The 115343-nt window shown below is 64.9% G+C and carries 94 protein-coding genes (2 of these 94 running past the window's edge); 46 read left to right on the top strand and 48 right to left on the bottom strand.

Annotated elements, in window-relative coordinates:
• A protein-coding gene (gene glsA, locus OSH07_RS03610) for a glutaminase A (RefSeq protein WP_266337225.1) crosses the window boundary here: on the top strand, window positions 1-1639 show its 3' portion. 230 nt of this gene lie to the left of the window's left edge; the window shows 1639 of its 1869 coding nt (coding positions 231-1869); its start codon lies off the left edge, out of view; it ends in the stop codon at window positions 1637-1639.
• Here the strand turns inward: glsA and preA are convergent, their stop codons facing one another.
• Both preA and OSH07_RS03600 read right to left on the bottom strand, forming a co-directional pair.
• Window positions 1640-2962: an NAD-dependent dihydropyrimidine dehydrogenase subunit PreA gene (gene preA / locus OSH07_RS03605; RefSeq protein WP_266337224.1), complete on the bottom strand. Its 1323-nt coding sequence runs from the start codon at window positions 2960-2962 to the stop codon at window positions 1640-1642. It abuts the gene before it with no gap.
• Window positions 2963-2971: 9 nt separating this feature from the next.
• Complete coding sequence (locus OSH07_RS03600) at window positions 2972-4336, bottom strand: NAD(P)-dependent oxidoreductase (protein ID WP_266337223.1); 1365 nt, start codon at window positions 4334-4336, stop codon at window positions 2972-2974.
• A gap of 459 nt (window positions 4337-4795) precedes the next feature.
• On the opposite strand from OSH07_RS03600, the gene OSH07_RS03595 reads away from it, so the two are divergent.
• The 7 genes from OSH07_RS03595 (at window position 4796) to OSH07_RS03565 (ending at window position 10227) form a co-directional block, all read left to right on the top strand.
• Entirely contained in the window at window positions 4796-5785 is a 990-nt protein-coding gene (locus OSH07_RS03595; RefSeq protein ID WP_266337222.1) for an ABC transporter ATP-binding protein, read from the top strand.
• 37 nt (window positions 5786-5822) lie between these two features.
• Window positions 5823-7112, top strand: coding sequence for an ABC transporter substrate-binding protein (locus OSH07_RS03590; protein WP_266337221.1), 1290 nt, complete (start codon window positions 5823-5825; stop codon window positions 7110-7112).
• Between the two features lie 154 nt (window positions 7113-7266).
• Window positions 7267-8148 (top strand): ABC transporter permease, encoded by an 882-nt coding sequence (locus OSH07_RS03585; RefSeq protein ID WP_266337220.1) that lies wholly within the window; start codon window positions 7267-7269, stop codon window positions 8146-8148.
• A 2-nt stretch (window positions 8149-8150) separates the two neighbouring features.
• Window positions 8151-9110: an ABC transporter permease gene (locus tag OSH07_RS03580; protein WP_266337219.1), complete on the top strand. Its 960-nt coding sequence runs from the start codon at window positions 8151-8153 to the stop codon at window positions 9108-9110.
• A 185-nt stretch (window positions 9111-9295) separates the two neighbouring features.
• Window positions 9296-9559 carry a hypothetical protein gene (locus tag OSH07_RS03575; RefSeq protein WP_266337218.1) on the top strand — a complete coding sequence of 88 codons (264 nt, stop codon included), beginning with the start codon at window positions 9296-9298 and terminating at the stop codon, window positions 9557-9559.
• Window positions 9560-9580: 21 nt separating this feature from the next.
• Window positions 9581-9889 carry an ElaB/YgaM/YqjD family protein gene (locus OSH07_RS03570; RefSeq protein WP_266337217.1) on the top strand — a complete coding sequence of 103 codons (309 nt, stop codon included), beginning with the start codon at window positions 9581-9583 and terminating at the stop codon, window positions 9887-9889.
• Window positions 9886-10227, top strand: a complete 342-nt coding sequence (locus tag OSH07_RS03565; RefSeq protein ID WP_266337216.1) for a hypothetical protein — start codon at window positions 9886-9888, stop codon at window positions 10225-10227. The genes OSH07_RS03570 and OSH07_RS03565 overlap by 4 nt, the downstream gene beginning before the upstream one ends.
• A 78-nt stretch (window positions 10228-10305) precedes the next feature.
• Here the strand turns inward: OSH07_RS03565 and OSH07_RS03560 are convergent, their stop codons facing one another.
• Both OSH07_RS03560 and OSH07_RS03555 read right to left on the bottom strand, forming a co-directional pair.
• Entirely contained in the window at window positions 10306-12120 is a 1815-nt protein-coding gene (locus tag OSH07_RS03560; RefSeq protein ID WP_266337215.1) for a sensor histidine kinase, read from the bottom strand.
• A 216-nt stretch (window positions 12121-12336) separates the two neighbouring features.
• Window positions 12337-13140 carry a response regulator gene (locus OSH07_RS03555; RefSeq protein WP_266337214.1) on the bottom strand — a complete coding sequence of 268 codons (804 nt, stop codon included), beginning with the start codon at window positions 13138-13140 and terminating at the stop codon, window positions 12337-12339.
• A gap of 190 nt (window positions 13141-13330) precedes the next feature.
• Here OSH07_RS03555 and OSH07_RS03550 point away from each other — a divergent pair, with 190 nt between their 5' ends.
• A complete protein-coding gene (locus OSH07_RS03550; protein ID WP_266337213.1) occupies window positions 13331-13576 on the top strand; it encodes a NepR family anti-sigma factor in 246 nt (81 codons plus the stop codon).
• 94 nt (window positions 13577-13670) lie between these two features.
• A complete protein-coding gene (locus tag OSH07_RS03545) occupies window positions 13671-14216 on the top strand; it encodes a sigma-70 family RNA polymerase sigma factor (protein WP_266337212.1) in 546 nt (181 codons plus the stop codon).
• Between the two features lie 85 nt (window positions 14217-14301).
• On the opposite strand, the gene OSH07_RS03540 is transcribed toward OSH07_RS03545, so the two are convergent.
• Together OSH07_RS03540 and ribB are read right to left on the bottom strand one after the other, a co-directional pair.
• Complete coding sequence (locus tag OSH07_RS03540; protein WP_266337211.1) at window positions 14302-14466, bottom strand: DUF1328 domain-containing protein; 165 nt, start codon at window positions 14464-14466, stop codon at window positions 14302-14304.
• Window positions 14467-14598: 132 nt separating this feature from the next.
• Entirely contained in the window at window positions 14599-15702 is a 1104-nt protein-coding gene (ribB, locus tag OSH07_RS03535; RefSeq protein WP_266337210.1) for a 3,4-dihydroxy-2-butanone-4-phosphate synthase, read from the bottom strand.
• Window positions 15703-15867: 165 nt separating this feature from the next.
• Here ribB and OSH07_RS03530 point away from each other — a divergent pair, with 165 nt between their 5' ends.
• A complete protein-coding gene (locus OSH07_RS03530) occupies window positions 15868-16617 on the top strand; it encodes an SDR family NAD(P)-dependent oxidoreductase (protein WP_266337209.1) in 750 nt (249 codons plus the stop codon).
• A 132-nt stretch (window positions 16618-16749) separates the two neighbouring features.
• Here OSH07_RS03530 and eno read toward each other — a convergent pair whose 3' ends face one another.
• Both eno and OSH07_RS03520 read right to left on the bottom strand, forming a co-directional pair.
• The gene (eno, locus tag OSH07_RS03525) at window positions 16750-18042 is read right to left on the bottom strand and encodes a phosphopyruvate hydratase (protein ID WP_266337208.1); all 1293 of its coding nucleotides are present in this window, start codon (window positions 18040-18042) and stop codon (window positions 16750-16752) included.
• Complete coding sequence (locus OSH07_RS03520) at window positions 18039-19043, bottom strand: phosphotransferase family protein (protein ID WP_266337207.1); 1005 nt, start codon at window positions 19041-19043, stop codon at window positions 18039-18041. Before OSH07_RS03520 ends, eno begins: the two co-directional genes overlap by 4 nt.
• A 336-nt stretch (window positions 19044-19379) precedes the next feature.
• Here OSH07_RS03520 and OSH07_RS03515 point away from each other — a divergent pair, with 336 nt between their 5' ends.
• The 4 genes from OSH07_RS03515 (at window position 19380) to OSH07_RS03500 (ending at window position 25297) form a co-directional block, all read left to right on the top strand.
• Window positions 19380-20009 (top strand): TetR/AcrR family transcriptional regulator, encoded by a 630-nt coding sequence (locus tag OSH07_RS03515; protein ID WP_266337206.1) that lies wholly within the window; start codon window positions 19380-19382, stop codon window positions 20007-20009.
• A gap of 73 nt (window positions 20010-20082) precedes the next feature.
• Window positions 20083-21333: an efflux RND transporter periplasmic adaptor subunit gene (locus tag OSH07_RS03510; RefSeq protein WP_266337205.1), complete on the top strand. Its 1251-nt coding sequence runs from the start codon at window positions 20083-20085 to the stop codon at window positions 21331-21333.
• Window positions 21330-24737 carry an efflux RND transporter permease subunit gene (locus OSH07_RS03505; RefSeq protein WP_266337204.1) on the top strand — a complete coding sequence of 1136 codons (3408 nt, stop codon included), beginning with the start codon at window positions 21330-21332 and terminating at the stop codon, window positions 24735-24737. Before OSH07_RS03510 ends, OSH07_RS03505 begins: the two co-directional genes overlap by 4 nt.
• A gap of 251 nt (window positions 24738-24988) precedes the next feature.
• Window positions 24989-25297 (top strand): Dabb family protein, encoded by a 309-nt coding sequence (locus tag OSH07_RS03500; protein ID WP_266337203.1) that lies wholly within the window; start codon window positions 24989-24991, stop codon window positions 25295-25297.
• 274 nt (window positions 25298-25571) lie between these two features.
• On the opposite strand, the gene OSH07_RS03495 is transcribed toward OSH07_RS03500, so the two are convergent.
• The 3 genes from OSH07_RS03495 to OSH07_RS03485 form a co-directional block, all read right to left on the bottom strand.
• Complete coding sequence (locus OSH07_RS03495) at window positions 25572-28826, bottom strand: error-prone DNA polymerase (RefSeq protein WP_266337202.1); 3255 nt, start codon at window positions 28824-28826, stop codon at window positions 25572-25574.
• A gap of 157 nt (window positions 28827-28983) precedes the next feature.
• Window positions 28984-30549 (bottom strand): Y-family DNA polymerase, encoded by a 1566-nt coding sequence (locus OSH07_RS03490; RefSeq protein ID WP_266337201.1) that lies wholly within the window; start codon window positions 30547-30549, stop codon window positions 28984-28986.
• Window positions 30440-31285: an ImuA family protein gene (locus OSH07_RS03485; protein ID WP_266337200.1), complete on the bottom strand. Its 846-nt coding sequence runs from the start codon at window positions 31283-31285 to the stop codon at window positions 30440-30442. Before OSH07_RS03485 ends, OSH07_RS03490 begins: the two co-directional genes overlap by 110 nt.
• 394 nt (window positions 31286-31679) lie before the next feature.
• Here OSH07_RS03485 and OSH07_RS03480 point away from each other — a divergent pair, with 394 nt between their 5' ends.
• The 3 genes from OSH07_RS03480 (at window position 31680) to OSH07_RS03470 (ending at window position 34840) form a co-directional block, all read left to right on the top strand.
• Complete coding sequence (locus OSH07_RS03480) at window positions 31680-33515, top strand: ABC transporter ATP-binding protein (RefSeq protein ID WP_266337199.1); 1836 nt, start codon at window positions 31680-31682, stop codon at window positions 33513-33515.
• Window positions 33516-33712: 197 nt separating this feature from the next.
• Window positions 33713-34411: a helix-turn-helix transcriptional regulator gene (locus tag OSH07_RS03475; RefSeq protein ID WP_266337198.1), complete on the top strand. Its 699-nt coding sequence runs from the start codon at window positions 33713-33715 to the stop codon at window positions 34409-34411.
• A gap of 51 nt (window positions 34412-34462) precedes the next feature.
• Window positions 34463-34840, top strand: coding sequence for a VOC family protein (locus OSH07_RS03470; RefSeq protein WP_266337197.1), 378 nt, complete (start codon window positions 34463-34465; stop codon window positions 34838-34840).
• A 312-nt stretch (window positions 34841-35152) separates the two neighbouring features.
• On the opposite strand, the gene OSH07_RS03465 is transcribed toward OSH07_RS03470, so the two are convergent.
• Window positions 35153-37213 (bottom strand): ATP-dependent helicase, encoded by a 2061-nt coding sequence (locus tag OSH07_RS03465; RefSeq protein WP_266337196.1) that lies wholly within the window; start codon window positions 37211-37213, stop codon window positions 35153-35155.
• A 195-nt stretch (window positions 37214-37408) separates the two neighbouring features.
• On the opposite strand from OSH07_RS03465, the gene OSH07_RS03460 reads away from it, so the two are divergent.
• Complete coding sequence (locus OSH07_RS03460) at window positions 37409-39676, top strand: Wzz/FepE/Etk N-terminal domain-containing protein (RefSeq protein ID WP_266337195.1); 2268 nt, start codon at window positions 37409-37411, stop codon at window positions 39674-39676.
• Between the two features lie 87 nt (window positions 39677-39763).
• Window positions 39764-41194 carry a mannose-1-phosphate guanylyltransferase/mannose-6-phosphate isomerase gene (locus tag OSH07_RS03455; protein WP_266337194.1) on the top strand — a complete coding sequence of 477 codons (1431 nt, stop codon included), beginning with the start codon at window positions 39764-39766 and terminating at the stop codon, window positions 41192-41194.
• A gap of 271 nt (window positions 41195-41465) precedes the next feature.
• Here the strand turns inward: OSH07_RS03455 and OSH07_RS03450 are convergent, their stop codons facing one another.
• The 6 genes from OSH07_RS03450 to OSH07_RS03425 all read right to left on the bottom strand — a co-directional run bounded on the left by OSH07_RS03450 (window position 41466) and on the right by OSH07_RS03425 (window position 47098).
• A complete protein-coding gene (locus OSH07_RS03450; protein WP_266337376.1) occupies window positions 41466-42338 on the bottom strand; it encodes an NAD(P)-dependent oxidoreductase in 873 nt (290 codons plus the stop codon).
• 174 nt (window positions 42339-42512) lie between these two features.
• On the bottom strand, window positions 42513-43295 hold the full coding sequence (locus tag OSH07_RS03445) for an amino acid ABC transporter ATP-binding protein (protein ID WP_266337193.1): 783 nt from the start codon (window positions 43293-43295) through the stop codon (window positions 42513-42515).
• Entirely contained in the window at window positions 43292-43948 is a 657-nt protein-coding gene (locus OSH07_RS03440) for an amino acid ABC transporter permease (protein WP_266337192.1), read from the bottom strand. Before OSH07_RS03440 ends, OSH07_RS03445 begins: the two co-directional genes overlap by 4 nt.
• A 12-nt stretch (window positions 43949-43960) precedes the next feature.
• Window positions 43961-44620 carry an amino acid ABC transporter permease gene (locus OSH07_RS03435; protein WP_266337191.1) on the bottom strand — a complete coding sequence of 220 codons (660 nt, stop codon included), beginning with the start codon at window positions 44618-44620 and terminating at the stop codon, window positions 43961-43963.
• An 18-nt stretch (window positions 44621-44638) separates the two neighbouring features.
• Entirely contained in the window at window positions 44639-45484 is an 846-nt protein-coding gene (locus OSH07_RS03430; protein ID WP_266337190.1) for a transporter substrate-binding domain-containing protein, read from the bottom strand.
• Between the two features lie 252 nt (window positions 45485-45736).
• Entirely contained in the window at window positions 45737-47098 is a 1362-nt protein-coding gene (locus OSH07_RS03425) for an aspartate aminotransferase family protein (protein ID WP_266337189.1), read from the bottom strand.
• A gap of 128 nt (window positions 47099-47226) precedes the next feature.
• Here OSH07_RS03425 and OSH07_RS03420 point away from each other — a divergent pair, with 128 nt between their 5' ends.
• The 6 genes from OSH07_RS03420 (at window position 47227) to OSH07_RS03395 (ending at window position 53990) form a co-directional block, all read left to right on the top strand.
• Window positions 47227-48024, top strand: a complete 798-nt coding sequence (locus tag OSH07_RS03420; protein WP_266337188.1) for an IclR family transcriptional regulator — start codon at window positions 47227-47229, stop codon at window positions 48022-48024.
• A gap of 255 nt (window positions 48025-48279) precedes the next feature.
• The gene (locus tag OSH07_RS03415; protein WP_266337187.1) at window positions 48280-48735 is read left to right on the top strand and encodes an RbsD/FucU family protein; all 456 of its coding nucleotides are present in this window, start codon (window positions 48280-48282) and stop codon (window positions 48733-48735) included.
• A gap of 13 nt (window positions 48736-48748) precedes the next feature.
• Complete coding sequence (rbsK, locus tag OSH07_RS03410; protein ID WP_266337186.1) at window positions 48749-49687, top strand: ribokinase; 939 nt, start codon at window positions 48749-48751, stop codon at window positions 49685-49687.
• Window positions 49688-50071: 384 nt separating this feature from the next.
• On the top strand, window positions 50072-51748 hold the full coding sequence (locus OSH07_RS03405) for a type 2 periplasmic-binding domain-containing protein (RefSeq protein WP_266337185.1): 1677 nt from the start codon (window positions 50072-50074) through the stop codon (window positions 51746-51748).
• Between the two features lie 159 nt (window positions 51749-51907).
• Entirely contained in the window at window positions 51908-53023 is a 1116-nt protein-coding gene (locus tag OSH07_RS03400; RefSeq protein WP_266337184.1) for a carbohydrate ABC transporter permease, read from the top strand.
• A 25-nt stretch (window positions 53024-53048) separates the two neighbouring features.
• Window positions 53049-53990 (top strand): carbohydrate ABC transporter permease, encoded by a 942-nt coding sequence (locus OSH07_RS03395; protein ID WP_266337183.1) that lies wholly within the window; start codon window positions 53049-53051, stop codon window positions 53988-53990.
• Between the two features lie 164 nt (window positions 53991-54154).
• Here the strand turns inward: OSH07_RS03395 and ligD are convergent, their stop codons facing one another.
• A complete protein-coding gene (ligD, locus tag OSH07_RS03390; protein ID WP_266337182.1) occupies window positions 54155-56782 on the bottom strand; it encodes a DNA ligase D in 2628 nt (875 codons plus the stop codon).
• Between the two features lies 1 nt (window position 56783).
• Entirely contained in the window at window positions 56784-57677 is an 894-nt protein-coding gene (gene ku / locus OSH07_RS03385) for a non-homologous end joining protein Ku (protein ID WP_266337181.1), read from the bottom strand.
• A 215-nt stretch (window positions 57678-57892) separates the two neighbouring features.
• Between ku (OSH07_RS03385) and OSH07_RS03380 the strand changes: the two genes are divergently transcribed.
• Window positions 57893-58651: a hydroxypyruvate isomerase family protein gene (locus OSH07_RS03380; protein WP_266337180.1), complete on the top strand. Its 759-nt coding sequence runs from the start codon at window positions 57893-57895 to the stop codon at window positions 58649-58651.
• A 54-nt stretch (window positions 58652-58705) separates the two neighbouring features.
• Here OSH07_RS03380 and OSH07_RS03375 read toward each other — a convergent pair whose 3' ends face one another.
• The 3 genes from OSH07_RS03375 to OSH07_RS03365 form a co-directional block, all read right to left on the bottom strand.
• Window positions 58706-60967: a N,N-dimethylformamidase beta subunit family domain-containing protein gene (locus tag OSH07_RS03375; RefSeq protein WP_266337179.1), complete on the bottom strand. Its 2262-nt coding sequence runs from the start codon at window positions 60965-60967 to the stop codon at window positions 58706-58708.
• A gap of 70 nt (window positions 60968-61037) precedes the next feature.
• Entirely contained in the window at window positions 61038-61358 is a 321-nt protein-coding gene (locus tag OSH07_RS03370) for a N,N-dimethylformamidase alpha subunit family protein (RefSeq protein ID WP_266337178.1), read from the bottom strand.
• A 24-nt stretch (window positions 61359-61382) separates the two neighbouring features.
• The gene (locus OSH07_RS03365) at window positions 61383-62636 is read right to left on the bottom strand and encodes an ROK family protein (RefSeq protein ID WP_277614105.1); all 1254 of its coding nucleotides are present in this window, start codon (window positions 62634-62636) and stop codon (window positions 61383-61385) included.
• Window positions 62637-62935: 299 nt separating this feature from the next.
• Between OSH07_RS03365 and OSH07_RS03360 the strand changes: the two genes are divergently transcribed.
• From OSH07_RS03360 to OSH07_RS03345, 4 genes are all read left to right on the top strand, one after another.
• Window positions 62936-64375, top strand: coding sequence for an extracellular solute-binding protein (locus OSH07_RS03360; protein ID WP_266337177.1), 1440 nt, complete (start codon window positions 62936-62938; stop codon window positions 64373-64375).
• A gap of 144 nt (window positions 64376-64519) precedes the next feature.
• Window positions 64520-65434 carry a carbohydrate ABC transporter permease gene (locus tag OSH07_RS03355; RefSeq protein WP_266337176.1) on the top strand — a complete coding sequence of 305 codons (915 nt, stop codon included), beginning with the start codon at window positions 64520-64522 and terminating at the stop codon, window positions 65432-65434.
• A 1-nt stretch (window position 65435) separates the two neighbouring features.
• Window positions 65436-66269 (top strand): carbohydrate ABC transporter permease, encoded by an 834-nt coding sequence (locus OSH07_RS03350; protein WP_266337175.1) that lies wholly within the window; start codon window positions 65436-65438, stop codon window positions 66267-66269.
• A 7-nt stretch (window positions 66270-66276) separates the two neighbouring features.
• Window positions 66277-67320 carry a Gfo/Idh/MocA family protein gene (locus OSH07_RS03345; RefSeq protein ID WP_266337174.1) on the top strand — a complete coding sequence of 348 codons (1044 nt, stop codon included), beginning with the start codon at window positions 66277-66279 and terminating at the stop codon, window positions 67318-67320.
• A 69-nt stretch (window positions 67321-67389) separates the two neighbouring features.
• On the opposite strand, the gene ku (OSH07_RS03340) is transcribed toward OSH07_RS03345, so the two are convergent.
• From ku (OSH07_RS03340) to OSH07_RS03285, 12 genes are all read right to left on the bottom strand, one after another.
• Window positions 67390-68196, bottom strand: coding sequence for a non-homologous end joining protein Ku (ku, locus tag OSH07_RS03340; RefSeq protein WP_266337173.1), 807 nt, complete (start codon window positions 68194-68196; stop codon window positions 67390-67392).
• Between the two features lie 20 nt (window positions 68197-68216).
• The gene (locus tag OSH07_RS03335) at window positions 68217-68366 is read right to left on the bottom strand and encodes a hypothetical protein (RefSeq protein WP_266337172.1); all 150 of its coding nucleotides are present in this window, start codon (window positions 68364-68366) and stop codon (window positions 68217-68219) included.
• 40 nt (window positions 68367-68406) lie between these two features.
• Window positions 68407-68724 (bottom strand): plasmid stabilization protein, encoded by a 318-nt coding sequence (locus tag OSH07_RS03330; RefSeq protein WP_266337171.1) that lies wholly within the window; start codon window positions 68722-68724, stop codon window positions 68407-68409.
• A gap of 73 nt (window positions 68725-68797) precedes the next feature.
• Window positions 68798-69250 carry a PTS sugar transporter subunit IIA gene (locus tag OSH07_RS03325; protein WP_266337170.1) on the bottom strand — a complete coding sequence of 151 codons (453 nt, stop codon included), beginning with the start codon at window positions 69248-69250 and terminating at the stop codon, window positions 68798-68800.
• Window positions 69251-69312: 62 nt separating this feature from the next.
• Window positions 69313-70005, bottom strand: a complete 693-nt coding sequence (locus tag OSH07_RS03320; protein ID WP_266337169.1) for a response regulator transcription factor — start codon at window positions 70003-70005, stop codon at window positions 69313-69315.
• Window positions 70002-72704, bottom strand: a complete 2703-nt coding sequence (locus OSH07_RS03315; RefSeq protein ID WP_266337168.1) for a sensor histidine kinase — start codon at window positions 72702-72704, stop codon at window positions 70002-70004. The genes OSH07_RS03320 and OSH07_RS03315 overlap by 4 nt, the downstream gene beginning before the upstream one ends.
• A 64-nt stretch (window positions 72705-72768) precedes the next feature.
• A complete protein-coding gene (gene kdpC / locus OSH07_RS03310; protein WP_266337167.1) occupies window positions 72769-73338 on the bottom strand; it encodes a potassium-transporting ATPase subunit KdpC in 570 nt (189 codons plus the stop codon).
• 11 nt (window positions 73339-73349) lie between these two features.
• The gene (gene kdpB, locus OSH07_RS03305) at window positions 73350-75422 is read right to left on the bottom strand and encodes a potassium-transporting ATPase subunit KdpB (protein WP_266337166.1); all 2073 of its coding nucleotides are present in this window, start codon (window positions 75420-75422) and stop codon (window positions 73350-73352) included.
• A 43-nt stretch (window positions 75423-75465) separates the two neighbouring features.
• Window positions 75466-75654, bottom strand: coding sequence for a hypothetical protein (locus OSH07_RS03300; RefSeq protein ID WP_266337165.1), 189 nt, complete (start codon window positions 75652-75654; stop codon window positions 75466-75468).
• Window positions 75655-75661: 7 nt separating this feature from the next.
• Window positions 75662-77365: a potassium-transporting ATPase subunit KdpA gene (gene kdpA / locus OSH07_RS03295; protein ID WP_266337164.1), complete on the bottom strand. Its 1704-nt coding sequence runs from the start codon at window positions 77363-77365 to the stop codon at window positions 75662-75664.
• A 49-nt stretch (window positions 77366-77414) separates the two neighbouring features.
• Window positions 77415-77504 carry a K(+)-transporting ATPase subunit F gene (locus OSH07_RS03290; protein ID WP_266337163.1) on the bottom strand — a complete coding sequence of 30 codons (90 nt, stop codon included), beginning with the start codon at window positions 77502-77504 and terminating at the stop codon, window positions 77415-77417.
• Between the two features lie 373 nt (window positions 77505-77877).
• A complete protein-coding gene (locus OSH07_RS03285) occupies window positions 77878-78099 on the bottom strand; it encodes a hypothetical protein (protein WP_266337162.1) in 222 nt (73 codons plus the stop codon).
• A gap of 264 nt (window positions 78100-78363) precedes the next feature.
• Here OSH07_RS03285 and OSH07_RS03280 point away from each other — a divergent pair, with 264 nt between their 5' ends.
• The 3 genes from OSH07_RS03280 (at window position 78364) to OSH07_RS03270 (ending at window position 81939) form a co-directional block, all read left to right on the top strand.
• Complete coding sequence (locus OSH07_RS03280) at window positions 78364-79134, top strand: 2-keto-4-pentenoate hydratase (RefSeq protein ID WP_266337161.1); 771 nt, start codon at window positions 78364-78366, stop codon at window positions 79132-79134.
• 97 nt (window positions 79135-79231) lie between these two features.
• On the top strand, window positions 79232-80662 hold the full coding sequence (locus OSH07_RS03275; protein ID WP_266337160.1) for an aldehyde dehydrogenase family protein: 1431 nt from the start codon (window positions 79232-79234) through the stop codon (window positions 80660-80662).
• Between the two features lie 170 nt (window positions 80663-80832).
• The gene (locus OSH07_RS03270; protein WP_420909586.1) at window positions 80833-81939 is read left to right on the top strand and encodes an AI-2E family transporter; all 1107 of its coding nucleotides are present in this window, start codon (window positions 80833-80835) and stop codon (window positions 81937-81939) included.
• A 16-nt stretch (window positions 81940-81955) separates the two neighbouring features.
• Here OSH07_RS03270 and OSH07_RS03265 read toward each other — a convergent pair whose 3' ends face one another.
• Window positions 81956-82633 carry a helix-turn-helix domain-containing protein gene (locus OSH07_RS03265; RefSeq protein ID WP_266337158.1) on the bottom strand — a complete coding sequence of 226 codons (678 nt, stop codon included), beginning with the start codon at window positions 82631-82633 and terminating at the stop codon, window positions 81956-81958.
• A 258-nt stretch (window positions 82634-82891) separates the two neighbouring features.
• On the opposite strand from OSH07_RS03265, the gene OSH07_RS03260 reads away from it, so the two are divergent.
• Window positions 82892-84604 carry a SulP family inorganic anion transporter gene (locus tag OSH07_RS03260; RefSeq protein ID WP_266337157.1) on the top strand — a complete coding sequence of 571 codons (1713 nt, stop codon included), beginning with the start codon at window positions 82892-82894 and terminating at the stop codon, window positions 84602-84604.
• A gap of 22 nt (window positions 84605-84626) precedes the next feature.
• Here OSH07_RS03260 and ppk2 read toward each other — a convergent pair whose 3' ends face one another.
• The 3 genes from ppk2 to OSH07_RS03245 form a co-directional block, all read right to left on the bottom strand.
• Entirely contained in the window at window positions 84627-85427 is an 801-nt protein-coding gene (gene ppk2 / locus OSH07_RS03255; RefSeq protein WP_266337156.1) for a polyphosphate kinase 2, read from the bottom strand.
• A gap of 47 nt (window positions 85428-85474) precedes the next feature.
• Window positions 85475-85930, bottom strand: a complete 456-nt coding sequence (locus OSH07_RS03250; protein ID WP_266337155.1) for a hypothetical protein — start codon at window positions 85928-85930, stop codon at window positions 85475-85477.
• Between the two features lie 156 nt (window positions 85931-86086).
• Window positions 86087-86362 (bottom strand): DUF4242 domain-containing protein, encoded by a 276-nt coding sequence (locus OSH07_RS03245; protein WP_266337154.1) that lies wholly within the window; start codon window positions 86360-86362, stop codon window positions 86087-86089.
• Between the two features lie 179 nt (window positions 86363-86541).
• Here OSH07_RS03245 and OSH07_RS03240 point away from each other — a divergent pair, with 179 nt between their 5' ends.
• The 5 genes from OSH07_RS03240 to OSH07_RS03220 all read left to right on the top strand — a co-directional run bounded on the left by OSH07_RS03240 (window position 86542) and on the right by OSH07_RS03220 (window position 95093).
• Window positions 86542-88287 (top strand): AfsR/SARP family transcriptional regulator, encoded by a 1746-nt coding sequence (locus OSH07_RS03240; RefSeq protein ID WP_266337153.1) that lies wholly within the window; start codon window positions 86542-86544, stop codon window positions 88285-88287.
• A 159-nt stretch (window positions 88288-88446) separates the two neighbouring features.
• The gene (locus OSH07_RS03235; protein ID WP_266337152.1) at window positions 88447-89775 is read left to right on the top strand and encodes a hypothetical protein; all 1329 of its coding nucleotides are present in this window, start codon (window positions 88447-88449) and stop codon (window positions 89773-89775) included.
• A 208-nt stretch (window positions 89776-89983) separates the two neighbouring features.
• Window positions 89984-91759, top strand: coding sequence for an SIR2 family protein (locus OSH07_RS03230; RefSeq protein WP_266337151.1), 1776 nt, complete (start codon window positions 89984-89986; stop codon window positions 91757-91759).
• Complete coding sequence (locus tag OSH07_RS03225; RefSeq protein ID WP_266337150.1) at window positions 91756-93168, top strand: argonaute/piwi family protein; 1413 nt, start codon at window positions 91756-91758, stop codon at window positions 93166-93168. The genes OSH07_RS03230 and OSH07_RS03225 overlap by 4 nt, the downstream gene beginning before the upstream one ends.
• A gap of 200 nt (window positions 93169-93368) precedes the next feature.
• Window positions 93369-95093, top strand: coding sequence for a retron Ec67 family RNA-directed DNA polymerase/endonuclease (locus OSH07_RS03220; RefSeq protein ID WP_266337149.1), 1725 nt, complete (start codon window positions 93369-93371; stop codon window positions 95091-95093).
• Window positions 95094-95341: 248 nt separating this feature from the next.
• On the opposite strand, the gene OSH07_RS03215 is transcribed toward OSH07_RS03220, so the two are convergent.
• The gene (locus OSH07_RS03215; protein ID WP_266337148.1) at window positions 95342-99688 is read right to left on the bottom strand and encodes a sacsin N-terminal ATP-binding-like domain-containing protein; all 4347 of its coding nucleotides are present in this window, start codon (window positions 99686-99688) and stop codon (window positions 95342-95344) included.
• A gap of 785 nt (window positions 99689-100473) precedes the next feature.
• Here OSH07_RS03215 and OSH07_RS03210 point away from each other — a divergent pair.
• Entirely contained in the window at window positions 100474-101151 is a 678-nt protein-coding gene (locus tag OSH07_RS03210) for a hypothetical protein (RefSeq protein WP_266337147.1), read from the top strand.
• A 251-nt stretch (window positions 101152-101402) separates the two neighbouring features.
• On the opposite strand, the gene OSH07_RS03205 is transcribed toward OSH07_RS03210, so the two are convergent.
• Window positions 101403-102119 (bottom strand): hypothetical protein, encoded by a 717-nt coding sequence (locus OSH07_RS03205; protein WP_266337146.1) that lies wholly within the window; start codon window positions 102117-102119, stop codon window positions 101403-101405.
• Window positions 102100-102720 (bottom strand): phospholipase D-like domain-containing protein, encoded by a 621-nt coding sequence (locus OSH07_RS03200; RefSeq protein WP_266337145.1) that lies wholly within the window; start codon window positions 102718-102720, stop codon window positions 102100-102102. Before OSH07_RS03200 ends, OSH07_RS03205 begins: the two co-directional genes overlap by 20 nt.
• A 724-nt stretch (window positions 102721-103444) precedes the next feature.
• On the opposite strand from OSH07_RS03200, the gene OSH07_RS03195 reads away from it, so the two are divergent.
• Window positions 103445-104332 (top strand): hypothetical protein, encoded by an 888-nt coding sequence (locus tag OSH07_RS03195; protein ID WP_266337144.1) that lies wholly within the window; start codon window positions 103445-103447, stop codon window positions 104330-104332.
• A 378-nt stretch (window positions 104333-104710) separates the two neighbouring features.
• Here the strand turns inward: OSH07_RS03195 and OSH07_RS03190 are convergent, their stop codons facing one another.
• The 3 genes from OSH07_RS03190 to OSH07_RS03180 form a co-directional block, all read right to left on the bottom strand.
• Window positions 104711-105211: a hypothetical protein gene (locus OSH07_RS03190; RefSeq protein ID WP_266337143.1), complete on the bottom strand. Its 501-nt coding sequence runs from the start codon at window positions 105209-105211 to the stop codon at window positions 104711-104713.
• A 69-nt stretch (window positions 105212-105280) separates the two neighbouring features.
• A complete protein-coding gene (locus OSH07_RS03185) occupies window positions 105281-107683 on the bottom strand; it encodes a DEAD/DEAH box helicase family protein (protein ID WP_266337142.1) in 2403 nt (800 codons plus the stop codon).
• Window positions 107637-109568, bottom strand: coding sequence for a site-specific DNA-methyltransferase (locus tag OSH07_RS03180; protein WP_266337141.1), 1932 nt, complete (start codon window positions 109566-109568; stop codon window positions 107637-107639). The genes OSH07_RS03185 and OSH07_RS03180 overlap by 47 nt, the downstream gene beginning before the upstream one ends.
• Window positions 109569-110095: 527 nt before the next feature.
• Between OSH07_RS03180 and OSH07_RS03175 the strand changes: the two genes are divergently transcribed.
• The 3 genes from OSH07_RS03175 to OSH07_RS03165 all read left to right on the top strand — a co-directional run bounded on the left by OSH07_RS03175 (window position 110096) and on the right by OSH07_RS03165 (window position 111610).
• The gene (locus tag OSH07_RS03175) at window positions 110096-110623 is read left to right on the top strand and encodes an antirestriction protein ArdA (protein ID WP_266337140.1); all 528 of its coding nucleotides are present in this window, start codon (window positions 110096-110098) and stop codon (window positions 110621-110623) included.
• A 200-nt stretch (window positions 110624-110823) separates the two neighbouring features.
• The gene (locus OSH07_RS03170) at window positions 110824-111042 is read left to right on the top strand and encodes a transcriptional regulator domain-containing protein (RefSeq protein WP_266337374.1); all 219 of its coding nucleotides are present in this window, start codon (window positions 110824-110826) and stop codon (window positions 111040-111042) included.
• Between the two features lie 46 nt (window positions 111043-111088).
• Entirely contained in the window at window positions 111089-111610 is a 522-nt protein-coding gene (locus OSH07_RS03165) for a DUF2285 domain-containing protein (protein ID WP_266337373.1), read from the top strand.
• Between the two features lie 17 nt (window positions 111611-111627).
• Here the strand turns inward: OSH07_RS03165 and OSH07_RS03160 are convergent, their stop codons facing one another.
• The gene (locus tag OSH07_RS03160; protein ID WP_266337139.1) at window positions 111628-111870 is read right to left on the bottom strand and encodes a DNA -binding domain-containing protein; all 243 of its coding nucleotides are present in this window, start codon (window positions 111868-111870) and stop codon (window positions 111628-111630) included.
• A gap of 224 nt (window positions 111871-112094) precedes the next feature.
• Here OSH07_RS03160 and OSH07_RS03155 point away from each other — a divergent pair, with 224 nt between their 5' ends.
• Window positions 112095-112265 carry a hypothetical protein gene (locus OSH07_RS03155; protein WP_266337138.1) on the top strand — a complete coding sequence of 57 codons (171 nt, stop codon included), beginning with the start codon at window positions 112095-112097 and terminating at the stop codon, window positions 112263-112265.
• A gap of 116 nt (window positions 112266-112381) precedes the next feature.
• On the opposite strand, the gene OSH07_RS03150 is transcribed toward OSH07_RS03155, so the two are convergent.
• Together OSH07_RS03150 and OSH07_RS03145 are read right to left on the bottom strand one after the other, a co-directional pair.
• Window positions 112382-113497, bottom strand: a complete 1116-nt coding sequence (locus tag OSH07_RS03150) for a DUF6035 family protein (RefSeq protein WP_266337137.1) — start codon at window positions 113495-113497, stop codon at window positions 112382-112384.
• 340 nt (window positions 113498-113837) lie between these two features.
• Window positions 113838-115343: the 3' portion of a hypothetical protein gene (locus tag OSH07_RS03145; RefSeq protein ID WP_266337136.1), read on the bottom strand. 75 nt of this gene lie beyond the right edge of the window; the window shows 1506 of its 1581 coding nt (coding positions 76-1581); its start codon lies beyond the right edge, outside the window; the stop codon is at window positions 113838-113840.

Here is a 115343-nt window from a genome sequence, read left to right as displayed (position 1 = left end):
GGTGTCGAAGCCGTTCGTCTATGGTTATGCGCTGGAGCGGCATGGCCGCGAGGCCATCCTGCAACGCGTCGGCGTCGAGCCGACCGGCGAAGCCTTCAACTCGATCGTGCTGGACGAGGTCCATAACCGCCCCTTCAACCCGATGGTCAATGCCGGGGCGATCGCCATTGCCGAGACGATCAAGGGCGCCACCCCGGCGGAGCGCGCGCAGAATATGCTGACCCTGTTCTCGCGCCTCGCCGGCAGGCGGCTATCGATCGACGAACAGGTCTACCGCTCCGAGCTGGAGACGGGGCACCGCAACCGGGCCATCGCCTATATGATGCTGAACTCGGGCATGATCCGCCGCGCGCCGGAGGACATACTCGACGTCTATTTCCGCCAGTGCGCCGTGCGCGTCACCGCCCGCGACCTCGCGGTGATGGCGGCGACGCTGGCGAATGACGGCGTCAACCCGCTGAGCGGCGAGCGCGTGATCGCGACCGAATATGTCTCGGATATCCTGACCGTGATGAACACGTGCGGTATGTATAACTATGCTGGCCAATGGTCCTACGACGTCGGCATCCCGGCCAAGAGCGGCGTCGCCGGTTCGATCCTCGCCGTCATTCCGGGCCAGCTCGGCATCGCCGTGTTCTCGCCGCCGATCGACCAGCACGGCAACAGCGTGCGCGGCGTCGCCGCCTGCAAGGAAATCGCCCAGGATTTCCGCCTCAACATCTTCCGCAGCCATGTCTCGACCAGCACGGTGATCCGGCGCGAACTCTATGGCGACATCATCCATTCGAAGCGCGCCCGCAACCCGCTGGAGCGACGGCTGCTCAGCGAGACCGGGCGCCGGATCTGCATCATCGAGGTGCAGGGCCCCCTGTTCTTCGGCTCGGCCGAGCGGCTGATCCGCCGGATCGGCGACGTCCAGTCGACGACCAGCCACGTGATCCTCGATTTCCGCCGCGTGCCGAGCGCCGACGAGGCGGCGTCGCAATTGCTGGCGCGGCTGGCGGGCGCGTTCAACGAAACCGGCCGCAAGCTGCTGATTTCCCACCTCGCCCACCAGCCCGCGCTGGCCACGCTGCACGAGGCGATGGAGCAGGCGCTGCCCGAACAGATCTTCGAGCATCGCGACGCGGCGCTCGAATGGTGCGAGAACGCCGTCATCGCCGAGGCGGGAATCCAGTTCGACGCCACCCGCTTCTCGCTCTCGGAGCTGCACATCTTCAAATCGCTGGCGCGCGACGACCTCAGGCTGCTGGAGGCGCTGGCGCGGCCGATGATCTTCGAGGCCGGCGACCGCATCATCCGCACCGGCGACCCGGCACGGCTCTTCTTCGTCATCGCGCGCGGCACGGTCACGGTCGAACTGGCCGACGCCGTGCAGGCAACGCACCAGAACCTCCGCATCGCCTCGATGGGCCCGGGCCTGTCCTTCGGTGAAATGGCGCTGCTCGACGGCGGCACCCGCTCGGCCGATGTCGTCGCGAACGAGCGGGTGGTCTGCTACGGCTTTTCCGTCGACGCGATCCATGAACTGGGCCGCACCCACCCGCATGTGCTCACGACGATCTACGCCAATATGATGCGTGACTTCTCGGAACGCCTCCGGCGCGCGAATGACGAGATCCGCGCGCTGGAGCAGTGATCATTCCGCCGGCTCGGCCGGCACGAAGGCCTTCGCCATCGGGTTGTTCTTGTGCGTCGTCCAGTTGGCGTATTCACCGGTGATCGGGAAGCCGGTACGCGGGTCAACGCCCGAAACCATCGGTTCCATCGTGATGCAGTTCTCGACCGGGCAGACATTGACGCAGAGGTTGCAGCCGACGCATTCGGCGTCGATCACCTCGAAATGCCGGGCGCCGTCGACCATCGACGTAATCGCCTGGTGCGAAGTGTCCTCGCAGGCGATGTGGCAGCGGCCGCACTTGATGCAGGCGTCCTGGTCGATCTTCGCTTTCGCCACGTAGTTCAGGTTCAGATACTGCCAGTCGGTGACGTTGCCGACCGCCCGGCCGACGATGTCGTCGATCGAGGTGAAGCCGTGCTTGTCCATGTAGCTCGACAGGCCCGAGATCATCTCCTGCACGATGCGGAAGCCATAGGTCATGGCGGCGGTGCAGACCTGGACGTTGCCGGCGCCGAGCGTCATGAACTCGACCGCATCGCGCCAGGTGGTGATGCCGCCGATGCCGGAGATCGGCAGGCCGCGGGTCTGCGGGTCGCGGGCAATTTCGGCCGTCATGTTGAGGGCGATCGGCTTCACCGCCGGGCCGCAATACCCGCCATGGCTGCCCTTGCCGTCGACCGTCGGGATCGGCGCGAAATTGTCGATGTCGACGCCGATGATCGAGTTGATGGTGTTGATCAGCGACACCGCGTCGGCGCCGCCCCGATGCGCGGCGCGGGCCGAGGTGCGGATGTCGGAGATGTTGGGCGTCAGCTTGACGATGACAGGCATGCGGGTGTGCTGCTTGCACCAGCGCGTGACCATCTCGACATATTCCGGCACCTGGCCGACGGCGGCGCCCATGCCGCGTTCGCTCATGCCGTGCGGGCAGCCGAAATTGAGCTCGACGCCGTCCGCCTCGGTTTCCTCGACCTTGGCGAGGATGTCCTTCCAGTAGTGCTCCTCGCAGGGAACCATCAGCGAGACGACCAGCGCCCGGTCCGGCCAGTCGCGCTTGACCTCCTTGATCTCGCGCAGGTTCACCTCGAGCGGCCGGTCGGTGATCAGCTCGATATTGTTGAGGCCGATCAGGCGGCGGTCGTTCGAATGGATCGCGCCATAGCGCGGGCCGGAGACATTGACGACCGGCGGATCGGTGCCGAGCGTCTTCCAGACGACGCCGCCCCAGCCATCCTTGAAGGCGCGGACGACGTTGTAGGCCTTGTCGGTGGGCGGCGCGGAGGCCAGCCAGAACGGATTGGGCGACTTGATGCCGACAAAACTGGACGCGAGATTGGCCATGGGTTCCTCCTAGGCCGCGACGGACGGGGTCGAGAGCGCGAGATGAATGGATTCGGCGGCGATCCGGCCGTCGGCGACGGCGGCGACCGTCAGATCCTCTCCGGTGGCGGCGCAATCACCGCCGGCCCAGACGCCGGGAAGCGTCGTGCGCCTTTCCTCGTCGACACGGATCTTGCCACCATCGAGCGCGATCGTCTCGGCCGATCCGTTCAAAGCTGCGGGAACGAGGGTCTGGCCGATGGCCTTGAACACCGTGTCGGCGGCGAGCGTGAAGGTGGCGCCCGTGCCTACCAGCCTGCCGCCCTCGTCGCGCGTTTCCTCGAACTCGATCGCCGCGAGCCGGCCCGCCTCGGTGAGGAGGCGCTTCGGCCTGGCGTTGTGGCGGATGACGACGCCATCTGTCTGGGCCAGGTCCTGCTCATATTCCGAAGCGCCCATCTTCTCCTGGCCGCGCCGGTAGACGACGGTGACTTCCCTTGCGCCGAGGCGCTTCGACTGCACGGCGACATCGATCGCCGTCATGCCGCCGCCGACCACGACGACACGGGCGCCGACCGGCAGGGTCGAGAGATCGGCGGCCTGGCGCAGTTCGGCGATATAGTCGACCGCGTCGGCGACGCCGGCGAGATCCTCGCCGTCGAGGCCGAGCGCGTTGACGCCGGCAAGCCCCATGCCGAGAAAGACGGCATCGAAGCTGCCGCGCAGCTCGGCCAGGCTGACGTCACGGCCGATCGCCTTGCCGTGCTCGACGGCGATGCCGCCGATCGACAGCACGAAGTCGACTTCCTTCTGCGCGAAGTCGTCGGGAGCCTTGTAGGCGGCGATGCCGTATTCGTTGAGGCCGCCGGCCTTCGGCCGCGCGTCGTAGATGACGACGTCATGGCCGTGCATGGCGAGGCGATGGGCGGCGGCAAGCCCGGCGGGACCGGCGCCGACCACGGCGACGCGCTTGCCGGTCGAGGGAGCGCGCGCAAAAGGCTGCTCGCCGCGCTCTTCCATCAGGACATCGGTCGCATAACGCTGCAGCAGGCCGATCTTGACCGGCTTGCCCTCCGCTTCCTCGCGGACGCAGGCCTCTTCGCACAGCGTCTCCGTCGGGCAGACGCGGGCGCACATGCCGCCAAGGATATTCTGCGACAGGATCGTCTCGGCCGAGCCTTCGGGATTGTCGGTCAGGATCTGGCGGATGAAGAGCGGAATGTCGATCGAGGTCGGACACGCCTTCACGCAGGGCGCGTCGTAGCAGAAATAGCAGCGATCCGCTTCGACGACGGCCTGGTGATGGTCGAGCGGCGGGTGGATGTCGAGAAAGTTGGCGGCATATTCGTCGGGCGACAGACGGCCCGATGCGATGTCCGGCAGATGCGACGGCATACGCTGATCCCTCCCTACCGGCCACATGGCCCCGGGTTCCCATGGTACGGCAGGCGTCCGCCCGCCGGTCGACGCTGTCCCGCGGCCCACCCCTCGTTTTTCTGGTTGTCGGGGCTGCGGTTCAAAAGCTTGATCATCTGGACAAATTCTCGAAAGCTCGTCAAGGCTTGATTTGAGCCGTTCCAATCTGCCGGATGCACAAGTTCGCGCCAGCATCGTGAAGCCCAGCGAAACCGCGGTGCCGCCCTCGGAGTCGATTGACGCCATACGAGGCATTCGCCTCCGCTCCAGCAGATCCTCACCCTCGATATGATCAATTATTAGGCAAGCACGTTGTTTGCGCAGCGGAAACGGCTTGCCGCAGCGTCGCCGGCATCGCTCGCCAACGTGGGACTCCGCAGATTTCCGCCTCTGGCACGCGAATTGCCACTCTCTCCGCAGGTTCAACCGGAGACGACGATGGCACGACCCGCAGATCTTGAACTGGCATCCGTGACCAAGAGCTATGGCGGCACGGTTGCCGTGGACGCGATCAATCTCAAGATCAAGGCTGGCACCTATTGCTGCCTGCTCGGCCCGTCCGGCTGCGGCAAATCCTCGACGCTCCGGATGATTGCCGGCCACGAGGCCGTCTCCGACGGCGACATCGCGCTCGGCAACGAGATCGTCAACAAGCTGCCGCCGGCCAAGCGCGGCACGGCGATGATGTTCCAGTCCTATGCGCTGTTCCCGCATCTCTCGGTGCGCGACAACGTCGCCTTCTCGCTGAAGATGAAGGGCGTCGGCAAGGTCGAGCGCTCGATCAAGGCGACGGAGGCGCTGAAGCTGGTCGACATGGAGCGCTATGCCGAGCGCCTGCCGAGCCAGCTCTCCGGCGGCCAGCAGCAGCGCGTCGCCCTCGCTCGCGCCCTCGTCACCGACCCGCAGATCCTGCTGCTCGACGAACCGCTCTCGGCCCTCGATCCCTTCCTCAAGATCAAGGTGCGCGCCGAGCTGAAGCGCTTCCAGCGCGAGCTCGGCATCTCGTTCATCCATGTGACGCACAGCCAGGAAGAGGCGATGGCCCTCGCCGACCTGATCGTCATCATGAACAACGGCAAGATCGAGCAGGCCGGCACGCCGCGCGAGATCTTCAACGCGCCGGCGACCGAGTTCGTCGCCCGCTTCATCGGCGGCCACAACGTCATGCCGATCGACGGCCGCATGGTGAGCGTGCGGGCCGACCGCCTCACCGTCACGGCCGAGGGCGGCGAGGGCGTCGCCGCCTCGGTGCGCGAGGTCGAATACCAGGGCACCGCCGTCTACGTCAGCCTCGCCACCGAGGCCGGGCTGGAAATGACCGCCATCGTGCCCGAGCGCGCCTTCTACCAACGTCCCTTCGAGACCGGCGACACCGTCACGGTGCACTGGGATCCGAACGACATCCACGAGCTCTCCGCCGCCAGTTGAACGCGGCATTCGACAACAAGCCAGAGGAGACAATGACGTGAACGACAAGACCAAGGGCATCAAGGGCGGCATTTCCCGCCGCACGCTGCTGAAGGGCTCCGCCATCACCGCGGGCTTCCTCGGCACCACTGCCGTGACCGGCTTCCCGGCCGTCCACGCCGACGAGCCGATCAAGCTGCGCTACCTGTCGACCGCCACCAACCAGTCGCCGGCCATCGCCGCCAAGGCCAAGGAAGTCACCGGCATCGACATCGAATACGTCACCGTCACCACCGATGACGTCACCAAGCGCATCATCACCCAGCCGGATTCGTTCGACCTCGTCGACACCGAATACTTCTCGCTCCGCAACCTGATCCCGTCTGGCAACTTCCAGGCGATCGACGCCAAGAAGGTGAAGCTCGTCGACAAGCTGGCGACGGCGATCACCAAGGGCGAGATCGACGGCAAGAAGATCGGCGACCAGGGCACGGCGCCGCACAAGGTGATGTATCTCGAGAAGCAGCGCGGCAAGGAGTTCGCCAAGGGCCAGACCGAGTGGATCACCCTGATCCCGACCACCTACAACGCGGACACGCTCGGCATCCGTCCCGACCTGATCAAGCGCCCGATCGAAAGCTGGGCCGAGCTGCTCAACCCCGAATTCAAGGGCAAGACCTCGATCCTCAACATCCCGTCGATCGGCATCATGGACGCCGCGATGGTCAACGAAGCCCTCGGCACCGTGAAGTACGGCGACAAGGGCAACATGACCAAGGAAGAGATCGACAAGACGATCGCCACCCTGATCGAGGCCAAGAAGGCCGGCCAGTTCCGAGCCTTCTGGTCGGACTTCAACGAGAGCGTCAACCTGATGGCCTCGGGCGAGACGGTCATCCAGTCGATGTGGTCGCCGGCTGTCACCGCCGTCCGACTGAAGGGCATCCCCTGCACCTTCCAGCCGCTCAAGGAGGGCTATCGCGCCTGGGCATCGGGCTTCGGCCTGCCGAAGACGCTGAAGGGCAAGAAGCTCGACGCCGCCTACGAGTTCATCAACTGGTTCCTCGACGGCTGGGCCGGCGCCTACCTGAACCGGCAGGGCTACTACGCCGCCGTGCTCGAAACCGCCCAGAAAAGCATGGAGCCCTACGAGTGGGCGTTCTGGATGGAAGGCAAGCCGGCCGAGAAGGACATCCTTGGCCCGGATGGCGGCCTGCTCGAAAAGGCCGGTTCGGTCCGTGACGGCGGTTCCTACAACACCCGCATGGGCGCGGTGGCCTGCTGGAACTCGATCATGGATGAGAACGCCTACATGATCCAGAAGTGGAACGAGTTCATCGCCGCCTGATCGGCCATGACATCGCCTGCGGGTGGGTACGCCAACCCCCGCCCGCAGGCGAGACCGCGCCGGACCGGGACCGCGCCATCCCGCCCGTGACGCCCCGGAGGCGAGCCGCTTCCCCCCTTGTCGCCCTCTTCCATCGAAACGGAGCCTGCCCGACATGCTGGAAATGAAATCGCGCTGGGCCCCCTACTGGCAGGCGGCGCCGCTCGCGATCGTATTCCTGATCTTCTTCGTGCTGCCGCTCCTGGTCACGCTCGCCGTCAGCTTCTGGACCTATACCGGCTATTCGATCGAACCGGCCTTCGTCGGCGACAACTACGCCACGGCCTTTGACAAGTGCCTCGCCTCGCTGCCCGACCTCTGCACCACCTTCCGCACCTATCTGTCGACGCTGAAATTCTGCCTGACGGTCTGGCTGATCACCCTCGTGCTCGGCTTCACGATCGCCTATTTCCTCGTCTTCGAGATCAAGTCGAACAATGTCCGCCTGATCCTGGCGCTGGTCACGACGATCCCGTTCTGGACCTCGAACGTCATCCGCATGATCTCGTGGATCCCGCTGCTCGGGCGCAACGGCGTCGTCAACCAGACGCTGATGTCGATCGGCATCACCTCCGAACCGCTCGACTGGCTGCTCTATTCCGATTTTTCCGTCGTGCTGGCGCTCGTCCACCTGAACACTGTGTTCATGATCGTGCCGATTCTGAACTCGATGTCGCGCATCGACAAATCGCTGGTCGAGGCCGCCTATGACACCGGCGCCTCGGGCTGGCAGACGCTCTGGAACGTCATCATCCCGCTGTCGAAGACCGGCATCGCCATCGGCTCGATCTTCGTCATCACCGTGGTGATGGGCGACTTCATCTCGATCGGCCTGATGGGCGGCCAGCAGATCGCTTCTGCCGGCAAGGTGATCGAAAGCCAGATCAACGCGCTGCAATTCCCGATCGCCGCCGCCAACGCCGTTGTCCTGCTAGCCATCGTGCTGATGATCATCTGGACGCTGCTGCGCTTCGTCGACATTCGCAAGGAGCTCTGAGCATGACGGAAGGACGCTCCCGCGCATTCTACGTGCTGTCGGCGGTTTTCGCCCTCTACGTGCTGTTCCTCTATGGCCCCACCCTCACCATCCTGGTGCTGTCCTTCCAGGGCCCGAACGGCGGCATGACCTTCCCGATGAACGGGCTCTCGCTGCACTGGTTCCACAATCTGTGGGCCGGTATCGGCGTGCCCAACGTCGTCGACGCGCTGATCAACTCGCTGAAGCTCGGCCTGGTGGTGACGCTGGTCACCGTGGTCATCTCGGTGATGGCGGGCTACGCCTTCCGCCGCAAGTTCAAGGGCGCCGACCTGCTGTTCTTCACGGCGATCGCCAGCCTGATCCTGCCCTCGATCGTCGTCTCGCTCGGCATCGCGCTCGAATTCCAGCTGTTCAACCAGGGCATCAAGAGTTTTGGCGACTTCCTGGTCGACAACTATGCCGATCTCGACAACGCGACGATGTGGACGAACTTCCTCGGCAATACCGGCATCCTGATCCAGGACAATTTCCAGACGCTGATGGGGCTGTTCACCTCCGGCATCGGCGCCCACCTGACCTGGACGCTGCCCTTCGGCCTCCTCATCATGTTCGCCGTCTTCAACCGCTTCAACCCTGCCTATGAGGAGGCGGCGCGCGATCTCGGCGCCTCGTCCTGGCAGACCTTCCGCCATGTCGTGCTACCGATGATCGCCCCCTCGCTCGTCGGCGTGGCGCTGTTCGGCTTCACGCTCTCCTGGGACGAGATCGCCCGCTCCTCGCAGACGGTGGGCGCCGTCAACACGCTGCCGCTGACGCTGCGCGGCCTCACCACCACGGTCACCACGCCCGTCATCTATGCGCTGGGCACGGTGACGACGGCGGTTTCCTTCGCGGTGATCGCGATGGCGATCCTCGGCATGCTGATCGTCCAGCATCGCCGCAGGCGCCATGGCTCCGACGCCGGCAAGGGCACTACCTGACCGACAAGCGGCCTTCCCGGCCAGCGATCGACATCCCGCCGCGTCCGGACCCTCCGGGCGCGGCGGTTGCATTTTGGCCACGGCGCACGGCAACTCGCGGAGGCGGCCGCGATGCCCTTGGAACCCCTGCCGATTTGGCCCGTTCTCACCAAGGGTCGCCTGGTGTGAACCGAGGATGAAGGCAGATGACAGCCAATCAGGGATATGCCGGTTTCGGACGGCCCGGGGACATCGTCAACGACAAGGTCCTCACCCGAAGCGAGAAGGCGGAGACGCTGCTGCACTGGCAAAGGTCGGCAACGCTTCTGGCAAGGCTCGCGCCTGAAGAAGAGCGCGCGGCTTATCAAAAGCTAACCATGGAACTGGCAATTGCGCTGGCCCGTATCGACAACGCAGCATCCACGCCGCATATACTTCCCGATAGATCTCTCAAGTCTTCGCAAGCTTGAGCAACGCACAGGAGTGCCAACATGGTGACCAAGAGCACGGACGGTTCCGACATCGCGGACCAGGTCAAGGCCATCCAGGCCGAATTGGCGTCACTCACGGAGACGATCCGCAAGTTCGGCTCGGAACATGCGAGCGCAGGCGCCGATGCGCTGCACAACGCCGCCGGTCGGGCGAGCGAGACGTTCCGCGCCTCGGCCGAGGAAGCGCGCCGCCGCGGCTACCAGGCTGCCGAGGACATCGAAGGCCACATCACCAAGAATCCCGTCCCGGCCGTGCTGATCGCCGCCGGCATCGGCCTGTTCATCGGCGCGCTGATAGGCCGGCGATGAGCGGCCTGTTCCAGGCCCTGACCAGCGTGGCGGCCGCTGCCGCCACGCAGACGACCGTCCGCACTCTCAAGCGGGTCGGGCTGCTCGCGGTCGCCGGCGTGTTCCTGATCGTCGGCGTCTGCTTCGGCGTCGCCGCCGGCTACCAGGCGCTCGCACTCAGCTATGGCTCGCTGGTGGCGAAGCTCGTCGTCGGCGGGGCGTTCCTCGTCATCGGCCTGATCCTGCTGCTCGTCGCCAACTGGCGCAGCGGCCGGCGCCAGCAGCAGGAAGTCGGCACAACCAGCGTGGCCCTCGCCTTCGCCATGGGCCTGCTCGGCGGGCTGTCGCGGAAGCGCTAGCGTCGGCCGCGAGCGAAAAACGAGAATGCCGGAGGCCCTTCAGGGCCTCTTTTGCTGTCCGCTCCCTCCACGCGCCCCTCAATCGAGGGCATGGCTCAGGGGAATGTCGATCTCGCAGACCAGCCCGCCGGGCATGAAGTTCAAAGTCACGGTGCCGTCCAGCGCCTGGCCAACGCCGCGCTCCAGAAGCGTGATGCCGAAGCCGGTGCGCTCCGGCAGCTGCACCGGGGGACCATTGGTCTCCGCCCAATGCAGATGCAGGCGGTCGCCGTCGCGGATGCCCCAGTTCAAAGCGATCTGCCCGCCCGGCACCGAAAGCGCGCCATACTTCGCGGCATTCGTCGTGAGCTCGTGCAGGGCGAGGCCGATATTCTGCGCCGCATCCGGCCGCAGACTCAGCGTCGGCCCGTCGATCCGCAACTGATCCGAGCCGGGATCGATCGCTTGGCCGAGCTGCGCGTTGACGAGGTCCCTCAGGATGGCGCCATGCCATTCGCGCGCCACCAGCAGGTCGTGCGAAGCGGCCATCGCCTGCAAGCGGGCGGAGAAGCGGGAGACAAAGGTCTGCAGATCGTCCGAGCGGGCGGCGGTCTGCCGCGCCATCGCCTGGATGACGGCGAGCAAATTCTTCGACCGGTGCGTCAGCTCGCGCATGACAAGTCGCAGATGCTCCTCCTGCCGATGCGACTCGGTCACGTCGACGGCCACGCCGGCCAGGCCCTGTACGGCGCGGTCGGCCCCGAGGATCGGTTCGAGCCGCAACTGGAAGAAGCGCCTGTCGCCATCGAGCGTCATGACGATCTCGCCATGCTGCGCCTCGCCCGAAGCGATGGCGGCCTTCTTCATGATGACGATCGGCAGCCGGGTCTCGTCCTGCCAGAATTCCTCGTCCGTGCGGCCGAGCATCTCGTCGCCGCTGAGGCCGGCGGCCGGGTTGTAGACCCAGTTGTAGCGGAGTTCGCGATCATGGCTGAACACCATGATCGGGGAACCGCGCAGCGCCATGTCGAAGCGGGCATTGGCCTGGGCGAGGCCCGAGGTCAGCGCCGAAAGCCGCGTCTCGTAGTCATGGCGCTCGGTCAGGTCGACGACCGCCGAAGTCAGGCCGACGATCTCGCCGGCGCTGTCGCGCAAGGGCTCGATCGACAGGCGCAGATATTGCGACGCGCCGTCCGCAGCCTTGACGACGACGTTCATCGACGTGCCCTTGCCGTTCGCGACGACGTTGCGCTTCGCCTCGGTCACCGCGGGCGCGACATCGGTCGGAAACAGGTCGGCGTCCGTCTTGCCGACGACCTCCTCGGCGGTCAGGCCGCGCCGAGGATCATAGGCCCAGGTGAAGATGAGGTTGGTATCCTGGCTGAAGACGGCGATGTCCGAGCCGGTCAGCGCTGCTTCGAAGCGCTGCTTGGCCGCCGTCAGTTCGCGGGTTCGGACCCTGACCTTTTCCTCGAGATCGCTTCGGATATCGGTCAGCTCCCGCATCGTGTCGATATGGGCGTCGATCTCGGATTTCAGGTGCCGGTTGTTGCGCTCCAGCAGCCGCGGCGACGGCAGGGCCAGCAATTCGGGCAGGACGAAGCGGATAAGGAAGACCGCCACCACCGCGCTCAGCGCCGCGACCGCCTCGATCAACCGTGCATAGCTGGAGGGCTGCATGATCTGCATCGCGGCCATCGCGAAGGAGACCGCGATGCCGAGCAGCAGCAGGACGAGCGCCAGCGCCACCCGCCGATAGACGGCGGGAAGATCGCGCCGCTGCCACAGGAAGGACAGCGCCGCCACCGCGATCGCGAAGGTACTGACGGAGACGACCAGCCGCGGCAGCGCGCGCAGCAAGTCATCGCCCATCACGTCCGCCCCCTGCGAAAGGACGTTGAGCAGCCAATCCATCGGATGGTCCTTCTGCGCTACGAAACCAAGGCGGCAAGCCGGCCGGCGTGGGAATCCCGCAATCGGCCGGAAGGAGGAGATCGACGGGGGACCGCAAGGCAATCCAGGCCGGTGAAAGCGATGCCGAAAGAGCGCCGGCAACGGGCGGCCGCAATAGCCGCGACGCGACGGCGCCGCATCGCCTGGCTGATCGCCGCGCGGCGCTTCCGGATCCGCCTAGGCCGCCATCGACGCCGTCGAGTTGAAGAACAGGGCCTGGCTGATAGCCGCCTTCACCGTGCGCGGGTCGAACGGCTTGGTAAGCAGGAAGGTGGGCTCCGGCCGCTCGCCGGTGAGCAGGCGCTGCGGGAAGGCGGTGATGAAGATCACCGGCAGCGTGAAGCTCGCCAGGATGTCCTTGACCGCGTCGATGCCCGACGAGCCGTCCGCCAGATGAATATCGGCAAGGACCAGACCGGGCTTCTCGCGGATGGCCGCCTCGACGGCATCGGCACGGGTCCGCGCCACAGCGGCGACCTCGTGGCCGAGTTCCTGCACGATGCCGGTCAGGTCCATCGCGATCAGCGGCTCATCCTCGATGACGAGAACGCGCGTGCGTGTCTGGCGATCGATCTCTGCCAGCGCCTCGGTCAGAAGGGGCTGGATGCGCTCGCCCGGAATGCCCATGACGGCAGCCGTATCGGCATCGGAGAACCCCTCCATGGCCGTCAGGAGCAGGGCCTGCCGGCTTTCCGGCGTCATGGCCGCGAGACGCTGCTGCGCCGTCGCTTCCTGCCGGCTCAATCCGTCGATTGTCGCGTCGGCGCCAAGCTGAGTGCCGGACCAGATCGCGTGGAACAGGCGATAGAGGGCAATCTTGGGATGGACGCTGCGATCGATGACGGCTGGCGAATTGACGATCGCATGCAGGCAGGCGCGGACATAGGCGTCGCCGCTGGTTTGGCCGCCGGTCAACGCACGCGCATAACGCCGCAGAAACGGCAGATGCGGCGCAAGTGCCTGCGAAAGACTCTCGGGCATGAATTCCCCTCCGTAGTGATCACTCTTTGATGCAGAACGCGGCGCGGGCCGATCGGTTCCCGATTCAGGACAAGTTTCGTGACGACTTTTCCGGCAACCATTTTTTAGGTGTCAAATTCATAGGAACCATTCTCGAGGTACGGCATTTCCATCCCGACAAAGACGCGCCGCGATCGTTACGGAGCGCAGCTTGGGCACAGCCAGGACAAGAAACGTGGAAAATAACGACAGCAATGCGAAAAGCGCCGAGTTTCGCTCGCCACTTCCCGCTCCCAACAGCCAGGAAGAAAAAGAGGACTGGATCGGGCGGCAATTGCGCCGTGTCTTCGACAATGCGCTGAACGAGCCTCTGCCGGACGACATCATGTCCCTTCTGAACCGGATCGACGACGAACCGGCCCCGGACGACCAGAAATCCCCGAAGGGCGGCGCCTGAGCCCCAGGCCCGCGATTCCCGAACGCGTGAGCCCGAAGCCCGCGACCGCCCTATATGGGAACTGCCCAAGGCAGTGATTGCCACGGAGTCAGACATGAAGAATGAACTGGTCGACGCCCTGCCCATGCTGCGCGCCTTCGCCCGCTCTCTGAGCGGCAATCGCGACCGCGCCGATGACCTCGTGCAGGAAACCGTCATGCGCGCGCTGGCCAACAAGGACAAGTTCCAGGCCGGCACCAATCTGCACGCCTGGCTGGTGACCATCCTGCGCAACCAGTATTACTCGGAAGGCCGCAAGCGCCGGCGCGAGGTCGAGGACTCGGAGGGGGCGCATGCGGCCCGGCTCGCCGACATCGGCGGCCAGCACGGCCATCTCGAGCTCGACGACTTCCTGCGCGCCATGCAGCTTCTCCCCGACGAGCAGCGCGAGGCGCTTGTGCTGATCGGCGCGAGCGGCTTTTCCTACGAGGAAGCTGCCGACATCTGCGAAGTGAAGGTCGGTACGGTGAAGAGCCGCGTCTCGCGCGCCCGCGCCCGCCTGGAAGAGATCATGAGCGGCGGCGTGCCCCTGCCCCCCGCCGAAACGGCGAAACGCTCGGCCGACGAGATCCAGCAGGCGATGGCGCTGCGCACCGGCTGAGTTTTTCCGTGTATCGAGGCCCAACAAAAAAGCCCCGCGATCGCTCGATCGCGGGGCTTTTGCTTGTTCCGGTGCCGATCGGGCGTCAGGCCCTCCGCATCAAATGCATGACACCGGAGATCAGGAAAAGAACAATCGCGACGACGAAGATGATCTTCGCGATGCCGATCGCCGTGCCGGCGATGCCGCCAAAGCCAAGAATGGCAGCCACAAGCGCTACGACGAGAAAGAAGATCGCCCAGCTCAGCATCAGGTCCTCCATGAATGTCTGCGGCATCGGGCCGCTCGAACATTCAATGCGGACAGAGCCCGCGAGTTCCCGTCTTCACGGATGGTCTGGCGACACCGTCAACGACATGCATCCCGGCGTCAGCGCCCCCGATTACTCGCCCGAAGGCTCGCGGCCGGTGATCGCGATACCGAAGCCCTGCAGGCCGACATATTGCCGTTCCTGCGACGACAGCAGGCGGATCGAGCGCACCTTCAGATCCCGGAGGATCTGCGCGCCGACGCCGATCTCGCGCCAGCGCTCCTTGCGCTGCCGCGCCGACATGTGACGCTCCTCGCCGTCGCCGGCGGCGGAACCATCCGGCCGCACGACGGCCGGGTCGCGGATCAGCACGAACACGCCGCGATCGGCGGCGCCGACCTTGCGGAGCGTCGTCTCGAGCCAGCCCTTCGAATCCGGCCCGCGCGAGATCAAATCGGAAATCGGGTTGGCGCGATGGATGCGGACCAGCACGTCCGGCTGCTCGGCGACGTCGCCGAAGACGATGGCGAGATGCTGCAGCGGATCGAACGGCGTCTCGTAGACGAAGGCCGTCGCCGTGCGGCCGCCGACCGGAACCTGGAAGCTGTCGACGACCTTGACGAAGTTCTCGGTGCGGGCGCGATAGGCGATCAGGTCCTCGATCGAGATGATCTTGAGGGCGTGCTCCTTGGCGAATTCCAGCAGTTCCGGCAGCCGCTTGACGGTGCCGTCGTCATTGACGACCTCGGCCAGCACGCCGGCGGGTTCCAGCCCGGCCAGGCGGGCGAGATCGGTCGCGGCCTCGGTGTGGCCGGAACGGATCAGCACACCGCCCTCGCGCGAGATCAGGGGGAAGATATGGCCGGGACGCAGGAAGTCCGAGGCGGTGCAATTGTCGTTGGCGAGCGCCTGGATGGTGTTGGCGCGCTCCTCGGCCGAAATGCCCGTGGTGAGCCCGACCTTGTAGTCGACCGTGACGGTGAAGGCGGTACGCATCGGATCGCGGTTGTTCGCAACCATCGGCGGCAGGTGCAGCGCCTCGGCGCGGTCGGCGCTGACGGGCACGCAGATGATGCCGCTGGTATGGCGGATCATGAACGCGACCTTGTCTGCGGTCGCCTTGGACGCGGCCATGATCAGATCGCCCTCGTTCTCGCGATCCGTGTCGTCGACGACGACGATCAGTTCGCCGGCAGCGATCGCGGCGACGGCTTCTTCAATCGTATTGAGGGCCATGAACCATGTCCGTATGCGGATAAGATCCTGTCCTTATAAGCAATCGTCCGCGGAGTGCTACTCAGGAAGCTGTTAAAACGGTTGTCTGATGACCGTATGGGCCTTACCAGTATCGCCACCGTAGGAGCGGCGTTGTTCGCGCGCGAACAGAGGAAGAGAAGACGAATGGCAGATATCAAGCGTTTTTCCGGTCGGGGAGCGATCGTTACCGGCGGTGCCTCGGGCATCGGGTTCAAGACCGCCGAGCGCATTGTCTCCGAGGGCGGAACAGTCTGTATCTGGGACGTGGACGCAGCCCGCATCGACGCCGCCAAGGCCGCGCTCGGACCGAACGCGCATGGTGTCCAGCTCGACATTTCCAAGGCGGACCAGGTCGAGGCCGCCGTGCAGACCGCTGAGGGCCATCTCGGCAAGATCGACATCCTGATCTGCTCGGCCGGCGTCGCCGGCAAGAACGCGCTCGTCGTCGACTATCCGATCGACGAATGGCAGCGTGTCTTCGACATCAACGTCCACGGCCTGTTCTACTGCAACCGCTTCGTCGCTCCGCGCATGCAGAAGAACGGCTATGGCCGCATCGTCAACGTCGCCTCGATCGCCGGCAAGGAAGGCAACCCGACCGCGTCGGCGTATTCCGCGTCCAAGGCGGCCGTGATCGGCTTCACCAAGTCGCTCGGCAAGGAACTCGCCAAGGACAACATCACGGTCAACGCCATCACCCCGGCGACGATCGACACGCCGATCCTGCAGCAGGTCAGCCAGGCGCATATCGACTACATGCTGTCGAAGATCCCGATGGGCCGCTTCGGCAAGGTCGAGGAGGCCGCCGCCATCCTGACCTGGCTCGCCAGCGAGGAATGCTCGTTCACCACCGGCGCCGTGTTCGACCTTTCGGGCGGCCGCGCGACGTACTGATTAAAGCTTCTCTTCAAAGCCGGCCTCCGGCCACATATGCGGCCGGAGGCCCTTTTTGTTTGAACGCTGCCGCTATCCTTCACCTCTCCCCACGGGAGAGGTGAAGGCGAGGCCCGATCGTGAGGGATCTGCTCACACCGCCTTACGCAGGCCAAGCGCCGCTTTGCCGGCATAGACCGCATCGGCGCCGAGTGCTTCCTCGACGCGCAGCATCTCGTTCCATTTCGCCATCCGCTCCGAGCGGGAGAACGAGCCGACCTTGAACTGGCCGGCATCCCAGCCGACGGCGAGATGGACGATGGTGACATCCTCGGTCTCGCCCGAGCGGGCCGAGACGATGGTGCCGAAGCCCGCCCTCTTACCAGCATCCAGCGCCGCCTTGGTCTCGGTGACGGTGCCCGCCTGGTTCGGCTTGACCAGCACGGCAGTCGCCGAGCCCTTCGCCGCCGCAGTGTCGACGCGGGCCGCGTTCGTCACCAGGAAGTCGTCGCCGATCACCTGGCAGCGGTCGCCATAGCGCTCGGTGAAGGCGAGGAAGCCGGCCTCGTCGTCCTCGGCGACGGGATCCTCGATCGACAGGATCGGATAGGCGTCGAGCCAGCGGCCGAGCAGGTCTATCATGCCGCCGGTATCGAGCTCGCTATCGTCGAGCGCCAGCTTGTAGCGGCCGTCGCGGCCAAACTCGGACGCGGCGATGTCGAGCGAGATTCCGACATCCGGACCGGGCGTGAAGCCGGCATCGGCGATCGCCCCTACCAGTTCGTCGAGCGCCTCTTCATTGGAGTTGAAGGCCGGCCAGAAGCCGCCCTCGTCGGCGACTCCCTGCAGCTTGCCTGCCTTCTTCATCCGCAGGCCGGCGGCGCGATAGACCTCGGCGGTCCAGTCGAGCGCCTCGGCGAAGGAGGAAGCGCCGGGGCAGATGAGCATGAAATCCTGCACGTCGACGCGACGCGCCGCATGCGCGCCGCCACCAAAGATCTGGATCTCCGGCACCGGGATTCGGACCCTCCTGCCACCGGCGAGATAGCGCCAGAGCGGCTGGCCGGCACCGGCGGCGGCGGCATGCAACACCGCCATCGAGGTTGCGATCAGCGCGTTGCCGCCAAGGCGGCCCTTGTTGGGCGTGCCGTCGAGGGCGACCAGCGCGGCGTCGACGGCGGCCTGGTCGAAAGCGTCCCTGCCGGCAAGGGCGCGGGCGATCTCGCCCTGGACGGACGCGACGGCGCGGGTGACGTCATGACCGCCGAAACGGTCGCCACCATCGCGGAGATCGACCGCCTCGCCGGTGCCGGTCGAAGCGCCGGCCGGCGCGATGGCGCGACCGATTGCGCCGGAGGCGAGCTGGACCTCGGCCTCGACCGTGGGCCGGCCGCGCGAATCCCAGACGCGGCGGCCGATGACCTTGCGAATCGTCGTGTCGTTCACTTCGTAAGTTCCTCTTCCCAGGCGTCGCGAATGGTGGCGAGCGTCGGCGGCGGGTTGGCGATCCGGGGACGGGCGACGCGGCGCACGCGATCCTTGTCGGCTTCCGTGGTGACGTATTCGGCCGGCGACTTGCCGTCGACGCGCGCCAGGAACAGGCCCGGCAGCAGGCGCGCGGCGCGCGCCTCGATCTGTTCCCGCGGCTCCCAGCCGACGGCGTCGAGATAGGCGCCAGCAAGCGCATCGAACGAGGCGAGATAGCCGGCGCGGCTGGCCGGAACCCAGAGGCATTTCAACAGCATGTGGTTCAGGCAGAAGGCGAGGTCGAAGGCCGGGTCACCATACCAGGCGCATTCGGCGTCGAGGAAGACCGGCCCGTTCGGCCCGACCAGGATGTTCTTCGGGCTGACGTCGCCATGCACCAGCGCAATCTTGGTCGCGAGCGTGTCGCGCGACAGCGACATCAATTGCGGCGCGAGATCGGGATGCGCCTCGGCCGTCGACTCGAGATAGGGCTCGAGCCGGATCGAATGGAAGATCGAATCGGTATCGAAGCGGGCGGTGATCTCCGGCGAATGCGCCGTCGCGCCATGGATGGCGGCGATGGCACGGCCGACGGCGGCGGCAAAGACCGGATCGACCCGCCCTGCCCGCAGTTCGGCCTTCCAGACCGGATGATCCTCCGGCTCCAGATAATCCATGGCGAAGGCGCCGACCGTGGCGTCATGCGCCAGCACATGCGGCACGGCATCCGGCACGATGCGGCCGGCCTCCAGCAGCCATTCCACCTCGTTGCCATTGCGCGATACCGGCGCCCGCCAGTCCCGCGCCACGCGAAGCTTCGCCAGCGCCCGCTTGATGGCGAAGCTGCGCCCCCCCGCCCGCACCTGCCAGATGTCGGACGCCACGCCGCCGGTGAGCGGTTCCGCGACGATATCGGCCCCGTCCTCCACCAGACCGGCGCGCACCAGCCACGCCGCCAGTTCGCGGTCGATTGTCTCCACCCTTGCCTCCCCAGGCATCTCTCCCTCCCGCCCGGCCTTCGGCCGTGGCGGAGCATTCTGTCTAGGTGATTTCAGCGGAAAATGCATCGGACCGCCCGGAGCCGACCGCATCCGGCGGCCAAGAACAACAGCCAGGTGACAGCCTCAGATCGGACGCATTCGCCTGCTCTCTTCAGCCGGTGCGAGACCCACCGCCGCCGGCTGTGACGGAATTGCCGCAGAATCGCCGGCTCCCGGAAAAATCGAATAGGCACCGTTGCCCGCTCCTTGACTTAGGGGCAGACCAACCGCACTTGCTGCGAGCGAACATTCATTCGCAGAATTTTTCGGGTGCCCATGACCGTCCTCGCCCAACCGGACACGACCGCCTCCGCACCGCGCGAAGCCGCGCAGGATGCCCGCCGCGCGCAGATCCTCGACGCGGCGCGCACCTGTTTCGCGCGTTCCGGGTTTCGCGGCGCCTCGATGCAGGAGATCTGCCTCGAAGCGAAGATGAGCCCCGGCGGGCTCTATCGCTACTTCCCGTCCAAGGAAGCGATCATCGAGGCGATCGCCCAGGACGAACGTTGCGGGGCGGCGGAGATCGTCCAGGCGATGCGCGGCCCCGGCCCGCTTCTCGACCGGCTGATCGGCTGCGCCATGGGCTATTTCGGCTATATGCGAGATCCCGGCGCCTGCGAGCTGATGGCAGAGATCAGCGCCGAAAGCCTGCGCAATTCCGAGATCGGCAAACGTTTCGCGCAGATCGACGACAGCGTGCGCGACATCATGCGCGAAGTCTTCGAGGAGGCGATCGAGAAGGGCGAGATGCCGCCGATCGAGGATCTAGACGCCACGATCAGCATGCTGCAGGCGGCCGTGGACGGCATCGCCCTGCGCCAAATCAATGACCCAGACCTATCGCTCGCCCGGATGGAGCCGCTGCTGCGGCGGCTCGTCGCCGGCGTTTTGGGAATGAAAGCCTGAGCGGCATGACGGCGGCGTGAGACCGCCCGTGCCAGCCTGACCAGAGGGGCCGCCAGAAGCGGCCGAACGAACCATGAAGCGCATGACCCGTCTCGCGGCCTCCGCCGCCTTCGTCGCCGCCATCGCCGCAGGCGCGCTCGCCTTGCCGGAATCGATGTTCTCGGCCTCGGCGAACGAACCGAAGCCCGCTGCGGAAGCCCCCAAGCCGCCGGCGATCACGGTCATCCCGGCCGCGCGTAAGGAGGTCGTCCAGACCGCCATCGTCGTCGGCTCGCTGGTGCCGCGCGAAGAGGTGCTGGTCGGCGTCGATCTCGACGGCTACCGGCTGACCGACCTTTCGGCCGAGGAAGGCGACCACGTCAAAGCGGGCCAGGTGCTGGCGCGGCTTTCGACCGACATGCTGGACGTCCAGCTCGCGCAGAACGCGTCGTCGCTCGCGCGCAACGACGCGGCGATCGCCCAGGCGAAGAGCCAGATCGCCGAGGCGACCGCCGTCGAGGCGCAGGCCAACGCCGCCTTCGATCGCGGCCAGTCGCTGAAGACCAAGGGCATCGTCGCCCAGGACGCGCTCGACCTCCGGGAATCGACCGCCAAGACAGCGGCCGCCCGCCGCGACGCCGCCGCCCAGGGCCTGGCGCTGGCCGAGGCCGACAAGGCCCTGACCGAGGCGCAGCGGCGCGAATTGCAGCTGCGCGTCGCCAAGACCGAGATCAAGGCGCCGACCGACGGCCTGGTGCTGTCGCGCTCGGCCCGCATCGGCGCCATCGTTTCCGGCGGCGGCGAGCCGCTGTTCCGCCTCGCCGAGGATGGCGCCATCGAGCTCGAAGCCCAGGTGCCGGAAGCCGAGCTGGCGCAGATCGCCGTCGGCCAGCCGGTCAAGGTCACCGTGCAGGGCGCGCCGGAAGGCATCCAGGGTTCCGTCCGCCTCGTGGCGCCTCGCATCGACAATACCAGCCGCCTCGGCCGCCTGCGCGTCGCGCTGCCGGCCGACGTCAAGGTCAATGCCGGCGCCTTCGCGCGCGGCACGGTCGAGCTGGCCCGCCGCGAGGTCGTGGCGATCCCGGTGTCGGCCGTCGTCACCACGGCCGGCGAGGCCACGACGCAGGTCGTCGTCGACGGCAAGATCCAGACGCGGCCGATCAAGACGGGCATTTCCGGTCGCGGCCTGGTCGAGGTGGTCGACGGCGTCGTCGCCGGCGAGGCCGTCGTGCTGCGCGCCGGCACCTTCGTGCGCGACGGCGACGCCGTCACCCCGGTCGAGGCCCAGGACGAAACCAAGGGCGAGGCCAAGCACGAGACCCAGAGCGAGGGAGCGAAGGGATGAGCTGGAACTTCTCCGCCTGGGCGATCCGCAATCCGGTTCCGCCCATCCTTCTCTTCGTCGTGCTCTGCGCCTTCGGCATCGTCTCCTTCATGGGGCTGCCGATCACGCGCTTCCCCAACATCGACGTGCCGCTGGTCTCCGTCACCGTCACCGACGCCGGCACGGCGCCGGCCGAGCTGGAGACGCAGGTCACCAAGAAGGTCGAGGACGCGGTAGCGTCCATAACCGGCGTCAAGCACGTCTCCTCGACCATCACCGACGGCCAGTCCACGACGGCGATCGAGTTCCGCCTCGAGGTCAATACCGACCGGGCGCTGAACGACGTGAAGGACGCGATCGCCAAGATCCGGGGCGACCTGCCCCGCACGGTCGACGAGCCGATCGTCCAGCGCATCGACGTCGAGAGCCAGTCGATCCTCACCTATGGCGCGCTGGCGCCCACCATGTCGCCGGAGCAGCTTTCCTGGTTCATCGACGACCAGGTCATCCGCGACCTGCAGGCGCTGAAGGGCGTCGGCCGCGTCGAGCGCATGGGCGGCGTCACCCGCGAGATCCAGATCCGCCTCGATCCGGACCGGCTGATGGCGCTCGGCGTCACGGCCGCCGACGTCAACCGCCAGCTCCAGATCACCAATGTCGATCTCGCCGGCGGCAAGGGCGAAGTCGGCAGCCAGGAACAGACCATCCGCACGCTCGCCGGCGCCAAGTCGATCGAGGATCTCGCCAATGCGCGGATCGTCATCTCCGGCGGCCGCGAGGTCCGGCTCGGCAATCTCGGCACCGTCGAGGACCATTGGGAGGAGCCGAAGTCCTTCGCCCGCCTGGACGGCAAGCCGGTCGTGGCGCTCGCCGTCTATCGCGCCAAGGGCGCCAGCGATGCCTCGGTCGCCGATGTCGTCGGCGCCAAGATCGCCGAGATCGGCAAGGCGCATCCCGACGTCACCTTCTCGATCATCGACAACACCGTCCACTACACCTACGGCAACTACGAAAGCGCGATGGATACCCTCTATGAGGGATCGATCCTCGCCATCCTCGTCGTGCTGCTGTTCCTGCGCGACTGGCGCGCGACACTGGTCGCGGCGGTCGCCCTGCCGCTTTCGGCGATCCCGACCTTCTGGGCGTTGTCGATGCTGGGCTTCTCGCTCAACCTCGTCAGCCTTCTCGGCATCACGCTGGTGACGGGCATCCTCGTCGACGACGCCATCGTCGAGATCGAGAACATCGTCCGCCATACCCGCATGGGCAAGAAGCCCTATCGCGCGGCGCTGGAAGCGGCCGACGAGATCGGCCTCGCCGTCATCGCCATCTCGACGACGATCATGGCGATCTTCGCGCCGGTGTCGTTCATGGGTGGCATCGCCGGCCAGTACTTCAAGCAGTTCGGCCTGACGGTGGCGATCGCGGTGTTCTTCTCGCTGCTCGTCGCCCGCCTGATCACGCCGATGATGGCCGCCTATTTCATGCGCGCGCCCTATGTTGGCGACGGTTCGGACGGCCAGCCCGTCTATGGCGGCTTCCTGAACGATCTCGGCCGCCGGCTGCGCGCGGTCATCCCCGTCGCCGTGGTCGTCGGCCTCGGCGCGCTCGTGCTGCAGATCTCCGGCGAGGCGCTCGTCGGCGTGCCGCTGCTCGGCACCCTGTCCGAACGGATCGCCGCCACCGGCTGGACCAAGATCGCGCTTGGCGCGCTCGCCTTCGCCGCCGGCTTCGCCCTGCTGCGCGCCTGGCTCGGCCAGCCGCATCCGGCCGAGGAGCATGACGGGCTGGTGATGCGGATGTACACGGCGCTGCTGCGCGGCACGCTTGCCCGCGGCATGCGCTGGGTGACGCTCGCGATCGGCATCGCCACCTTCGCCGTCTCGATCTGGGCCACCGGCCTGCTGCCGTCCGAGTTCATCCCGGAGGGCGACGAAGGCCGGCTGATGGTCTCGGTCGAACTGCCGCCGGGCACCGGGCTCGACGAGACCACCGTCACCACCGACAGGATCGCCGCCGCGCTCGGGCAGTTGCCCCAGATCCGCAGCGTCTTCGTCATGGGCGGCACCTCGCCGACCGGCACGCTGGAGACCCGCCGCGCCGCCGTCATCGTCGAACTGGTGCCGAAGGCGGAACGCACCATCAGCCAGAAGGACATGAAGCCTGTGATTGCTTCTGTCCTTTCCGGCATCCCCGACATCCGCTTCTACGTCGTCAACGAACGCGGCGACCGCGAAACGACGATCGCCGTCACCGGCCCGAACGGCGACGCCGTCGCGACCGCCTCGAGCGATCTCGAGGCGGCGATGAAGGCCGATCCGATGTTCCTGAACCCGGTCGCGCTCTCTTCCTTCGCGCGTCCGGAAATCCGCATCGTGCCGAAGCTCGACGAAGCCTCGGCGCTCGGCATCGCGCCCGACCGGATCTCGGAGACGATCCGCGTCGCCACCACGGGCGATGCCGACGCCAACCTCGCCAAGTTCACGGTGGACGGCCGCCAGGTGCCGATCCGGGTCGAGCTCGACCGCGTCGCCCGCTCCGATCTGTCGGTGCTGTCGGCGCTGCGCGTGCCGCTGCCCGCCGGCGGCTCGGTGCCGCTCGCGACCGTCGCCGATGTCGGCTTCGGCCAGGGCCCGGCGACGATCGAGCGCTACGACCGCGAACGTCTGGTCAAGGTCGGCACCGACATGGCGCACGGCTTCACCTCGGGCCAGGGCACGGAGCGGATCAAGACGATGGACGTCGTCAAGAACTTCCCCGATGGCGTCCACCTGCAGGAGACCGGCGATGCCGAGGCGCAGGCCGAGGTGTTCTCCGCCTTCGGCGTCGCCATGGGCTCCGGCATCCTGCTGGTCTTCGTCGTGCTGATCATCCTGTTCAACAGCGTGTTCCAGCCGCTGACCATCCTCGCCTCGCTGCCGCTGTCGATCGGCGGCGTGGTGGCGGCGCTGCTTCTGACCAACAACGCCTTCTCGATGCCAGTCATCATCGGCATGCTGATGCTGATGGGCATCGTCACCAAGAATGCGATCATGCTGGTCGATTTCGCGGTCGAGCAGGTCAAGCACGGCATGAGCCGCAAGGAGGCGATCATCGACGCCGGCCGCAAGCGCGCCCGGCCGATCGTGATGACGACCATCGCCATGGGCGCCGGCATGATGCCGGCGGCGCTGGCGCTCGGCGAGGGCGGCGAATTCCGCGCGCCGATGGCGATCGCGGTGATGGGCGGACTGTTCCTGTCGACGATCCTGTCGCTCGTCTTCATCCCGTCCGTCTACACGATCATGGACGACCTCTCGCATCTCGTCGGCCGCCTGTTCCACAAGGCGTTCGCGCCGAACGAGACGGACGAGCCGACCGACGGCCACGAGCCGTCGAACACCACGCCGGCGCTGCACAAGGAATTGCGGATCGCCGCCGAATAGGCGCTCCCGGGTCAGGAAGCCCCCCACCGCCCAGCCCCTCCCGCACGCGTGGGAGGGGCTTTTTTTCAGCGGCGCGGCAGCCGGACGAGCCGGCGGACCGGATCGCGCTGCCCGCGACGATCGCCGGCCGCCTCCCCTCGCCGCTTGCAGGAGAGGGGAGGCGCGGGCCTTGCTCCGATGCGGCGTTCACGACAGGTGACGTTCATCCCCGGCGCCGCCTATCCTGCGACCAACGGAGGAAACCAAGAATCATGATCACCCACTGCGTCTTCATCCACTACCGCGCCGACACCACCGCCGCGACCAAGGTCGCGATCCTCGACGGGCTGCTGGCGCTCCGGCCCCGGATCGACGGCCTGATCAACATCTTCGTCGGCAACAACATGAGCCCGGAAGGCCTCGACAAGGGGTTTTCGGAAGGCTTCATCGTCACCTTCCGCGACGCTGCGGCACGCGACCAGTATCTGGCCGACGAGGAACACGCCAAGGTCGGCGCGGCGATCGTCGCCGCGGCCGAAGGCGGCGTTGACGGCATCTTCGTCTACGACCTGGAGCACTGAGGCGCGCCGGCGGTCTCGGGATCCCCTTGGATCCCCTTGGATCACCTCTCCCCGAGGGAGAGGCGACGAGGCAGACGGTCGACACGACCGCCTTGGCGCCATGTGAGACCACACTCGGCCGTCATCCCTGCGAAAGCAGGGATCCATGTCGATGCGCGCTGGAGAGCTCCGCGCGGCATATAATCCGGCTGGGTGGATCCCTGCTTACGCAGGGATGCGGGAGCTTGTGGCTGCCACCGGCGCGCAGGAAATATTGTCCAACGCCCCGCCGCCCTCAGTGAAAATCCCGCGATTTCGGGATGATGCGGACGTTGCGCGGGTGGCTGCCGGGGTGGCTCGGGCGACTCGGGTGGGCGAATTCGTCGGCGCGGCCGGGATCGAGCCGCGGCCGGCGGTCCTCGGCGAGCTGGTCCAGGTCGGCGGTGCGATCGACCAGCCGCCTCGCCACCAGATGGACGATACCCTCCGGGCTTTTCTGGATGTTGCCCTCGACCAGAACCAGCTTGGCGCCGATGATGGTGCGGCGGAAGGTGTCGAACAGCCGCGTCCAGACGACGACATTGACGATGCCGGTCTCGTCCTCCAGCGTCATGAACACGACATTGCCCTTGCCCGGCCGCTGGCGCACCAGAACGACGCCGGCCGTTTGCGCAAAATCGCCATCCCGGAGCGCCGTGATCGCCGCCGCGGACAGGATCCGCTCACGGGTGTAGCGCTCGCGCAAGAAGCTCATCGGATGCGCCTTCAGCGACAGCCGCAGCGTCTGGTAATCGGCGACGACATGCTCGGAAAGCGGCATGACCGGCAGCGGCGCATCCTGCTCGCGGCCGAGTTCGGCCGCGTCGGCGGCGGCGAAGAGCGGCAGGATTTCGGAACTCGGCAGGCGGCGCACTTCCCAGAGCCCCTGCCGCCGGTCGAGCCCGAGCGAACGCAGCGCGTCGGCATCGGCGAGCTTTTCATAGGCACGCCGCTCCAGCCCGGTATGACGCACGAGATCGTCCATCGCCACGAAGCCCGCGCCACGCCGCGCCGCGATCGCCTCCGCCCACGCCTCGCGAAAGCCGTCGATCTGGCGGAAGCCGAGCCTGAGCGCCAGCCCCGTCTCCGTCGGCTCCAGCGTGTTGTCCCAGAGACTCGCATTGACGTCGACCGGCCGGATCGGCACGCCGTGATCGGCGGCATCGCGCACGATCTGCGCCGGCGCATAAAAGCCCATCGGCTGCGAGTTCAAAAGCGCCGCGGCGAAGGCGGCCGGGTGGTGGCACTTGATCCAGGCCGAGACATAGACGAGGCGAGCGAAGCTCGCGGCATGGCTTTCGGGAAAGCCATATTCGCCGAAGCCCTTGATCTGATTGAAGCAGCGCTCGGCGAATTCGCGCTCATAGCCGCGCCGGACCATGCCCTCGACCATCATGGTCTCGTATTTGTGCATGGTGCCGAGATGGCGGAACGTCGCCATGGCGCGGCGCAGCCCGTTGGCGTCGGAGGGCGAGAAGCGCGCCGCCACCATGGCGAGGCTCATCGCCTGCTCCTGGAACAGCGGCACGCCGAGCGTCCGCCCCAGCACCTGCTTCAGCTCATCGGCCGGGCCGTGCTCGGGCGACGGCGACGGGAAAGTGACGTCCTCGATCCCCTGCCGGCGGCGCAGATAGGGATGCACCATGTCGCCCTGGATCGGGCCGGGGCGTACGATCGCCACCTGGATGACGAGGTCGTAGAACTCGCGCGGGCGAAGGCGCGGCAGCATGTTCATCTGCGCCCGGCTCTCGACCTGGAAGACGCCGATCGAGTCGCCCGTGCAGAGCATGTCGTAGACGGCCGGATCCTCCCAGGGGATGGTGTGCAGCGCATGGCGCGCTCCGCCCGCCTCCTCGATCAGATCGAACGCCTTGCGGATGCAGGTCAGCATGCCGAGCGCGAGGATATCGACCTTCATCATCCTGACGGTGTCGATGTCGTCCTTGTCCCATTCGATGAAGCTTCGATCCTTCATCACCGCCGGGCCGCTCGGCACGAGGTCGTTCAGGAGCTTTTCCGTCAGCACGAAGCCGCCGACATGCTGCGAAAGATGGCGCGGAAAGCCGCGCAGCTCCATCGCCAGCTTGACCACGCGCTCGATCATCGGGTTTCGCGGGTCGAGGCCGGCGTCGCGAATGTGCTTGTCCTGCACGGCCGAACCCCAGCCGCCGCCCCAGACCGTGCCGCCGAGCGCCAGGATGACGTCCTCCGACAGGCCCATCGCCTTGCCGACCTCGCGGATCGCGCTCTTCGTCCGGTAGGCGATCACCGTGCCGCAGATGGCGGCGCGGTCGCGGCCATAGCGCCCATAGATGTACTGGATCACCTCCTCGCGCCGCTCATGCTCGAAATCGACGTCGATGTCGGGCGGCTCCTTGCGCTCGGGCGAAAGGAAGCGCTCGAACAGCAGCTGGTACTGGCTCGGGTCGACCGAGGTGACGCCGAGGCAATAGCAGACGGCGGAATTGGCGGCGGAACCCCGCCCCTGGCAGAGGATGCCGCGCCCGGTCGCGAACGCCACGATGTCGTGCACGGTCAGGAAATAGGGCGCGTAGCCGAGCGACCCGATCATGGCGAGTTCCTTGTCGAGGGTCGCCGTGACCGACGCCGGAACGCCGTCCGGATAGCGCTTTCGCGCGCCCTCCCGCGCCAGTGCCTCCAGATGCGCCTGCGGCGTCATCCCCTCCGGCACCGTCTCGTGCGGATACTCGTATTCTATCTCGTCGAGGGTGAAGCGGATCTGGCCGAGAAAGCGCGCCGCCTCCGCCACGGCGCCGGGAAAGTCGCGAAACAGGCGTTCGATCTCGACGCCCGGCTTCAGGTGTCGCTCGGCATTCATCGCGAGCCGCCGCCCCGCCTTCTCGATCGTCGTCTTCTCGCGGATGCAGGTCAGGATATCCTGCAGCGGCCGCCGTTCCGGAGCGTGATAGAGCACGTCGTTGACGGCGATCAGGCGGACGCGGTGGTCCCAGGCGAGCGCGGAAAGCGTGGCGAGGCGGCGCCGGTCGGAGCCGCCGCGATAGAGCACGGCGGCGAGCCAGGTCCGCCCCGGCGCCAGGACGGCGAGCCGGCCGAGCGCCGCGCCGAGGTCGCCGGCCAGCCTGGCGGGCGGCATCAGGATGAAGAGCGAACCCTCCGCATGCGCCGCGAGATCCCCGAAATCGAGGTGGCATTCACCCTTCGGCGCCCGGCGCTTGCCGAAGCTGAGTAACTGGCAGAGCCGGCCATAGGCGGCGAGATCCCTGGGATAGGCAAGGATATCCGGCGTGCCATCGCGGAAGACGAGGCGGACGCCGACAACGAGGCGGAAGCCGGCGGCGCGCGCATTGCCATAGTCCTCGCTGCCCCAGGCGTCATGGGCGCGGACGATGCCGGCGAAGGTGTTGCGGTCGGCGATGCCGATCCCCTTCAGCCCCAGTCCATGCGCCTGGATGATCAACTCGGCCGCATGCGAGCCGCCTTCCAGGAAGGAGAAGTTCGACATGGTCGCGAGTTCGGCATAGACGCTCATGGGGTCTTTGCCGTCTGTGTGTGGCTTGAAGAACCCTCACCCCAGCCCTCTCCCGCTCGCGGGAGAGGGGGATCGCCTGCGCTTGTCGCCCCGCTGTGTGCGGCAAGGCCCTCTCCCGCGAGCGGGAGAGGGTTGGGTGAGAGGCTTGCTTCCTTTCTCATGCGAACAGCCCATGCAGGAACCAGCGCGGCTGCGGCCGGTCGGCGGCGTAAAACCCCTCGCGATAGAGCCAGAAGCGGCAACCGTTCCTGTCCTCGACGCGAAAATAGTCGCGGTCGGACGTGCTTTCGCCATCGCGCCACCATTCCGGCGCGATCCGCTCCGGCCCTTCGGCGCGGGCCACCTGATGCAGCACGCGGCGCCAGCGGAAGGAGAGCGGCGGTCCGTCCGGCACCTCGCCCAGCGCCTCGACCGGCTCGGGCGGATCGAACAGGCTGAGCGGCCGCAAGGGCGGCTCGCCCACCTCCGGCGCTTCCTCCCACTGGGCGGTGTTGGCGCCCATGGTGAAGACCGGCACCCGCCGCGCCCGCTGCTCCGGAATATGCGTATCGGCGGGTACGAAACCCTGCACCCGTTCCGGCCCAAAGCGTGCGCCGAGCCGGTCGATGAGATCGGCGACCACCTCGTCGTCGAGCGCATGGCCGTCGAGGCTCGCCTGCACCGCCCCGAAAGGCTCGGAGCGAAAGGCGCCGAGCCGGATCAGGTCGAAGCCGAAGCCGGCATCGAGCGGATCGGACAGCGCATCGAGTTTCTCGTGAAACAGTCGCGCGATCGCCTTCGGCGCCCGGTTCGGACGGGCGGTCGCGACCTCGATCCGCCGCACGGCGCCATCGACGCGATAGAAGCTCGCCTCGAAGCTGCGGCCGCCCTCGCCGCGCGCTTCCAGCAGCGAGGCGACATCGACGGCGAGGCGGGCGAGCGTCGCTTCGATATCCTCGGCATGGGCGATCGGCTGGAAGAAGATGCGCTCGGCCAGCGCCACCGGCACCGGCCGGCGCGGCGAGATCGGATGCTCGGCGATGCCGGCGAGCCGCTCCAGCCGCTCGACGCAATCGGCGCCGAAGCGGGCGGCAAGCGGCGCGCGCGGCCGGTCGATCAGGTCGGCGACCGTCTTCAGGCCGGCGCGGGCCAGCGCCTGCAGCCGCGCCGGATCGAGCCCGAGCGCGGTGATCGGCAGGGGCCGCACGGCCTCGGCCTCGCGGCCGGGTGGAATGACCACGCGCGCTTCCGAGCGGGCGAGCGCCCGCGCCGTGGCCGGCGCCCCGGCGATCGCGCCAAGCGCGGTCAACCCCAACCCGGAGAGCCGCGTCAGCAGGTCGTCGAGTAGCGCCGCCTCGCCCCTGAAGAGATGGGCGACGCCGGTGATGTCGAGCATCAGCCCGCGCTCGCCATGGCGGGCGACCAGCGGCGTGTAGCGATCGCACCAGTCGGCGATCCGCTCGACCAGATCGTCATCGGCCACCGGATCGTGCTCGGCGACCACCAGGCCGGAGACGCGCGCCCGCGCCTCGGCCAGCGTCAGGCCGGGGGCAAGCCCCTGCCGCAACGCCGCCGGGTCGGGGGCCGCGAGGGCGAGCGCGCCCTTCACCTTGTCGACGATCAGAAGCGGCTGATCAGCCGGCAAGCCGGAATGGGGCGCGTTCGGCAGGGTGCGGAGCCGGTTCGATGCGAGAAAGGGCAGCCGGATCGCGCAATAGCGCCGGTCGCTTGAAGAGTTTGTCATCGCGGTTCCACTCCAGCCGCCAGGGCCCGCCGGGCGGGCCATGGCGATGGCGCAACAAGGTCAGGTCGAAAGTCGGATGGCCGGGCGCGTTCATCGCCATCGGCATCGCCGGCCCGGAGCGCACAAGCCAGCGGGTTTCCGCAGCACCCGGCATCGGCCGCGCGCCGGGGCGAAGCAGCAGGACAGTGACGCCGGACGCCTCCGCCGCCAGCGCGAAGCGGCGCTGCGTCGTCAGGTCGAGCGCCTTCGGCTCGCCCCAGGGCTCGAGGATGACAGCGCCAAGCGCGCCGCAGCGCGCCGCCTCACCGCCGGCGCGCAGCACGGCGAGGGGATCGCGCAACTGCACGAGAATCAGGGCTGCCGGATCGAGACCGAGCGCCTGCAAGCCATCGGCATGAAGCTCGCCGCCCTCCCTTGCCGCATAATCCTGCCGCACCCAGACAATCGGCCGCCCGGCCGGGGCGGCGGCCAGCGCCAGGGCCAGCGAGAAGCCGGAGGCGGCAATATTGTCGGCGCCCGAGGCGGCGAGGATTTCATGCAGCGCGCCGCGCGCCAGCCCTCCTCCCAGCGCGGCGTCGACCTCGTCCCGGTCGAGCGTGATACGGCCGGCGCGCGACGACATGACTGGCGTGCAGACGTCCTGCGCGATCTCGCCCGGCGGCGCGGATCTCGCCGTCGTCTCGATCGCGGCAATGCGCTGTCGCAATGCGGAAAGGGTCGCCTTCGCCGTGCTCATCGTCGTCCGTCGCTGTCCTGCCCAATCGTATTGTTCCTGTTTTGTTCTATCTAATACGACTCCAAACCGGGCAAGAGTCAATCGCGCGACAGGCGAACTTCCCAGGCTTGCGCCATGAAGCCGTGCACCCTGAAGCCGCAGGCGCCGAGCGCGGGCCACGGCGAGAGAAGCGCGCCGTCGAGCCGGATTATTTCCGGCAGCCCGCTGCGATCGAATTTAGTCTTCGGCGGACAATAGAAGGGCAATATGGCTTAAGAATCGCCACAAATCAGGCTAGCATCCTTCCCCAACGACGCCCGGGTCCGTTTCCCCATGCCCGGACGCGTTCATCGCCCCGCTTCTGCGCCGCGACGTTCGCCCCGCTTGCACCCACACGCCTGCCGTCGAGATCATCATGTTCCGCTATTTCGAAGAACGGATTCCGGCCACTGCCCATGGCATGCCCGGAGAGCCGCCGGATCGCCTTGTCGCCTTCTACTGGTTCTTCATCCGCCAGGTGCGCTGGTATTTCGTCGCCCTGCTGCTCGCCGGGCTGACCGTCGCGCTGCTCGACGCCACCATCCCGTTCTTCATCGGCCGGCTGGTGACGCTTCTGAGCCAGGTCTCGCCGGCCGCGCTCGTCAACGAGCACTGGCACGTGCTCGCCGGCATGGCGCTGTTCATGCTGCTGGTGCGCCCGGTCGCAATCTTCGTGCAGAACCTGATCACCAACCAGATCATCGCGTCGGGCTTCACCAACCTGATCCGCTGGCAGAGCCACTGGCACGTGGTGCGGCAGAGCTGGTCGTTCTTCCAGCATGATTTCGCCGGCCGCATCGCCACCCGCGTCATGCAGACCGGCGTTTCCGTGCGCGACAGCGCCGTCTCCTCGATCAACGCCGTCTGGTACATCGCCGTCTACGGCACCAGCGCCCTGGTGCTGCTCGGCCACAACAATCCCTGGCTGATGCTGCCGACGATCGTCTGGTTCGCCTGCTATGTGACGCTGCTCCGGATCTTCGTGCCGCGCCTGAAGGGACGCTCGGTCGAGATGTCGGAGGCGCGCTCGCTGATCACCGGCCGCATCGTCGACAGCTACACGAATATCATCACGGTCAAGCTGTTCGGCCGCGCCCGCGAGGAGGACGACTATGTCCGCGAGGCGGTCGACTATCACACCAGCGTCTTCCGCGGACAGCTGCGACTGATCACCCTGTTCGGCCTGGCCCTGGCGCTCAACAACGCCGTCCTCGTCGTTTCCACCGGCGCCATCGCCGTGCGGCTCTGGTCGATCGGGCTGATCGAGGTCGGCATCGTCGCCATGGTGCTGCCCTTGACCTGGCAGATCGCCAACATCGCCGGCTTCGTCGCCCAGCAGGTCACCGCGATCTTCGAGAACATCGGCGCCGTGCAGGAAGGCATGATGTCGATCGCCAAGCCGTTGCGCCTGACCGACCGCCCCGGCGCCGAGGAACTGAAGGTCGCCAAGGGCGGCATCGTCTTCGACCACATCAACTTCAACTATGGCCGCTCCGGCGGCATCATCGACGACCTGTCGCTCACCATCAAACCGGGCGAGAAGATCGGCCTAGTCGGTCGCTCCGGCGCTGGCAAGTCGACGCTGGTCAACCTGCTGCTACGCTTCTTCGACCTCGAGGGCGGCCGTATCCTGATCGACGGCCAGGACATCGCCCGCGTCACCCAGGAGAGCCTGCGCGAGCAGATCTCCGTCGTGACGCAGGACACGTCGCTGCTGCACCGCTCGATCCTCGATAACATCCGTTACGGCCAGCCGCATGTCACGCTGAACGGCGTCGAGGAAGCGGCGCGGCGGGCGCATGCGCACGAGTTCATCGGCAATCTGGAGGACTGGCGCGGGCGCACTGGCTATGAGGCGCATGTCGGCGAGCGCGGCATCAAGCTTTCCGGCGGCCAGCGCCAGCGCATCGCGATCGCCCGCGTCATCCTGAAGAACGCGCCGATCCTGATCCTCGACGAGGCGACCTCGGCGCTCGACTCGGAGGTCGAGGCCGCGATCCAGGAGCAGTTCGAGAGCCTGATGGCCGACAAGACGGTGATCGCCATCGCGCACCGGCTGTCGACGATCGCGCGGATGGACCGGCTGATCATCCTCGACAAGGGCCGCATCATCGAGAGCGGCACGCATGAGGAACTCTTGGCGCTGAACGGCCACTACGCCTCGCTCTGGCGGCGTCAGTCGGGCGGCTTCCTGGCCGAGGAAGCGGCCTAGTCGCGTCGGCAATCCGGCCTGACGGGGCGAAAGCCCCTCGGTCCTCCGCAAGTGCCTCTGCGGCTGATGCAGCCCGCCGGCCAAAGCCCTCGCCCGCTTGCGGGAGAGGCTTGGGTGAGGGTCTTGCTTGAGCAGTGGGCTGCCCGCCCGCGCCAATGCTGCCAATATGTGGCATCATGGCGTGTGAGGAGCTCTCCATGTCCCGTTCGCAGCGCCTGCTCGACCTGATCCAAATCCTGCGCCGGCATCGCCGGCCGGTGAGCGGTCAGGTCCTGGCCGGCGAACTCGGCGTCAGCCTGCGCACGCTCTACCGCGACATCGCCACGCTGCAGGCGCAGGGCGCCTCGATCGAGGGCGAGGCCGGCATCGGCTACATCCTGAAGCCCGGCTTCATGCTGCCGCCGCTGATGTTTTCGGAGGACGAGATCGAGGCGCTGGTGCTCGGCTCGCGCTGGGTCTCGAAACGCGCCGATCCCCGCCTGGCGCTCGCCGCCTCCAACGCGCTCGCCAAGATCGCCGCCGTGTTGCCTCAGGATCTGCGCGAAGATCTCGACAGTTCGGCGCTGCTGGTGGGGACGAGTTCGGCCGAGACGCCCGGCGTCGATCTTGCCGACATCCGCACCGCGATCCGCCGGGAGCGCAAACTTTCCTTCGCCTATACCGACGCCGTTGGCGCCGGGTCGCGGCGCACGGTCTGGCCCTTCGCGCTCGGCTTCTTCGAGAAGGTCCGCGTGCTCGTCGCCTGGTGCGAGACCCGTCAGGATTTTCGCCATTTCCGCACCGAGCGGATGGCCGAACTCGTCGTCACGGAAACGCGCTACCCGCGCCGGCGGCAGGTCCTGCTGAAGGAGTGGAAGATCGCCGAGGGCATCAATCACCCATCCATGCTGCCATAAACTGACAGCAGGATCGCGTAACCTGCCTCCATCGACAACGGAGGCAACACCATGACGACGACCCCGAACATGATCCTGCTCTATGTGAAGGACACTGCGGCCAGCGCCGCCTTCTATGGCGACCTGCTCGGCCAGCCGGCGATGAACGCGTCGCCCAATTTCGCCGCCCTGCCGCTCGACAACGGCATGACGCTCGGCCTCTGGGGCCGCGCCCAGGCGAAGCCCGCCACCAGCGCGACGGCGAACGGCGCCAATGGCGAGATCGTCTTCATGGTCGAGAACAAGGCGAAGATCGACACGCTCTATGCCGACTGGCGGCAGCGCGGGCTCCGGATCGAGCAGGAACTGACCGAACTCGACTTCGGCCCGACCTTCGTCGCCCTCGATCCCGACGGCCACCGCCTGCGCGTCTGCCTGCCGGACGCGTGAAATCGAGCGACAGTAAGGCCCTCACCCCAGCCCTCTCCCGCGTGCGGGAGAGGGAGCCGACGGCGCTTCGCCCAAAGGAGGGGCGCTGTCCTTCACCTCTCCCTAAGGGAGAGGTCGACGCACGCAGTGCGGCGGGTGAGGGTTTACGGCCTCTTCGGGTGGTTCCCTACCCCCTCACCCGGAGCTTCGCTCCGACCTCTCCCCATGGGAGAGGTGAAGGGCCGTGGCGCTGCCGCACTGCGTCCTTCGAGACGGCCCTTCGGGCCTCCTCAGGATGATGAGGGGCGGTGCCTTGCACCGGCATAGGAGCCCCTACTTCCACATGCCGCGCATCTTGGCGGCGATGTCGACCGGCACGCGCGGCTGGGCGGCGGCGCCGGGCGCCTCGCTTGGCGCCGGCGGCCAGATCACCTGCTGGAACAGACCGATGATGGCGGACGGGATGAAGCGGGTGCGCGTCGCATAGACATGGCGGTCACCGCCGCGCGTCTGCTGCGTGACGAAAAAGCGCTGCGGCATGACGAGGTGCAGTTCGTCCTTCGCCCGTGTCATCGCGACATAGAGCAGCCGCCGCTCCTCCTCAATCTCCTCCGCCGTGCCGGTCGAGAGGTCGATCGGCATGCAGCCGTCAACGACGTTCAGCACGAACACCGATTTCCATTCCTGCCCCTTGGCCGAATGGATGGTGGAGAGGATGAGATAATCCTCGTCGAGCAGCGGCACGCCGGCCTCGCCGCTGGTGGCATCCGGCGGATCGAGCGTCAGCTCGGTCAGGAAACGCTCGCGCGAGGAAAAACCGGCAGCGATCTGCTCCAGTTGCACGAGATCGGCAAGCCGCACCGTCGCGTCCTCGTGGATGCGCTCCAGATGCGGCTCGTACCAGTTGCGCACCGCCTCGATCTCGGCCGGCCAGCCCATGCCCCGTCCGCGCAGCGCGCCAACCATCTCGACGAAGGCCGGCCAGTCGGCGGCCGTCTTCTGCGGCGGCTTGAACTCGACAAGCGCCGCAACCGGATCGACCGCGCCCGTCATGGCGTCGAGCATCTTGCCGGCCGTGCCCGGCCCGACGCCCGGCAGCAATTGCGCGACGCGAAATCCGGCGACGCGGTCGCGCGGGTTCTCGACGAAGCGTAAGACCGCGAGCAGGTCCTTCACATGCGCCGCGTCCAGGAACTTCAGTCCGCCGAACTTGACGAACGGGATGTTGCGCCGGGTCAGCTCGAATTCGAGCGGGCCGGAATGGTGCGCGGCGCGGAACATCACCGCCTGCTCCTTCAGCGCCACGCCGCGCTCGCGCGCCTCCAGCACCGTCTCGACGACATAGCGCGCCTGCTCTGCCTCGCCGCGCACGGTGACGAGCTGGGGCTTGTCGCCGCTCGCCCGCTCGGTCCAGAGGTTCTTGGTGAAGCGCTCCGTCGCCAGCCCGATGACGCCGTTGGCGGCGGCGAGGATCGGCTGGGTCGAGCGATAGTTCCGCTCCAGCGTGACGATCTCGGCCGCCGGCGAAAAGTGGCCGGGAAAATCGAGGATGTTGCGCACCGTGGCGGCCCGAAACGAATAGATCGACTGGGCGTCGTCGCCGACGACCGTCAGCCCCTCCCCCTTCGGCTTCAGCCCAAGCAGCACGGAGGCCTGGAGCCGATTGGTGTCCTGGTATTCGTCGACCAGCACATGGTCGAAGCGGGCGGCGATCTCGCCCGAGATCGACGGCTCGGCCATCAGATAGGCCCAGTAGAGCAGCAGGTCGTCGTAATCGAGCACATTCTGCGCCTGCTTCGCCTCGACATAGGCGGCGAACAGCGCCTTCAGCTCGTCCTTCCACATGGCGCACCAGGGGAAGACCTTGACCAGTACCTCGTCGAGCGTCGTCTCGGCATTGACGACGCGCGAATAGATGGCGAGGCAGGTGCCCTTGGCGGGAAAGCGGCTCTCCTTCTTCGACAGGCCCCGCTCGTGCCGGACCAGATTCATCAAATCGGCCGAGTCCTCGCGGTCATGGATGGTGAAGGCCGGATCGAGGCCGATCCACTGCGCATGCTCGCGCAGGATTTTCGCACCGATGCCATGGAACGTGCCGGACCAGGCGAGCGCGTCGGTGAGCACACCGCCCTTCGATCCCATCACCCCGGCCGCGATGCGCTCGACCCGCTTCGCCATCTCGCTCGCCGCGCGGCGCGAAAAGGTCATCAGCAGGATGCGGCGCGGGTCAGCGCCGTTCAGGATCAGATGCGCGACCCGGTGCGCGAGCGTGTTGGTCTTGCCGGAACCTGCGCCGGCGATCACCAGCAGCGGCCCGCGTTCCGGCGTGGTGACGCCGAATTCGACGGCGCGGCGCTGGTCGTCGTTCAGCCGGGCGAGATGGGCAGCCGTCATGGAAATCGATGGTTCCGTCGAATCAAAGGCGGGATCGTCCCGGATTGGAGCATGTTTCCCGTTTTGTTCGCAATGCGGGCCTCCGTCGCATCCGTCCTCGTTGACTCAATGTTTCCGTTACGTCACCTTAAATTCGGCAGCCGATCCATTTGCGCGCCAAGGCGCCTCCGGATGAGATGGCCAGGATTGGGGGGCATGAGCATGCTGGACGGCAGGGGCCCGCGCCTCGCCTTCGAAGACGAGCAGGCCGCCTTGGCAACGCCTGCAGCCGGACCGGCATCCGCGCCGGCGTTCCGGGCGGACGGGCTCGATCCCTGGCGCCTGCTCCGCCTGCTGCGCCGGCAATGGTGGACTTTCCTCGCCGTCGTCGTCACCATCAACCTCCTGACCGCTCTCGTCCTCTTTTGGGTCACGCCGACCTACAAGGCCTCGGCGCTCGTCATCGTGGACCCATGGCAGCATAGCGTCCTCGACGCCGACCGCAGCGGCGCCGGCCGACCGGCAGATGCCGCGCGGGTCGAAAGCGAGGTGGAGATCCTCCGCTCGCCCGGCGTGCTGCTTGCGGTAGTCGAAAAGCTGGATCTCGCGCGCGATCCCGAATTCACGCCACGGCCGGGCTGGGCAATCCGCCTCAGGAGCCTCGCCGGCATGGAGACACCGCCGCCTTCTGCCGAGCAGGCGGCGCGGCAGACGCTGCGACGCCTCGGCCCCGCCATCGCCATCTCGCGGCGCGGCGCCACCTATGTCATCGAGGTGGCCGCCCGCTCGCAGGATCCCGCCAAGGCGGCACGGATCGCCAATGCGCTGGCCGCCGCCTATATCGACGCGCAGATCCGCGCCAAGGTCGATTTCGCCGCCGACGTCCAGAAGCGGCTGGCCCAGCAGCTCGAAAGCGCCCGCGCGGCACTGCGCGAGATGGACCGCAAGCTCGACAGCTTCCTCGACGACAGCATCGGCACCATCGAGGATGCGGAACTGCGCACGGAGCTCTCGGAGATCCGCGCGGCCATCAAGGAGCAGGAGGCGAACCGCCTGCGCTATGACGCGCTCGCCGGCCGCTCGCGCGAGCGCGCCCGCAAGCGCGAGTGGGACGCGCTGATCGCCGAACTGAATTCCGACCGCATGGTGCGCCTCAACGCGCAGGCCGCAGCGCTCCGGCAGGGGCCGGAGCCTGCCGACAGCGCCGAAACGGCGGCGAAGCTCGCCCAGCTCGACCGCCAGATCGACAAGGAAGCCCAGTCCGTCATCGCCCGCATCGCGGCGGAAGCCGGGGCCGCGCAACAAAACGAGGCGGAACTGCGCGCCCGGCTCAGCCAGCGGCTCGCCGACCCTGACATTCCGGCCGAGATCGTGCAGCATTTCCGGGAGGTCGAGGGCGACGCGGCCGCGCTGCGCCTCGTCGTCGACAAGCTCACCACCTCCTCGACCGCCGCGACCGCCGAAATCGACCTCCAGCTTCCCGACAGCCGCATCGTCTCGCCCGCCCTGCCGCCCTCCACACCGGCATCGCCCGACGAACCGCTGATCGCCACGCTGGCGCTGGCCCTGTCGTTGATGCTTGGCGCGGCGGCGGCGATCCTGCGCGACCGGCTCGCCGGCGGCTTCGCCGACGAGGCAGCCCTTGAGGATTTCGCCGGCGTCCCCGTGCTCGCCGCCCTGCCGCCGATCGCCCCGCGCGCCGACCGCCCTGGCGAGAAGCCGGCGACCGAGGTTCTCGACCATCCCGGCTCCGCCTATGCCGTGGCGATCCGGCGATTGCGGTTGGCGCTCGACCTCGCGCCTTCCGGCGGCCGGCTGGCGCTCGGCTCGGCTCGGGTCGTGCTCGTCACCGCGGCGCTGCCCGGCGAGGGCGCGACGCAAACGGCGATCTCGCTGGCCCGCTGCCTGGCGCTTTCCGGCCGCAGGACGCTGCTGATCGACGGCAACCTCCGCCAGCCGGAGGTGCATGCCGCGCTCGATCTCGAACGCCGGCACGGACTCGCCGACCTGCTCGCCAGCCGCGGCCCGGCCGGCGCCCCGGACAGGCTCGTCGTCGACGAGCTCACGCCCCATCTTGCCGTCGCCGCCGGCCCCGGCGATCCGCGCTGCAATGTCGACGCGCTGCTCGAATCGGGCTCGCTGTCCGGGCTACTGCAAACGGCGCGGCAAAACTACGACCATGTCGTGATCGACAGCCCGGCCCTGCTGCCGACGGTCGACACGCTGTTCTGGATCCGCCATGCCGACGACATCCTGATGGTGATCGACGCCACCACCTCGCCGCACGACATCCATGCCGGGCTGCGGGCGCTGGCGCGCGGCGGACGCGGCACCGCTCATCTCTGGCTCGCCCTCAATCGCGCCGCAGGCCGCCAGTCCGCCCGCCGCCCGCGCGGCGGGCCACCTGCCGCCACCGCAACCATTCGGAAAGAATATTCCCAATCGGCCGGGCCGGACCGAACTCCGGAGCGGGCCGCGCGTTGAATTGGTAACCCCCGCCATGCAAGATCCTGCAACTCGGCGGGTCCCCCCGGCAGAAGCGCACGAAACGCGCGCAGCGTCCAAGAGGCTATGACTATGGCAGTTTCCAAGATTGTTCCGGTGATTCTGGCGGGAGGATCGGGAACACGCCTCTGGCCGATTTCGCGCGACAGCATGCCGAAGCAATTCCTCGCCCTCGGTTCCGAGCGCACCTTCTACCAGGACACGCTGCTGCGACTGCCGCCGAAGAGCGCCGGCGGCACCGATCCGATCGTCATCACCGCCGATGCCTTCCGCTTCTTCGCCCGCCGCCAGGCGGCCGAGATCGGCGTCAACCCGACCATCATCCTTGAGCCGGCGCGACGCGATTCCGCCGCCGCGCTGATCGTCGCCGCCCGCTATGCGCAGAAGCTCTATGGCGACGACTGCCTCGTGCTGGCGCTCGCCGCCGACCATCTCGTGCCGGACGTCGCGCTGTTCCAGCAGGCCTGCCTCGATGGCGCGGCCGCCGCAGAGGAAGGCCATATCGTCACCTTCGGCATCACGCCAACCGAGCCGCGCACCAGCTATGGCTACATCAAGCCGGGCAAGCCGCTCGGCACGCCGGGCGCCTTCGCCGTCACCTCCTTCGTCGAGAAGCCCGACCGAGAGACCGCCGGGCGCTACGTTGCCGAGGGCTATCTGTGGAACTCCGGCAATTTCATCTTCCCGGCGGCGCTGATGCTGGCGGAAGCGGCGAAGTTCGAGCCCGAGATCGCCGCCGGCGCCGACAAGACGATCGCCGGCGCGCATGAAGACCTCGGCTTCATCCGTCTCGAGGAGAAGAGCTTCGTCGCCATACCGGCGAAGTCGATCGACTACGCCGTGCTGGAGCGCACCGACCGCGCCGCCGTGATCGAGGGCCGCTTCTCGTGGTCCGACATCGGCAGCTGGGACGCGGTGCGCGACAGCCGCTCGCCCGGCGAGCACGGCAACGTCACCACCGGCCCGGTCGCGCTGATCGACAGCCAGAACGCCTTCATCCATTCCGAGGGCCCGCTCGTCACCGGCATCGGCCTCGACAACATGACCGTCGTCGCCTCCGAGGACGCGATCCTGATCATGCCGTCCGACCGCGCCCAGGACGTCAAGCACCTGGTCGCCAGCCTCAAGGCGGAAAAGCGCAACGAGGCCAACGAGCACATCAAGATCCACCGCCCGTGGGGCACCTACCAGACGATCTGCCGGGGGGACCGCTTCCATGTGAAGAAGATCGTCGTGGAGCCGGGCGCCAAGCTCTCGCTGCAGAAGCACCACCACCGCGCCGAGCACTGGGTCGTGGTGCGCGGCACCGCCGAGGTGACGCTGAACGACACCGTCCGCACGGTGAACGAGAACGAGTCGATCTACCTGCCGCTCGGCGCCATCCACCGCGTCGCCAACCCCGGCAAGATCCCGCTCGAACTGATCGAGGTGCAGACGGGCTCCTATCTCGGCGAGGACGACATCGTCCGCATCGAGGACATTTACGCCCGCGTTTGAGGGCTGGCTCTTCCATTCGTCTGCTCGGTCGGGAGCGCGGCGCCCACGCCTCCCCACCCTCGCCGTCATCCCGGGCGAAGACCCGGGATCCATGCCGCCGGGTTGCCCGGAGCGCGAAACTCCCAAATTCTCGGCTGCATGGATCCCCGCCTTCGCGGGGATGACGCCAGAGCAGAGAGCACGAGCAGCGACCAAAACGGGAACACCGCACGCGTCCGCACAAGGATAACGGGCGGTTAACCCAAGCGAGCCAAGCCGGCCTCGGAGACGACTACTTCTCGAGCCGGGCAATCAAGCTCGACGTGTCCCAGCGATTGCCGCCCATGGCCTGGACGTCGCCGTAGAACTGGTCGACCAGCGCCGTCAGCGGCAGCTTCGCGCCATTGTTGCGCGCCTCGTCGAGGCAGATGCCGAGGTCCTTGCGCATCCAGTCGACGGCGAAGCCGAACTCGAACTGGCCGGCATTCATCGTCTTGTAGCGGTTCTCCATCTGCCAGGACTGCGCCGCGCCCTTCGAGATCACCTCGACCACCGCCTCGACGTCGAGGCCGGCGCGCTTGCCGAAATGCAGCGCCTCGGCCAGGCCCTGGACGATGCCGGCGATGCAGATCTGGTTCATCATCTTGGCGAGCTGGCCGGAGCCGACGGGGCCGAGCAACTGGCAGGCGCGGGCATAGCTGCGGATGACCGGTTCGACGCGGGCGAAGGGCTCGGAATCGCCGCCGCACATCACGGTCAGCACGCCGTTCTCGGCGCCCGCCTGGCCGCCCGAGACCGGCGCGTCGATGAAGGCGAAGCCGCGCTTCTCGGCTTCCGCGTGCAGTTCGCGCGCGACCTCGGCCGAAGCGGTGGTGTGATCGACGAAGACGGCGCCGGCGGCCAGTCCGGCAAAGGCGCCGTCCGCTCCGATGGTGACGGCGCGCAGGTCATTGTCGTTGCCGACGCAGGCGAACACGATGTCCTGGCCTTCCGTCGCCTCCTTCGGCGTCGCGGCGGCGCGGCCGCCGAACTCGGCGACCCACTTGGCGGACTTGGCGGCGTTGCGATTGTAGACGGTCACCTCGTGGCCCTTCGCCTGCAGATGCCGCGCCATCGGATAGCCCATCACGCCGAGGCCCAGGAACGCTACCTTCGTCATCTCGATCTCCGTCCAAATCCATCGCGCCGGCTGCGGCCGGCGACACCCGGCCAAGGCCTATCACGACGACGGCGTCCTGACACCCCACAGCCACCAACGCCTTGCGGCGGCTCATGAAAAAAGCGGGCACACCAAGGGGGCACCCGCTTCGATTGTCCCGGCGTTGAAGCCCTCGGCCGCTCAGTGGCGCGAGCTCTTCAGGAACTCGTTCAGGCGCTGGCTGCGGCCTGCGCCAAAGATCTCCTCCGGCGTGCCCTCCTCGGCGATCCGCCCCTGCTCCATGAAGACGATGCGGCTGGAAACCTCGCGGGCGAAGCGCATCTCGTGCGTGACGATCAGCAGCGTGGCGCCGTCGTCGGCGATGCCCTTGATGGTGGTCAGCACTTCCTGCACCAGTTCCGGATCGAGCGCGGAAGTCACCTCGTCGAGCAGCACCAGCTTCGGGTTCATGGCAAGCGCGCGCGCGATCGCCACGCGTTGCTGCTGGCCGCCGGAAAGCTGGCTCGGATAGTGGTTGAGCCGGGCGCCGAGGCCGACGCGGGAGAGCCATTTCTCCGCGATGGCGAAGGCCTCGTCCTTGCCGAGCTTCTTCACCTTGCGCAGGCCCAGCATGACATTGCCGGCTGCGGTCAGGTGCGGAAACAGGTTGAAGCTCTGGAACACCATGCCGGTCATGGCGCGCTGGCGCGACAGCTCGGCGTCGCGCAGCCGGACGCGCTTGGCCCCGACCGTCTTGTAGCCGATCGTCTCGCCGTCGAGGACGATGTCGCCGCCCTGGAATTCCTCCAGCAGGTTGACGCAGCGCAGCAGCGTCGTCTTGCCGGAGCCGCTGGAGCCGATGATCGAGACGACGTCCCTGGGGCGCAGGCTGAGGTCGACGCCCTTGAGGATTTCCACGGCGCCGAAATTCTTCCTGAGGCCCCGGATGTCGAGCAGAGGCCGCTGGGTTTCAGTCTGGGTCATAGGCGGGCTCCGAGGCGGCGTTCCATCGACTTGCCGAGCATGTCCAGGGCGATATTGACGACCAGGTAGACGATGCCGGCAAAGACATAGAATTGAATGGTCATGAAGTTGCGGCCGATCACTTCCTGCGTCTTCAAGAGCAGCTCGCCGACGCCGATCATCGAGAGCAGGCTGGAGCCCTTGATCAGCTCGACGCCGGTGTTGATCCAGGGCGGCAGCGACGTCCGCAGCGCCTGCGGCAGCAGCACGCTGCCAAGAATCTGCGGGAAGGTGAGGCCGATGGAGCGCCCCGCCTCGATCTGGCCGGGCGGGATCGCCTGCAGCGAGCCGCGCACGAGCTCGCCGATATGCGCGCCGGCGAAGAGGCCAAGCGCGAGCGTGCCGGCCTGCGCCGCCGAGAGCGAGAGCCCCAGCACGGCCGGAATGTAGAAGGCGGCGAGGATGAGGACCAGCAGCGGCGTGCCCCGCATCAAATCGACATAGATGCGGAACGGAAAGCGCAGCCAGAGCGGCGCGAAGACGAGCTGGATGCCGACGATGCAGCCGAGGATCGTGCCAAGCACGATCGAGCCGACCGAAATGCCCAATGTCATCAGGAAGCCGTCGAAGAGCGGCCATCGGGCGATCCAGAGCTGGGCGAGGAAAGCGTCCATCGAATGCCCCGGTCAGAACTTGGGGAAGCGGCGTTCGAGCCGGCGCAGCAGGGCGGCGATCGTGAAGCAGGCGACGATGTAGAGGCCGCTCGCGACCGTCCATGTCTCGACGACGCGGAACGTATCGACATTGATCTTGCGGGCTTCGAAAGTCAGCTCGGGAATGGCGATCGCGGCGGCGATCGAGCTGTCCTTGAACATGCCGATGAAGGTGTTGCCGAGCGAGGGCAGCGAATTGCGCAGCATCACCGGCATGACGACCGAGAGATTGGTCTGCATCCGCGTCAGGCCGATCGCCCGACCCGCCTCGACGATCCCCTTCGGCACGGAAAGGAGGCCCGCTCGGAACACCTCGGTCAGATAGGCGCCGGCATAGAGCGCCAGCGAGCCGATGAAGCTCTCATATTTATCGAGCCGGATGCCGGTGGCGGGCAGCGCGAAATAGACGAGCAGCACCAGGACCAGCAACGGAATGTTGCGGATCAGCAGGACATAGGTCCCGCTGATCGCGCGCAGCAGACGCGACCTGGACACGCTGGCAAAGGCCGACAGCAGTCCGATGGCGACGCCGACCGCCACGGCGGCGACGGCCAGAGCCAGTCCGATGGCGAGCCCCGACAACAAATGGTCGAAGCTCGCCCAGACGGCACCGAAGTGCAGCGTGTAGTTCACGACGTGAACGGTCCGGACTTAGCGGAATTCAGCCGGGAAACCGATCGTCGGCGCGGGCGGCGACACGCCGAACCAGCGCTCGAAGGCCGCCTTGTATGTCGGGAACGTCGTGCCGGTCATCGACTCGCGCAGCGCGATGTTGACGAAGTTCAGCCAGTCCGGATCGCCCTGCTTGACGATGCAGGAATAGGTCTGCGGGTTCCAGCTGAAGCCCGAGTCGACGTAGCGGCCCTCGTTCTGCTTCATGTAGTAGGCGAGCGACGAGGTGTCGGTGGCGGCAGCATCGGCGCGACCGGAATTCAGCGCCTGGTACATGAGATCGACGCTCTCGAACTGGTCGACCTTCGCTTCCGGCAGGGCGGCGTGGACCATGTCCTCGGCGAACACGTTCTGCAGCACGGAGACGGTCACCGCGTTGCCGGCGGCCTTCAGCGCCGCATAATCCGGATATTTGCCGCCCGAAACCATCATCAGGCTGACGCCCTCGCGATAGTAGGGAACGGTGAAGGCGACCTGCTGGGCGCGGGCGGCCGTCACGGTGATGAACTGGCAGGAGATGTCGACCTTGTCGGTGACGATGTTCGGGATGCGGGCATCCGACGCCTGGTTGACGAACTCGATCTTGGTGTCGTCGTCGAACAGGCCCTTGGCGATGATCTTGGCGATGTCGATGTCGAAGCCGACCAGTTCGCCGTTCTCGTCGCGGAAATGCCACGGCGGATTGGTGCTGCCGGTGCCAACCACCAGCTTGCCACGGCTCAGGACTTCCTGGAGCTTGCCGGCGGCCTGCGCCGCCTGGGTGAAGGCCAGAGCCACAGAAACGGCGCCCAGTCCGGCGACAACCTTCCATGCAGAAGAACGCATCTACTTCCCCTCTTTGAGGTGGCGCGGCCAATCCACGGATTTTCCCGGCCGCACCACGTTGGAACAAAGCCGGGCGGCGAATTCAGCTCCGCCTGCCCGGAAAGCCTCAGGATTCCGCGGTGCGAGACCGGTAGATTCCGGCTTCTCCGCCCCGCGGATCCTATGGTGTGGAACACAGCGTCCCTTGCGGGCCGATGCAAAGCAATGGCGCCGCGTTTCGCCTGGTGGAATTTTCGGAACGCCCCCAGCGGCTTAGAGAATGCCCCTTCTCTTGAGCTCGCCGACGGCGCCCTCGACGGCGGCAAGCGTCGCGTCCACGACCGACTCATCATGCGTGACCGACATGAACCAGGCGCCGCGTTCCAGCGCGCGGACGCCGCGCTGCAAGAGGGCGGTGGTGAAGGCGACATAGGCCTTCTTGTCGGAGCGGGCGAGATCGCGATAGTCCTTCGCCGGCGCATCGAGGCCGAAGGCGACATGGAAGATCTGCGGATAGCCGGTGACGACCGCCTTGACGCCGGCCCTGGCGAAGATGGCGCGCATGCCCTCCATCAGGCGCGTGCCGTTGCGGTCGATGGTGGCGTAGAGCTCCGGCGTCAGCGACTTCAGCGAGGCGACGGTGGCGGCCATCGACAGCGGCTGCGAATTATAGGTGCCGCCATGCACGACGCCGCCCGTCACGAACATGTCGAGCAGGTCGGCCCGGCCGGCGATCGCAGCGACCGGGAAGCCGTTGGCGATTGCCTTGCCGAAGGTGGCGAGGTCCGGCGTGACGCCGAAATGCGCCTGCGCGCCGCCGGCGCCGAGGCGGAAGCCGGTGATCACCTCGTCGAAGATCAGGATGGTGCCGGCCCTGGTGCAGGCCTCGCGCACGCCTTCCAGATAGCCGGGGGCCGGATGGATGGCGCCCGCGTTGCACATGGTCGCTTCCATGATGACGCCGGCGACGTCGCCCTTGGCGAGCCGCTGCTGCAGCAGCTCGAGATTGTTCCAGGGCAGGACCTCGAGACCGGCGATCGACTGCGGCAGCTGGCCCTTGCTGCCGGCGAAGGGCACCGGCTGGTCGGCCGGGCCGGCGGCGTCGAGCGGCGGCGCCGTCGACCACAGCACGTTGTCGAACCAGCCATGGTAGTGGCCTTCGAACTTGATGATCACCTCGCGGCCGGTGGCGGCGCGGGCGAGCCGCAGCGCGGCCTGGTCGGCCTCGGAGCCCGACGAGGCAAAGCGCATGCGCTCGGCGCAGGGAACCAGCTCGCAGACCAGGCGGGCGGCCTCGGCCTCGACCGGCGACTGGCCGCCGAACAGGATGCCGTGCTTCATCTGCTCGGTGACGGCGTCGGTCAGCGCCTGCGGATTGTGGCCGAGGATCATCGGCCCCATGCCGAGGTAGTAGTCGATCAGCCGGTTGCCATCGACATCGAACAGGTAAGGACCTTCCGCCTTCTCGAAGACGAGCGGCGTCGGCGAGATGTTCATACGGAAATTGCTGTTGACGCCGCCGGCGATCCACTGCGAATTGCGGCGGATTTCCTCGACCGAACGCTCGAAACGCAACGGCGCCGAGGCCTCGGCGGTCGCGGTGGCAGTACTGGCCGCCTGGTTGTGGATGGTCAACGCTAGCTCCTCTGCTTGGTATCGCAGCACCAAGCCAGAAGCCCCGTTTCATGTAAACGAGCGCTTGTTTCGCAGGGCGGAAAAAAGCTAGCTTCCGGCCGACGCAAGCGAGGACGGAGGGGCAGGCCATGAGCATGGAACAGGACGACCGCTACATTGTCGGCCCGGTCCTGAAGGCGCTGAAGGTGCTCGACGCCATCGCCCAGAAGGGTCACCCGGCCTCGCTGACGACGATCGCCAGCGAGCTGAGCCTGCCGAAGACCAGCGTGTTCCGCTACCTGCGCACGCTGAGCGCCGCCGGCTTCCTGACCTATGACGCCAATCGCGACCGCTACAGCGTCGGCATCCGCTTCCGGGCCCTCGCCACCGCCGACAAGAGCATCCAGCGGCTGCGCGAATGCGCGCTGCCGGCGCTGACAGAGATCAACCGCGAGTTCAACGAGACGACCAATCTCGCGGTGCTGGCCGACAACCACGTCGTCTATATCGACATCATCGAATCGACGCGGGCGCTGCGCATGCAGGCGCGGATCGGCAGCCGCGATCCGGTCCATTCGACGGCGCTCGGCAAGGCGATCCTGGCGCAACTGCCACTGGACGAGCGGACGCAGCTTCTCTCCGACGCGCTGCCGCAGCGCACGCTCCGGACCATCACCCAGCTGAAGACGATCGAGAAGCAGCTGGTCGAGGCGGCGGCGACCGGCGTCGCCATCGAGATCGGCGAAAACGAGGAAGGCACGATGTGCATGGGCGTCGCCATCCTCGACGAGAGCGGCTACCCCGTCGCGGCGATCAGCATCTCGGCGCCGGAGCGGCGCGTGACGGCGGAGATCCGCCCGCGCCTGATCGAGCGGCTGAAAGAGGCGACCGCGGAGATCTCGCAGAAGCTCGCCTCGTCGCCCTGGCAGCGTCTCGCCGGCGACTGAGGGCAAGCGACCGCGCCCCGGAAGGTCGCGCCGACAGCCGGCGCACCTTTGTGGCCCGTTCCAAGACCTGCGCTCGAACGTGCTGCGAAGCCACGGAAGCTGCCGATTTTTTTGTGTTTCGGGGCCCCGAGTCGGTCCCGAAATGGCGCTCGCCCCATTCCCGCCACCGCCAATGTCACGCTAGACTGCCGGGACGATCGGAGAGACGGCCGGAGGAGGATCCGCAGCAGCGGACGGCCGTGCAGGAGGAACTTGATGCTGAAATCGATCAACCCGCTTCTGAACGCGGACGTGCTCTATGCCCTGAGGGCGATGGGACATGGCGACGACCTCGTCATCTGCGACACCAACTTCCCGGCCGATGCCGTGGCGCGCGAGACCGTGCTGGGCGAATTGCTGCGCATCGACAATGTCTCGGCCGCCGAGGCGGCCCGCGCCATCCTTTCCGTGCTGCCGCTCGACAGCTTCGTCGAGCAGCCGGCGCTACGGATGGAGATCGTCGGCAGCCCCGACCAGCTTCCCGACGTGCAGAAGGAAGTGCAGGCCGAGATCGACGCCGCCGAAGGCCGCTCCTGGCCGATGGGCTCGATCGAGCGCTTCGATTTCTACGAGCGCGCCCGCAACGCCTATTGCGTCATCCAGACCGGAGAGCGCCGGTTCTATGGCTGCTTCATCCTGAAAAAGGGCGTCATTCCGCCCGACGCTCGCTGAGCGGAGGCAGGACATGGCGGATACGAGGCGCGGCGTCGCCATTCTCGGTATCTTCGTGGCGGACCTCGCCTTTCGCGCCGGCCGGATGCCCGGCATCGGCGAGACGATCGCCGGTTCCGGCTTCAAGATGGGCCCGGGCGGCAAGGGCTCCAACCAGGCCGTCGCGGCGGCCCGGGCCGGGGCGCCCGTCACCTTCCTGTCCAAGATCGGCAAGGACGCCTTTGGCGCCATCGCGCTCGACACCTGGCGGGCAGAAGGCATCACGGCTGAAGTCACCCAGATGGAGGAACAGCCGACCGGCGCCGCCTTCATCTATGTGAACGAGACGTCCGGCGAAAACGCCATCATCGTCGTGCCGGGCGCTGCCGCGACCATCAGCGCCGAGGATGTCGAGGCGTCGGCGGATACGATCCGCTCGGCCGCCGTCTTCATCACCCAGCTCGAACAGCCGGTTCCCGCCGCGCGGCGCGGGCTGGAAATCGCGCGGGCGGCGGGGGTGACGACCATCTTCAACCCGGCGCCGGCAGAAGAGTTCGACGACGCGATCTACGCGCTCTGCGACTATGTCACACCCAACGAGAGCGAGGCGGCGCTGCTGACCGGCATCGCCGTCACCGACCTCGCCAGCGCCCGCAAGGCCGGCGACGCGCTGCTCGCCAAGGGCGTCGGCACGGCGCTGATCACGCTCGGCGAGGCCGGCGTGCTGCTGCACGGCCGTGACGCGTCCCTCCACATCCCGGCGGTCAATGCCGGCCCCGTGGTCGAGACGGCCGGCGCCGGCGACGCGTTCAACGGCGGCTTCGCGGCGGCGCTGGCGCGCGGGGCCGACCCGGTCGAGGCGGCCCGCTTCGGCTGCGCCGTCGCCGGCCTCTCGGTGACGCGTCCGGGCACGGCGCCGTCCATGCCGTCGCGGGCGGAGGCGGAGGCCCTGCTCGAGGCGACCGGCACCTGACGACGAAAGTTCCGGAGCCGGCCTTGGCCGGCGCCGGGCCGAAACACTGCGGATCCGGGTCCGGACCATAAAATCATGGACCTAGATAGTCGATCTTCCGTGGCTTTAAGATTTTTCATCTGTGAAACATCAAATGCAGGGAAGAAAAACTTATCCGTTGACGGCGCCGGGAATTGTCGCTTTTGTTGTTGCACCGCAGACGGGCGCAGGGAGCAAGCGACCTCGGCGGAGAGGGGTTTGCACCGCGGAAAGCGGTGCGGAGGGAGTGGATACGCAATCGTTCGCGCATCCGGGTGCATGGGCGCGCTCGCCGGACGAACCGTCAGACGGTCCGGCGCCGGCAGCGGCTAGCACCGTAGCATCATTGAAATCGGGAGGATTTTCATGAAGACGCAGGATTACGATCGGTACCAGAAGTGGCAGACCAGCCGCCGCGGCCTGCTGAAGGGCGCCGCGGGTCTCGGCGCGCTCGCCGCCACCGGCGCGCTCGGCATGAGCGGTTCCAGCCTGTTCGCGACGCCGGCGATGGCGCAGGACGCCGATTTCCGCGCCAAGCTGCTGCAGATCCCGGGCGTCGGCGCCGGTTCGCCCACCGATGCCGACTGGCAGAAGGTCGGCGAGCTCGTGCTCGACGCCACCAAGAAGAACGTCAAGGAAGGCGAGTTCGCCGGCGTTGAGCTGACCTTCATGGGCCTCAACAACCAGAACCTGCACAACATGCTGTTCCGCGGCTTCCTGAAGCCGTGGGAGGCCTATACCGGCGCCAAGATCAACTGGATCGATCTCGCCCAGGCCGATTACAACGCCCGCCTGCAGCAGTCGATCGCCACCGGCACCGTCGACTTCGACGTGATCGAGATGGGCGCTCCCTTCGAGGGCGACGTCTGCGGCAAGGGCCTCGCTTCCGAGATGCCGGACTGGGTCAAGGCCCAGATCGACATGGACGACTACGTCGGCTACCTCAAGGCGCCGGTCGGCACCTGGAACGGCAAGACCTACCGCGTCTCGATCGACGGCGACTGCCATACCTTCAACCACCGCACCGACGTCTTCTCCGACGCCGACCTGGCCAAGGCCTGGAAGGACGAGGGCCACGAGGGCGAATGGGGCGTGCCGAAGACCTGGCAGCAGGTTCAGGCCGCCACCAAGTTCCTCAAGGGCAAGAAGATCAACGGCCAGGACGCCTATGGCTACCTGGATGCGCCGAAGGCCTGGGGCGGTTTCGGCTTCTACTTCCTCGGCAGCCGCGCCACCGCCTATGCCAAGCATCCCGACGACAAGGCCTGGCTGTTCGACGCCGACACGATGAAGCCGCGCGTCAACAATCCGGCCTGGGTGCGCGCCATCCAGGACGTGATCGACGCGCTGCCGTCGGAGCCGGCCGACCAGATCAACGCCGACCCGAACACCACCGCCTTCCAGCAGTTCCTGGGCGGCACCGGTTCGATGGTCTCTTGGTGGGGCGACGTCGGCTCCAACGCCAAGACCAGCGACACCTCGGTCGTCGGCGACGTCACCGGCTTCTCGATCCTGCCGGGCTCGGACGACGTCTACAACGCCAAGACCGGTCAGTGGGACAAGCTCGCCTCCGGCCCGAACTACGCGCCGAACATGGCCTTCCTCGGCTGGGGCGTCTACGTGATGTCGCGTGTCGACGCTGACGAGAAGAAGAAGAAGGCGGCCTGGTCCGCCGCCGCCCATCTCGGCGGCAAGGACATCGCGCTCTGGATGTCGGCCTACCCGTCGGGCTTCCAGCCCTACCGGAACAGCCAGTTCAACATCCCGGAGTGGGTCGCCGCCGGCTACGACGAGGCGTTCATCACCGCATACCTGAACGCCAACAAGGACAGCTACAACCACCCGAACGCGGCGATCGAGCCGCGCATCCCGGGCATCTTCCAGTACTACTCGATCGCCGAGGACGAACTGGCCAAGACCTTCGCCGGCCAGAACACCGCCCAGGAAGGCGCCGACAAGATCGCCGCCGCCTGGGAGAAGCTGACCGACCAGATCGGCCGCGAGAAGCAGATCGAACTCTACAAGGCCTCGCTCGGCCTCTGAGCCAATGGAACCCGGCCAGTCTTCGGGCTGGCCGGTCCTGCCCGGGCCTTCGCATCGAGGGCCTGGCCTGCGGATCCTTCAGGGCTGGCGGCGCACGCGTCGCCAGCCGGTTTATTTCTATGAGCGTCGTCGCGACGCTCCTTGACGAAGCGGACAACAATGCAGACGTCGACAGTGGCCGCGCCGCAGGATCTCGTTGCTGCGCATGACATTCCCGAGGGACGCCGCACGGCCGGAAAATGGCTGATCACGCTGGCGACGATCGCGCTTGGCGCCATCGCCCTCTACCAAGGCCTCTATGCCGCCGGCCAGACGGAATCCGGTTTCGCCAACTGGCGGCCGGTCCTCTACGCCTATCTCGCCTGGGGCGTGGCGCTCGGCGTCGGCCAGGTGATGATCCGCGGCGAAGGGGGAAAGCGCGCCCTGTTCGTGCTGCCGGCGATCCTGTTCACGGTCGCGGTGGTGATCTTCCCGACCGTCGCCGGTCTCTACATCGCCTTCACCGACTGGAACCTCGCCTCGTTCGAGGGCCGCTCGTTCAACGGCCTCGCCAATTTCTGGGCGCTGATGCATGACGGCTATTTCTGGAACGCGCTGCGCAACATGGGCTTCTACGTCCTCGCCGTGCTGGTCCAGTATGCGATCGCCTTCGGCCTCGCCCTGCTCCTCAACGCCGAAATCCGCGCGCGAAAGTTCTTCCGCGTCGCCTTCCTGATGCCGTTCATGCTGAGCCCGGTCGCCGTCGGCTGGATGGTCGGCAAGTCGCTGATGGAATACCGCTTCGGCCCGGCCGCGACGCTCGCCCGCCATCTCGGCTGGGAGAACCCGGCCTTCTTCGCCTCGCCCTGGATCGCCCGCTTCTCGATCATGGCGATGGACGCCTGGGTCTGGATTCCGTTCGTAATGATCCTCCTCCTCGCCGGCCTGCAGGCCCTGCCGAAGGAGATCCTCGAGGCGGCCAAGGTTGACGGCGCCAATGGCTGGCGCACCTTCTGGCAGATCATCTTCCCGCTGATGCTGCCGGTCTCGATCACCGCCGTCATCATCCGCATCATCTTCCAGCTGAAGCTCGCCGACATCGTCATCACCGTGACTTCCGGCGGCCCCGGCGGCTCGACCGACACGGTGTCGAGCTTCATCTTCCGCGAATATCGCGACCGTTCGAACGTCGGCTACGGCACCATGGTGGCCGAGTTCTACTTCATCCTGATCGCCCTCTTCATCGCCCTGCTGCTCTGGGGTTCGAGCCGCTGGATGAAGCGGGTGACCGGATAGTGGCCAAGGGTGTGAGAGCATGAGCATGAAAGCACAAACCGCCATGGCCACCCGCTACCAGGCCTATCGCGAGCCGCCGAGCGAGTTCGCCAGCAACACCAAGCGCATCGCCGGCAAGGTGGCGATCTACGGCCTGCTGCTGCTGTGGACCTTCATCGCGCTGTTCCCGATCTACTGGACGATCACGACCTCCTTCAAGGTCGCCGTCGACGTCACCCAGGGCCATCTGATCCCCTTCGTCGACTACACGCCCGACTGGCGCGGCTGGCGCTCGATCGGCCTGTCGCCGGATACGATCTTCAACACCTCGACGGTGCGCGAGGAGTTCATGAAGCGCTTCATGAACTCGGCCATCATGTCGATCGGCGCCTCGCTGCTGGCCGTCATCCTCGGCTCGCTCGCCGCCTATGGCCTGGTCCGCTTCGACTACAAGTTCGCGATATGGCGCAACCGCGACATCTCGTTCTTCTTCCTGTCGCAGCTGATCCTGCCGCCGGTCGTGCTCGCCATGCCGTTCCTCGTTCTCTACAAGGAGCTGGCGCTGCTCGACACCCGCATCGGCCTGATCGTCGTCTATACGCTGATGGTGCTGCCGATCGTGATCTGGATCATGCGCGACCAGTTCCGCGGCATCCCGGTCGAACTCGAGCAGGCGGCGCTGGTCGACGGCTGCTCGACCTGGGGCGCGTTCCTGCGCATCGTGCTGCCGATCTCGCTGCCCGGCATGGTCGCCGCCTTCATCCTGTCGGTGGTGCTTTGCTGGAACGAGTATTTCTTCGCGGCGCTTTTGACCTCGACCAACGCCAATACGCTGCCCGTGATGGTCGCGAGCCAGACCGGCTCGCAGGGCATCAACTGGTGGTCGATGGCGGCGCTCTCGACGGCGGCGATCGCCCCGCTCGCCATCGTCGGCATCTTCCTCGAACGCTACATCGTCAAGGGCCTCACCGCCGGCGCGGTGAAGTAAGCCTTCAAGCAAGCCCCTCACCCAACCCTCTCCCGCCCGCGGGAGAGGGCTTTTTTGCCTTGCCCCTCATCAACAGCGCGTCCGTATACGCACCTGGTCCCCTCTCCCGCGGGCGGGAGAGGGTTAGGGTGAGGGTCTTCCTGCCATGAGCCAGGCGACCGGCGTTACTTGCCGCCGCCCTTCTTCTTCGCCGCCGCGCCAAGTTCCAGCGGCTTCGCCGCCGTGCGGAAATCGGCCCAGGGGTCCGACCCGAGCGAGGCGAGCCGGGTCGGCAGGTTGAGCACGGTGAAATAGGCCGGGCCGATCGCCGGGCTCAGTTCCTCCCAGGCAAGCGGCGCCGAGACGGGCGCGCCGGCGCGGGCCCGCGTCGAATAGGGCGCCACCGCCGTCTGGCCGCGCTGGTTGCGCAGATAGTCGATCAGGATCTTGCCCGGCCGCTTCGCCTTGGTGATCGTCGCGACATAGTGGTCGGGACTGTCGGAAGCCATCGCGTCGGCGAGCCCCTTGGTGAAGGCCTTGATCTCCGGCCATTCCGCCTTCGGCTTCAGCGGCGCCACCACGTGCAGCCCCTTGCCGCCGGATGTCTTGACGAAGGCGGCGAGCCCGGCATCGGCGAGCCGCTGCCGCACCTCCTGCGCCGCCTCGATCACCCGCTCCCAGCCGACGCCCTCGCCCGGGTCGAGGTCCATGATGATCATGTCCGGCTTTTCCCAGGCGTCGACGGTCGAGCCCCAGGGGTGGATTTCCAGCACCGCCGACTGCACCAGCGCGATCAGCCCGTCGAGGTCGTCGATGCTGATCAGGTGCTCCACCTCCGCGGTTGCCGGATCGTCGAGCAGGACGATCGCCTCGTTCAGCCCCTTCCAGGCATTCTTCTGGAAGAACTGCTCGCCGGTGACGCCGTTCGGACAGCGCAGCAGCGACAGCGGCCGGCGGGTGATGAACGGCGCGATGTGCGGCCAGACCTCGGTGTAATAGTCGGCGAGGCCCTGCTTGGTGACGCCGGCATCCGGCCAGTAGACCCGGTCGGGATGGGTCAGCTTCACGCTCGAACGCGCTGGCTCCGCCGTCGGCGCGTTCCTTCTTGCCGGCTTCTCGTCCATGCTGGACTTCTCCCGAATGATCTCGGCGGCCGGCTTGTCCTCGCGCAGTCCGCGGAACGACGCATGGCGGAGATGGCCATCCGCCGTCCAGGCCCGGAACTCGACCTCGGCCACCAGTTCGGGCCGGACGAAGCGCACCTGCCGCCCCTCCTCCGCCGTCAGGGCGCGTCCGAACGGGCTGGCGGAAATCCGCATCCGCTCGAGCGTCTGGAACAGATCCTCCGCCACCCGGGCGGAAAAGCCGGTGCCGACGCGGCCGACGGGCTGCAACGCGCCATCCGCCTGCACGCCGAGCACCAGCGAACCGATGGCGCGGCGCGAGGTGGTGGACGGCACATAGCCGCCGATGACGAATTCCTGCCGCGCCGAACCCTTCACCTTGAGCCAGCTCTTGCTGCGACCGGAGCGATAGGGGGAATCCAGGACCTTCGAGACGATGCCCTCCAGCCCGAGCCGGCTCGCGTGGCGAAACACCACCGCGCCGTCCTCCTCGAAATGCTGGCTCAGGCGGATGAGCGGCGCCGCCTGCGCCACGACCTGCGCCAGAAGCTGCTTGCGCTCGGAAAGCGGCAGCTCACGCAGGTCATAGCCATCGAGATAGAGGAGGTCGAAGGCGTAGAAGACGAACCGATCAGAACGCCCCTCGCTCAGATCGGCCTGCAGGGCGGAAAAATCCGAGGCCCCGTTCGCCGTCTCGACCACCAGTTCGCCATCGAGCAGCGCCGTGCCGATCGGGAGCGCCTGCAGGGCCGCGACGATCTCCTTGCCGAACTTCTTCGTCCAGTCGAGCCCCGTCCGGGTCAGGAGCTTGACGCGGCCGGCCGCGACATGCGCCTGCAGGCGGTAGCCGTCGAACTTGATCTCATGGATCCAGCGCCTTCCGGCCGGCGGGACATCGGCCGGCGACGCCAGCGCCGGCTCGACGAAAGCCGGCATCGCCGCCTTCTTCGCGCCCTTCAGCGTCGCGGGATCGGTCAGCGGTGGCGGGTGCGCCGCCTCGGCGACAGGCTCCGGTTTCGTCCTGGCGGCGGGCTTCGCCCGCTTCCTGTCGATCTTGCCGGTTTTCGACGACCAGCCGGGCGCCTCGTCCTCGACATCGGCGATGGCGCGGCCCGTCTTCACCGAATCCGGCATCTCGTCGAGAATGTCCGGCGCGCCGGGCGGCCGGGCGGCGTCGTCCTCGGCCTTGATCAGCAGCCAGTTCTCGCGCTTTTCGCGCGGCCTTCCCTGCATCTTCACGAGATGCCAGCGGCCATGCAGCTTCTCGCCCTTCAGCTCGAATTCGAGATGGCCCTTGGCATAGCCCCGGTGTGGATCGCCGACCGGCACCCAGGTGCCACGATCCCAGAGAATGACCGTGCCGCCGCCATACTCGCCCTTGGGGATCGTGCCCTCGAAGCCGCCATACTCGAGCGGATGGTCCTCGACATGCACGGCGAGGCGCTTTTCGGCCGGGTCGAGGCTCGGCCCCCGAGTGACGGCCCAGCTCTTCAGGACTCCGTCCATCTCCAGGCGGAAATCGTAGTGCAGCCGCGTCGCGTCGTGCTTCTGGATGACGAAGCTCAGCGCGGGCGTCGCCGCCTTGGCGGTCCTGGACTTGTCGGGCGTCCCGGTTGCCTTGCGTCCGGCCGGTTCCGGCGTGACCTTGAAATCGCGCTTGCTGCGATAGGCCTCGAGCGGTGCGGCCATCTCAGCTCGCCTTGCGGTGCGGCACCGCCGCCTTGCCCCGTGCCGGCTTGCCAGACCGGGCGGTCACCGGCTTGGTCGAATCCGATTTGGCGGCCGGTTTAGCGACCTTGGCGGCAGGCTTCGCCACCCCGGCGCTCTCGCGCAGCGCCGCCATCAGGTCGACCACTTTGGCGGCCTTGCGCGGCTGTGGCGCCACGAAGGTCCTGCCTTCGAGCTTGGCCTTCACAAGCTCGGCCAGCGCCGCCTCGTAGCGGTCCTGGAAGGCAGCGGGTTCGAAGGTTCCGCGCTTGGTGTCGATGATGTGCTTGGCGAGTTGCAGCATCTCGCCTTCGATCTTCAGCTTCGGTATCGGGTCGAAGGCCTCGCGCGCCGGGCGGATGGCGTAGTCGAAGCTGAGCGTCGTCGCGACCAGCCCTTCCGCGTCGGGCCGGATCAGCACGCTGCGCATCTTCCGGAACAGCACCGCGCGGGCGATCGCCGCCGCGCCGCTCCCGCGCATGCCGTCGCGGATCAGCACGAAAGCCTCCAGCGCCGCCCGGTCGCCGGGTGTCAGGTAGTAGGGCCGGTCGAAATAGACATTGTCAACGTCGTCCAGCCTGACGAAGGCCTCGACGGCGAGCGTCTTGTCGCTGTCCGGCTGCGCCGCGGCGATCTCCTCCGGGTCGATCTCGACATAGTCGCCCGGCGCGATCTCATAGCCCTTGATCTGGTCATCGGCCTCGACCGGCTTGCCGCTCGCCTCGTCGACGAACTGGCGGCGGATGCGGTTTCCGGTGGCGCGGTTCAGCGTGTGGAAGGCGATGCGCTCCGAGGTCGAGGCGGCGGTGTGCAGCGCCACCGGGCAGATGATCTCGGAAACCTTGAGATAGCCCTTCCATACCGCCCTCGGAGCCATTTTCCGCACTCCCACGCCACACCGACACGATCGCGCCCGCGGCCGGGCGGGCCCGAACGAGGAGTCCAACGACGGGAGCGCGATTCCGTTCCGCGACGGCAGCGATTTGCCCGGAGGGCGATTGAGCCGGCAGGACCGCGCGGCTATCGTCGGCGGCGTTCGAACCGGCAAGAGCCGGCCCCGCCCTGCCCTCCCCAGCCCGATCGACAGGTTCCATGCGATATTCCGCCTGCCTCGAATGGCTCTTCAAAGCCGAAGCGCCCGATTTCGCCGACCGAATCCGTCTCGCCAGCCAGGCCGGCCTTGCCGCCGTCGAGTTCTGGCACTGGCGCAACAAGGATATCGACGCCATCGCCGCCGCCCTCGACGAGACCGGCATGAAGGTCGCCGGCTTCGTCGCCGAGCCGATGGTGCCACTCACCGATCCGGCCAAGCATGACGAATTCCTCGAAGGCCTGAAGGCGTCGATCGATGTGGCGAGGCGGCTCGGCGCGCCGGTGCTGATCGTGCAGGCGGGCGCCGACCTGCCGGGCCGGACGCGCGCCGAACAGCGGGTGGCGCTGACGGAGGGCCTTGCCCGTTCGGCCGAGATCCTCGCCGATTCCGGCGTGACGCTCGCGGTCGAGCCGCTCAACACGCTGGTCGACCATGTCGGCTATTTCCTGCCCTCGACCGTCGAAGGGCTCGACATCGTCGACGAGATCGGCCGGCCTGAAATCAAGATCCTCTACGACATCTACCATTCGGCCGTGATGTCGGAAGAAATCGCCGAGGTGCTCGCCGGCCGGATCGACCGGGTGGCGCATGTGCATCTCGCCGATACGCCGGGCCGGCACGAGCCGGGCACCGGCAAGCTCGACTGGCAGGCCCGCGTCGCCTGGCTTGAAGCGAACGGCTATCCGGGCCTCGTCGGCCTCGAATACAAGCCGACGACCGGCACGCTCGCCAGCCTGAAGCAGGTGCTCGCCGGCTGAGCGGAATGCGGCGCGACGGCGGGGCAATATTCCGCCGCCGTCGCGCTGTGTTGCCTAGACGAACGGCGTCTCGTCGAGGAAGCGCTCCAACACGTTCCAGGTGATGCGCGAGACGTTGTTGTCATAGTCATTGTGCGAGAGCGAGCCGCACCAGGCGATCGACGAGGTGGCGAACAGCGCGCCGCCCGAGGGCGTCTCGCCGAAGGCGAGGTCGGCGTGGACGCGCTCGTTCTGGTCGCCGCCGAGATTGGGCGGCACCACGCCGAACTCCTCGTTCACCAGCATCATCATGGCGCTGTGGCCGTCCGACGAGGCGAGCCGCAGCATGTTGGGCGGACCGCCGAGATTGGGGGTGATGCAGTCGAGCTCGATGCCGGCCGCACCGCCGCCGACCAGGCCGAAATCGCCGATGATCTCGTCCGGAACATCCTTGAAGATGAAGGCCGCGCGCGGATTGTCCGCGTCCGGCGCGCGCCGGTAGAAGGTCGAGATGTCGAAGCCCTGGGCGATGAAGCCGACGCCCGCCATGACGTTCGGCGCGCGGCCGATGCGCCGCCAGAGGCCGCCGAACTCGCCATTGAACGACTGGTAGTATTCGCCGGGCTCGGCCGCCCAGGTGCGGATGCCGTCCTCGGCGCGGCGGACCTCGATGACGCCCGGCTCTGTCTTGTGGAAGCCGATGCGCCAGTACCAGCCATTGCCGCCCATATACATGAGCCGGCCGCCGCGATCGATCCACGCCTTCATGCCGTCCCACATCGCCGTCGAATGGTATTCGGGATGAGTGCCGGTGATGACGATGCGATAATCGGCGAGGAGGTCGTAGCCCTCCTCGTGCAGGTCCTCGTCGGTGATCAGGTCGTAGTCGACGCCCTTGTGCTCGAGCCAGTCGAAGAGATGCGTGTCGGCATTGTACTGGTAGAGGGCCGAGCCGGGGCCGCCGAGCCAGGAATGATAGCGCGGCGAGAAATTGAGGTTCGGCCTTAGCCGGCTCGAATAGCAGACGCCCGAGCCATCGGCATGGGTGTCGTAATGCGAGCCGCCGAGCTCGGGATGGTCATACATGTAGAGGTCGGTATGGCCGAAGGTGAGCAACCGGCCCATCTGCCGTTCAGCTCCCCGCGCGGTAATGTGTTCGGCATGGTTGCAATAGGACAGGTAGGACATGGTCGGCGCCAGCACGAGGACCGGCGGGCGCTTGCCGCGCCTGGCCTTGTCGCGCGGCGGGCGGACGAAGAACGGAATATAGGCCTCGCGGGTCGCGGTCTCGTCGCTGTCGCCGGACCAGGCGTACAGCGCATAGGCGCCGCTCCTCAGATCGTCCGGGATCGTCAGCGAGACCGAGGTCTCCCAGGCCGCGTCATAGACGTCATCATGGTGGAAATGCACCGCACCGTAATGCTCGGGCTTCCTCGGCCATGCCTGTTCCTCGCCGGTCCAGTTATGGCCCTTCATGGCGCGGGCCGGCATCTGCATCAGCCGGCCATGGCGGCCGAACGGGCCGACATCGACGGCGGTGACGCTCTCGATCTCGCGTGAGAAATCCCAATGCGCGATGCGCGCGACCTCGACGTCGTGCGGCGCGGTGCCTGCGAGCAGGCCGTCATGATCGGCATGGGTGCGGATGCCGGAAAGCAGGATCGGCCCATCGATCTTGCCATCAAAATGATGGCCGACGGTGCCATCGGCCTCCGGCCGTCCGGCGAGCAGGAACGCTGTCGCCGGCGCCTGCACCGCGAGGCGGATGCGGCCACGATACTCGCCGTGGTCGCGGATCACCGCGAAGGGGATGAGCGGACGCTGGTCGAGCGTGACCTCGCCGCTGGCGGGATCGAAGGTGACGGCGATCTGGTACCACTGCCGCTCCAGCATCGGATGATCGACGCGGACCGTTTCCGTGCCGCCGGCGCCATCGCCGACCGTGAGCGACAACCGGCCTTCATCGCCGATGCCGATCTGGAAGCCGGCCTGCGTCGCCGGGTCCCACTGCGCCGCGATCACCTGCTCGCCGCGCTTCGGCAGCGTCGGCCAGACGAAGCCGAGAAAGGAGAAGGTCCGCGAAGCAATCGCCGGCAGGTCGGATGCGATCATGTAGGAGCCGGCGTCGATTCGCTGCGGCTTGCCGGCGTGAACACCGTCGATCTCGGTCGGGATATGGGGAAACTTCAGGCCGGGGCCGGCGGGATTGCAGTCGCCATTGACGACGCGGACCAGCCGGGCCTCGAACGTGTCGCCCTCCTCGAGCGAAATCTTGAAAGCGATCTCCTCGCCCGGGGCGACGCTGTAACGGTCCGGATAGCCGACGATCTTGAGCATGGAATGAAGTCCAGATTGGCGCATGAAACGGGATCGCTGTGGCAGCGACCGGCTGTTCGAACGGGAAGGATCAGTCGCGCAGCGGCCGATTGATGCTTTCGCCCGTCAAAAGGCGCCAGCGGCGACGGAAGACTTCCCATTCCGCCTCTTCGATGTCGGTGAACACGGGCCCGTCCTCGATCGCGATCGGCTCGCGCCGGTCGGCCGGCATCAGGCCGAGCACCCATTCCTGGAACGGGCGCTTGCAGACCAGCACCACCTGCCGGCCCGAAGGATCATGGCGCATGGTGTTGAGGAGGCGCTGCAGGCCGGGGCTGTGCGCCCCGATCGGCTTCTGCCTGAACTCCTCGATGTAGTGTCGATCAATCTCCGGATCGATCTTGTAGACCATGAAGCACTCCCCCTGCGTCGAACCCTACAATGGAAACTGAAGCAGCTCCGACAGGACAAGACCGGCCGCGCCCAGCAATGCCGCGCGGTCTTCCGTCTCTCCGATCGCGAAGCTGATCTCCCCCCCGCTGCGCGATGGTACGAGGGCGCGGACATGTCCCGCAATCGCTTCCGCCATGATTTCCCCGCCGCCGACGACGTCGCCGTGCAGAACGTAGAAATTCGGCGCCACCGTCTGCTGCAAATTGGCAATGCCAACGGCGACGTTGCGGGCATAGAGATCGAGCAGGTCGCGCGCACCGGGGACGCCGGCGCCGGCAAGCGCCACCAGGCGGCGCGAATTGATCTCGTCGGGCGCGTCGATGCCGATCGCGCGCGCCTGGCGGCGCAGCCAGCCGACGGTCGCGATCGTTTCCCAGCAGCCGCGCCGGCCGCAGGCGCAGAGCGCGCCGTCGACCTGCACGAAGGTGTGGCCGAGTTCGCCGCCGGCCCCGTTGCGGCCGCGATAGAGGTGGCCGCCGAGATAGAGCGCGCAACCCAGCACCTCGCCGGTATAGACGGCGGCGAAATTCTGCATGCCGCGCCCCTTGCCGAACCAGCGGTCGCCGACGAGCAGCGCGCGCGGATGGTGATCGAGCAGCGCCGGCAGGCCATAGCGCCTCGTCAGCATGTCGCCGAGTTCGAAACCGTTCAGCACCGGCGCCAGGTTGACGGCGATGATGGCGCGACGGTCGGTATCGACCATGCCGCCGACGGCAACGCCGATGCCAAGCGGCTCGCGCCGGGCTGAGGCGAGCGTCCGCGACGTGCAGAGCTCAATCGCCCGCTCGATCTCGCCGATCTTCGGATTGTCGGGAGGAAACGCCACGCTGTGCTCGGCCGAGATCGTGCCGGCGAGCGTCACAAGGCAGGTATGGACAGCGTCGGGCATCAGCATCATGCCGCAGATCGGCCGCGCTTCGGGCGAGAACCACAAAGGTCGCGCCGGCTTGCCGCCGGCCTCGCTCGGCCGGATCGGATCGCCCTCCACCAGCACCTGCTGGTCGAGCAGCGGCTGGACGATGCCGGAGATCGTGGTGCGGTTGACGCCGGCAAGCCGCGCCAGCTCCGCCCGGCTGGTCGGCCCGAGGTCGAACAGCGTCTGCAGCACGCGACCGCGATTGGCCGAACCGACCATCGAGGAGGAAAGCAGCGTCCGGCCGGGCGGGACGATCCGGACGTCGCCGGACAGCTCCTCCTCGTCGATCGGCCAACGCTGGGGGGAAGGTTCGCGCTCCAATCTGTCCTCGTGCTGCTCGCCGGCGACCCGTCGGCCAGGCCCCCGCTTCCTATACGGAAACCCGGCCCGATGCGCGCGCCGCCAGTCCGACCTCCGAATTAATTCTTAGCGGAACAAGGGGTCGTTGACGAGTTAAAATGTTTGTGCGAGCCTCATACTAACAAGACGATCGACACGCCGCGACAGACTTCGATGGGAACCGAAGTGTGCGATGCAGCAACAAGCGGCGTGAGCGGTAATCAAGGAGCGCACGGCGGGGACCGGGCGCCAGACGATGCTTCCAAGAGGAGAGTGGGAACATGACTGATTTCAATCTGTCACGGCGCAGCCTGCTGAAGGGCGGCGCGGCGCTGGCCGGGACGGCCGCCGTCGGCGGCGGCATGCTGCCGCGCCGGGCGATGGCGGCCGACAAGACCTTGCGCATCCTGCTGGCGGGCGACCCGTTCTACTATGCGATCGAGGGCCTGAAGGACCAGTTCGAGCAGGAGACCGGCGTCAAGGTCCAGATCGAGGCGATCTCGCTCGAAGCGCTGCAGGCGCGACTGACCTCATCCTTCATCAGCAACGAACCGGACGCCGACGTCATCTCGGTCGACCAGATGTGGCTCGGCCAGTATCTCGAGAGCAAGTGGATCACCCCGCTCAACGAGTTCATCAAGGCGGACAGCGACACCCATATCGAGGACTATATCCCCGAGGTGCTCTACTCGCTGAACACCTGGCGCGGGCAGATCGGCACGCTGCCGGTGGCCGCCTATGGCCAGATGGTGCTCTACCGCAAGGACTTCGCCGAGAAGGCCGGCATCGCCGTGCCGGAAGACGGCAGCTGGACCTGGGAGCAGTACCTCGCCGCCATCCAGAAGATGAACGGCCAGGACTTCGACGGCAAGGAGATGAGCGGCACCGTGCTGGCCGGGCAGCAACCCGCCCCCGTCGTGCACATGTATTCGCAGCTCGCCGCCAGCATGGGCACGCGCTGGTTCAAGGACTTCCCGGCCTCGTCCGCCTGGGACTTCCAGCCGACCATCAACAGCCCGGAAAACCTTGCCGCGCTGAAGATCTTCTCCGAGCTCTACAAGAACGCCCCGGCTGAATCGGTCGGCTACAACTGGTTCGACGCCGGCATGCGCTTCGCCAAGGGCGACGTCGGCATGTTCTACTGGTGGACGCCCTATGCCTACCTTTGCAAGAAGGACGGCTACATGAGCGGCAAGGACTCGGTCGTCGCCGACAAGCTCGGCATGGCCCGCCTGCCCAAGGGCCCCGGCGAGCAGGTCGTGTCGCTCGGCGGCCACAGCCTCGGCATCACCGCCAACACCGCCAATCGCGACGCCGCCTGGCAGTTCGTCAAATGGGCGACCTCGGCCAAGACGCAGAAGGCGATGGGCCTCTACAACAAGTATGGCTACCAGTTCTCCGACTTCGCCCGGCCGTCGCTCTACAAGGACGCGGAGCTGCTGAAGATCTACCCGCACCTGACCGCCCAGCTCGGCGACCTGGAACGCGGCAACGGCAAGATCGTCCGTCCGCCGGTGCCGGTCTACACGACGCTCGAAGGCATCTACGGCCTGAACCTCAACAAGGTCCTGACCGGCCAGCTGACGCCGGAAGCCTGCCTGTCGGAGACCTCGACCTTCTTCGAGACGATCCTCAAGGGCAACTTCCTGATCCCGTATCAGCAGGCGTCGTTCAACGACACGCTCGACGCCACCAAGAGCCTGCTCAAGTCGCTCGCCTGAGCCTGGCCCGCGGCGGGTCTTCGCTGACGAAGACCCGCCCAAGCAGATCCCGATCCGAGCAAAGAGCCCCAAGATCTTTGCTCCACTGGAGCGGGCGGGTGTACCTCCCGGCCCCCGTCCGCTCTCTTTTCGATTGGAGCGTCCATGTCCGCTGTTTCCATCGCCGCGCCGCCGCGCGCGCGGCGTCGCCTGCCCGACTATACGCCGTGGCTCCTGATCAGCCCGTCGATCCTGCTTTTGGTCGCGCTGATCGCCTTCCCGCTCCTCTTCGCGCTCAAGAACAGCTTCTATTTCTGGAACCTGCAGATGGGCCCCTCGCCGATGGGCTTCATCGGCTTCGACAACTACAGAATGGCGTTGTCGAACGGCATGTTCCTCGACTCACTGAAGACGACGCTGATGATGACGCTCGTCGGCACGGCGGTCGAGTTCACGCTCGGCCTTGCCATCGCGCTGCTGCTGATGCGCCGGCTCCGCGGCATCAAGATGACCCGCGTGCTGCTGATCATGCCGACCACCATCGCGCCGATCGTCGTCGGCTTCCTGTTCCGCTACATGTACGATCCGAATGGCGGCCTGATCCCGTGGCTGCTGACCTCGGCCGGCATTCCCCTTCCCGCCGCCGGCCTGCTCGGCTCGCCGTCGACGGCGCTCTGGGCGGTGCTGTTCGCCGATATCTGGCAGTGGACGCCGTTCTTCGCGATCGTGCTCTATGCCGCGCTGCTCGCCGTGCCCGACGAGATCGTCGAGGCGGCGAAGATCGACGGCGTCTCGCCCTGGAAGCAGCTGCTGCACATCAAGCTGCCGCTGATCCGCAAGACAGCGCTGATCGTGGTCATGCTGCGCTTCATGCAGATCTTCAATACGTTCGACCTGGTGGTGGTGCTGACCAAGGGCGGCCCCGGAACCTCCAGTCGCACGCTCGGCTACAGCCTCTATCAAGCCGGCATGGTCGACTTCAACATCGGCCTCTCCAGCGCCATGACCTGGATGATGGTGATCATCGTCAACGCGATCATCGGCCTGTTCGTCTTCTTCGCGTTCAAGGATTGGGATTGAGATGCAAGGTTCGGAAAGCGTCGCCGGCCGCCTGTTCGGCTATGCCGCGATGGGGCTTCTGCTCCTGGTTTTCATCGGCCCGATCCTCTGGTTCGTGCTGCTCGCGATCCGGCCGGCGGAAACCTATTTCGCCATGCCACCGGTGCTGTCGTTCACGCCCAACTGGGAATCGATCCGCTACACCTTCTTCGATCCCGGCAACAACGCGCCGCAGCTGGCGAACAGCCTGATCGTCGCCATCGGCGCCGTGGCCCTCAACCTGCCGTTCTCGTTTCCGGCGGCCTATGCGCTGTCGCGCTACAAGATCCGCGGCCGCAAGAACATCATGCTCTGGTATCTCGGCCTGCTGATGGCGCCGCCGGTAGCCTTCCTGATCCCCTATTCGATCCTCGCCAGCATGGCCGGCGTGAAGGGGACCTATTTCTCGATGATCCTGATCTCGCAGACCCTGACCATTCCGTTCTCGGTCTGGCTGATGCGCTCGTTCATCGACGAGGTGCCGATCGAGATCGAAGAGGCAGCCCGCATCGACGGCGCTGGCACGACGACGATCCTGCTGAAGTTCATCCTTCCGATGGTGATGCCGGGCCTGATCGTCACCTCGATGTTCGCCTTCGTGTTCTCGTGGAACAACGCGGCCTTCCCGCTGGTGCTCGCCAATCGCAGCACGACGACGCTGCCGGTCGGCACGCTGCAATATTTCGGCACCGCCGGCGTCACCTGGGGCTTCATCGCCTCGGCCGCCGTCGCCGCCATGATCCCGCCCATGCTGATCTTCCTCGTGCTCGACCGCTACGTCGTCCGAGGCCTGACCTTTGGTTCCGTGAAAGGATGAACTGGAAATGACGTCATCGCGCAAAGTTCGCTTCGGCGTGGTCGGAGCGGGCCTCTGGGGCTCGTTTCATTGCAAGACGCTGAGCGCCATCGAGGGCGCCGAGCTCGCCGCCGTGTGCGATCTCGACCCGGCCCGCGTCGCCGACATGCAGAAGCAGTTCGGCGCCGGCAAGACCTACACCGACTACAAGCAGCTTCTGGCCGATCCCGATATCGACGCCGTGACCGTGGCGACGCCCGATTTCGCCCATGGCGACATCGTGCTGGCGGCGATCCAGGCCGGCAAGCATGTGATGAGCGAGAAGCCGCTGGCGACCACGCTTCGCGAGGTCGAGGCGATCGCCGCGGCGGCCGACAAGGCCGGCGTCAAGGTGATGGTCGACTTCCACAACCGCGTGAACCCGGCCATCGTCGCCGCCCGCGAGGCGATCGCCGCCGGCGAGATCGGCACGCCGCTGCATGCCTCGGCCAAGCTGTCGAACACGGTGTTCGTGCCCTACGACCTCCTGTCCTGGGCCGGCCGTTCCTCGGCGCTGTGGTTCCTCGGCAGCCATTCGCTCGATGCGCTCCGCTTCATCATGGGCGCCGAGGTCAGGCGCGTGCAAGCGATGGTGCGGCGCGGCTACCTGAAGTCGAACGGCGTCGACACGGCCGACGTGCATCTCTCCATCCTCGAATTCGACAATGGCGCCATCGCCCAGATGGAGAACAGCTGGGTGCTGCCGCGCGACATGCCGGGCGTCGTCGATTTCCGGATGGAATTCATCGGCGAGAAGGGCGCGATCCAGACCGACACGGCCCAGAACAGCGCCTTCAGCAAGTACACCGGCGCCGGCCGGCGCGCGCATGACCTGCTCGGAGTGACCCCGGCGGCGGGCGGCCGCATCGGCGGCTTTGTCATGGAGGCGATCGCCCGCTTCATCGATTCCGTCGCCGATGGCGCGCCGCTGCTCGCCGACGCGCAGGACGGCCTGCGCGTGACGCGGGTGCTGACGGCGATCGAGGAAGCGGCCGCCACCGGCAAGATCATCACGCTCGCCGACGGCGTCTAGCCATTCCCGAACGAGACGGCGGCGCGGTGCAACCGCGCCGTCTTCTTCGAGCCCTGACCGCCCCTTCGCTTACCGGCCTTTGGGCGCAGGCTTGCTCTCCGAGGCAATGCTTCGCCGGAGCGCATCCATGATGCTGACCACGTTGCCCTCCTTCGCCGGCGCTTCCTTCCGTGCCGGCGGCTTCCGGCCCTTCTTCTTCGCGGCGATGATCTCGAGCAGGCGCTCCTGCACCGGATCGGTGACAAGGGCCGGCGACCATGGCCGGGTCCGCTCGCGGATCAGCGTCTCCATCATCTCGGTGAGCTTCGGATCCGCCTTGGCGTCGCCGACACCCTCGAAGTAGAGGGCCTCGTCGCGGATCTCGTCGCCATAGCGCAGCGTCCAGAGCTCGATCCCGTTCTCGCGCGGCTTCAGCATGACGGCGCGCTCGCGGCGATAGAGGACCAGCCGGGAGATCCCGACCGTCCCGGTGGCGGCCATGGCGTCGCGGATGACGGAGAACGCCTCCTCGCCGACCGGATCGTCGGGCACGAGGTAGTGGGGCTTGTCGTACCAGATCCAGCCGATGTCATCGGCGGGCACGAACATCTCGATGTCGATGGTCCGCGTGCTTTCGAGCGCGACGGAAGCGATCTCGTCGTCCTCGAGCATCAGATACTCGTCCTCGCCGCGCTCGTAGCCCTTGACCTGCTCGTCGTCCTCGACCGCCTCCCCGGTCTCGGCGTCGACATACTGGCTGAGGACCCGATGGCCGGTGGCGCGGTTCAGGGTATGAAAGCGCACCTTCTCGTTGTCGGTCGTCGCCGGCATCATCGCCACGGGGCAGGTGACGAGCGACAGCTTCAGATAGCCCTTCCAGAATGAACGCGGCGCCATATCGATCGCCCTTTATCGGTTTACTGGACCAGGAAATAAACGGCGACAAAGCCCAGAACGACAGCGACGGTGCCCGCCAGCAGCATGTAGCGCAGCCGATGGGGCGCGATCGCCTGCCGCACCTCGGTGGTCGTCAGGTCGTGCTGGGAGAGTTCCACGCGCTGGTCCAAGATCGCCTCCTCTGCCGCCGAAGACTCGGGCCGCCTGGCTTCAGCCATGCGCCCGGTGCTCCGTGTTACGCTTGCGGGTGGCGGCGGCCTTCTTCGCTGCGGCCGATCGCTCGGCGGCGGGACGGGCCGCGGACGCGGCGCCGCCCAGTTCGCCGCCCTTGTGGGCGGCCGGATGGCCGGTATGGGCGCCGCGGCCGGAGCCGGATTTCTTGCCGCCGCCATCGTCCTTGTTGACGGTGGCCCAGGCGCGCCGCTCGGCCTCCTTCTCGGAAACGCCGCGCTCCTCATAGCTCTCGGCGATGTGGCCGGCCTTGCGTTCCTGCTTGTCAGTGTATTTCGACTTGTCGCCCCGGGGCATGATGCACCTCCGTTCGCTTCAACGGGAGGTCAACGTCCCATGGCGACGGAGGGTTCCGGCCCGGGTCCCCGCGTCAGGCCGGCTCCTCGCACAGCGCCGTGTAGACCTGTTCGGGCAGGACCGCGACACGGATCGACTTCACCACCTTCGGCGAACGCAGCTTGCGCGCCATGCAGGCGAGCACGTTGAGATAGGGCGACGAGCCCTGTCCCGGCATCAGCAGCAGACAGACGATATCGACCGGGACGTCGTCGACCGATTCAAAATCGACCGGCTTCTTCAGCCGCGCGACCATGCCGAACGGAACCTCGAGGCCCGGCACCGGCGCATGCGGAATGGCGATGCCGTCGCCAACGCCGGTCGAGCCGAGCTTCTCGCGATTGTGAATCGCCTGATAGATGTCCTCGACCGGCAGGCCGAGCGCCAGCCCCGCCTGCTCGGACAAGCTGGCGAGCAGCTTGTTTTTCGAAGGGGCGGCAAGGTCGATCATCACGCTTTCGGGCTTGATGAATTCAGAAAGGATCATGGTCTCACTCGTATCGGCGCCTGCAGCGCATCGGATTTCGGCAGCGGCGTGCCAGCTCTGTATCACTCGACGTCGCGCAAGCGATAGCCGACCCCCGTCTCCGTGGTGATGTATTCCGGCTGATCGGGCTGTCGCTCGATCTTCTGGCGGAGCTGGCGGACATAGACGCGCAGGTATTGCACATCCGTCGAGCCGCCCCAGACCTGGTTCAACAGATGCTGATGCGTCAGCACCTTGCCGGCGTGCTGCACCAGAACCCGGAGGATGTCGTATTCCTTCGGCGAGAGCTTGATCTCGCGGCCCCCAACCTTGACGATCCGCTTGACCAGGTCGACCGACAGATCGCCCGTCTGGAAGACCGGCTTCTCGCCCTGCTGCTGCAGCCGGTGGCGGAGCGCGACGCGGATCCGCGCCACCAGCTCCTTCATGCCGAACGGCTTGGTGACATAGTCGTCGGCGCCGAGATCCAGCGCCCGGACGATGCCGGCCTCGTCGGTGCGGCTGGAAAGGACAATGATCGGCACTTCCAGCAGCTCGGCGCGCCAGCGCCCCAGAAGATCGTGGCCCGGCATGTCCGGCAGGCCAAGATCGAGCAGGATCAGATCCGGCCGCTCGGCCGCCACATGCTCGATCGCGTCGCGGGCATTGGTCGCCTCGTCGATGGCGAAACCTTCCGAGGCCAGCCCCACCCGCAGCAGGCGCCGGATCGGCGGCTCGTCATCGACGACCAGGATCTTCACGGTCGGACTGGTCATGGCAGATCTTCCAGCATGGCGACGTCGGCGGAGGCCGGCATCTTGATGGTGAAGACCGCGCCGGACCGATCGGTGCGGTTGCCGGCCCGGATCGTGCCGCCCATCGCCTCGACGAAGCCGCGGCAGATCGACAGCCCGAGCCCGGTTCCGGCCCGCACGTGATCGGCCTTGCGCACGCGATAGAAGCTATCGAAGACGCGCTCAAGGTCGGCGGGCGGAATGCCCGGCCCCTCGTCCATTACCTGCAGCACCACGGAACCGCCATCCGCCCACCCCTCGATCCGGATCGCCGTGCCCTGCGGCGCGTATTTGGCGGCGTTGTCGAGCAGGTTGAACAGCACCTGCTCGAACAGCACCGGATCGAGCCGGATCATCGGCAGCTCCGGCGGAATGCCGACCTCGACCCTGTGCTCGGCAAGGATCTTGGCGGCCCGGCGCAGCGCGGTACCGACGACGTCGCCGACATAGTGCAGCGAAGCATTCGGCTGCATGGCGCCGGATTCGATCCGTGTCATGTCGAGCAGGTTGGCGATGAAGCGATGCAGACGCTCCGACTCGTCGATGACGGTCGAGAGCAGCTCGATCCGGTCGCCCGCGGCGATCGCGTCGGGATAGTCACGCAGCGCCTCGGCCGCCCCCATGATGGCGGCAAGCGGGGTGCGCAGGTCGTGCGATATCGACGTCAGGAGCGCCGAGCGCAGCCGGTCCGCCTCGGCCGCCAGCCGCGCCCGGTCGACATCCGCCACCAGCTCGATCCGCTCGATGGCGAGCGCCGCCTGGTCGGCGAGCGAGTCGAACAGGCGCTGCTCCTCCGGCGTCAGAAGCGGTCCCTGCCCGTCATCGTCGAGGCCAACGACGCCGACCGCGGTGCGGCCGGTGCGCAGCGGCAGATAGAGCCGCCTGGCACCGGGCAGCGTATCGGCTCCGCGCCCGGCCGGGCGGTTGTGCTCCCAGGCCCAGCGCGCCGCGGCGATGTCGGCGTCGACCAGCGTGTCGTCCGGCGGATAGCCGGCGCGCACCGCGATGGTGCCGTTCTCCGGCAGCAGCACCACGACGCGGACCTTCAGCATCGAGGCGATCTGGTAGACGGTCGCCCACAGCACGTCCTCGAGCGTGCCGGCGCCGGCCAGCTTCCTGCTGAACAGATAGAGCCCCTCGGTGGTGCGGGCGCGCTGGCGCGCCGCCGCCGCCTGGCGCTGGACGCGCGCGGTCAGATTGCTGGCGATCACGGCCACGCAGAGGAAGAAGACGAAGGCGAGCGCGCTCTCCGGGTCGCCGATATCGAGCGTGTAGAGCGGCGGCAGGAAGAAGAAGTTGAAGGCGAGCGCGGCGACCGCCGAGGTGAACAGCGCCGGCCACAGCCCGGCGGTGACGGCCGAAGTCAGCACCGCCATCAGGAACACCAGCGCCAGATTGCGCACGTCGAGCACGCGCAGCAGCAGCATGGCGAAGGCGAGCGCGACGCCGGTATAGGCGACGCCGAGCGCGTAGGGCCGCAGCTTCAGCCGGGTCGGCGTCGCCAGCGCCACCTCGCGGGCCGGCGGCGCGTCGCGGTCATTGCCGGAGATGACGTGCACGCTGATGTCGCCGGCAAGCCGGATCAGTTCGTGCGACACGGAGCCTTCGAACATCTCGCGCCAGCGCGGCTTCGCCGGCTTGCCGATGATGACGTGGGTGACGTTGTTCGCCATGGCGTGGCGGACGATGTCGCGGGCGACGTCCTGGCCGGGCAGCGTGATCGCCTCGCCGCCCAGCTGCTCGGCGAGGCGGAGCGTCGCCGCGATCCGATCCTTGCCGGCCTCCGGCAGGCCGGCCGAACGCGCCGTCTCGATGTGCAGCGCTGCCCAGGGCGCCCGCAGACGGTCCGCCTGCCGCCTTGCATAGCGCACCAGCGAGGCGCTGCGCGGCTGTTCGTCGATGCAGACGAGCACCCGGTCGCCCGCCGCCCACGGGCCGGAAATCGCGTGCGCCTGCATGTGGCTGACGAGCTGCTCGTCGACCCGCTGCGCCGTGCGCCTGAGCGCCAACTCGCGCAGCGCGGTCAGGTTGCCTGGCGAAAAATAGTTCTCGATCGCCCGCTTGGCGGTGCCGGCGAAATAGACCTTGCCCTCGTGCAGGCGCTTGATCAGGTCGTCCGGCGTCAGGTCGATCACCTCGACATCGTCGGCGCGGTCAATGATCGAATCCGGCACCGTCTCGCGCACCCGGATCCTGGTGATCTGGGCGACGACGTCGTTCAGGCTTTCGACATGCTGGATGTTGAGCGTGGTGTAGACGTCGATGCCGCGCGCCAGGATCTCCTCGACGTCGAGATAGCGCTTCGGATGGCGGCTGCCTTCGGCATTGGTGTGCGCCAGTTCGTCGACCAGCACCAGCGCCGGCCGCCGGGCGAGGATGGCGTCGAGGTCCATCTCCTCCAGCACCCGGCCGCGATAGTCGACGATTCTGCGCGGGACGACTTCAAAACCCTCGACCAGCGCCGCCGTCTCCTCGCGGCCATGCGTCTCGACCACGCCGATGACGACGTCGACGCCGTCGGCCTTGCGGGCGCGGCCGGACATCAGCATCTCGTAGGTCTTGCCGACGCCGGGCGCCGCGCCGAGGAAGATCTTCAGCCGGCCGCGCGTCTCGCGCGTCGCCCGCTCCAGCAGCGCGTCCGGCGATGGCCGGCCCGGTGCGTCTCGACTGTCGTCAGGCATCCAATCGTGACCTCTGTCCAAACGGCCGGAACCGGCGCCAGAGCGCCAGTTCCGGCACTTCCTGTCATTGCGCGCCGGCCGCGTCCAGCGCAAGGTTCAAGGCGAGCACGTTGACGACCGGCTCACCCAGGAAGCCGAGCTGCCGGTCCTCGACATGGGCCGTGACCAGCGCCTTGACCGTGACCTCGTCGAGCCCGCGGGCACTAGCGACGCGCGGCACCTGGAAATAGGCGGCCTCCGGCGAGATGTCGGGATCGAGGCCGCTGCCCGAGGTGGTGACGAGGTCGATCGGCACGGCGGCGCCGGGGTTCTCCGCCTTCAGCCTTTCCGCATCGGCCTTGATGCGGTCGATCAGGGCCGGATTGCTCGGGCCGAGATTGGAACCGCCGGACGCCGAAGCGTCATAGCCCTTGCCGGCGGCCGAGGGACGGCCGTGGAAATAGCGGTCGGAGGCGAAGGCCTGGCCGATGAGCTCGGAGCCAACCACCTTGCCGTCGCGCTCGACCAGGCTGCCATTGGCCTGGCGCGGGAACAGCGCCTGGGCGATGCCGGTCATGCCGAGCGGATAGACCAGGCCGGTGATGACGGTGAGCGCGACGATCATGAAGATTGCGGGGCGAAGCTGTTTCAGCATGGGACTATCCTTCAGGCGAGGCCAAGGGCCGTGATGGCCATGTCGATGGCCTTGATGCCGGCGAACGGCACGATCAGGCCGCCGACGCCATAGATCAGCAGGTTGCGCGACAGCAGCGCGCCGGCGCCGACGGCCCGGTACTTGACGCCCCGGAGCGACAGCGGGATCAGGGCGACGATGATCAGCGCGTTGAAGATGATCGCCGACAGGATCGCGCTCTGCGGGGTCGAGAGGTTCATGACGTTGAGCGCGCCGAGCTGCGGGTAGAAGGCCAGGAACATCGCCGGGATGATGGCGAAATACTTGGCGACGTCGTTGGCGATCGAAAACGTCGTCAGCGCGCCGCGCGTCATCAGCAATTGCTTGCCGATCTCGACGATCTCGATGAGCTTGGTGGGATCGCTGTCGAGATCGACCATGTTGCCGGCTTCTCGCGCCGCGACGGTGCCGGTATTCATCGCCACGCCGACATCGGATTGCGCCAACGCCGGGGCGTCGTTGGTGCCGTCGCCGCACATCGCCACCAGCTTGCCCTTGGCCTGCTCCTCGCGGATCAGGGCCAGCTTCATCTCCGGCGTCGCCTGGGCGAGGAAGTCGTCGACGCCGGCCTCGGCCGCGATCGCCGCCGCCGTCATCGGGTTGTCGCCGGTGATCATCACCGTGCGGATGCCCATGCGGCGAAGCTCGGCGAAGCGCTCCTGGATGCCGCCCTTGACGATGTCCTTCAGGTGGACGACGCCGAGCAGGCGGCCATCCTTGACCACGGCGAGCGGCGTGCCGCCCGCCTTGGCGATCTCGTCGGCGATCGCCTGCAACTCGCGCACCGTGCCGGCGCCGGGCCGGTCGGCGGCGGTCGCGGCGCCGGCCTGGTCGACATATCGGAGCACCGCGTCGACGGCGCCCTTGCGGATCGACGAGCCGTCGAAATCGACGCCGCTCATGCGGGTCTGCGCCGTGAACGGCACGAAGGTCGCGTGCAGGGTCTGCATGTCGCGGGCGCGGATGCCGTATTTCTCCTTGGCGAGCACGACGATCGAGCGGCCCTCCGGCGTCTCGTCGGCGAGCGAGGCGAGCTGCGCCGCGTCGGCCAGTTCCTGCTCGCTGACGCCGCGCACCGGGCGAAGCTCGGTCGCCTGGCGGTTGCCGAGCGTGATCGTGCCGGTCTTGTCGAGCAGCAGCGTGTCGACGTCGCCGGCGGCCTCGACGGCGCGGCCCGACATGGCGAGCACGTTGAAGCGCACCAGCCGGTCCATGCCGGCGATGCCGATCGCCGAAAGCAGCGCGCCGATGGTCGTCGGGATCAGCGTCACGAACAGAGCCACCAGCACGACGACCGGGATATAGCCGCCGGCATAGTTGGCGAAGCTCGGGATGGTGACGACGGCGAGCACGAATATCAGCGTCATGCCGGCGAGCAGGATGTTGAGGGCGATCTCGTTCGGCGTCTTCTGCCGCTCGGCGCCCTCGACCAGAGCGATCATGCGATCGATGAAGGTCGAGCCGGCCGCGGCAGTGATGCGAACCCGGATCCAGTCCGACAGCACCTGCGTGCCGCCGGTAACGGCCGAGCGGTCGCCGCCGGATTCACGGATCACCGGCGCGGATTCGCCCGTGATCGCCGCCTCGTTGACCGAGGCGACGCCCTCGATGACCTCGCCATCGGAGGGAATGATGTCGCCGGCCTCGACCAGGACGACGTCTCCAACCTTCAGGCTGGTGCCGGGCACAAGCCGGAAATCGTCGCGGTCGCCGTCGGCAAGCAGCTTCGCCTGCGTCTCGGTGCGGGTGCGGCGGAGCGATTCCGCCTGCGCCTTGCCGCGCCCCTCGGCGACGGCCTCGGCGAAATTGGCGAACAGCACCGTGAACCACAGCCAGATGACGATCTGCAGCGAGAAGCCGAGATTGGCGCCGCCGGTGAGGAGGTCGCGCAGGAACAGGACGGTGGTCAGGGCCGAGACGACCGCGACGACGAACATCACCGGATTGCGCGCCAGGCTGCGCGGATCGAGCTTTTTGAACGCGCCGCCGATGGCGGGGACGAGGATGCGAGCGTCCAGGATGCTCGCGGATTTGGACTGGCTCATCAGAGACTCCAGCGTGAAACTCGGGTGACGGGCGGTCCGACCTTCAGGTCGCCGCGGTCAGCCGGATGAGAAGATCGACGGCCAGCACGAGGGCCGATATCGCCACGGTCAGGCCGAGGATGAGGGTCGACGCACGCGGCACAGGTCCCGCCTCTCCCCGCGCCGATCCGGCGCGGGGACGAAGGGTCGAGAGGGCGATATGCGGGCAGCCCAGCCAGGATCGGTAGCTCATGATCGCCTCACAGCCCCGGCGCCTGGACCATGGCGAGGTGCTCGACGATCGGGCCGAGCGCCAGCGCCGGGAAGAAGGTCAGGCCGCCGACGATCACGATGACGCCGACCAGAAGGCCGACGAAGAGCGGCCCGTGCGTCGGGAAGGTGCCCGCCGAAGCCGGCACCACCTTCTTCGTCACCAGCGAGCCGGCGATCGCCATGGCCGGGATGATGACCAGGAAGCGGCCCATCAGCATGGCGAGGCCGATGGTCAGGTTGTACCAGGGCGTGTTGCCGGACAGGCCGCCGAAGGCCGAGCCGTTGTTGGCGGCGGCCGAGGTATAGGCGTAGAGCACCTCGGAGAAGCCGTGCGGGCCGGGATTGGCGATCGACGACAGGCCGGTCGGCAGCACGATGGCGATCGCCGTGAAGCCGAGCATGGTCAGGGGCAGGCAAAGCACGGCGAGCATCGCCATCTTGACCTCCTTGGCCTCGATCTTCTTGCCGAGATATTCCGGCGTGCGGCCGACCATCAGCCCGGCGACGAAGATGGCGATGACGATGAAGAGCAGGATGCCGTAGAAGCCGGCGCCGACGCCGCCGATGATGATCTCGCCGAGCATCATGTTGATCATCGGGATCATGCCGCCGAGCGCCATGAAGCTGTCATGCATGGCGTTGACCGCGCCGCAGGAGGCGGCCGTCGTCACCACGGCGAACAGCGACGACAGCACGATGCCGAAACGGGCCTCCTTGCCCTCCATGTTGCCGCCGTCGATGCCGAGCGCATGGACGAGCGGATTGCCCTGAGCTTCCGCCCAGTAGCAGACGACCACGCCGGCCAGGAACAGCACTCCCATGGCAGCGAAGATCGCCCAGCCCTGGCGCTCGCTGCCGACCATGCGGCCGAATACGTTGGTCAGCGCCGCGCCGATGGCGAAGATCATCACCATGTGGATCAGGTTGACCAGCGCGGTCGGGTTCTCGAACGGATGCGCGGCGTTGGCGTTGAAGAAGCCGCCGCCGTTTGTGCCGAGATGCTTGATCATCATCTGCGAGGCGACCGGCCCCTGGGCGATCGTCTGCTGCGCGCCTTCCAGCGTGGTCGCGACGGTGTAGGGGTTCAGGTTCTGCGGCACGCCCTGCCAGACGAGCACCAGCGTGCCGACGACGCAGATCGGCAGCAACACGTAGAGCGTGGCGCGGACGATATCGACCCAGAAATTGCCGAGCGTCCGCGCCGATTTCCGCGCGAAGGCGCGGATCAGCACGATGGCGATGGCGATTCCCGTCGCGGCCGAGACGAAGTTCTGCACGTTCATGCCCGCCATCTGCGTGAGATAGGACATCGTGCTTTCGCCGCCGTAGTTCTGCCAGTTGGTGTTGGTGACGAAGCTGGCGGCGGTGTTGAAGGCGAGCTCGGGCGGGACGGCGCCCATGCCGGCAGGGTTATAGGGCAGCGATCCCTGCACGCGCTGCAGGACGTAGAGCAGCAGGAAGCCCGCGAGATTGAACAGCAGCATGGCTCCCGCATAGGTCGTCCAGTGCTGCTCCTCTCGGTCGCTGGTGCCGGCGAGCCGGTAGAGCCCGCGCTCCAGCGGCCCGAAGATAAGGGACAGGATCGTGCGCTCGCCGTTGAAGACGCGGGTCATGTAGCCCCCGAGCGGCTTCACCAGCGCAAGGATGATCCCACAGAAGACGAGGATCTGTATCCAACCGTTGACGGTCATGTGACGTGCTTTCCTGGAAAGGTGGCGCGGACGGGGATCGCCGTGGCGATCAGAACCGCTCCGGGCGCACCAGCGCGTAGGTCAGATAAACGAGGAGGAACGCCGTCACGGCGCCGCCCAGAAGATAATCGACCAGCATGATCCGCCCCCGCCCTATAGTTTCTGGCAGATTTCGATGTAGGCCCAGGAAAAGGCGAAGAACAGAACGCCTATTCCGACGACGATGAAGTCCATTTGCATCACTCCTTGAAATCCTGGCGATCCAACGTTGCGAGTGTCGGCGACAAGACCGCGAACGAGATCGTTCGGCCCTGCGTCGAAGACGCGCCGTTCGCCGGATCCGATTGAAAATCTGCAGGGAATATGGCCCCGAACCGCATAGGCGTTCGAGAGAGGCCGGGAGGGAAAGATATAAAAATCCTATAGGAAAAGGACGCCGCTGCTGTCGCTCGCGGCCTGCCCCCGGGCCTTCCGCGCCGCCGCGCCGGGCAGTGCGGCCAAGGCCATCGGGATCAGCGGGCGAGCCAGAACAGCAGCGTCGCCATGGCAGCGAAGAAGGCCATCACGGCGACCAGGCGCAGGACGACGCCGAGTTCTTCCGGATGCTTGCGCGCCATCGCCACGGCCCGGTAGCGGTCCCGGCTGCGCCGGGCATAAGGCGATCCCGCGGCGAAAGCGCCGCGCCCGTCCCGGGCGGCGGCGGCGATGGCATCGAAGGGGCTGCGAAGCGGCATGGTTCCAATCCTTGTCCGGTCGGCACGCGGAAGCGCTTCGCGCCGAATGCGGCCGGGATGACCCGTACCGGAAATCGGCGGCGCGTCGCTGCGACACGGCAAGGTAGGCCGAGCCGTATAGGTTCTCGATGGAGAGAGCACAGCAACGGTATTAAAATATCATATTAAAAGTGATTCGCTTTTGGAAAATTACATCGACCCAGACGGATTCGACTTGAAATGGAGTGCATGTCTGCCTGATCACACCTTGGGAGAGGTGAAATCATGAAGTCAGGCGAACTCGGAAAGCTGGCCGCCGCGCTCGCGGCCAATCGGGCGCTCGGAATCGTGCAGGACATCCCGCTCGACGGGCTCGGCGACGCCGCCGAGGCGCGGGCGGTGCAGCGCGCCGCGCTCGAAGCCTTCTGCAGCGACCTCGACGGCTATGCGCTGGTCGGCGCCAACCCGGCCTGCCGCCGCAACCTCGGGCTCGAACGGCCGATCTTCGGGCCGATCGCGGACAGCGCGCATGGGCCGGATCGCGGCCTGTTCCCCCTGCCGAAGGGCATCCTCGGCGCGCAATGCGAGCTCGTCTTCCGGCTCGGGCGAGTCTTTCCCGCCGATGGCGAGGCGATCGACCGGGCGGCAGCCGCCGACGCGATCGTTGCCGTGCAGCCGGCGATCGGCCTGCTCGGCCGGCGCACGATCCATCCTCCCCGCAACGATCTTGGCGCCTTGGCCGATTTCGCGCTGCATGTCTTCACGCTGTGCGGTCCGCACGCCGCCGCGCCGGATCTCGCCGCCCTCGACCGCGTCCCCGTCGTGGCGCGGATCGACGGCCAGGAGGTCGCGCGCGCGACGGCGGCGGCGACCCTCGGCCATCCGCTCGACGCCGTCGCCTGGCTGGCCGGCGAGCTCGCCGCGCAGGGAGAGCGGCTCAATGCCGGCGATCTCGTCGCCACGGGGGCCTGCACGCCGATCCTGCAGGTGCTGCCGGGACAGCATCTGGAAGCCGATTTCGGCCCGCTCGGCCAGGCCCGCGCCGGCTTCCTCTGACCGTCAACCCCGCCTCCGACGCCATCGCTGCGGATCGCGGTTGAACATCCGGCAATCCGACGCCAATCTAGGGGAAACGGATCGACGGGAGGATTTCATGTCGCACAATCTGCAATTCTACATCGACGGCGCCTGGGTCGACCCGGTCGTGCCGAAAGTCATCGACGTGATCGACCCGTCGACCGAGGACGCCTTCGCGCAGATCTCGCTGGGCTCGAAGGCCGATGTCGACAAGGCGGTTGCCGCCGCCAAGCGCGCCTTCGCGACCTTCGGCTTCACCAAGCCGGCCGAGCGGCTCGAACTGCTGCGCAGCATCCTCAGCGTCTACAACAAGCGCGCCGACGACCTCGCCTATGCCGTCTCGCGCGAGATGGGGGCGCCGCTTCCGTTCGCGCTCGACAGCCAGGTCGGCATCGGCCGCGCCCATCTCGAGAAGATCATCGAGGTGCTGAAGGACTTTCAGTTCCAGCACGCCAAGGGCACCTCGCTGGTGGTCAAGGAGCCGATCGGCGTCGTCGGCCTGATCACGCCGTGGAACTGGCCGCTGAACCAGATCACCTGCAAGGTCGGCCCCGCGCTTGCCGCCGGCTGCACCATGGTGCTGAAGCCGAGCGAGATCGCGCCGCTCGACGCCGTCATCTTCGCCGAGATCCTCGACGAGGCCGGCGTCCCGGCCGGCGTTTTCAACCTCGTCAATGGCGACGGCCCGACCGTCGGCGAGGCGCTTTCGAGCCATCCCGACATCGACATGATGTCGTTCACCGGCTCGACCCGCGCCGGCATCCTCGTGGCGAAGGCGGCCGCCGACACGGTGAAGCGCGTTGCGCAGGAACTGGGCGGCAAGTCGGCCAACATCCTGTTCCCGGACGTCGATTTCTCCGTCGCCGTGCCGAAGGGCGTCGCCAACTGCTTCGGCAATAGCGGCCAGTCCTGCAATGCGCCCACCCGCATGTTCGTGCCGCGCGAGCGCCAGGACGAAGTGATCGGCTATGCCCGCGCCGCCGCCGACAGCTTCGTCGTCGGCCCGGCCGATGCGCCGAACACCAAGCTGGGTCCGGTCGTCAGCCAGGTGCAGTACGACAAGATCCAGGGCCTGATCGAGAGCGGCATCGCCGAGGGCGCCACACTGGTCGCCGGCGGCCCGGGCCGCCCGGCCGATCTGAACCGCGGCTACTACATCCGCCCGACCGTCTTCGCCAACGTGACGCCGGACATGCGCATCGCCAAGGAAGAGATCTTCGGGCCGGTGCTCTCGATCCTGCCCTATGACAGCGTCGAGGAAGCGATCGAGGAGGCGAACAACACCGTCTACGGCCTCGCCGCCTACATCCAGTCGGCCGATCTGCAGACGGCGCGCGACGCCGCCACGAAGATGCGGGCCGGCGCCGTCCACATCAACTATCCGGCCTGGGATTCGAGCATCCCGTTCGGCGGCTACAAGCAGTCCGGCAATGGCCGCGAATATGCCGAATACGGCCTCGAGGACTTCCTGGAGATGAAGGGCATCCTCGGCTACGAGGCCGCCTGATTTTCGCGGCGGGAGGCGGCTCGGCCGGCTCCCGCCCTTCCATCCGCGCGGCCCCGATCGCCCGAGCCACCGCCCGAGGCGCCATCGAAGCCGCTTGATCTGGATCAAGATCGGGCCCGGGCCGGTTTCTATCCTGATCGTCCGGCATGTTTCAGGATGAAGGCGCGCCTTTGAAGCTTTCCCGATCGTCGCTGTCCGGCGAGGACGTCATTCAGCTTGCGATCCGCCTCGGATTGCTCGCCCTCCTCCTTTACTGGACGCTGGTGCTGATCCAGCCCTTCATCCCGATCCTGACCTGGAGCGTCGTGCTCGCGGTCGCCTTCAATCCGCTCTACCGCGAACTCGCCCGGCTCCTCGGCGGACGGCGGAAACTCGCGGCGGTGATCCTGACCGCGATCGGCTTCGGGATCGTCATCGGCCCGGCCGCCTGGCTCGGCCTGAGCGCGGTGGACGGCTTCAGGGATCTATCGAACTGGGTCAGCTCGGGCGGCCTGGTCATCCCGTCGCCGCCCCAGAGCATCAAGGACTGGCCGCTGTTCGGGGTGCAACTCTATGAATGGTGGGACAAGGCCTCCGTCAACTTCAGCGCCATCCTGCAGGAAGTGCTGCCGAGCCTGAAGCCGATCGCCACCACGATCCTCGGCCTGGCCGGCGACGCCGGCCTCGCGACGCTCCAGTTCCTGGTCTCCGTGACGCTGGTCGGCTTCCTCCTGCTGCACGGACCGCAACTCGTCTCGGCGAGCCGGGATTTCCTGTTCAAGCTGGTCCCCGACCAGAGCGAGCATTTCGTCGAGCTGACCGGCGCCACCATCCGCGCGGTCTCGCAGGGCATCATCGGCGTCGCGATCATCCAGGCGCTCCTGGCCGGCATCGGCTTCAAGCTGGCGGGCCTGCCGGCCGCCGGCCTGCTCGCCTTCGCGGTTCTGCTGCTGTCGATCGTCCAGATCGGCGCCTTCCTCGTGCTTCTGCCCGTGTTCGTCTGGATCTGGATGACCAAGGACGTCTCGACGGCGCTGCTGCTCACCATCTATCTCACCATCGTCGGGCTGCTCGACAACGTGCTGAAGCCGCTGATGATGGGGCGCGGCCTGACGACCCCGACGCTGGTCATCCTCATCGGCGTGATCGGCGGAACGCTGGCGCATGGCATGCTCGGCCTCTTCATCGGACCGGTCATCCTGGCGGTGGTGTGGGAACTGACGGGGGCCTGGATCCGCTCCGGCCACGCGCGCCGGCAGAGATCCCAGGATGCCGAGCCCCACCAGGGGCCGCCATGACGATGGACTACGGACCCTAGCGGTCAAGGCCGGCCAGTTGCCGCCGATCCAGGAGCGCGATCTGGCGCTGGTTGTGGCCGACGAAGCCGAGAATGCCGAGCTCGTGCAACCGCGACAGCACCCGCGACACGGTCTCCAGCGTCAGGCCGAGATAGTCGGCGATATCGCGCCGCGACATCGGCAGCACCATGACGCCGGCCGCCGTCAGCCGCTTGTCCATCTCGAGCAGGAAGGCGGCGACGCGCTCCTGCGAGGTCTTGCGGCCGAGCAGCAGCATGTGGTTCTCGGCGTGCCGTAGATTGTCCATCGTCATGCTGAGCAGGTTCCGCGCGACCAGTGCATCGTTCGCGGCGAGGCTGTCGAGGCTGTGCCGCTTGATCAGCCGCACGGTGGTATCGACGATCGCCTCGGTGGTGAACTGGTGCTCGCCGCCGCTTTCGAGTCCGAAAATGTCGCCGAGCAGGTGGAAGGCGCCGATCTGGCGTCGCCCGTCCGAAAGCAGCTTGTAGCTTCGCACTGCGCCACTCTTGACCCGGTAGACATAGTCCGCCGGCTCTTTCTCGCCGTAGATCTCCATGCCCTTTCGATAGGTGAACTCGTTCAGGCTGACGACCGGGTTGGAGTCGCTCTCCATTCCCAGCACGCCGAGCGAACTCAGGCGAAACACCGGATCGGTGCTGGCGCGGACGAACATGGACCCACTCCCGAACTGGACATGGACACGACGTACTGACCTTCAGGCATATCGCCGATTTTCCACATTTGTCGATTGCAGCAAAGGGGAATTTGACGGCCCCGCCGGCGCGCGGCGCGCAGCGCAGCTTCCAGTCGGCTTCCGGGACTTGATCCAGATCAATCCGGCCCCGCCATGGGGGCTGCCAATGGGCGGAAGATCGGAACAGCCGGCATGCCGCGGAATTGTCGGGGCGACGGCGGAACGACGGCGACGGTCATGCAGATCCGCTCCTTGCTCCAGACAGGCTGGAAAGACCTCTTTCCCCCGGCCCGCTGGCTCGGCGCCTATCACGGCGCCTGGCTTCCGGCCGACCTCGTCGCGGGCGTGACGCTCGCCGCCTACGCGATTCCCGTGTCGCTCGCCTATGCGGCGCTGGCCGGGCTGCCGCCGCAGGTCGGCATATACGGCTACATGCTCGGCGGTATCGGCTACGCCCTGCTCGGCTCGTCGCGACAGCTGGCGGTCGGCCCGACATCGGCGATCTCGCTGATGATCGCCGGCTCCGTCGGCGCACTGGCCGGCGGCGACGCCGCCCGCTACGCGGCGATCGCCAGCCTCGCCGCCTGCGCCGTCGCGCTGCTCTGCCTGATCGCCTGGCTCTTCCGGCTCAGCATCCTCGTCCGCCTGGTCAGCGACAGCATCCTCGTCGGCTTCAAGGCCGGCGCCGGGCTGACGATCATCATGAGCCAGCTGCCGAGCCTGTTCGGCATCGCCGGCGGTGGCCACAATTTCTTCGATCGCGCCATCCGCTTCGCCGGCGAACTCGGCGGAACGCAGTGGCTCGTCCTCCTCATCGGTCTCGCGGCGATGGCGCTCCTTCTCGCGGGCGAAAGGCTGCTGCCCGGCCGGCCGGTCGGCCTCACGGTGATGGCGGTCGCCATCGTCGTCGCCACGCTGTTCGGTTTGCCAGCGCTCGGCGTGCCGGTCACCGGCACGATCCCCGAGGGACTGCCGGCCATTGCTGTGCCGGCGTTCGGCCTGCTCGCGGCGGACGATCTCTTCCCGATCGCGGCCGGCTGCCTGCTGCTCGCCTATATCGAAGGCGTCTCGGCCGCCCGCGGCTTCGCCGCCAAGCACGGCTACAGCCTCGACGTGCGACAGGAGTTCCTGGGGCTCGGCGCCGCCAACCTCGCCGCGGCGTTCGGAGGCGCCTATCCTGTCGCCGGCGGCCTGTCGCAATCCGCCGTCAACGACAATGCCGGCGCGCGCACGCCGCTCGCCCTCGTCTTCTGCTCCGTGGCGCTCGCGCTATGCCTGCTCTTCTTCACCGGCTTGCTGACCAACCTGCCGAAGGCGGTTCTAGCCGCCATCGTCTTCACCGCCGTCTACAAGCTGGTCGACATCGCCTCGCTGGCGCGGATGTGGCAGGTGAGCCGGCTCGATTTCTATGCGGCGGCGATCGCCCTTTTCGCCGTGCTGCTGCTCGGGATCCTGCAGGGCGTGTTGCTGGCGGCGATCGCCTCGGTCCTGCTGCTCCTGGCGCGCGCGTCACGGCCCAACGTCGCCTTCCTCGGCCGGCTCCCCGGCTCCGGACGCTACGCCGACCGCGCCCGCCACGCCGATATCGAGGCGCTCGGCGGCATCATCGCCTTCCGGCCCGAGGCCTCGCTGCTCTACATCAATTCCGAGAAGGTGTTTTCGACAGTCGCGGGCTCACTCGACGACGCGAAGGACATCCGGGCTGTCGCCTGCGACCTCTCCGCCTCGCCCTATATCGACCTGGCCGGCGCGCGTATGCTGCTGGATCTCCAGGAGATGCTCGAAACCCGCCGCATCGCCTTCCACATCGTCGGCGCGCATGCGCAGGTGCGCGACCTGCTGCAGGCGGAGGGGCTGGCCGAGAAGACGGACAGAAGCGAATGGCCGCAGACGCTCGACGGCGTACTGGGGAAGGAGTGGCCGCGCCCCGCGCCGGCCGGCGAGCCGTGACCCCAGCGACCTGTGCCGGCCGTCAGTAGCGCTCCGCCACGAACTCCATGCCGCGCAGCGACTCCTGATCGTCGTAATGGCCCTTGCCGGAGCGCTTTGGCAGCTTGACCTCTTCCCGCTTCACGCGGGCATAGGGAATCCGCTCCAGGATATGCGCGATGCAGTTCAGCCGCGCCCGGCGCTTGTCGTCGGAGCGGACGATCCGCCACGGCGCATGCTCCGTGCTGGTCGCCGCGAACATCATGTCGCGCGCCCGCGAATATTCGTACCAGCGCCGGTAGGACTCCGTATCCATCGGGCTCAGCTTCCATTGCCGCAGCGGATCATGGATGCGCGCCTTGAAGCGGCGCTCCTGCTCCTCCATCCCGACCTCGAGCCAGAGCTTGATCAGGATGATGCCGCCATCGATGATGTATTTCTCGATCTGCGGGCAGAGCGACAGGAAGCGCTGGTGCTCCTCGGGGCTGCAGAAGCCCATCACATATTCGACGCCGGCGCGGTTGTACCAGCTGCGATCGAAAATCACGATCTCGCCGCCGGCCGGGAAATTCTGCATGTAGCGCTGCATGAAGAGCTGCGTCCGCTCGCGATCCGACGGCGCCGGCAGCGCCACCACGCGGAAGACGCGCGAGCTGACCTTCTCGGTGATCGCTTTGATCGTGCCGCCCTTGCCGGCCGCGTCGCGCCCCTCGAACAGGATGATCACGCGCGCCCCGTATTCCTGCACCCATTGCTGCAAATGGCAGAGCTCGACCTGGAGCTTTTCCAGCTCCGCCTCATAGTCCCTGCGCTTCATCCGTCCGTCCGGCTCATCGCGTGCCATGATCGTCGTCCCCGGCTTCGCCGCCGGTCAGGCGGCGCCCTCAACCCTCAATTGCTCCAGGAGATCGTGATGGCGATGTCACCCGGCATGCCGCCGGGAAAATCGATGATCTGGTAGCGGATGTGATAGCCGCGCGGCTTCAGATAATCGGACCAGAGCTGGAAGATCTCCTTCGGAATACCGGTCAGGGTCTTCTCCCAACCCTCCTCCTGCTGGTTGATGGCGCGGCCATTATCCGTGCACATCGAATTGGGAAAGCGGTAGACCTGCACTTCCGTCAGGCCGTTGCGCACCGCGCGCTGGATCACCGTCGCGGCCAACTGGACCTTCTCATCCTCGGTCTTGCCGGAAGGCCGGCTCAGCTGCTCGACGAGCGCATTCTTCTCCGCCTGGGCTGCCGCGGCGAGGCTTGCATATTCCGCCGCCTTCTCGGCCTCCTTGCGGGCGGCTTCCTCACGGATATGCGCCGCGCTGGGGATGAGGTCGTCGATGCTTCCGGACATTTGCCACGCTCCTAGAAGGCCCGCACACTGTCCCGAATATTACGCTTCGGAAGGCCGCTCGCGCTTGATTCAGATCAAGGAAATCCAGCGCGCGATGCGTCCGGGCGGGTGTCCCGGCGGACGCGGATCCGCGTCCGCCGGGGCCTTGGCGGCGGATCAGCCGGCCACGGTCTGTGGTCCGATAATCGCGGCGACCTCGGTCACCCGGTCGGCCGGAAAGCCGCCCTCGCGGGCATGCCGGTAGATGACGTCGGCGCTCTCCGCCTCATGAACGCAATAGATCTTGTCGCCGGCGACATAGCTCTGGACCCATTTGTAGGGCTCCCCCAGACGCGCCACCACGTCGCAGGACTTCGAGGAGATGCCCTTGAGCTCGTCCGCCGTCAGCTTGCTGGCGCCTGGAATCTCGCGCTCGATCACGAAGGTCTTCATGCTTTTCTCCTTCCGTTTGCAGGATGCGCCACGTTTCTGCAGCCATGCCGTTTGACGCGAAGCGGAAGCAGACCGAAAACTGCCGCAGCGGCATCCAACGCCTGGTCACACGGTTCGGTGCGGCAATGCCGCGGGTCTAGACCCGGTCCGAGGCGGAAACCTCGCAGGAGCTCCCGATTGTGGCAGGACGGATAAGACTGCTCGGCAGGCCGGCCATCTTCAATGAGGCCGGCGAAAGCCAGGCCGTGCGCGGCCATCAGGCGTGGGCGGTGCTGGCGCGCGTCGTGCTGGCGCCGCGCCCGCTCGAACGGCGAACGCTTGCGGCGGAACTCTTCGCCGAAAGCAGCGATCCGCTCGGGGCGCTGCGCTGGTGCCTCGCGGCGCTCCGCAAGGCGCTCGACAGCGCCGACAGCCTCGTCGGCGACCCGATCGAACTGCGGCTGCCGCCGGAGACCGAAGTCGATTTGTGGCATCTCGACCGCGACACGCTTCCAATCGCCGATATGGAGCCGCTCTTGGCGGGAACCGAACCGCAAAGCAGCCCCGAATTCGCGACCTGGCTGCTCGTCGAGCGCGAGCGGATCCGGGCCGTAATCGACGGAAGGATCCGGCGCGAGACCATGCAGGCACTCGCCGTCGGCGACTACGCGCGCGCCATCCGCCTGACCGAAACGGCCGTCGGCCGCGATGGCTATGACGAAAGTGCCCACATCCTGCTCGTCAAGGCGCTTGCGCTCGCGGGGCGGACAGAGGCGGCGCTGGCCCATGTCGAGGCGACCGAGCGCCTGTTCGACGACGAGCTGGGCGCGGCGCCGTCGCTGGCCCTGCGCAGCGCCGCCCGGCTGTCGGTCGCGGCGCCGCCGGGCGGCGTCTCGCTCGAGGCGCATGTGAAATCGATGATCCGCTCCGGCACGGCGGCGCTTGGCGCCGGGGCGACGGATGCCGGCATCGAGACGCTGCGCCAGGCTGTCGCCCGGGCCGAGAAAGCAGGCGATCCGCGCCTCCAGGCCGAGGCGCTGCTGGAACTCGGCAAGGGCCTCGTCCATTCGGTGCGCGGCTTCGACGACGAGGGCTCCGTGCTGTTGCAGCAAGGCGTCGAGATCGCCCGGTCGCAAGGCTATGCACGCATCGCCGCCGCCGGCTATCGCGAACTCGGCTATGTCGAGGCCCTCGCCGGCCGCCGACCCGGCGCCGACGCGCATCTGCGCGACGCGCTGCACTTCGCCGAGGACGGCAGCGACCTGGCCGGAATCCATGCCGTCATCGCCTTCAACCTGGTCGACTGGGGGCAGTTCACGCGCGGCCTGGAACACTATGAGACGGCGCTGGAGCACGCGCGCAGCTCCGGCAACCGGCGCAGCGAGATCTGGTCGCTCGGCCTCGGCGCCTGGGGCCTGCTCGCCGCCGACCGCCTCGACGAGGCCGAGGCATGGCTGCGCGACTGCCTCGAGCGGATCGACACGCTGCACTGGGTCGCCTTCCGCCCCTGGCCGATCGCCCTGCTCGGCGAGGCGCGGCTTCGCCAGCAAGACAAGCCAGCGCCGCTGCGCGCCGCCCTCGAGGAAGGCTTCGCCCTCAGCTGCCAGCTGCGCGACCCGTGCTGGGAGGCGGCGAATGCGCGCTCGCTTGCCCTGACCTACATGGCCGAACGCGAATTCGTGGCGGCGTCGCAATGGCTGGAAGAGGCCGACCGGCGCTGCATCCGTGTGACGGACCCCTATGTCGCGCTACGGGTGGAGATCGTCGCGGCCCGGGTCGAGATGAGCCGCAGGCTCGACATTCCCGAGGTGGCGGCCGCGTTGACGCGGGAATGGATCAGCCTCGCCGCCCGTGCACACATGGACCACCACCTCCAGCGCGCCACAGCCCTGCTGGCGACGAACGCCGCTGCGGAATCGAGCCCACCAGAAGCACGGAACGGCTGAAGCGCGGGCTGACCAAACAGCGTCCGTGCGGCGATATCGTCCGGAAAGAGAAAATTGGCGCGCCGCACCGGGTGATGATGACAACTATATCTACGCTATAGCCCTCTAAAATCGGCATCAAAAAAGGGCAGATTCCCCTTCAAAAGATGGGATCAATGCGTGTACCTGCAATGCGATATCGCTGGTGAGGGAATTGAGATATTCGCTATGCAGGTGACTCGCGTTGAGCTTTATAAACGAGTCTGTGAGAGGCCACTTAGCAAAGTCGCACCGGAGCTCGGAATTTCCGGCACGGCACTGGCAGCTATCTGCAAACAATATCAAGTGCCTTATCCCGGATCGGGATACTGGACCCGCAAGTCCCTAGGACTTTCGGCAGAGTTGCCGACCTTGCCAGAAGCATCCGATGAGACCATCGATATCCTGCTGCCAGTTGTCAAACCGCGCAAAAAGCGAACGATGGAGGAAGGAGCCCCGCGTAAGCCAAAGCTCGCTACGAAAACTCGCCGCCCGGTTCGTCACCCGCTGCTTTTTGGTGCAGAAGAACATTTTCGGAAAACACGGGAGGTCAAGAAGGGCGAGTTCCTCAGGCCCTACAAAAGGATTCTGCCGGACCTGATTTCATCAGAAGCCGCGCTTCAGCGTGCTCTCTCCATCGCCAACGCTCTGTATCTTGCGCTTGATGAGCGAAGTTACCGCGTTCAAATCGCGCCAGCCGCCGACAATCTGCTGCGGATTCATGTCAGGGAACAAGAGGTCGAGCGAAAGGATCGCAAATACGGTCGCTACCACTCGGGAAGTATTTGGGCACCTGACAGGCCGACGGTTTTTTATATCGACATGGTGCCTGTAGCGCTCGCCATCACCGAGATGACCGAGCGCGTGACGATGCGCTATTTCAATGGCGACTACCATCGTGAGGACAGCAAGCTCATCCGGTCAGCAAAATCTTGGCAACTGACGCACTCGTGGACAACCGAACAGGATATGCCGTGCGGGCGTTTTCGTATCGTTGCCTACTCACCAAAGAATGGCGTCAACTGGTCTCGCAACTGGCAGGAAACCGAGCAGCAATCGCTTGAGCGCCTGATCCCAGAAATTGTCGAGACGCTAGGGGCGTCAAAAGTTGATCTGCAACGCCTTATGGAGGCCGAAGAAGCGGCAGAGGAGCAGAGGAAAAAAGAGCAAAAAGAGCGGTGGGAGCGATACGAAAGGGAGGAAGATGCAAGAAAAACGGCCCAGGCACTCGCCGACAGCCGGCAGCAACTGGCCGAGATCATGGAGAAGTGGGGAAAGGCGATGACCGTAGAGCGATTCTTCTCAGACGCAACAGAGCGCCTAAAGAGCGCGGATGACGACCGTCGGCAGCGTTTAGAAGGACGTCTAGCGCTCGCCAGATCAGTGATGGGAAGTGTCGATCCGCTGGATTTCATTGAAAGCTGGCTTGCCCCGGAGGAGAGACACCGTTCGAAATTTTCTAGCGGATAGTAAGGTCGTTTGAACAATCACAGCGCGTACATTGAGATAAGAGCACTCTAGGGCAGCAACCCGGTCGATTGCAGACGCGGGAATGCGCTCCCCACCACATAGCGACTTGACGTTGCGACCTACACAGACAGGTGGAAGCAAAGGGTTGCTTGTTTCCGTCCAACAAGTTGAAGTTGTGCGCAAACGATGGCCTCAATAGACTGAGCTAATGCGGCAATCAGAACTGATTCAGGTGCTATCGGAGGCGGTGAACCAATTCTCCTGGTTCTTAGGGGCTGGCACGTCCCAAAGTGCCGGTCTGCCGACCGCATGGGATGTGATGTGGGATCTGAAGCGTCGGCACTACTGCAAGGAAGAGAACCAGGAGATCGCCGCGAACGACGTCGAGAACGCCGCCGTTCGCGAGAAGATCACGGCATATATGGACGCGCACAACTTCCCACCTCCCGGCGATCCGGGCGAGTATTCCGCGTGCTTCAAGCTGATCTTCCGAGACGACTACGAGCGCCAGCGCGCCTATCTGGCGGCCAGCCTTGATGAGAAGCGCATCTCGCTCACGCAAGGCCACCGCATCTTGGCCGCGCTCATTTCGCTCGACGCGGCTCGGACCGTCTTCACGACGAACTTCGACAGTGTCATCGAGAAGGCTTATGCGGCCGTCGCCGGCAAGGACATTGCGGCCTTTCATCTAGAGGGCAGCTATGCGGCGCTCACTGCTCTGAATCGAGAAGCCTTCCCGATCTACACGAAGCTGCACGGCGACTTCCGCTATCGGAGCATCAAGAACCTCGAAGACGATCTGAAGTCCCAAAACGAGGAGCTCGGACGGGCCGCGGTCACAGCGTGGAACCGCTTTGGCCTGGTCGTCGCCGGCTATAGCGGACGCGACGAGAGCGTGATGGCCCTCATGCGCTCCGCGCTCGAGGGCACCAATCCATTTCCGCACGGGCTGTATTGGACCACGCTGAAGGGCCGGCCGCCGATGCAGGCGGTGACGGACTTAATCGCAGCGGCCAAGTCGAAGGGCGTGAAGGCCGAGATTGTGGAGATCGAGACCTTCGACAGCTTCATGTCGAGGCTCTGGCGACAACTACCCAACCGGCCAGACGAGCTCGTGAAGGCAGTCGGACGTGTCGCCGATCGGACCGTCAATATCGATCTGCCGGGAGCGGGAACACGCGCGCCGATCATCAGAGTGAATGCGCTGCCGATCGCGCAACTGCCGTCACAGTGCTTCAAGCTGACGTTTAAAGATGCCCCTGATTGGGAAGCGCTTCGGAAAGCTGAGCGTGCGGCAGAGGGAGCAATCCTCCTGACAAAGGAGGCCGACGTCTATGCTTGGGGACTTGAGAGCGAAGTTCGAAAAGCCTTCGGCGCAAACGCACCGGAGATTGCCGCGCTCGATATCGGCGACCGCGTCGCCGAGCTCGATAAGAACCTCTACCTCAAAGGGTTTGTGGAGGGCGGTTTGGCGCTCGCGCTCAAACGCGGGAAGCCGTTGGTGCATCGGGCTTCTCGCTACGGCTCTACGCTGATCGTCGAAAGGCAGTCGGCACGGTCTCCTCTCTTGAAGGGGCTATCCGAGGCTGTCGAATCTGGAGGTCACGTCTACGGGCAGGTTTCCGGCCTAATGACTAAGCCCACCGAAGAACATCCGGAGTCGATTTCCATCTGGTGGGCTGAAGCTGTGGAGATCGACCTTCAACAGATCGGCGGACGGACGTGGGTGCTGCTGAAACCCGACGTCTACATCTGGCCGCGGTGGGCGAGAAGAGAAGCGTCCACGTTTTTGGATCGAAGAATGCGCGGTCGCTACAACGGTCCTGCCAATGCGCTGATGAGCGCGTGGATTGAGCTGCTTCTTCCCGGAACTCCGCGACACACAGACCGAACGCTGACGTCGTTCGATCATGTTGCAGGGCCGGGCAATCCGACCTTCGTCGTCAATGACCGAACGGGCTTTTCGAAAGGGGGCGCACGATGAGTCTGCGTCCCTACGAGCTCAACGGCTACCTGACGGTTCCCGAGCCGCAGTTGATCTTTGCCAACCGCAACGTCGGACTTCATCCGCTTAAGGGACTGATCGATCACGGCCCCTACAGTATGGCCCTCGGTGTTCCTGCACGTGTCCGACTTGCGTTCCTGGCGCCTAAGGCCGGCATGTCGAAACTCGACAGACTGGTCATTGAGCTCAACCGCAATTTCACACCGCGCGAGGCGACCAACTACTATCCGGAGTATCCTGGCTTTGAGCGTCTCTTCCGGATACCTCTGAATGGTCCGAACGCGGGTGCGCGTTCCGAGCTCGGGCAAGATCTCGACGAGAGCGCGCGGCAGGGCGACAAGCGAGAACTCGCGCGCCTCTTGTTCGATGCGATCGGAAAGATGGCGTCGCAGCGATCCAACTTCGACGTCCTTCTCCTCTATCTGCCGCAGAGTTGGGCCGCCTGCTTTGAAGAGCCCGGCTTCGACCTGCACGACTTTCTGAAGGCGTACTGCGCACCGTCCAACATTCCGCTCCAAATCGTGCTGGACAGCAGTTTAGCGCGGCCAGACCGCGCGAACGTGATGTGGGGATTGAGCCTGGCTCTCTACGCCAAATCCAACGGCATCCCTTGGAAGTTGGCTGGCCTGGATCGGAACAACGCATTCATCGGCATCAGCTACGCGATGAAGAAGACGGCTGACGGCACAGAGTACCAGACCTGTTGCAGCCAGGTCTTCGACCCCGACGGCACCGGCTTTCAGTTCGTCGCCTACGACACGCGCGACTTCACGCAGGACCGTCGTCACAACCCCTATCTCTCCTACAACGAGATGCTGAGCGTCATGTCGCGCAGCCTCGAAATCTATCAGCGCGGTCACTCTGGCCGCGCACCGAAGAAGGTGACGATCCACAAGAACACGGCCTTCCGCGAGGAAGAGGCGCTGGGCGCGATCGAGGCCTTCAACGATCAGACCGAAGTTGAGTTGGTGCAGGTTGTTCGCGACACGAACTGGTCGGCGACGCGGTACAACACGTCCACCCCGCCACGTCCTGATGGCTACCCCGTGAAGCGGGGCACGCTGATCCCTATGTCGGAAAGCGAAGCGCTCTTTTGGACACAAGGAAGCGTCCGCGGTGTTCACACGTCGCAGCCCAACCGCGACGTCTACAAGGAAGGGCCACTCAAGCCGGTGCCTTCGCCGTTGATGCTACGCAGGTTCAGCGGCAGCGGCGGTTGGTTCGAGACGTGTTCAGGCATATTGGGCCTCACCAAGATGGATTGGAACAACAACACGCTCTACAAGAAGCTTCCCGTGACGCTTGAGTACTCGCAGCGCTTCGCTCAAATCATCAAACAAAACCCATCGCTAGTCGATGAAGAGTACGATTTTCGGAATTTCATGTGATGTCCTTGGTCTCGACATCAGTCCGAGAAATTTGCTACGCTGGCGGCAAGGCTTACAGGCAGACTTGTTGCGGCGTCATTGCCGCATATGAACCAATGTTGGGGGGAGACGCTCCTCAACGCTCCTCGGCGATGGGCTGTCGATCGACGGTCGTTTGCGTAAGAGTGCCTGTAAGCCGCCCCCTGTTCGACGGGGGTTGAGTGTCGAAACTTCTCGCACTGAAAGCCGCCACTAAGCTTGGCGATGTGGCCGATCTTCTCGGCTTCAAGCCGAGCTATCTGGCCTACGTCCTCTACAAGCTTCCCGACGCGGCGAAGTATGAGAAGTTCACGATCCCCAAAAAGGCCGGTGGTGAGCGGGAGATTTCCTCCCCTGTCGGGCCACTAAAGGACGCGCAACGAGCGCTGTCGGATCTCCTCAACGAATGCCGAGATGAGATCCTGGAGGCGACGCCGCGCAAGCCGCTCTCCCATGGCTTCCGAAAGAAGCTGTCTATCGTCAGCAACGCGCGCAATCACACGAACCGCCGCTACGTCTTGAACGTCGACTTCGCCGACTTCTTTCCGACGTTCAATTTCGGGCGCGTGCGCGGCTTCTTCCTGAAGGACAAGGACTTCGAGCTCGACGAGAAGATCGCGACCCTCCTCGCCAAGATCGCCTGTTTTGAAAATGCGCTACCGCAGGGAAGTCCCTGTTCGCCGGTGATCGCCGATATGATCGCGCACCTCCTCGACGTCCGCCTCGTTCAGCTCGCTAAGAAGCATCACGTGACATACTCGCGGTACGCTGTCGATCTGAGTTTTTCGACGAACCAGAAGGAATTCCCGGCCGAGCTCGCGCTGCCGGCGGAGGCGGCAGACGACTCGTGGATCGCGGGTGATGCCCTCGTCAAAGTTATCGAGAAATCTGGCTTCCTCCTCAATCCCACTAAGACCCGGATGCAGATCAAGGGGAGCCGCCAACTCGTCACCGGCTTGACCGTCAACGCGAAAGCCAACGTGACCCGCACTTATTGGCGATCGCTACGCTCAATGTGCCGGTCTATGTACGAGACAGGCAGCTATCACCTGCCGACACTGAAGGCCGGCGTGCCCGAAGGTGCTGCTCCTGAAAACATCACCAGCCTGGCGCCCCTAGCCGGCATGATGAGCCACGTTCGAAATGTGAAGCTCAAGAGCGAGCGCCTTCCAAACGATGCGAAGCCTGATGTCGTCTATGGTCACGCCGACCATGTCCGCTTCTGGTTCTACAAGACCTTCGTCGCGCTCGAACGGCCACTTATTGTCTGCGAAGGTCCGACCGACAGCATCTATCTGAGGAACGCGATCGCGCACCTGCCGGCGTTTCAACCAACCCTCGGCGAGAAGACGCCGGAGGGGTTCTCCTACGCGATGACCTTCTTCAACTACACGAATGAGGTCCATCGCATCTTGGGCCTAACGGGCGGTGCCAGCCTCTTGGTTTCGCTGATGCATAGCTACGCAAAGCGCATAAGGGCCTACAAACATAAGCCGTTGCTGTTCCCCGTGATCATTCTCCTGGACAACGACACGGTCCTCTCGCCGAAGGTCGCCAAACCCCTCAACAACCACTTCGGCACATCGATCAGCAACGCCTCGACCGATCCGTTCTTCCATCTCACGGAGAACCTCTATCTCGTAAAGACGCCTCACGTCGCAGGGGCTCCCATGTCCGAGATTGAGGATCTTTTCGACGCGGCGACGAAAACTATCCCTGTCGAAGGGAAGATCTTCCACCGGGAGGGCGAGGGCTTCGACAAGGCGATCCACATCAGCAAGGCGCCGTTCGCTCATCGGGTCGTCAGACCTCATGCGAACGCCATCAACTGGGACGGATTTACGCCGCTTCTTGAGCGCCTCGTTGCGGTGTTGGCCGACCATGCTGCGAAAGTTGGCGCGCCTTGAATTGAAGAGGTTCGCCAGCGGCGAGAAGGCCTGCACATCAGAGCGGAACTCAACATAGTTCGACGAGCCCTATCTCACCGCAAGGTTGGACGCCCGGCAAAGGATGCTGCGCTATTCGGACCAGACAACTCAGAACGTCCGATTTGTAGCCTGAAGCCAACGTCCGCTCCTGGCGCATATCCGCTTGCCGTCATGCCATAGTTTTCCGGTCGAGCTTGGACCAAGGTCGCGGCCTACAGGAAGCCAGGTCATTCCTCTGAATTCCCAAACGGGATCAGGACCTGAGGCGCTTCTGTCAACGCGACTAGCTTCACGCCGTTCAATGGGCGGACGGTCGCGCGATTGGCCGGATCGAATATCAACCGCACCTCGTCCTGATAGCCATCTTCGAGTCCGCTTACCAAAGCCAGAATGAAGTCATTGCCACGTTCCTTGGCGCGCTCGTACTCGGCGTTGGACATCTCGATCGAACTCTGCGGCGCGCGGCCGGTCGCCTTCATTTCGACGAAGGTCTTCCAGTCGATCGCGCCGTCGGCACCAACTTCATGCCGATTCCGAAAATCAACCAGCAGTTCTTCCGCTGAGGTTTCCAACGCCTGCGTCAGCAACTCCCAGCCGCGTTGTTCCAGATCGCGATCGGTGTAGGCCGTCGGTGCCGTGCGCGATCCGGGATTGGGCGGCTTTGGCGGAGGCGGCGTGTCGTGCAGCTTCGGTTTTGTCGGCGGTGGTGCCGGCTTCGGATCGCAACCCGGCACCACCGTGGCGCCTAGAATGGGACCAACGCTATTCTTAAGGGTTCGGGGCTTCACGGCGGGGCCTTTCCCACCGGGTGTGCTCACCGAGATTTTCTTTTTCGGGGCAGCGTTGATTTTTGCGGCGCGGTCTTCCATTGCCTCCGCGTGTTCCTCGTCCGATGCGAGGCGAATGGCTTCGGCCGCGGTCTCGCGCGCTTCTTGCCAGGCCACCACCCATTCGGCCTCGACGCCGCGGCGCGAGGCATGCGGGAACAACGACGCGACCGCGTGGCCACCGTATTCGCGCTTGGGCAGTGCCTCGTCCCAGACATGTAATTCGAGCGGATCGCGCACAATCAATGCCTGAAGCTGGATCGGAATTTTCACCGCTGACAGTTCCTCGCCCATTGCCCGAACCGCAATCGGACCGGAGTATACGAACAACGGAATCTCCCGCAGCGCATCCCAACTGATCGCCATGCGCTTGCGCACCTCTGGGTCGTTGCGCGCTAGTTCATCGGAGAGGTGATCGACCGCCTGCCGGAAGTGCGCTCGCATGCCATCACCACGATCAAGGGCCGTCTCGCGATCGTCCGCAACGACCAAGGTCGGCTCGCTGCGCGTCACCCCTGTGAAAACCACCAACGACGCCAACTCGCGAAGGTCGCAAGGCGGCGTCCAGAATTTTTTGGCGGGCAAAGCCTTCGCCAATTGCGATCTAAGTTCGGATTCTTCGACCAGGAAAATGGGCCGCTCGGACTCCCAACGGTCGCCGCAATACAGCGGCAGGGCTTTCGTGCGCTCGCGGTGCCGCCGCTCCGCATTGGCCAGCAGGGGCTCCATATAGCGATATACGTCAATCAGGCATGACGTGACCCCCACGTCATGCGCTTGCCCCGCCAGCGACTTCAGAAACTTAAGGCAGTCATCGAGCGTAGGCTCACGTACATCCAAGGCCGACCAGAGGCTAGCCAAGGCCGGCCCACCCGGCACAAAGCGCGCGCGGTCACGAAAGATATCCTTTCCGCGCATCAACTCGGTTGGCCCGCGCCAAACATTGCCGCCGACGTGGATAAGCCCCTGGTTCTCGGTGAAAGCCTTGCGCAAATCCTGGGCGGTCATGTCGCCGATACGGGTGTTCCATGCGACCGTGCGGGGCAGGTATTTCGCGATGTTGCGATAGATCGCCATGACCTGCGCGTCATCTATGGCCTCGACCCCATCGCGCGTCTCGCGCAGCAGCTTGACGAGATCGCTGACACGCACCGAGGTTACCAACCCAAGCGTCGCCGCGAAGTCCGCGCTAAAATCCCCCAAATCGACGCCGACCGCGAAGGCGGTGCTAGCGTAAAGCGTTTGCGTCTCTTGCGTCTTCACCACGGCTTCGTTCGGCGTAGCCAACTCGCCCTTGCCGACCGCCACCCACTGCGTCTCACGGAGTTGGATCAGCCATTGCGCGGTGACAGGTGCCCTCGGATAAACGTAGACACGCGCCTCGTGCTGCGAGGCGACCATCTTGCGATTGGCGTAAGACCGCTCCCAGGCGCGCGCCATGGCCTTGAACAAGGCAGGGCTTCTCTCGCGTAGGTCCTTCTTGGAGAGCTTGGGGAATGCGGCTAGAACGCGTTCGAGATCGGGGCTGATCCAATCGGTCGGCACTTGCTCGGCCTGGGCCGCACGGAGTTCCCGGGTCCGCGTCGCGCCGCCCCAACGGACCAACCCGGTTTGCTTCAGTCGCGGCGCGGTCTCCACGCCGAGCAGAGCAAAGAACTTCCGCGGGCCTCGCGAGATGGTTCCATCAGCGCGCTTACGCTGCGCGCGAGTGGCGCCAGTCTTCAGTTTCTCATCGTACTTGGCGGAGATCCACTGAATGCCCGGCACGTTCCCAGCCGCTGTGGGCCAATTGGGGAAATCGCTGTCCAACGTCTTGCACAGATAAGCTTCCGTCGGACGCACCTTCTGCCGGTGCATCTTGCCACTCTTGTAAACGAAGCCATCCACCATCAGCGCTGCGCCCACAGCATGACCGATCTCATCCGCGCGGCGATCGCTCAGTTGATCGAAACGATCGCGAAGCTCGCGCAACTCCTCGTCCTCGATCTCTAGCGGCGTCGCCGCGAACCGCTCCGCGAAGGCTGCGAGTTCGGTGGACGCATCGACACTTGTTCGGAACGCCGCGTGTTTATCCAGCCACTTCACCGCGACATCGCCATCCTTATCGATGCCATATTCGGCATGCAGGCAATCCAGCAGGCTCCACCGCAAGGAAAACAGTGAAAACTCTCCGCCTAAAACGAGCGGCTTGGCCGTAGCGCCTTTGGGCTTGCAGACCACTGCGCGCCCTTCATCAGTCAGCCAGAACGGCACATCGAATAGTTCCTCATCGGCGTGGGTCTCTACCAACACGCGCGCGGCTTTCACCCACCAACTTGGTTCCTTCGGTTGAAACAGCGATTGCTTGAAGCCCTCAAGCAACTCCGTGGTGCCAACAGTGGCGCAGACTCCAATTTCATCGAGCACTGTGCGCCACCTACCGCTCGCATCGCGAACATCGCGTGGCAGCGCTCGTGATCCTTCGGCCAGTGCCTCGATGTCGACGTCGGTCAGAAGATCGCTTAGATCGGCATGTTCATAGGCGATATCCGACAAGGCGGCGGACGCGCCGTGGATGAGGATTGCCGCATGCTCGCCAAGCCAACTTCGCGCGGTTTCGAATGATTTCGCGAAGCCACTACGCAGCCAACGGTCCCCTTCGTTGCCGATGTACTCGGCAGCGACCGGCACATAGCGCCAAGCTTCCTTGGGCGCCGCCAGCATCCGGCCATGCGCGATCTCGCCAAGCACATCGCCGCATCGCTCGATCAGCCAGTTATTCCACGTGCTTTCGATCAAGGCCTCGCGCGTGGTGCTGGGGTCGAATTGCGCGTCGAGCGAAAATGACAGGTCCACCGAGACGCGCGTCTTGGAGCCGATATAAAGACTTCCCGCGCCCGCCGCGCTCGGCACGGCGATGGAAATTTGCGTCACCTCTGCGCGAGCCTTGTGAGCTGGATGCATATGGCCCGGCACCGGCAAGGTCGCGCGCCACACGGTCCACGAGGCCCCCGTGCTCTGCACTTCGCGTCTCGACAGCGCGGTAATGGAGGCGCGACCGCCAACTAGAGTGATGTTCTCCCACGCGCCGAAGCTCAGGGTGCGGCCTTCGAGGGTTGCGCCGGTGAGATCACACCAGCGGAAACTCGAGACCCAGGTCAGGAAGATTAGGCCGTCGTCATCCCATTCCGCGAACCAAGCTTTCAGTCCCTCCACGCTGAAATCCGGTTTCAGGCGCAGGACGATCATAGTGTCGGCCGCGGGATCGTAGAAGCCGGGCAGCGGTCCTTCCGCTGGCACGACTTGGACCGAAAGCTGATTCCCGGAAAAATGATACGGGGCCGAATGGACCGCGAGATCATCCGCGATGCGCTTGAGCGTCTTCAGGCCAATGCCAAACCGCCCACGCTGATCGGTTCTGTTAGTCTTGGTCGTCACGAATGGCAGCGCCATGCCCAGCACGTGCTGGCAGGCAACCGGCTGACCATTATGCACGATTAATAGCTCGCGGCTGGCATCCGTGTCGCGGAAGGCGAAGCGCACTTCCGAGGCGTGTAGATCATCCGCGTTTTGGATCACTTCCGTCAGCCCCTGAAACGGCTCGACGTTCAAATCCTCGGCAGCGGCGGCCGCGCCGCGCATCATCTTTTTCAAGGCACCAGGCGAGGATGCCAAAGCATTCGCCAATCCCGTGACCACGGCATCGGCAAATTCGGGCGTGCGCGCATCTTTCAGATCATCGACAGCCGCCTGATCGTCCCAGATCATCCGCGCGGCGCGAGCTCCCAGGTCGGCGTCACTCTCGGCCGCAGTCGGTGACGGAAGAACCGCTAATTCGTCCATATATTGAAGCACCCCCGAAAACATAGACGTTCAAAGATTAGAACAAATAGAGCAAAAGTCTAACTGCTTGGGGGGGGGGGCAGGTTCAAGCCCGATAGCGATGTCGACCGGGGGGCGCGAACGTGCGGCATCGCCCAGTCGCTGGGGAAGTCCGCCTCTGGGATGCGCCTATCGCCAGCTTAGCTACGGACATGGGGCGCATAACTGTCACTTGAAAGCCTCTACGCGACGTCCGGGTCGGGCCAGAAATCGACCATAAGCGATTCGAACTTTTTCACCGCCAAACGCCGCCGCTTCTACGCTTTTTTTTCACACAGACTATTTCCCGCTCTTTGCACGGCGTAGTCTCGGTGGCTACGGCGTACTGTAGAGGGGAATCGGCGGTATCTGGCGCGCAGTGCAGATGATAACTACGTCTACGCCATAGCCCTCTAACTTTAGCACAAGCGAATGGCTCCTATTGGGTGGGAAGCGGACTGTCCGGTCTAGGCGTGATACGGAGAATAGCTGCCAATGGCGCGCCTATGTCCGCTGGGCAACAACGCCCCCCCCATTTCGGCCGTTCAAGCAGAAGTCACTTTACCCGTTAGGCGGACGTTCGGATAAGTTTCGAAGAGCTCTGGCACTTTGCTGTTTTTTCAGTTGGCCACTTTATGTTGACCGTCGCTCCTGGCCCGGGTCTTATCGGCCTTGGGAGGAACGACATCACAATGGGCAATCCACGCAACTACAGCCTCGAGCTACCTGACCGATGCCTTGAACTACTCGATGGACTCTGGGATACGGTCGCCCGTGACAAAAAGCTTGGCGCGCGTCATGGCGGGCCACTGTCGACGACCTTTTTGCTTTCCCTTGCAACGCCGATCGTGGTCTTACCGACTGAGCGCATTCTGAAGCAGCATCCGATTGTGGAAGGCAGTGCCGATGACTGGCACCTTGACCAGCAATTGGCTGATCGCCTGAGGTTGAGCTTCACCTCGGCGGACCCATTTCGATCCTGCCCGTTTTTCTCCGACAGTGACGGGTGGTCCTACGCCCGTCACGACGGACATCACAATTTTGCTCGTGGTATTCCTAATGAGGTTGCTGCTGAACTAGCCAAACCCGAGGCCAAAGACGCCGCAACCAAACTCTCGGCAGTGACGGCCATACAGGGGCTACGAAATGCGCTGGCTCATGGCTCTATCGCCTATCTGAATAAGGACGGCTCCGGACTCCATGGAAGTCGGGCGGAGATGATCGCCTTCATAAGTGAGCGCCGGGATAAAGGTGGTGAGGTTGTCGGCTATCACGTCCTTCGTATTTCCGAAGATGGCTTTCGTTCCTTCTTGCGTCGCTGGGTGGACTGGCTAAACGACACCGGCCTGTCGCAAGCGCTGGCAGCCTGAGCTGATGACGAGGACTACGGACCACTACAAGCAGACGATCCGCAGTCCTGCATTCGAGCCGAAATCCTGGCGCCGTTGGAATGGCCGGTTTGGGGCAGTGGTCTGAGCGGCCCGCACGGCAGACACGGGATCGGTTTCTGCCGGAAGAAGGTCACTGGCCATGTTCTGGCAGTTTCGGGGCGGGGAGCGGTCAGACGGCTTCTCGACGGCGGAGTTGGGAAAACGGCCATGAGCTTTCCCTCAGCCGTTCGCTACTCACCAGCGACCAAGTGCTCCACGTCAAAACCTAACAAGCGGATGCCTCGAATGGAGCGATTATTGAACGGAGGTCGTTTGGTGTCTCCCCACCCTAGCAACTCCATTACACAGGCTTCACCAAAGCCGGTGAGCTTATAGCTACCGTATATGCAGTCATAGGCACGCTCAATCGCATCGCCGGAGCCCGCCAGAAGATAGCGAACCGTTCGCAAAACGGCCGTGAACGTATTTTTCTTCTGGAAATCGATGCGCAGCCGTTCAAGGCCGGACAAGTTCTCTCCGATATCCTTGGAAACAAAGCGCAAGCGTTCGAGAAACGCGTGGCATCCGGTAAGGTATCGGAACAGCTCATCAAAACTTAGCCGTTCCAACTCGTCCGGATCACGGAGGTACTTCCGAATGTTCGCGATGTTCTCGATTTCCGCCGAAGCGTGATACATATCGCCTTTTACAGTATCGTTTGTGGACTGCCAGACCTGCACATATTGGGCAATCCGCGCGGCCCGATCCTGCGAGTCGCTAAGCACCGATGTCTCACGCCAACCATCGCCGCTGCCTTGTGTCAGACGCAGCCATCCGAGAAACCTTCCCATCTCGATCTGGGGATCCTGACCGGCGTATTCTGGCCGCCCAAAGCCGTGCTGTTGAGCTACTTCGAGGATTTCACGGTGCGCAGGCACCAGAATTTCATCATATTTTCTGCGAAACACTTGGATGAAGGTCCGCTCTTTCGTTTTCTTTTCGCTGCCAACGGCAATGCTCTTGGGGGGGGGCAGGCTTTACGAATTTGTGGATGAACCTCTCGAAGGCGTCTTCATCCTGCGGCTTCTCGTTGGATTTGTACGCTTTTTCATATTCGCGGAGCACATCTTCGTTCAAAACGTCTGCGTCGTTCCACAATTCGTCAAATAAGCCGGGTAGCGCGTTGAAGGTCTCATCGCGATCCTGCCTCAATAGAATAGAAAGCTCCCGATTTGCTTTCAGGCCGCTATCGGTGAGGTTGGCCGAGCCGATGAGCGCGACATTGTCGATGATATAAAGCTTCGTATGAAACTTGGCGTCGGTGAAATATCGGGTTTTGACCCGGGGATTCTCAAGGGCATGCCGTAACGCTTCCGGCGTTGTGATCGGCGAAAACCGAACAATCAACCGCACATCACAACCTTTGTCAGTCAGAGCCTTGATAGGGTCATTTGTCGTGAAGAACGGCGCGGCTAATAGCGCGAACTTGGGGTCAAGTCCTACCCTCATAAAGAAATTGATGGTGAAATCTGTTGCGCGCGTGTTTGCGTATAATTCCGAAAGCGCCATTGCAGAAGCAATTTCCGTAAATGCGAAGTGTCGACACCAAGATACTTAATGACCTTATGTGGTGAAACGACTTTACATATAGTTGCACAAAATTGCTCGCCGTCGACCGACTGGCGATCATGGATGTCTCCGGCTTGAGCCACAAACAGAGGACAGACCGGCAATGGACTGCCACTCGCCATTGGCAATGCGACGCAAAATGCCAACTGACGTCCACTTCAGTAGCGCAACATCTCCAAAACCGCTAATCGGTCTCTGGCTCCCAAAAACGCCAACCGTTGGAAGCACCAGATACGACAGCTTTCGTGACGCTCTCAGTGGTCTAAGAACGTCCGCTTTGCGTCGAGAGTTGCCGTTTGTCGGCCTGCAAGTTTCATCGGGCTGTAGCGTGGAATCGGCGGTTTTGCATGCCGGTTGGTGGGTGTGCGGTGATCGGCGGCAGGGCAAACGGCGGTATTTGGCGCGCCGCGCCGGGTGAAGATGATAACTATGTCTACGCCATAGCCCTCTAAATTTCGGCACGAGCGAATGGCACCTATGGGTGGAAAGCGGAATGGTAGGTTTCGGATGGCTACGCCACAAAAGCGGCCCTTTCACTGATCGAAAAATTTAGGTAGCGGGATTCGCGTCAATTCACAGATTGTCATCTGCGGCAACTCAAGTTGAAAGAAAACGTACAAAGTGGCCTGGTGTATTGAGGCGCGGATCGCCACAGGGGAAATACATGGAAGTCACCAGTTCCAGTGTTATCATCAACAGCGTCATCTGGATCAGTTCTCTCAGAGAATCTGAGCAAGGCGTAACACGACGGATAATCGAGGAGCTTGATCCGTTCTTCCATTGCAAGGGGGTGAACTTCGTCTTGTTCGAGCCCCAAAGCGCGGACCATCTGCGGGTATTTCTCGATCAGGTTGAGAAGGAGGCGCGTGAAGACGGCCTTCGTCCGATCATCCACATCGACACCCATGGCGGCAAGGACACCGGGATACACATTGTTCCCTCGGGAGAGGATTTGTCGTGGGAGGAGGCGACTGATAGGTTCAAGCGTATCAACGTTGCCACCAAAAATAATCTCTGCGTGGTGTCGCTAGCCTGCTACGGATTCCACATCGTAAGTGAGATGTCGATTTCTGATAGGACCCCATTCTATATCCTGGCAGCGCCTGAGAACACCGTGTCCGGTGGCTTCGTGGAAAGCACTTGCCCTGAGTTCTATCGCTACGTCTTCACTCATCTAGATATAATGGGGGCGTATCGGAGAATCTTTGGCGACACGCTCAAGATAATGCACTGTGAGGAAGTCCTGCTCATCGTAATGGCAAAGTACGTGCGAGCTGGCACCATCGGTAAGGCTAAGCAGGAACGCGTAGAGGCGCTAATCAGTACCGTCGTGAACGACATTGGGCCTGTCGGAAGTGAAACATTGAAAGCGATGCGAAAGGTCGCAAAAGAGGGGATAAAGCCGACGCAGGAACTGCTCGAAAGGTACATAGGCAGCTTTCTCATGGGAAGGCCGGTCGCCTATGACATTGAGAAAGTCAAAAGCATCGCTGCTACTATTCCTGATCCTTACGCGGACGGGAAACGCAAGCGCCCTATGCCCGGCCTGTAGAGGTTCACTCCTTACAGGTCACCGGCAGCCCGCCCGCCCACTACGTCTGCTTTCGTAGCCCTTCTGTCCGGAGCAGTCAGTCCGGGTAGATCGCCTGATTTTGCCGTTTCGAGAGACTGAACGAACGGCAGGCTTCGGGTGAGGTCGGAAGCATTACTAACGGCGACAACGGCGTCGGGAGTTGCCGTTTGCTGGCCTTCAAGTTTTATCGGGCTGTAGCGTGGAATCGGCGGTTTCGCATGCCGGTTGGTGGGTATGCGGTGATCGGCGGCGATATCGCGTTGTAGAGGGCATTCGGCGGTATCTGGCGCGCCGCACCGGGTGAAGATGACAACTACGTCTACGCTATAGCCCTCTAAGTCCCTCAAAATACGGTTATCAAAGTTGAACTGAAAGCTGCCAGTTCATTGACTTTGTACGCGAGATAATTTCTGGCACCGATGTTAGTAGAAACTCGCCAGTGAGCTTATTAAACAGGGCTACTCTATGTCTTGGGCCTAACTGCTCTGACGCGGCGATCTCGCTTTCCGTCAAGGCGAAAAAGAACCCCTTGAAGCCGGGCTGCACCCGGGGCTGGTTTGCAGTCTTGATCTCGATGAAGGTAATCGCCGGCAGATGTAATCGAACTTCGCTTCGATCCGAGAAGTCCATCGTTGTGGGCAAGGCCAAAGCATCGAAACTTGAAGCCCTTATTTTGACTCCATCTGCAGCAAGCTCTTCAAGAAGAATGCGAAGTGCAGAGCCTTTCGGTCGAGCGATCCATTGATCCATGATAAGCAATGCGTGCTGCTCGCCAGAGGCTCCTCCTTCATTGGCCAAACGAGCAAGATGGGCCCGCTTCGCAGCGATCACCTCAACCGGGTTGAGTAGCATTTCCATAGCCTTTCAAACGATCTATGAAGGCCGGTCGGATCGCCGTAATTCCAGCCAGAAGAGCGCCTGCGCTCATTATCGCAAACACTCTTTCACAGCCGCTTCAAGTGATCCTACATGGATTGGCGTTGGACTACCGCTCTTCATTTTCCAGACTGTGTAGCCACCGGGAAGCGGCTTAGCCTTGAGAGCCGTTTGCTTACCTTCGCTGATAAAGCGGGTAAGCAGCCGGGTCTTGTGATCCTCTTGGATATCAAAAAGTTTGCGGGCCACCGCGTCGGTCAGGAGATGGCTGCCTTTGGTATCGAGGCAATAAACGATGCCCTTCTTCCAGACAATGAAGTCGGGATAGAAGTTGGCGGTGTCGCCTTCTGACAGAAGCGGAATGTGAAAGCCACCCGATGACAGGTTGCGGTGCCAAGGTACGCCAACATCGTCAAGCGCGGTCGCAAAAGGCAATTCAAATTTGTTGAGACCAGCATATCGCGGATACAGGGAATTGTTGAATGCAACTGCCTTCTTGCCAATCCGCATGGTCCCGAACGTGAACGGCATTCCGCTCTCGTAAACAAGCTCTGAAAGGGAGTAGAACGATCCCGTTGCATCTGCTGCGAGTGTTTCTGCCAACTTGTCAGCCTTGCTCTGCGCTTGGACGCGTATATCGAACTTCGGATCGTGCAAATCTGAAACTGCGAGCACCCGAGATGAACGCGACTTCATCGCCGTGCTTACTAGCCAGCGAAGTCGAACTGGATTGGTATGGCCAGCCTCCTGCCATTGCACTGGTTGAGGAGCACTTTCGCCGATCACGTCAATGACGGTCGATGCCCCCTTCGCGCCAGCGACCGTATTCGCATCGCCCTCGACGAAGTGCGGAAAATCATTAATTAACTCCGCGATGCGCGAGCGCGCCGCTTCAGAGTCAACAAAGATGTGGTGAAGCGCTGTCCCCTCAAGGTCTTTGGGATATTGGTCCTCAGACCCGGAACCAGCACCGCCGAAATTGCCGATGATGGAGAGAGGTGCGCCTTCAGCCTTCAGCTTGGCTTTCACCCTTTCAATTGTGTCCGTGAACACGCTCTCGCGATCAACGCGCACGAAGAAGTGCGCCGTATTCAGGAGCGCATTGTCATAGTGAGTGGCGTCATACTGGCGCAGAACTCGGCCCATGATCTGCTCAACCTGAATGCTCGACCCCATGCTCTTGTCAATATAGGCAAGGTAGCAAGCAGGATCGTCCCAACCTTCTTGGAGGCCGAGGTTGAAAATGATGTGCTGGTAATCTCCGGCGGTGAACTGGTCGAAGTCGTTGTCACCCTTGGAAAAGAGGTTGACGGCGTCCGGCTTGGTGCCGGCTTCAAAAGCAAGGTTCGCATAGATTGCGATCCGCTCCGGCGAGACGCCCTTCTGCTCAACAAGATAACGCCAAATACGGATCGGTGGTGCTTCGCGCTTCAGGAACGGAAGGGACGGATCGTCGCGTGCTCCGTCGTCGGTGATATTCGTCTTGCAAACGTAGATTGCCTTAGGCCGAAGCGGAAGTTGCGCCTCTCCAACTGCTTGCTCGATCAGATTCAATCGTTCGAATAGATCATCGATTGCACGGTCCATCGCAGCCGTGGTTCCGTCAAACTGAAGTGCAAGTTTGACGAGTTGTGCTTTGACCACTTTCTCGCTATCGACAATCGTGGTGATGAATAACTCGGGTTCTACATCACCCTGCTCGCTGGTCGCGCTGAGTTGCTTGAAATCGTCTTGTTGATCAGCTTCTTCTACCCAGAGTTTGATGGGATTGACGACCGATTTCGTGAAATTCAATGGAAGCCTTAGCGTCGCGCTTGCCAGCAGATAGGCGTCTGGTTGAAGCTCGGCTAAAATCTCTGCTTGTTGCTCAGATAAATTATGGCCTTCGTCGTACACCACAATGAGCGGTCGTCGCGCGCCGGTTCCAGGACGAGAAATTAGCCGTTCCCACGGACTCTCGTCACCGAACGTGTCCTTGTCGCGTTTGTAGATATGGAGGTTGCCCTCAGCCTGCTCCTTGTTGTTGAAAAGTCCCGTAGTCGTTGTGATGAGCAGCGGCGCATTGGGATCGTTCAGTAGCGCGGGCGTGATATTCCCAATCGGCAGCACCCGAAAACCGTCCACGAGGTGGCTGTACTTACCGCCTTCCGAGAAATTTGTGAGTGTCTGGCCCACGACGGAACGAGCTTTCGACATCCAAAGGACGATAGGTTCAGCGTGGAGGTGCGCTCTCAAGCGTGTCACGGAGTCAGCAAGAATAGGCGTCTTGCCGGCACCAGTAAGCGCGGACAGCGCCTGAAAGAAAGGGCGAGGCTGGTTACCCTTGCTCGGCCGATCAGGATGGTTTGAATAGAACGCGAAGCGGTCAACGATCAGCTTTGCAGCGGCGGATTGAAATACCTTGAGCTCAAGCATTTTCGTCAGCCACGTTGGAATAAGAATCAGCACGGGCATTGAAGCCAATATGCTCTAAGACGCGGTCAGGTATTTTGTAGAATTCAACACCCGCGCCAGTGTATGGGGCAATTGACGCGTAAACGTGATAGCGCTCAGCGAGTCCCGCTCCCGCACTCTCGGCCACGATTGCTTTGAAAACATCTCGGTTCAAAACGGAAGGCGTCTCTGGACTATCCCAAACAAGGAAGAACCCCTCGTTCTTCGGGTTTGTCGCGAACAGATACTTGTGCGAGCCAACCGCATAACGATGTAGGTAGGAACGCGCTTTTTCGGCCTTGTCCCAATAGCTATTGAGAAGAAGGTCAATCATTTCCTCACGCGCAAGCGCATTGACCGCACGGGCGTCTATCTTCTCTCGCCTCAGTTGGATAAAGCGAAAGCCCCCACCCAGTGCTGGTTGTTTGCCGGAAGCCCAATCACCCGCGACCACACGTCGGATACGATCAGCGGTCAGCGTTTTAGCGTAATGGTCCTTCTTCTCACTGTTGCCTTGCTCAATCATGATGAAGCGCCGAGTAGCCCCCGTTTCGTGATTGAGCCGTAAAACCGCATGTCCTGTAGTGCCCGAACCTGCAAAGGGATCGAGGATGAGGCCGCCATCAGGGCACCAGAGTTGGATCAATTTACTAAAAAGTTTGAGCGGTTTCACCGTCGCAAAGCCATGGTTTGCGCCGACAATCGAAGTGAGTTCGCTTACCCCGTCGCTCGTTCGCCCCGATTCTTTGTAACCCCATGAGGTCGCATCCAGTTCAACCGGATAACCCAGATCCTCTTCGGCCCAATAGGTAACAGGCACCTTCCCACGTTTGATCCCTTCCAGATAGGTTTTAACGCGCGGGCGACCCTGCCCATCGCGGCCGAACCACACGAATGGCCATTCTGGCTTGGCAAGGCGCGCTAGGGCTTTCTTGGATACCGCGACCGGCACATTGTTGGCCGCAGCACCTTTGACCATCAGTGCCTGAGCGCGACCGTCTCCGATATCGCGTTCCTCGTAGGCGGCCCCCCAGCCTTGAAGCCAATTCTTGATGTTCCTCTTCGGATGACGCCAAGAGCCGTGGCCAGCAGGATAGTGGACCTCGCCAGTGAACGGCGACTGGATGCCATATTCATCTTTCGGGGACGAACTGCGTGCGGTGAGGTTGCCTTCGCGCCAAAGACCGTCGCCATCGTTGTCGGGATTGGAATAGCGCCTGTTGTCATGCTCTGACCGTCCGGTTGATAAGGTTCGTGCCTTGGCTAAGTCCTTGGCGTAAACAAGAACATACTCTGTAGAAGTGGATACATGTGACTTGTCCGGCCTCGGCGCTGCCGTCTTTTGCCAGTTGATGATAGCAAGACGGTTCTCTTCTCCAAATATTTCGTCTAGCAACATGCCGAGGCGATAAAGTTCTCGATGGTCTATGCAAATTGATAAGACTCCGCCTGGCTTCAGCATCTCCTTCATCATCCAGATTCGCGGAGTCATGAACTTGAGCCACTTGCTGTGCCGCGAACCATCGACCTCGGCAACCAACTCGCCCAAGTCGGGATCGTTTGGATCCTGATCCCACTTATCGTTGTATCGAAAGTCCGAGCCCGTATTGTAGGGTGGATCAGTGAGGATCAGGTCCACCTTGCCCCGATGTCGATAGAGGCTAACCATCGTGGAGAGATTCTCGCCCTCCCAGATTTCATTCTCGCACTGTGCAGCCTCGTCGCCGCAGGATAGCTTCTTTGAGATTACACTTAGCTTGGGCTTGACGAGTCGCGTAATTTGCCACGGGGCAGTTCGCCCCGAATAATTCATAGTAATTCCGTCTCTGCCTGCCTGCTGAAGCGCCTCGTCATGCTCTTGCAGTAGACGAATTAGGGCTGAACGAGGCAACTCATCGTAGTTCATGAAGAAAAGCAACTCCCGATAGGGCTAGGTCAGCAGCCAAAACATGGAATCCCGAAGGACGGGAGAGCTATTCGAATACTTCACTTCCATATATTTTCATACCGGTTCTTCTGCCTCATCCTCGTTCCCACTCAGACGTACGTCCGTCGCAAATTCTTGTGCAACGTCATATGCGAACATTACAAGAACGTCCAGTGAGACCATACGCTGTCGTGAATCCGACTGCTCCTTTCCCACCTCGCACTTGTGGCAAACAGGGGCAACCGATTCGCATCAACAATACTCCGCGTAGCGGCTGCCGCCGTGTGACCCTCAACAGTTTTTCTAAGGGCCTTGCCCTCGCGCCAGCAAGGTAAGTGGAACCGTCCGGGGCGGTATCCCCAGCCTTCCGCGCTTCGCTTGTGCAGGCCGGGTGATCCCCCTCCACCCCGGCCGCCCTTGCTCGTTGCTACCCCAGTCTCGGCGACGGCCAGAAGGTCAGGCGCGGCGTTCCGCTTCGCTGACCTTCAGACCCGAGGATCAGAGACATGACCAACGTATCCGACAGCACCCCCCGCATTTATGTTGCCTGCCTTGCAGCTTACAATAGCGGCTATCTGCATGGGGCTTGGATCGACGCGGATCAGGACGCCGACGAGATCAGGGATCAGATTGCCGCGATGCTAGACCGCTCCCCCGTCGAGGATGCGGAGGAATACGCCATTCACGACTATGAGGGTTTTGAGGGCGTCAGCATCTCCGAATATGCCGGCATCGACAACGTGGCGCGGATGGCCGCTTTCATCGCAGAGCACGGCGCACTCGGCGCGGGCCTGCTGGAGCAGTTCGGCGGCGACATGGATCAAGCCGAATTCACCTTGGAGGACTGCTATCATGGTCAGTTCGCCAGCCTTGCCGACTATATGGAGGAGTTGACCACGGAAAGCGTCACGATCCCCGAGCCGCTGCGTTACTATGTCGATTGGGACGCGATGGCGCGCGACGCCGAGATGGGCGGCGACCTGTTCACTATTGAGGCCACGCACGGCAAGGTCCATGTGTTTTCCAGTAGGTGAAGCCGCATCGCCTTGCCCGCACTATTACGGGCGGGCGTCTCGCGGAATCATCGAAATAGTGTTAAGGAAAGAATAACCAATAATGATCGGGTTCGCCGCTCAAGGTATCGGCCTTGAGCGGCTTCTATTACTTACCCCAATCTTTGATCCTCTCCAGTCCGGGCGTTGCTCTGCGCGCCTCGGTTTTGGGAGGTGACGCCATGCTGTTAAGCATCGACTGGCGGTCGCCGGCGGCATACCGACACGCGAAGCACATTCCAGCCGCCGGTTTCGCTTGGGAATATCTTCGCCGGAATGACGAGTATCGTCATGACTTCCAGACCATCGCACTGACGGGACAGCCGGGCAGCCGCGAGCTTGAAGCGTTCGCGCAACGCTGGGGGTTGCGATTTCCCGAACGACCCCGACGTGCCGCATGACCGGCAACCGCAGTTCTGGAATCCGAGCCTGCAACCGCAGGCCGTGATGTTGTCGCCGGTCGATCACAAAGACGACGACACCGAACCGATATTGACGTTAGCGCATCTCGACGGCCTCGACCTGCGCCGCGCTGCCGATGGCTGGCACGGCATATGGCAGGTGGATGGCGTCGCGCATCAATTCTGGCTGCCCGAGGCCGTGCCCGACGCCGCCGCGTTTTATGCCGTCACGCTGCCGATGGATTCGTTTCTGGAGCTACGCACGCACGCGGCACGCCGCTTCTGGCGATCCCTCAACGGCCGAGCGCCCGGTCCCGATTTTCGAGCGGTCCCCGCCCAGCTCCGGCAATGGCATATCCTGTCGCTGCGCGCGCTCGACGCCCGGCTGCGCGGCGAGAGCTATCGCACCATCGCCGAAGTCCTGCTCGGCTTTCGCGGCACCAAGGAGGATTTCGAGAACGACCCGCGCAAGAACAAGGCCCGCCGCTTGGTCGCGCATGGCATCAGGATGATGCGAGGCGGCTATCGCCTCCTGCTCCACTACCCTATCAAACCCGGCAAGCGTTGATCGTGCGGGCGTGGCCCTCACGCCTTGTTGGCTGCCGCCTGCTCCAGAATTTTCCGATAGCCTTCACGCGATAGCCATTGCGCGCGTTCGAGATGGCTTTGCCAGCAACGGCGGGTCCGAAATTCCTCGGCCACCGGATCGCGGTGCAGCACAATCCGCGCCACTTCCTTCCAGTCCGCATCTTCGGCCTTCGCATCGAGAAGGCGCAGATAGGTGACGTAGTGCCGTTCGTCATAGGCGGGCCCCAGCGCTCGCTTCATGGCGCGGTTCGCGGGGCTGCAAAGGTCGATCGCTGCAACGGCGCTACCATGCGCACTGGGCGGGAATTGCTAAGCTAACTGCGACCTTCCAGCAGCCGCACTTCGCGCACGAGGTCACCCCCGAGACCCGCGGCATAGCGCGCTCTCAGTATCGCAATATGACAATGGACTTTCCGCAGCGACAGCCTCACAAAGCGGCGGGGGTCTAGGTCATGGGGATTCAGATGAAGCGGTTTTCTGGAGAGGCGTTCGCGCAAGCGGAAGCAAGGCGATTGCGCGAGGCCGGCATCGTTGCTCATGTCGAATTCAGCCCGCGCAACGGGGCAGATGACAACCCCTTTGTGGTGGTCAAGAAGTCACCCAATGTCGCTCGCCCCAAGCCCGTCGGCGATTGAACAATCAAAGGGCCGTGGCAGCCCGCTACGGCTTGGGCGCCTAGCCGCCACAAACCATAAACCAATCAGCCTTTGGCGAATCTATGCGAACGGAGCTCCGGCTACGGGCCGGCCGACTATGTCCGGGCTTTGTCCAGCCAAGCAGGGAACAGCTTCCTGAAGAGTAGGGTCACCGGTGAATTGGGTGTCCACGAGTTGATCCCCTCGTCGATAGCCCGCTGGGCGGCTCGCTCAAGCAGAGCCCCGGTCCTGCCGGCTGCGAGCGCGTCGGGCCGGTAGAACTTCAGCGCGCCGCGGATGACACGATGCGCCAACCTGCTGTCTTCCGAGTTGAGGAAATCGTTCACTTGGGCGCGTGGGTTGGCATGGCGCGAACCGGCAGGCTCCCAGGCTTCGATCGCGATCAGCGTATTGATAGCATGGCAGGTTGCCCACGCTTCTGTGTCATTCACCTCGATTGCCTCGTCGGCCAGCAGCTGGCGCGCTAGGTCTATGGCGCTGCCCCAAGACTTGTCGGCCCGCTCACGCCAGAGACGCTTCACCTTCTTATGCCAGGGAAGCCTTATCAACTCTTCGAGGCCGACAAGCGCGGTCTCCACCGCCGTGACACAATGACGACGGAGTAAGAATCGCTGCTGCGCCAACGATTGCTCGAGGACCTGATCGTCGATCGAGTACACCAACGTCTCTTGGGCGGCCCAGACGTCCCACAACCAAGTCTGCTTGTACGCGTCAAGGTCAAATGCGCGTGTTACCCACACGAGCGTGTGGTCGTTGTCCCGGTAGAAAATGGACCGCTCGGCTAGCCGATGCAGGCTGATCGGGGACAATTGCACCTCAAGTGCCAGCTGTCCCGCATCAGAACGGAACCGCACGTCAGGATACCGGCCATGCCAACCGGGCACGCCGGTAGCAAGGTAGCGGCCGACGAGGATGCTATCGGATTTCACGGAGGGATCACTTTGCGCCATGCTAGTGATCGCGGCCACTAAGGCTTCGTGTGCGGGGCCCTCCTGGCGGCCTTGATACAGCAAGGCATCCAGCTGATGCTCCGAGAGTGCCCGGCCTTCGGCCAGCGGACAGTCTCCAGCCGCAATGTGGGACCAATATGGGCGCTGTTTGGGGCTTAGCTTGGGATACAAGTGGCCTGGGCAGGCTGGACAACCGAAGATGGGCGTGGCATCGCGGTGGAATGCCTCAAATGACGCAATTCGCAACCGGCTCCGGGCCATAGGCGAGTCCAGACGCCTATCCGCCGTAAATACAGCTGCGCCGTCGGGTCGTATCGCGTAGGGAATCAATGGGGCGCCGGACATGGAGCGACTTTAGCGCCATCGCCACGCCGATCCAGTCAGACAGACGTGGCGATCGCAACGCAAAGCCCCGGCTAGGTGCATTTCTTCTCGATTGCCAAAGAGGTGTCGGCCGGAATTTCGGCTTCGAGTGATAACCGCAAGACGATCTTGTTGATCGATGTATAGGTGCGGATCACCTCGGCCATAAACTCGTTTGCCGCAACGATGGTTGGTCTCGTGAAGGGTCTGGTTTTTATCGGCCTGCCCCGGGTCGTCTTCACGCCACTTGACACACTGGCAGCATTGCGGTTCGCCAATTTTCGAAGTCGCCAGCGACGAGCGCGGGCTCGAACCTCTTCCTTTGGCGCTTTGACTGCTCGATCGCGGACTCGATGAAATCATTTGTGTCCGCACCGGCCGCTCGGATAACATCCGCCACGACAGTGGGTTGGCCGCCGACAAGGGTGATCTCATCCTCGGTGCGTTTCAGCGACTCGATTGGGATCTCGATGAGAGCCGTGTATTCCACCTCCCCTAACACGAGAGAGAACGGCGTAAATATCACCTCCTGCTGCTCAACGAAGACGTCCTCTGACCAGCGCGGAAAGGTCATGTGTACCCCCGGGGTCGACAAAATCGCCAAGTATTCGGTGTGAGACTCAATCCAATCGTAAAGTGCAGTCAGCTGAATTTGGTGGGCGAAACGGCGATGTGAGCGTCCAAGAGCCGACACGACCCTGCGCAGTGCAGGTGCGGCATGCTGCCAATGTGCGAATGGTCCCTCTTCCGGACCCATGGGGAGCTCGAGCTTCGTTCCCATGAAGCGGATGATCAGAGTCTTCACCGGGCGCGCGAGAATTGAGCCGACTTCGACAATGTTGACCGCTTCCTCGAAAGGAAGGGTTCGATCCCCACTGTAGTCAAAGCTAAGGCCGCCATGCTTACTCGCGAAATCAAGCACGAATTCGAGAAACCGGTTCGCGAAGCGGATCGGGCCGCTCACGCCTCGCTGTAACGGCGGCGAAATAAAGACGTCCATCTCGAGCGAGATCCACTCGCCCTCGCTCGTCGCAAGCTCGATGGTAGACGAGAGCAACGGCGGCGCGTCCAGCTCCAGGACGGCCCTGTGAAAATGGTCGCGGTCGTTCTCAAGCGCAATGCCGAACCGACGTCGCTCGATTGTCAGGTCGTACACATGGAGTTCGCGCGGCCCGCCGAGGAAGAGGTGGCTGATTTTTTTCGCTGCCTCCTTGCCCGGGACGAAAAAGGTTCCCACAACCGATTTGTCCTCAAAGCCGCAGGTCCGACGATGCGATATTTTTTCGGCGATGTAGGTCGACACCTCACCGCCGATCATGGCGTTGAGCGCTCTCGATAACCCCTCCCCTGTCGGGTCGATTTCAACGGCGCGATCCAGCGGGACCGGAATAGTCGTTTTGTGGATGGAACGGTTTCCCCGTGCCTCCTCCCGGCGCACGCGCCGGAGCGTGTCCGTGATAAGCGCATCATCGACGGGGACCAGCAGACCGCGTGTGGGAAGCCTGGCGCCCTTCGCGAAAAACAGGGCGACAACGGCCGCCGGAAGGTCAGCGTCGACGAGATGCTTCAGGGCGGACAGCTTGATCCGCGGCGCTTTGCGCTCGTCCTCCGTCGACTTCACCTGAATTAGGAACTTCGGAAGATCGTTCTGCCCGTCTAGAGGCCGGTCTCGGCTCCGCAAGGGTTCGCGTTCGAGCAAGAAATCCCAGCCTAACCGGTCGACGTGAGATTTCTGCGCGCGGAA

It is taken from the genome of Kaistia nematophila (genome assembly GCF_026343855.1).
Taxonomy (GTDB): domain Bacteria; phylum Pseudomonadota; class Alphaproteobacteria; order Rhizobiales; family Kaistiaceae; genus Kaistia; species Kaistia nematophila.
This window is presented reverse-complemented; position numbering and strand designations above follow the sequence as displayed.

Coding starts and splice junctions, on each gene's coding strand:
- preA (WP_266337224.1), bottom strand. CDS start 2,962: ATGGCCAATCTCGCGTCCAGTTTTGTCGGCATCAAGTCGCCCAATCCG.
- OSH07_RS03600 (WP_266337223.1), bottom strand. CDS start 4,336: ATGCCGTCGCATCTGCCGGACATCGCATCGGGCCGTCTGTCGCCCGAC.
- OSH07_RS03595 (WP_266337222.1), top strand. CDS start 4,796: ATGGCACGACCCGCAGATCTTGAACTGGCATCCGTGACCAAGAGCTAT.
- OSH07_RS03585 (WP_266337220.1), top strand. CDS start 7,267: ATGCTGGAAATGAAATCGCGCTGGGCCCCCTACTGGCAGGCGGCGCCG.
- OSH07_RS03580 (WP_266337219.1), top strand. CDS start 8,151: ATGACGGAAGGACGCTCCCGCGCATTCTACGTGCTGTCGGCGGTTTTC.
- OSH07_RS03575 (WP_266337218.1), top strand. CDS start 9,296: ATGACAGCCAATCAGGGATATGCCGGTTTCGGACGGCCCGGGGACATC.
- OSH07_RS03570 (WP_266337217.1), top strand. CDS start 9,581: ATGGTGACCAAGAGCACGGACGGTTCCGACATCGCGGACCAGGTCAAG.
- OSH07_RS03565 (WP_266337216.1), top strand. CDS start 9,886: ATGAGCGGCCTGTTCCAGGCCCTGACCAGCGTGGCGGCCGCTGCCGCC.
- OSH07_RS03560 (WP_266337215.1), bottom strand. CDS start 12,120: ATGGATTGGCTGCTCAACGTCCTTTCGCAGGGGGCGGACGTGATGGGC.
- OSH07_RS03555 (WP_266337214.1), bottom strand. CDS start 13,140: ATGCCCGAGAGTCTTTCGCAGGCACTTGCGCCGCATCTGCCGTTTCTG.
- OSH07_RS03545 (WP_266337212.1), top strand. CDS start 13,671: ATGAAGAATGAACTGGTCGACGCCCTGCCCATGCTGCGCGCCTTCGCC.
- OSH07_RS03540 (WP_266337211.1), bottom strand. CDS start 14,466: ATGCTGAGCTGGGCGATCTTCTTTCTCGTCGTAGCGCTTGTGGCTGCC.
- ribB (WP_266337210.1), bottom strand. CDS start 15,702: ATGGCCCTCAATACGATTGAAGAAGCCGTCGCCGCGATCGCTGCCGGC.
- OSH07_RS03530 (WP_266337209.1), top strand. CDS start 15,868: ATGGCAGATATCAAGCGTTTTTCCGGTCGGGGAGCGATCGTTACCGGC.
- OSH07_RS03515 (WP_266337206.1), top strand. CDS start 19,380: ATGACCGTCCTCGCCCAACCGGACACGACCGCCTCCGCACCGCGCGAA.
- OSH07_RS03510 (WP_266337205.1), top strand. CDS start 20,083: ATGAAGCGCATGACCCGTCTCGCGGCCTCCGCCGCCTTCGTCGCCGCC.
- OSH07_RS03505 (WP_266337204.1), top strand. CDS start 21,330: ATGAGCTGGAACTTCTCCGCCTGGGCGATCCGCAATCCGGTTCCGCCC.
- OSH07_RS03500 (WP_266337203.1), top strand. CDS start 24,989: ATGATCACCCACTGCGTCTTCATCCACTACCGCGCCGACACCACCGCC.
- OSH07_RS03495 (WP_266337202.1), bottom strand. CDS start 28,826: ATGAGCGTCTATGCCGAACTCGCGACCATGTCGAACTTCTCCTTCCTG.
- OSH07_RS03490 (WP_266337201.1), bottom strand. CDS start 30,549: ATGACAAACTCTTCAAGCGACCGGCGCTATTGCGCGATCCGGCTGCCC.
- OSH07_RS03485 (WP_266337200.1), bottom strand. CDS start 31,285: ATGAGCACGGCGAAGGCGACCCTTTCCGCATTGCGACAGCGCATTGCC.
- OSH07_RS03480 (WP_266337199.1), top strand. CDS start 31,680: ATGTTCCGCTATTTCGAAGAACGGATTCCGGCCACTGCCCATGGCATG.
- OSH07_RS03475 (WP_266337198.1), top strand. CDS start 33,713: ATGTCCCGTTCGCAGCGCCTGCTCGACCTGATCCAAATCCTGCGCCGG.
- OSH07_RS03470 (WP_266337197.1), top strand. CDS start 34,463: ATGACGACGACCCCGAACATGATCCTGCTCTATGTGAAGGACACTGCG.
- OSH07_RS03465 (WP_266337196.1), bottom strand. CDS start 37,213: ATGACGGCTGCCCATCTCGCCCGGCTGAACGACGACCAGCGCCGCGCC.
- OSH07_RS03460 (WP_266337195.1), top strand. CDS start 37,409: ATGAGCATGCTGGACGGCAGGGGCCCGCGCCTCGCCTTCGAAGACGAG.
- OSH07_RS03455 (WP_266337194.1), top strand. CDS start 39,764: ATGACTATGGCAGTTTCCAAGATTGTTCCGGTGATTCTGGCGGGAGGA.
- OSH07_RS03445 (WP_266337193.1), bottom strand. CDS start 43,295: ATGACCCAGACTGAAACCCAGCGGCCTCTGCTCGACATCCGGGGCCTC.
- OSH07_RS03440 (WP_266337192.1), bottom strand. CDS start 43,948: ATGGACGCTTTCCTCGCCCAGCTCTGGATCGCCCGATGGCCGCTCTTC.
- OSH07_RS03430 (WP_266337190.1), bottom strand. CDS start 45,484: ATGCGTTCTTCTGCATGGAAGGTTGTCGCCGGACTGGGCGCCGTTTCT.
- OSH07_RS03420 (WP_266337188.1), top strand. CDS start 47,227: ATGAGCATGGAACAGGACGACCGCTACATTGTCGGCCCGGTCCTGAAG.
- OSH07_RS03415 (WP_266337187.1), top strand. CDS start 48,280: ATGCTGAAATCGATCAACCCGCTTCTGAACGCGGACGTGCTCTATGCC.
- rbsK (WP_266337186.1), top strand. CDS start 48,749: ATGGCGGATACGAGGCGCGGCGTCGCCATTCTCGGTATCTTCGTGGCG.
- OSH07_RS03405 (WP_266337185.1), top strand. CDS start 50,072: ATGAAGACGCAGGATTACGATCGGTACCAGAAGTGGCAGACCAGCCGC.
- OSH07_RS03400 (WP_266337184.1), top strand. CDS start 51,908: ATGCAGACGTCGACAGTGGCCGCGCCGCAGGATCTCGTTGCTGCGCAT.
- OSH07_RS03395 (WP_266337183.1), top strand. CDS start 53,049: ATGAAAGCACAAACCGCCATGGCCACCCGCTACCAGGCCTATCGCGAG.
- ligD (WP_266337182.1), bottom strand. CDS start 56,782: ATGGCCGCACCGCTCGAGGCCTATCGCAGCAAGCGCGATTTCAAGGTC.
- ku (WP_266337181.1), bottom strand. CDS start 57,677: ATGGCTCCGAGGGCGGTATGGAAGGGCTATCTCAAGGTTTCCGAGATC.
- OSH07_RS03380 (WP_266337180.1), top strand. CDS start 57,893: ATGCGATATTCCGCCTGCCTCGAATGGCTCTTCAAAGCCGAAGCGCCC.
- OSH07_RS03375 (WP_266337179.1), bottom strand. CDS start 60,967: ATGCTCAAGATCGTCGGCTATCCGGACCGTTACAGCGTCGCCCCGGGC.
- OSH07_RS03370 (WP_266337178.1), bottom strand. CDS start 61,358: ATGGTCTACAAGATCGATCCGGAGATTGATCGACACTACATCGAGGAG.
- OSH07_RS03360 (WP_266337177.1), top strand. CDS start 62,936: ATGACTGATTTCAATCTGTCACGGCGCAGCCTGCTGAAGGGCGGCGCG.
- OSH07_RS03355 (WP_266337176.1), top strand. CDS start 64,520: ATGTCCGCTGTTTCCATCGCCGCGCCGCCGCGCGCGCGGCGTCGCCTG.
- OSH07_RS03350 (WP_266337175.1), top strand. CDS start 65,436: ATGCAAGGTTCGGAAAGCGTCGCCGGCCGCCTGTTCGGCTATGCCGCG.
- OSH07_RS03345 (WP_266337174.1), top strand. CDS start 66,277: ATGACGTCATCGCGCAAAGTTCGCTTCGGCGTGGTCGGAGCGGGCCTC.
- ku (WP_266337173.1), bottom strand. CDS start 68,196: ATGGCGCCGCGTTCATTCTGGAAGGGCTATCTGAAGCTGTCGCTCGTC.
- OSH07_RS03330 (WP_266337171.1), bottom strand. CDS start 68,724: ATGCCCCGGGGCGACAAGTCGAAATACACTGACAAGCAGGAACGCAAG.
- OSH07_RS03325 (WP_266337170.1), bottom strand. CDS start 69,250: ATGATCCTTTCTGAATTCATCAAGCCCGAAAGCGTGATGATCGACCTT.
- OSH07_RS03320 (WP_266337169.1), bottom strand. CDS start 70,005: ATGACCAGTCCGACCGTGAAGATCCTGGTCGTCGATGACGAGCCGCCG.
- OSH07_RS03315 (WP_266337168.1), bottom strand. CDS start 72,704: ATGCCTGACGACAGTCGAGACGCACCGGGCCGGCCATCGCCGGACGCG.
- kdpC (WP_266337167.1), bottom strand. CDS start 73,338: ATGCTGAAACAGCTTCGCCCCGCAATCTTCATGATCGTCGCGCTCACC.
- kdpB (WP_266337166.1), bottom strand. CDS start 75,422: ATGAGCCAGTCCAAATCCGCGAGCATCCTGGACGCTCGCATCCTCGTC.
- OSH07_RS03300 (WP_266337165.1), bottom strand. CDS start 75,654: ATGAGCTACCGATCCTGGCTGGGCTGCCCGCATATCGCCCTCTCGACC.
- kdpA (WP_266337164.1), bottom strand. CDS start 77,365: ATGACCGTCAACGGTTGGATACAGATCCTCGTCTTCTGTGGGATCATC.
- OSH07_RS03290 (WP_266337163.1), bottom strand. CDS start 77,504: ATGCTGGTCGATTATCTTCTGGGCGGCGCCGTGACGGCGTTCCTCCTC.
- OSH07_RS03285 (WP_266337162.1), bottom strand. CDS start 78,099: ATGCCGCTTCGCAGCCCCTTCGATGCCATCGCCGCCGCCGCCCGGGAC.
- OSH07_RS03280 (WP_266337161.1), top strand. CDS start 78,364: ATGAAGTCAGGCGAACTCGGAAAGCTGGCCGCCGCGCTCGCGGCCAAT.
- OSH07_RS03275 (WP_266337160.1), top strand. CDS start 79,232: ATGTCGCACAATCTGCAATTCTACATCGACGGCGCCTGGGTCGACCCG.
- OSH07_RS03265 (WP_266337158.1), bottom strand. CDS start 82,633: ATGTTCGTCCGCGCCAGCACCGATCCGGTGTTTCGCCTGAGTTCGCTC.
- OSH07_RS03260 (WP_266337157.1), top strand. CDS start 82,892: ATGCAGATCCGCTCCTTGCTCCAGACAGGCTGGAAAGACCTCTTTCCC.
- ppk2 (WP_266337156.1), bottom strand. CDS start 85,427: ATGGCACGCGATGAGCCGGACGGACGGATGAAGCGCAGGGACTATGAG.
- OSH07_RS03250 (WP_266337155.1), bottom strand. CDS start 85,930: ATGTCCGGAAGCATCGACGACCTCATCCCCAGCGCGGCGCATATCCGT.
- OSH07_RS03245 (WP_266337154.1), bottom strand. CDS start 86,362: ATGAAGACCTTCGTGATCGAGCGCGAGATTCCAGGCGCCAGCAAGCTG.
- OSH07_RS03230 (WP_266337151.1), top strand. CDS start 89,984: ATGCGGCAATCAGAACTGATTCAGGTGCTATCGGAGGCGGTGAACCAA.
- OSH07_RS03225 (WP_266337150.1), top strand. CDS start 91,756: ATGAGTCTGCGTCCCTACGAGCTCAACGGCTACCTGACGGTTCCCGAG.
- OSH07_RS03215 (WP_266337148.1), bottom strand. CDS start 99,688: ATGATCTGGGACGATCAGGCGGCTGTCGATGATCTGAAAGATGCGCGC.
- OSH07_RS03210 (WP_266337147.1), top strand. CDS start 100,474: ATGGGCAATCCACGCAACTACAGCCTCGAGCTACCTGACCGATGCCTT.
- OSH07_RS03200 (WP_266337145.1), bottom strand. CDS start 102,720: ATGGCGCTTTCGGAATTATACGCAAACACGCGCGCAACAGATTTCACC.
- OSH07_RS03195 (WP_266337144.1), top strand. CDS start 103,445: ATGGAAGTCACCAGTTCCAGTGTTATCATCAACAGCGTCATCTGGATC.
- OSH07_RS03190 (WP_266337143.1), bottom strand. CDS start 105,211: ATGGAAATGCTACTCAACCCGGTTGAGGTGATCGCTGCGAAGCGGGCC.
- OSH07_RS03185 (WP_266337142.1), bottom strand. CDS start 107,683: ATGCCCGTGCTGATTCTTATTCCAACGTGGCTGACGAAAATGCTTGAG.
- OSH07_RS03180 (WP_266337141.1), bottom strand. CDS start 109,568: ATGAACTACGATGAGTTGCCTCGTTCAGCCCTAATTCGTCTACTGCAA.
- OSH07_RS03175 (WP_266337140.1), top strand. CDS start 110,096: ATGACCAACGTATCCGACAGCACCCCCCGCATTTATGTTGCCTGCCTT.
- OSH07_RS03170 (WP_266337374.1), top strand. CDS start 110,824: ATGCTGTTAAGCATCGACTGGCGGTCGCCGGCGGCATACCGACACGCG.
- OSH07_RS03165 (WP_266337373.1), top strand. CDS start 111,089: ATGTTGTCGCCGGTCGATCACAAAGACGACGACACCGAACCGATATTG.
- OSH07_RS03160 (WP_266337139.1), bottom strand. CDS start 111,870: ATGAAGCGAGCGCTGGGGCCCGCCTATGACGAACGGCACTACGTCACC.
- OSH07_RS03155 (WP_266337138.1), top strand. CDS start 112,095: ATGAAGCGGTTTTCTGGAGAGGCGTTCGCGCAAGCGGAAGCAAGGCGA.
- OSH07_RS03150 (WP_266337137.1), bottom strand. CDS start 113,497: ATGGCCCGGAGCCGGTTGCGAATTGCGTCATTTGAGGCATTCCACCGC.